Here is a 115,343-nt window from a genome sequence, read left to right on the forward strand (position 1 = left end):
GCGAGTGTAAAGGATAATCGCGTCACACTGTCTGTCAGACAGAAGTTGCACCGCGCGCAGTTCGTCTTCTGGCGTATCGTGTCCGTCGGTCACGATCAGGTGCTTACCGCTGCTTTCCGCCATCTCTGCGGCACGGCGTAGGAGACGGCCAAAATAGGGGCCGTCAAAATTGGAGATAACGAGACCAATGCTGTTTGAGGTACGACGAGCTAGCGAACGCGCCAGAAAATTAGGGCGGTAGCCGAGTTCATCCATTGCCTGAAATACGGCATCGCGCGTTGACTGTTTGACCTGCCCTGTGCCGTTTAGCACTCTGGACACGGTCGCTTTAGACACCCCTGCGCGTTTCGCCACCTCAAGCATGGTTTTCATGTCTGCACCTTATTGAGTATGATGACGGGCTGAAAACGCCTGTCCATCCCTGTTACGAACACCCTATACTCGTCATACTTCAAGTTGCATGTGCGTTGGCTGCGTTCACTCACCCGAATCACTTACCTGAGTAAGCTCATCGAGATTCCTTCTCTTGCCGCCTTCCTGAAACTCGAATTATTTAGAGTATATAATATATTACCACAGGCATATTGTCGGATTTAACGGCAGATGCTCATTTCTCAACCAGGTTTTTGTCAGTTTTGTGATGTAACCATTTCTCGCCGTAATAAGACAATCTCTTCCGCCAAATCCCGGCATAGCATGGCGGTCATCAGATGATCCTGCGCATGTACCATGATCAGGTTGACGGGCACCTTTCCTTCTCCTTCATCCAAACCGATTAGCCGTGTCTGCACGCGGTGAGCGGCACGAGCCGCTTCTTGTGAAGCTGCAAGCAACTCATCGGCCTGTTGCCACTCTCGCTGACGTGCGGCCTGAATGGCCATCATGGCGTTTGAGCGAGCTTCACCCGCGTTGATCAGTAATTCCATCACGGTTTGTTCCATATCGAATGCAGGGAGGTTCTCTGTATCTTTCATCGTACGTTCCTTATCGCGGTCAGGAAAACAGCCTACGTTGGCTGAGAGTTTATATAACCAAGAATTATGGTATGCCAAAAATCACATTTTCATCATATTGGAATTCCAATATTGACTTGTGAGAATCCTGTCACAGAAAAATAATTCATTATGGTTGATTTTTGGTATGCCAAACGCGAAAGCGCGGTACCTGCATTTACCCTGCGCGTAACGGCCATCCCGCGTGTTACACGCGATATAACAATATGATGATCAAAGAGGTGGTGTTATGTCATTTAAGGACCAACTGATTGATTCATTGGGATCTTTTGCCAATAAATTTAACAGTCTGCGTTACATTATGGCGATTAAGGCATCCTTTATTACGCTGATGCCGGTCATTATCGTCGGGGCGTTTTCCGTTCTGATCTCTAACATGGTGATGGACCCTAAAAATGGTCTGGCCAGTTTTTCCATGTTTTCTTTTCTGGCTGAACTTAAACCGATTATGAGCGGTATTAACTATGCCACGCTCAGCTTTCTGACTATCGGTGCCGTCTTCCTGATTGGTATTGAGCTTGGGAAGATTAACGGTTCGCGTGGGCTGTTTCCCGGCCTGTTAGCGGTGATTTGCTTCATTGCCGTTACGCCAACCACGATCGAAATGGCCGTCAACGGGCAGATGATGGTGGTGAAAGATGTGCTGGCGAAACAGTTCTCCGATACGAAGAGCCTGTTTCTGGGGATGTTTATCGCCATCCTGTCTGTCGAGATGTATACCAAGCTGCAAAATGTCGATCGGCTACAGATTAAAATGCCGGACAGTGTGCCGTCCAACGTCGCGGCCTCTTTTTCCGCGCTGTTTCCTTCCATTATCACGGTTGTCGCTATCGCCACCTTTGGGTTTGTGTTTCACCGCGTGACGGGCATGTATCTGTATGACGCCGTTTATAAAGTTGTACAGCAACCGCTGGAATCCGTGGTGCAGAGCTTGCCCGGTTTACTGGTGCTGATGTTTGTCGCTCAGTTGTTCTGGGTGATCGGCATTCACGGCAACCAGATGATTAAGCCGATTCGTGAACCGCTGCTGTTGGGGGCGATTGCCGTCAACATGACCGCGTTCGAGCAGGGGCATGAGATACCGAACATTATCACCATGCCGTTCTGGGATGTGTACATGAGCATCGGTGGTTCCGGCCTGACCATTGGCCTGCTGCTGGCGGTGATGATTGCGTCTAAACGTAAAGAGATGAAAGAGATTGCCAAAATTTCTTTCGGCCCCAGCGTGTTCAATATTAATGAGCCGGTGATTTTTGGTATGCCGATTATGCTCAACCCGATTCTGGCTATTCCCTTCATTATCACACCGTTAGTGACCGGGACGATTGGTTATTTCGCCACCAGTATGGGTTTTGCCGGTAAAGCGGTGGTGATGGTGCCGTGGACGACGCCGCCAATCATTAACGCCTGGCTGTCGACGGCGGGCTCAATGGGGGCGGTTGCAACGCAGATTGTGTGCATCATCGTTGCGATGCTGATTTATCTGCCGTTTGTCAAAGTCGCATCTCGCCGCGCCGAGTTAGCACAGCTGGAAGCGGAAAAGCAGGTCGCAGCGGAAAAAGCCTGAAACGGGCAAGAGGAGAGGTAACGCATGAGTAAGGTTTCATTGACTATACCACCTGATTTTATTCTGGGCGCTGCGGCATCGGCATGGCAAACAGAAGGGTGGAGCGGCAAGAAGACAGGGCAGGATTCTTACCTGGATCTCTGGTACAAGCAGGATCGTCAGGTCTGGCATAACGGGTATGGCCCGGCGAAAGCGACGGACTTCTTTAACCGCTACCGGGAAGATGTGGCGCTGATGAAACTGGCGGGGTTGACACACTATCGTACGTCGATCAACTGGTCACGTTTTATGCTGGACTATGAGAAAGGTATCGTCGATGAGGAGTACGCAGCCTACATCGATAATCTGCTGGATGAAATGCACCGGCAGGGGATCGAACCGATGATCTGCCTCGAACATTACGAACTGCCCGCCTGTCTGCTGGAGAAGTATCAGGGCTGGTCATCAAAACAGGTGGTGGAATGGTTTGTGCTGTACGCCGATGCCGTTTTTGCCCGCTATGCCGGGAAAGTGAAGCGCTGGTTTACTTTCAATGAGCCAATTGTGGTTCAGACGCGCGTTTATCTGGACGCGCTACGCTACCCTTATGAGCAGAACACGCACACCTGGATGCAGTGGAATCACCATAAGAACCTGGCGACGGCAAAAGTGGTGCAGCGGTTTCGGCAAAAAGGATATGACCAGGACGGCGGTTCGATCGGCGTGATCCTCAACCCGGAAGTCACGTATCCGCGATCCCGTGCGGCGCACGATGTGAAAGCGGCACACCTTTACGATCTGTTCTATAACCGGGTTTTTCTCGATCCGGCGCTGAAAGGGGAATACCCGGCGGAGCTGGTAGCGCTACTGGCACAGCATCAGGTGAAGTGGGATTACACGGAAGAAGAGCTGGTGATCATTCGCGATAACACGGTTGATGAGGTGGGAATCAATCTGTATTACCCGCACCGGGTAAAAGCACCTAGCCGTGAATGGAATAAGGAAACGCCATTCCATCCAGCCTATTACTACGAGCATTTTGAGCTGCCGGGGCGTCGTATGAACACCTCGCGCGGCTGGGAGATCAATCCCAAAATTATTTACGACATGGCAAAACGCATAGAGCGTGAATACGACAATGCGCCGTGGTTTGTGGCAGAAAACGGCATCGGTATCGAGAATGAGGCGCGCTTTAAAGATGATGCAGGCGTGATTCAGGACGATTACCGCATTGCGTTCATTGCCGAGCATCTTTACTGGACGCTGAAGGCGAAGGAAGAGGGGGCAAATTGCCGAGGCTACATGCTGTGGGCGTTTACCGATAATGTCTCGCCGATGAATGCGTTTAAGAACCGCTACGGGTTGATCGAAATCGATCTGGAACAGGATCGGCAGCGGCGGCCGAAAAAATCCGCCGCCTGGTTTCGTCAGTTACATGACACGCGTCGGCTTGAATTGACGCTGGATGATGAAGATAAATAGGCGCAGATAACCAAAATGAGGAACGGAATATGAAAAGAATCGTACTGGCCTGCTCCGCAGGTATGTCGACCTCACTGGTGGTCACCAAGATGGAGAAGGAAGCGGAAGCGCGGGGAATGGCGTTTAAGATCTACGCGATCCCGGAACAAAATCTGCGGGATGAATTGCAGGAGTTCGGTAGCGACATTATTGCTGTTCTGCTGGGGCCGCAGGTGCGCTTCAAGCTTAACGAAAATAAAAAGCTGACGGACAGCTATCAGATTCCTATCGCGGTGATCGACCCTGTCGCCTACGGCACATTAAATGGCGCAAAAGTACTGGATCAGGCGCTGAGTTTGGTAGACTAGCGCACCGCCGCGACGTCAGTACGCGGCTGGATACATTCGGTGTGGGCCTGACGTCTGGCCCACACTCAGGGCGACAGTGTATGTAGGGTGAAAGCGTGGCGAAGGATGTGGTTCTGCAAGAGAAGAAGCAATATCAGGAAATCGGCTGTGATTTGCGCCAGAAGATTCAGTCAGGGGATTACCCCGTCGGATCGCGCCTTCCTCCTGAACGAAATATTGCGGAAACCTATGGCGTTAGCCGGACGATAGTGCGCGAAGCGCTGCTGATGCTTGAGCTGGAAGGCTCGGTCGATATTCGTCAGGGATCCGGGGTCTATGTCCTACGTATTCCCGATGAAGATGACGCAGCAGACAGCGCTAAGAATCATATTGGCGCGTTTGAAATGCTACAGGCGCGCCAACTGCTGGAAAGTAATATCGCGGCGTTTGCGGCACGTATGGCGACGCGGGCGGATATTGAAAACCTGCGTAAAACACTGGAACAGGAACAGGCTGCGATTGCCGGAAAAGATTACCGCGGTGATTTCGACCGCCTGTTTCACCTGCAAATTGCTGGCGCGACGCAAAACCAGATGCTGCTGGAAACGGTTAGCAATATTTGGGCATGCCGTGACGATAACGCGCTTTGGCAGCAACTCTATACCCACGTTGGTACGCAGGGCTATCGCCTGAAGTGGCTGGCGGATCATCAGGCTATTCTGGCGGCGCTGCGGCGTCGCGATGTGTCTGGCTCTTATCAGGCGATGTGGCAGCACCTTGAAAATGTCAAAAATACGCTGATGGAAATATCCGATGCCGATGCGCCGGAGTTCGATGGCTACTTATTTGATTCTGTTCCAATTTTTCAAGGGAAACTGGTGTAGTCATGGCAGCCATGTCGAGGGTAAATATTGTTTACCTGGCGGATTATCCTCAGCATCAGGAACAGGTGATCGACTGGATATGGCAGGCATTCGGTAGCCAGAACAGTCGTGAATTCTTTGCCAGCGTGGTGTGCAATAGCCTGAACCCTGCGGCGCTACCGCTGACGTTTATCGCGTTGGATGGTGAGCGGTTAGTCGGGACGGTAGGGTTATGGCGCTGCGATTTAATTAGCCGACAGGATCTGACACCCTGGCTGGCGTCGCTGTATGTGGAAGAAAGCTATCGTGATAAAGGTCTGGGCGCGGCGCTGCAACAGCACGTACTGGACTTCTGCCGCCGCGCAGGCTTTGACGATCTCTACCTGTACGCCACGTTTAGCGGCTATTACGAAAAACACGGCTGGCGTTACATCGGTGATGGGTTGGACTACCCGGATAAAGCCGTGCGGCTGTATCATCAGCCGCTGTAGGCTGTCCCTTCGTCTTGGTCATGTTTCTATGCAAATTCAGAGGCAGTTTCGTGCGCAGTAATACCGTTATTTTCATGCTAGCTCGTAGTACGCGCCCGACACGGGACGGCTCAAGCGCCGCTCGCCCCGTGACCCCAGGCTTACGGCTAAATTATGCCGCTACGCGGTTCCATCGGTACTCTTGACCGCTAACCGAGCCGCCAGTGACGCGTTCCCGACGCGGCACTGGCTTTCGCGGCGTCCATGCCGCTCACTCGGCGGCCAAGCCCACCGATGCATAATTTTTACGCCAGATAACGGCAAAACCCATCAGTAAGTCGTAGCGCTTCCAGCACTGTGCAGAGGAGAGCTGAAGGGAATATGGCATCAGAACGATGTCCAGTCTCCTTCTCCGGCGGAGATACCGCTCTTACCCGGCGCGGCCAGCGCAGGTTGCAGGGCTAACGAGGGGGCTGCCGCTGGCGTACGGGCGATCTGATGGCTGGTGCCCAAGCGGAACTGGCTGACCGTCTCGGCCAACTGTGCAGCCTGTTGTTGTAGAGACTGCGTGGCGGCCGACGCTTCATTCACCAGTGAGGCATTCTGCTGGGTGGTCACTTCCATTTGGTTCACCGCAACGTTCACCTGCTCAATGCCCATCGTCTGTTCATTGCTGGCGGAACTGATCTCTCCGACCAGGTCGCTGACCTTGCGCACACCGTTGACGATATCTTGTATCGACACACCCGCTTGCACCACCAATCGGTTGCCCGCTTCCACCGTTTGAACGGAGCGATCAATTAGCTCTTTGATCTCTTTGGCCGCAGAGGCGCTGCGCTGTGCCAGACTGCGCACTTCGCTGGCGACTACGGCGAAACCGCGACCTTGCTCACCTGCTCGTGCGGCTTCTACGGCGGCATTCAGTGCCAGAATGTTGGTCTGGAATGCGATGCTGTCGATGACGCCGATAATATCCACGATCTTCTTCGATGAAGAGTCGATCGCGCCCATCGTTTCCACGACTTCTGTCACTAACTGCCCACCCGACTGCGCTTGCTGCGTGGTTGATTGCGCCAGTTGGTTGGCCTGACGGGCGTTATCGGCATTCTGCCTGACCGTCGAGCTTAATTGCTCAATGGAGGCTGCCGTTTCCTGTAGCGCACTAGCCTGTTCTTCTGTGCGGCTGGACAGATCGATATTGCCCGCAGCAAGCTGTGAGGAAGCACCCGCGATGGATTCAGACCCTTGGCGAACTTCGCCAACGATAGAGCGCAGGTGCACAGTCATATCTTGCAGGGCGTGCAGTAATTGAGCCGCTTCGTCGCGTCCTTCCGGTTGTACGTTATGCGTCAGATCGCCTGCCGCGACAGCCTGTGTCGCACGGACGGCACGCGCCAGCGGCTGCACGATACTGCGGGTGAGCACCCAAGCGATCAGGACGCCGATAATCGCGCTCAGTACGCCCGTGATGGCAAGGATGAGATCGCCACGGCTTGCGCCAGCGTTAATGTCTTGTCCCATTTTGTCGATGCTGGCACGCTGGTGGTTGCGCAGGGCTTCCACGCTCTCCAGATAGCCATTGGAAGCCGGAACAAACTCATTGTCGAAGAGCGTTCTGGCGCGATCGAAATTGCCCGCCGCTTTTTCCGTGATAATTGCATCGCGTTTTTTGATGTAGGACTGACGGTATTCGCCAACTTTGTCGAATAAGGCTTTTTCTTCTGGCGTAGAGATCAGGCTGGCAAACTCTTCTTGTCGTTTACCGCTTTCTTTACTGGCGCGGGTATTTTCTGCGGCAAATAGCTCAACCAGTGAATCGTCATTGCTGCGTGCTACCGCCATACTGCGTTGGACTCCGGCGACGAGCGTGGCATGCCAGTCCGATGCCAGCCGTTCTTTGCGCAATGGTTCTTGCATCATCTGTTGTGTACTGCTGGACACCTGGTTTAGTTGGTAAATACCGCTGGTCAGCATAGCCAGCGAAAGCGCAATAAGTAGGCCAAAGCCGCCGGCCAGTCGGGTACCTATTTTGTAGTTCTTCATTATTTGTTACACACACCTGGTTAAATTCAGCGTCTGCCCCATGCAGACTCCGCGATCCTACGCCTCACTTTCTGATTGATTCTGTTGAAAAAGTGGACTAATGCCCCTGTGTTTGAATGGTCATTTACCCATAAAAAATCAGGAAATGTGATCGGATGGGAAAATGGCGAAAAAGAGAGATCGGAGAGAAAAGGAACCTTTAGGGGAAAATAGCGGTATTTATCTGGTGAAAAGGCGCCGAAAAGGCGGTTGTCTTACATGATTCGCTAGAATTTTACAGTTGGTTGCACTTATAGAATAACTCTTTCGATTCATCGCTGGTGAAGATAAGTGGCGATCCTTAGAGTATCAAGTCCCAGAGGTATTGATTGGTGATACATCGATGTACTCTGTACATTGAAATCATTTGATTACACCAACCTACGCGGATGCGTAGGTTTTTTTTTGCCTGAATTTCCCGCTTTCGTTATCTCCAGCGATTTTAATGCTATGTGAATGATGTGCCGACGGCAATCTTTGCGTTATGACGCGTACCCGTCGCTTGAACTATGGCGTGTATATAGTATTTTGACGTATCGCTTGGCGGTTTTGCGCTCTGGCAAGCTGCCCGTTTATCTGTCTATTGGGAGAAGGCATGATTCATACCCTGTTACGTTGGGTGTTCCAGCGTCTGTACCGCATCCGGATCGAGGGCGACAGCAGCCAGTTTCAGCAATCCAAATTGCTCATCACCCCCAATCACGTCTCTTTCCTCGATGGTGTCCTGCTGGCGTTATTTTTACCGATAAAACCTGTTTTTGCCGTGTACTCCTCGATTTCCGATCGCTGGTTTATGCGCTGGTTGAAGCCTTATATCGATTTTGTGCCTTTGGATCCCACCAAACCTCTGGCGATTAAAGGGCTGATCAAAGTGATCGAACGTGGTCAGCCTGTCGTGGTTTTCCCTGAAGGGCGCATCAGTGTTACCGGATCGCTGATGAAGATTTACAGCGGCGCAGCGTTTGTCGCAGCGAAATCTGGGGCAACGATTATTCCCGTGCGCATTGATGGCGCTGAATTCACACCGTTTGGTCGGCTGGCGGGCGTATTTAAACGCCGTTGCCTCCCACAGATTACTATCACCTATTTGCCCCCGACCACATTGCCGATGCCGGAAGCCAGTAGCGCCAGAGCGCGTCGCGCACTAGCTGGTGAACACTTGCACCAGATCATGATGAAGGCGCGGATGGAAATACGCCCACAGCATACGCTGTATCAGGCATTTCTGTCGGCGAGATCCCGTTACGGACGGCATTCTGCCAGCATTGCGGATATCTCATTTAACGAAGACAGCTATCAGGGCTTATTGAAAAAATCACTGGGCGTATCGCGCATTTTGCAGCGCTTCACCCGTGCTGATGAACATGTCGGCATGCTGTTGCCCAACGCGACCATTACTGCGGCATCAATTTTGGGCGCATCGCTGCGTAATCGCATTCCCGCCATGCTGAACTACACCGCTGGCGCGAAAGGGCTACAAAGTGCGATGAAAGCGGCGGGGATCAAAACGATCGTCACGTCTCGTCAGTTTCTTGAAAAGGGCAAGTTGACGGATTTGCCGAAGCAGGTCAGCGAGGCCAACTGGGTTTATCTGGAAGATCTGAAAGACACCGTGACGCTGACGGATAAGCTGTGGATCCTGTTTCATCTGCTGTTTCCTGCTCGCGCGATGCTACCGCAGAAACCCGATGATGCGGCCATTGTGCTGTTTACCTCCGGTTCTGAGGGGAACCCGAAAGGCGTGGTGCATTCCCATGACAGCCTTCTGGCGAACGTCGAGCAGATTCGTACCGTGGCAGATTTCACCCCGCGCGATCGCTTCATGTCTGCGCTGCCGCTGTTCCATGCGTTCGGTCTAACGGTTGGGCTGTTAACGCCACTGATGACGGGCGCTCGCGTGTTCCTCTACCCAAGTCCGCTGCATTATCGCATCGTGCCTGAGCTGGTTTACGACCAGAACTGTACCGTGCTGTTTGGGACGTCTACATTTTTAGGCAACTACGCGCGTTTTGCCCACCCGTATGATTTTGCTCGTTTGCGCTATGTAGTGGCTGGTGCTGAAAAGCTGTCTGAGACGACGCGTCAGGTCTGGCAGGACAAATTTGGTATCCGCATTCTGGAAGGGTATGGCGTGACTGAGTGCGCGCCGGTAGTCGCGATCAACGTGCCGATGGCGACGAAAATCCATTCTGTTGGCCTGCTGTTGCCTGAAATTGAATCGCGGTTGATTACGGTGCCGGGCATTACACGTGGTGGCCGCCTGCAACTGCGTGGGCCGAATATCATGAAAGGCTATCTGCGGGTGGAAAATCCCGGCGTGCTCGAAGCGCCTGCGGCAGAAAACGCAGAAGGTGAATTGCAACAGGGCTGGTATGACACTGGCGATATTGTCGAGCTGGACGAAAGAGGGTTCTGCACCATCATCGGCCGCGTGAAGCGTTTTGCCAAGCTCGCGGGGGAGATGGTTTCGCTCGAAAGCGTGGAACAGCTGGCGGTGAAGGTGTCGCCGGAGGCGCAGCATGCGGCCAGTGCGAAGAGCGACAGCAGCAAAGGTGAAGCGCTGGTGCTGTTTACAACGGACAGCCAGATAACCCGTGATGTGCTGCTTGCACAAGCTCGCAGCAGCGGCGTGCCAGAACTGGCAGTACCACGCGATATTCGCTATGTGAAAGCGCTACCGTTACTTGGCAGCGGTAAGCCTGATTTTGTCACGCTACGCCAAATGGCTGAAGAGCCGAGTGCCGAATCATCGATCATCAAACAACCCGTTACTAACGCGTCGGAGCCTAGTGCATGAGTCAACAGACTGAACCCGCGACGCCTTTGCTGTCGCGCAGTATGAGCGCGGTGATTATCGCGCAGTTCTTCTCCGCGTTTGGTGACAACGCGCTGCTGTTTGCCACGTTAGCGCTGATCAAACAGCTGGTGTATCCCGACTGGAGCCAGCCATTTTTGCAGATGGGGTTTGTGGCCGCTTACATCATTCTGGCACCGTTTGTCGGGCAAATAGCCGATAGCTTCGCTAAAGGGCGGGTGATGATGTTCGCCAATACCCTGAAGCTGGCGGGCGCGTTGCTGATTTGCGTGGGCGGTAATCCGTTTCTGGGATACACGCTGGTGGGGATTGGTGCGGCCGCGTATTCCCCAGCGAAATACGGCATTCTGGGTGAAATCACGCGTGGCGATCAGTTGATCAAAGCGAATGGCTTGATGGAAGCCTCGACCATTGCGGCGATCCTTACAGGCTCTGTAGCGGGAGGCGTGCTGGCAGACTGGAATATTTACGGTGCCCTGTCGGTGTGTGCTGTGGCTTATGGTGTGGCATTAGGCGCGAATATGCTGATTCCACATCTCAACGCCGCACGTCCAGGGCAGCCGTGGCATCCGGTACAGATGGCGAGCAGTTTCTTTTCCGCTTGTCGAGTACTGTGGCGCGATGGTGATGCCCGGCTTTCGCTGATTGGTACCAGCATGTTCTGGGGCGCGGGCGTGACACTGCGCTTTCTGCTGGTTCTGTGGGTGCCGCATGCGCTTGGTATTACCGATAACGCGACGCCGACGCTACTTAATGCGATGGTTGCCGTTGGGATTGTGTTGGGGGCGGGTGGTGCTGCCAGACTGGTCACGCTTGATAATGTGCGACGCTGCTTGCCTGCGGGGTTGTTGATCGGCGTGGTAGTCGTGATTTTCACGCTTCAGCATAATCTCCTTAGCGCTTATTCCCTGCTGATTTTGCTGGGGGCGCTGGGGGGATTTTTCATTGTTCCGCTTAATGCACTGTTGCAGGAACGTGGGAAAGCCAGCGTTGGTGCGGGTAATGCGATCGCCGTACAGAATTTGGGTGAAAACGGCGCTATGCTGTTAATGCTGGGGCTCTATTCTCTGGTGGTAAAACTGGGTGTCTCGGTTATCGCGATCGGGATTGGCTTTGGCGTCCTGTTTGCGTTGGCGATTGCGCTGCTGTGGGCATGGCTGATCCTGACTAAACGCCGTGCAACAAATACATACCCTAAATAATTCGGGTTGCATGACAAAACGCTAACGTTTTGAACAATGCGAAAGCAGCCTGAAGTATGAGGGTATAATAGGGAAGGGTGGAAATGAGTCTGATATGGCATGACTGGGATGTGGCAGACCTTAACGTGTATTCACTGCATGACATATTGGCGCTGCGCAGTCAGGTATTCGTGGTTGAGCAAACCTGCCCCTATTTGGATATTGATGGCCGCGATCTGGTGGAAGGTAACCGCCACATCGCGGCGTATCGCGACGGTAAGCTGGCCGCGTATGCGCGGTTGCTCGCACCCCATCCAAACAACGATGTGGTGACGATTGGGCGCGTGATTGTTGCGCCCCATGCCCGCGGACAACATCTGGGGCATCAACTAATGGAACACTCGCTGATTGCCTGCGCGCGCCACTGGCCGCAAAAGCATCTTTTCCTGTCCGCGCAGTCTCATCTGCAAGCGTTCTACGGCGCGTTTGGGTTTGTGGCGACCGGTGAGGTATATGACGAAGACGGTATTCCGCATATTGATATGCTGTCGGCGTTCTGAAGAGCATCGGGTATGCGGTGGAAGGAATCGATACTGCGGAAAGAAAAAACCGGCGAGAGTATTGCCGGTTTTTTGTTATTTGACGCTTGATTAGCTGGCGGCGTGTGAAATTTTATTACCCAGTTTTTGTACATCTTCGCCAAAGCCGCGCGTGGTGTTACAGCCGCTCAATGCTGCCGTGACCAGCAGCGCCACTACGATCGTTGTTATACGTTTCATCATCGTTACCAGCAGGTTGATAAACAGGGTGTGATAAATAGAGTGCGATAAGTTTCTACTTTGTCATAACCGCAGGTAAAAATTCAATCCTCGTATAGCCTGAACCGGCTGATATTGTTTGAAATTATGTTGCTACCTATGTGTATTAGCTCAGACTTGAGCTGACATTGTTACTGCACAGAACTAAACCTAATCTGACAAGCAGCTTCGTGGCAGGAGAGGACGAGGTGAGAATCGTATTTAGCTTAAATTATGACTTGTTTACACCAACTAGGTGTGATTTTATATGCTTAATTATTGCATGTAAAATCATTTTTACGAGGTTGGAATGTCGGTAGATTCACCAGTGAAAGCACAGTTTGAAGCATATAATGCCCATGATATTGAAGCGTTTATGTCTTGCTTTTCAGAGGATTTCAAAGGTTATCGGATGCCAAGTGAAAGTCCTTCAACAACAGGAAAAGAATCATTACGCGAATTTTACTTAAACAACCGTTTTAATAATCCAAAACTTAAAGCAGAACTTATTTCCAGAATCGTAATGGGCAATAAAGTTTTCGATCATGAACGGATACACGGTTTGTCTGATCAGCCTTTGGAGAGTGTTGCTGTTTTTGAAATTAAAGACGATCTCATTTCGACCGCATGGTTCTATTTCCCATAACGGATAATTCAAGTAAGACTCGTAGCATTCAAGCTAATGCATTGTATGCAATGGACTTAGCGTACTATTGAAGGTCCATTTTTCGTTCATGGCTGCCAATCCGATGCGATTGTTTTCTGCCCTGTTCGCGAAAACTGTCAGTTCAAGTTTGAGCTAATGCAACTTATGGGCACTGAAAGCGGCTTATCGCCATTTGAGGTGCCGCATAATGTCCTGTGACTGATGAAGTACTCTGACAATAATGACGTTATCTGTTTCGTACAGAAAAAATAGCGTATGTCTGGCGACGGGAAAGAAATGAGTCAAACCTGGCCCAAACTCTTTGCGTTCGATGCCTATCTTGTTGTGCTTGATAGCGGTAAAGGTTTGTTCGATGGTGCAGGGAGGTGGCTTGCAATAAGCGTTGTAGGACGAAAAATAGGAAGGGAAAGCGGTGGGCAGGTTTACCAGAGAAAACCTGCCCGCGGAATGATTACTCTTCTTCCGTCAGAAACAGCTCCAGCAGGGAGTTCAGAAACAGTTTACCGTGCTCGGTGATTTGCCAGTGGGTGGCGGTTTCTGTCAGATAGCCTTGCGCCAGTGCCTGATCCAACTGCGAGCGGATACTGTGCTCTTCCAGACCGGTATAGGCCGTGAAATCCGCTCGCGGGGCGGCTTCCAGCAGGCGAAAGCGGTTCATGAAAAATTCAAAAGGCCGATCGTCGTTGGCAACATCGTGTTGCTTATCCATATACGTGCCTTGCATATAGCCACGTGGATGGCGGACTTTTACCGTGCGCAGGATGCGGCCGTCGCTGAAGGTTAGCTTGCCGTGCGCCCCACAGCCAATTCCCAAATAGTCACCGAAGCGCCAGTAGTTCAGGTTGTGCTGGCACTGATAGCCCGGCTTGGCATAGGCGGAAGTTTCATATTGCTGGTAACCCGCGGCGCTCAGTAGCGCGTGACCCTGCTCGTAGATGTCCCACAGTGCATCATCGTCCGGCAGTGTAGGCGGGCGTGAGCTGAACAGCGTGTTGGGCTCGATAGTCAACTGATACCACGATAAATGTGGCGGATTGAGCGCAATGGCCTGACGCAGGTCGTCCAACGCTTCATCCAGCGATTGATCCGGCAGGCCGTGCATCAGATCCAGATTAAAGCTGCGCAATTTCAGACCGGTCGCCAACTGTGCCGCTCGTTTGGCCTCATCCGGGCCATGAATACGCCCAAGGCGCGTCAGCTTTTGCGGATCAAAACTCTGCACGCCGATGGAGATACGGTTAATCCCCGCACGTTGATAACCACTGAAACGGTCGGCCTCGACTGTACCGGGATTGGCTTCCATCGTAATTTCAGCATCTGGCGTTAACGGGATTCTCGCCCGAACGCCGTCGAGCAGCGCCTGCATCGCTTCCGCGCTTAGCAGGCTAGGCGTGCCACCGCCGATAAAAATCGAGTGCAGTGCGCGGCCGCCCGCCAGCGGCAAATCGGCATCCAGATCCGCCAGCAGATGATCGACATATTCCTGATGTGGTACATCACCTTTCAACGCATGTGAGTTGAAATCGCAATACGGGCATTTCTGTACGCACCACGGAATATGAATGTATAGGCTGAGCGGGGGAAGCTTAAGCATTGCGTAGCGTATCCAACAGCAGGCGTAGCGCCTGACCACGATGGGACTGCGCGTTCTTCTCTTCACGCGTCAGTTCTGCTGCCGTTTTACCCAGCTCAGACACGAAGAAGATCGGGTCATAGCCGAAGCCGCCGCTGCCTACCGCCTCATGCGTCAGCACACCCTGCCAGCTACCGTGGCAGACAATCGGCGTCGGGTCTTCCGCGTGGCGCAGATACACCAGAACGCAATGGAAGCTGGCGCGGCGCTGTTCATCCGGTATATCTTTTAGTGTCAGCAGCAGCTTATCCAGATTTTGCTGGTCGCTGGCCTCTAAGCCCGCGTAGCGCGCAGAGTAAATACCCGGAGCACCCCCTAGCGCATCGACAGCCAGTCCTGAGTCATCGGCAATCGCCGGTAACCCTGTGATTTGCGACGCATGACGTGCTTTCAGGATGGCGTTTTCGATGAAGGTCAGGCCAGTTTCTTCGGCGGAATCCACGCCTAGCTCGGTTTGAGCCACAATATCCAGACCGAAATCGGCCAGCAAGCTGGCGAGCTCGCGCACTTTACCGGGGTTTCCGGTAGCCAAAACCACTTTTTGCATCGTCTTGTCCTGCGTATTTATTCAATGAATTCCGCGACGTCAGCCGGGATGTGTTGCGGATGGGTAATTCTAATCTGTTTATGCCGCCCGAGTTCGCCTTTTTCAATCACGACCAGACTTTTGGCGACCCGAAACTGTTTGGCGAGAAATTTGGTCAGATGGGCATTGGCTTGCCCATCAACCGGTGGCGCGGTGATGGCGACTTTCAGTTCGTCGCCATGCAAACCCACGATCTGATCGCGGCTGGCTTTTGGCTGAATATACAGCCGAATCACCAGCGCATCGCCGTGGCGGGTAATCGCACTCACAGCAGGAACCACAGCCCCGGAAACAGGTCCATACCCAAATAGTTGAGCATATAAAGAATCAGAATGACGGCCATGGCAGAGAAATCAATGCCGCCCATCACGGGAATAATGCGGCGGAGCGGTGCCATTAGCGGTTCAGTCAACTGATGCAGCAGATATTCAATGGGGCTACGGCCTTGGCTGACCCAGCTCATGATGGAACGGATAATGATGACCCAGAAGACCAGATAGCCTGCGGATTTAATCAGCGAAATGAGCCCGACCAGCAGGTTCATTGGGCTAAGGGAAATCGCACCAACCTGAATCAACAGCAGTAACGGGTATTTGATCGTCGTAAGGATAAAGGCCAGCAGCAGTGAGGCGCTGTCAATTGGCCCCAGCGACGGCAGAATGCGGCGCAATGGCCCAACAATCGGCTGGGTGATTTTGACGACAAACTGCGACAGCGGGTTATAGAAATCACTGCGTGACCACTGCATCCAAATGCGTAGCAGCAGGACCATTACATAGAGGTCGACCAGCGTTTTGACCAGAAAAGTAAGGGTGAGCATAAGTACGTCTTTTCCTTAATAAGATAAAGAATCGGGGATACCGCTTTTGATTAAAAAAGCGCTTCCATTTCCTGTGCGCGAGCAATCGCCGCTTGCATGGCCTCAGCCACGGTTTGCGTCAACTGCTTTTCGTTAAATACCCGTAGCGCTTCTGCCGTGGTGCCGCCCTTGGAGGTGACATTTTCTCGCAGGGTCGACAGTGGCGTATCGGGATTAGCCTCAACCAGCGTAGCCGCGCCCGACGCGGCCTGTTGTACCAGCAGGCGAGCGGTTGCCTGATCGAACCCTTGGCGGATGGCTTCCTGCTGCATCGCTTCCATAAACAGGAAGAAATAGGCTGGTGCGCTCCCCGCTGCGGCGATCACGCCGTTAATGTCTTTCTCGCTATCCACCCAGCAAATTTTACCGACGCTTTGCATCAGATGTGCGGTGAAGTCTTTATCGTCCTGACTGACGGACGCGGGGGCGTACATCCCGCTCATGCCTTTTCCGACCAGAGACGGCGTATTGGGCATAATGCGCACGATATTCAGCGGTTCACCCAGCAGCGCCTGAAAACGGGCGATGTTGATTCCCGCGGCAATCGAGAGCACGAGCTTGCCCGCGAAATTGACCTGTTCATGCAGCGGTTCGCAAACCGTCGCCATCATTTGCGGTTTGACGGCCAAAACAATGACGTCTGCTTCCTGAGCGCAGCGTACATTATCTGCGCTGCTGATGACGCCATATTGTGCAGCCAGCGCATCGCGGTTTTTGCCTGAAGGCGCGCAGACGCTGATGTGTTGAGCGGGATAACCGCCGTTGACTAATCCGGCGATAATGGCCTGCGCCATGTTTCCGGCACCAATAAACGCTATTTTACGTTGCTGCATCTGCATTATCGCTGATCACCTGTTCCGTTTGTATTCTGTCAAAGATGGCGTGCTATTCGGGGCGCGCCCTGCTGTTTATGCGTCCTTGACGGACGGTTTATGCCTTTTGGGATGAATAGTCCCGCGCGCCAAAGACTGCCGTACCGATGCGCACCAGCGTGCTGCCTGCGGTAATCGCAGCACGCATGTCATCCGTCATCCCCATTGAGAGTGTATCAATATGCGGATAATTTACTGACAATGTTTGGAACAGCGCTGCCATTTGTTTAAAAACAGCAAGCTGCCGTTCGTGATCGGTTTCCGGTGCCGGAATGGCCATCAACCCGCGCAAGCGCAGATGAGGCAAGGCGGCGACGCTGGCGGCGAGTTCCGCGAGTTCATCTACCATGATGCCGGATTTGCTCGGTTCGTTACTGATATTAATCTGCAACAGAACATTTAACGGCGGCAACGTGGTCGGGCGTTGTTCACTCAGACGCTGCGCAATACGCAGGCGATCCACGGTATGAAACCAGTCAAAATTCTCAGCCACCAGCCGACTTTTATTTGACTGTAATGGGCCGATAAAGTGCCATTCCAACGGCGTGTCCGGTTGGTTTTCCTGGAAATAATGAATCTTCTCCACGCCTTCCTGAACATAATTTTCGCCGAACGCACGTTGACCTGCCGCAATCGCTTCTTCGATCGCGCTCACAGGTTTGGTTTTACTGACTGCAAGTAGCGTAATTTCTTCTGGTGCCCGTGCGCAATGCTGCGCGGTGGCTGCGATTTGCTGCCGGATGTCCTGTAGATTCTGCTGGATTGTCGTCATGGTTATTCAGGAGGTTAATCTATGGAATTGGATGAATGGATGGCGCGTAGTGTAAAACATAATGCCTCGGATCTGCACCTTTGTAGCGGGCACCCACCGGTGTTACGTGTGGATGGGAGGCTACAGCCTGAAAATACCTTACCATGTTTAACGTCGGAGCAGGTGGCACAATGGTGCGATGCCTGGCTAGAACCGACTCAGAAAGAGCAACTACGTCAGGCAGGGCAGGTGGACGGCGCGTTAATGTTGCCCGATGGACAGCGCCTGCGGATAAATGTATTTCGCCAGCGGGAAGGACTGTCTGCGGCGCTGCGCATCATCCCATCTGTTCAACCTTCATTGGATGTGCTACATGCGCCACCCATTCTCTCCACACTTCTGGAAAAACCGAACGGACTGATCCTGATTACCGGTGCGACGGGCAGCGGTAAATCCACGACGCTGGCGGCTATGATTGGGGCATTAAACGATAGTAGCGATCGCCATGTGATTACGCTGGAGGATCCGATCGAGTTTATTCATGGCAGTCGACGCTGCCTGATTCAACAACGAGAGATCGGTGTGCACAGTGCGTCTTTTGCTCAGGCGCTACGGGCAGCGTTGAGGGAGGATCCTGATGTCATTCTGTTAGGAGAGTTGCGCGATACGGAGACGATTCGGCTGGCGCTGACAGCAGCGGAAACAGGTCATTTGGTGCTATCAACATTACATACGCGCAGTGCATCACAGGCGGTCGACCGTTTAATTGATGTCTTTCCAGGTGAAGAGAAAACCTATGTTCGCAGCCAGTTAGCAACCTGTTTGCAGGCGGTGGTGACGCAAAGGTTGTTGCCTTCTGCACACGGCGGCCGCATCGCGCTTTATGAAGTGCTGACGGTGACAGCGGCAGTCAGCAACCTGATTCGTGAGGGAAAAACGCACCAGCTTCCCGGCCTTATTCAGACCGGATCTGCTACGGGAATGCAAACGTTCGAACAAAGCTACCAGCAGCGCTGTCAGGATGGGTTTATTTCACACAGTTGCGCCCTTGCCGTTTAGCCGCGTAGAGGTTTTCATCGGCTAACTGAATCCAGTCCTCAACGGACGTAAGATCGGAACGGTAAGCAGCGATCCCGGCGCTGATCGTGAAATGCAGAGTCTGACGATCGTATTCCAGCGTATGTTGCTCAATGGCTTTACGAATACGCTCGATAGCTATGACGGCAGTTTGATAAGGGACATCTTTTAGCAGGATGATGAATTCTTCGCCCCCAATACGAGCGACCAGATCTTCCTGACGTAATAACATGCGCATCAGCACCGCTAATTCTTTGAGGACGGCATCGCCAGCCAGATGACCGTATTGATCATTAATGCTTTTAAATAAATCGATATCAATAATAGCAAGGCAGCTTTTATCGGCGTGCTGGCTTTGCTGCCTGAGTTGTAAAAACGCGCGGGCTTGCTCGAAGAAGCTGCTGCGATTTGGCAGTCCGGTAAGAAAGTCATGGCCTGCGTTAAAGCGAAGAGATGCTTCTATCTGTGCGCGTTCATCTTCAAGTGAGCGTGCGTGAATAATAATACCGAGTGTTTTTACCAGCGGAGCAAGTAGCTCGATCATCGTTTGATCGTAACCTTCCCGACGATTGGCCAGTGCGATCATCCCGATTGCTTTGCCGTTGTGGGTGATAGGAATGCCGAGCAGGGAATACAGCGCAGGGTGTATGGGGGGAAGGTCCCTGCCAGCCTTTTGCCTCAATAGGTTATTGGTGCACACCACCGTGTTGTGAGTTACTACATGACCAAACAGGTTATCAAGTTTACGGAGCTTCAGGCCGCCGTGAGTTCTGCGCTGGTGTCTGTACCAGTTTAGTGTTTCTTCATCCCAGGCAAGGTTGGAAATTGCAGGGAGATAGAGTGACTGTCCGTCCTCATCTTCCTGCAACGTGGCGATAAAACCGAAGCTGCTGTTGGTCACGTCGAGCAGTCGCTCAAAGACTTTATCGCAGGCTGAAGGCAGATTATGGTCGAGCAGAAAACTGTCATGAACTGACAGCAAAATATCAAGAATAATGCCTTGCTGATGTGCTCTCTTTTCAGTTTCGACATTTTGCGTGATGTTGTGGGCATACTTAATGATTTTTCTCACATTACCGTCACTATCCATGATCGGACTGTAGGTCGCTTGTATCCAGTATGAATGGCTGTCTTTGCCCAGTCGATGGAAGCGTCCGCTGATGGAGTGACCGCGGTGTAAGGTTTCCCAAAATGTTTGATACTCGGTTTGTTCAGTATCAACAGGGTTGCAGAGTAGACGGTGGTGCTGACCGAGTAAGTCTTTTTCCTCATAGCCTGTCAGCACCAGATAATGTTTATTGATATGAGTGATATAGCCATCTTTATCAAACTCGATCACGCCTTGCGCGTTCTCAATCGCATCTAACCGTGCACGATGTTCTGACACGAGAAGTTTTTCCTGTGTAATATCCGTTGCCAGTTTTATGATGCCGATATGTCGGCCTTTGTCATCGATAATTGGCGTATAAGCCGCATGGAGCCAAATAATTTCTCCTTTTTGGGTTTTCCGCTGGAATTCCCCTGCGTTGATATTTCCTTTAACCACATCGTGCCAGAAATGATCGTGTTTTTTATGTTGTGCTTCTGGCAGGAAAAATGTGTGGTTTTTCTGAATAATATCTTCTTTTTTATAGCCTAGCATTTTGCAAAAAAGAGGATTGGCTTCAATCAGTTTCCCTGCCAGATCGAATTCGGCGATGGCATAAATGGAATCAAGTGCGTGTAGTTTGGCTTCACTGTCAAACCTGGTAATCAAATCAACATCAACTGACTGATTATTCATGTTTATCTCTGCCTATATTCTTTCTGTCTTTACCCTTGATTCGCTGTTGTCAGTGGCATTTGTTTTACCATGATGCCGTCTGTGGTGTTATCGGGTGATTGGCGGTCACCCTTTTTCTTTGCGCTGAAATCAATGGGCTGAATTAATAAAATAGCGTGCTATTAATTATATTAATAAGTATTTTATTTAAATGTAATTAATGGCCTGAAATGCACAACGCTTACCACTAATAAGGTGTTTTTTCTCATTGTCTTTTTATTCAATGCATTGACGCGATAACGCTGATCGCTTTTATGCCGAAACCCTATTTATACGCTTATGTGTAAAAACAGAGAATAGCGGCAAAAAAATAATACTCAAATTATCTGAAAGTATATATATGAACTATGTACGTTAAGGGAAAAGCGGGTTCCTGCTTATCCTCATTATTTATTCAGTGCTGTAGGGCGCCAGTAGAGAGCAGTGACTATTTTTTATAATGCTGGTGGTCAACGTGAGGCTGACCACCAGCGGTGACACCAGCAGATTAAGAAAGGCGAGGTTCTACCTGAAATAGCGCCATGGATCGCATCAACTGTTGGGACTGTTGTTCCAATGACTGCGTGGTCGCGGATGAGGCTTTGACGAGCTGCGCATTGTGCTGAGCGACTTTGTCGATCTGTGTGAAAGCGACGTTCACCTGCTCGATACCGCGATGCTGTTCTTGCGTCGCGGTAGAAATGTCTCGCATCAGTTTCGTAATACGGATGATTTCATCGGTTACTTCGTCCATGGTTTCACCTGCTTTGGAAGCCAGTTCGAGCCCTTCCGACACGCGCGTCTGGGAATCCAAAATCAGCGAACGGATCTCTTTCGCTGCCTGCGCGCTGTGCTGCGCCAGATTACGTACTTCTCCGGCGACGACGGCAAAGCCTCTGCCTTGTTCGCCTGCGCGGGCGGACTCGACGGAGGCGTTCAGCGCCAGAATGTTGGTCTGAAACGCGATCCCGTCAATGACGCTGAGAATGTCATTGATGCGTTTGGCGCTGGTGGCGATTTCCTGCATTTTTTCAATCACGTAACAGACGGATTCGTTGCTGCGACTGCTGGTATTCGAGACGTTATTAGCGAGCTGATGGGCAAGTTCGGCGTGATCGGCATTGAGTTTTACCGTCGCGCTTAATTGCTCCATGCTGGCCGCCGTCTGTTCCAGGGCTGCAACGGATTCTTCGGTACGCTGGGAAAGCTGGGCGTTTTCTTCAAACAATTCACGGCTACCGAGATCGATTTGCGTACTGGCATCGCGAACCTGACTCACTGACTCCAATAGCGCACCCTGCATGCGGCCGATGGCATCGTTGAGTCGACCCAGTTCGTTGTCTCCGCCTTGAATCAGACGCCGCGTCAGATTACCGCTGGCAACTTGCTCTAACTGCTCAATAGCATGGTCCAGCGGTTTGAGCAGCATGTGCCGCAGTGCAACCCAGGCTAGTGCGACCAGCGTGATAGATAACAGGCAGGCAATCGCAATCAGTAATAGCATAATGCGTTCATTGCGTTCGGACTCCGCCAGACCCTGTTCAGAAAGCTGTTGGGCATACTGACGGAAGTTTTGGATCGATAAATCAAAGGCTTCGCTCAGCGTACCCAGTTGTTTTTCCAGAACGTCATAATATTCGTCGGTATATTGTTTTTGCAGCGCGCTCAGCATCGGGGTCATGCCCTGCTGAAAATAGGCCTGATAGGTTTTCAGCACCTCCTGCGCCAGCGCTTGCTGTTTCGGATCGACCTTGGCCGATTTGATCACGCGTTCAATGTCTTCCTGTGACTGGCGGAGATGCTTTTCTACGATCCCGGTTTCTTTTGCTCCGTCGTCCAGCAAGCCGATTTCGATTTTCCTGACGGCGAGCGTTGCTGAGGCACGCGCGCTGAGCGTTTGGTTATAGCCGCTCATCAGATTGCCCAGCTCAATGCCCTGAATCTGGTTTTGTGCTGTCAGCGTTTCCCTGTCTTTCTTAATCGCCACTACACCCATACCGCTGACAATGAGCAGCAGCAGGGTGGTTAGCAGCAATAACGTTAATAAGCCGGTACGAATAGAAATATTTTTCAACCCCATGGTGTCCTTTTCCTTACGCCGCCTTCGTGGGTGATAGCCCATTCATCGTTATACCCGTAATACTTCAAGCTGCATGTGCGTTGGCTGCGTTTACTCACCCGAATCACTTACCGGAGTAAGCTCATCGGGATTCCCTCTCTTGCCGCCTTCCTGCAACTCGAATTATTTGGGGTATAGATTTGGTGGGTGCAACCAAAGAGAATACGTTATCTGTGTTGCGGTGAGATAAAATTAAAAAGATATGGCTGACGTGAAAAGGTTTGAGCGAGCGAGGTACAGCCAGACAATCTCTCGTAACGCAAAGGGTATAAATAATTAGCCGTAGTCTTTGTGCCTGGTTTATTATCTGTCAATAGCGTTGGTTTTTCAGGTGCGTACTCAATGCGCCCGTCAATGATACCCAGAGGTATCCGAGGTTTATGTGCAGTTAACAAGTTTTACGGATTATGGCTTGCGGGCGCTGATTTACATGGCGTCACTGCCGAGCGGGAAAATGACCAGCATTTCAGAGGTAACGGAAGTGTATGGCGTGTCTCGTAATCATATGGTCAAAATTATCAATCAACTTAGTCGTGCTGGGTTGGTGATGGCCGTGCGCGGTAAGAATGGCGGCATCCGCCTTGGAAAACCGGCAGAAACAATCCGAATTGGCGATGTCGTGCGCGAGTTGGAGCCGCTCACGTTGGTCAACTGTAGCCATGACTTTTGCCACATTACGCCAGCCTGTCGTTTGAAGCAGGTGCTCCAACAGGCGGTACAAAATTTCCTGCATGAGCTGGATCAATACACGCTAGCTGATATGGTCAAAGAAAACCCGCCGCTTTATAAATTATTGTTGGTTGAATGAGTTTTGTTCAGCCTCCTGCTGATGACAACGGAGGAACCGCAATGTCACAAGATCCATTCCTGGAACGAGAAGCAGAAAAATACGAATCCCCCATCCCCAGTCGTGAATATATTTTGGCGCATATCGCCAAGCGCGATACCCCGATTAGCCGGGAAGAATTAGCCGCTGACCTGCAATTAACCGGAGAAGAACCCCTTGAAGCCCTGCGTCGCCGCCTGCGTGCGATGGAGCGTGATGGTCAGCTTATTTTTACTCGCCGCCAGTGCTATGCGTTGCCGGAGAAACTCGATCTGCTGCGTGGCACGGTTATTGGTCACCGCGATGGCTTCGGTTTCCTGCGTGTGGAAGGCCGTAAAGACGACCTTTATCTGTCGGCTGAAGAGATGAAACGGGCGATTCACGGCGATGTTGTGCTGGCACAACCGCTGGGCGCCGATCGTAAAGGTCGCCGTGAAGGGCGCATTGTGCGCGTGCTGGAACCACGTACCGGACAAATTGTTGGTCGCTATTTTGTCGATGCCGGTGTCGGGTTTGTGGTGCCGGATGATAGCCGCCTGAGTTTCGATATTCTGATTCCGAAAGAAGAAATTAACGGTGCTCGCATGGGCTTCGTCGTCGTGGTTGAGCTGACGCAACGCGCAACGCGCCGCACGAAAGCGGTCGGCAAGATCGTTGAGATCCTCGGTGACAATATGGGCACCGGGCTGGCGGTAGATATCGCCCTGCGCACCCACGATATTCCGCACACTTGGCCATCACAAGTGGAAGAGCAGGTGAAGGATCTTTCCGAAGAGGTGCCGGAAGCGGCGAAAAAAGGCCGTGTGGATCTGCGTAAGCTGCCGCTGGTCACGATTGACGGCGAAGACGCGCGCGATTTCGATGACGCAGTGTACTGTGAGCAGAAGCGTGGCGGCGGCTGGCGTTTGTGGGTTGCGATTGCGGACGTGAGCTATTACGTTCGGCCGAATACGCCGCTCGACCATGAAGCGCGGGCGCGTGGCACGTCGGTATACTTCCCGTCTCAGGTGGTACCGATGCTGCCGGAAGTGTTGTCGAACGGGTTATGTTCGCTCAACCCGCAGGTCGATCGCCTGTGCATGGTCTGTGAAATGACCGTTTCGTCGCAGGGTAAGCTGTCGTCTTACAAGTTTTATGAAGCGGTGATGAGCTCACATGCGCGTCTGACTTACACCAAGGTGTGGAATATTCTGCAAGGCGACGCTGAACTGCGTGAACACTACAAGCCGCTGGTGGGCGGGCTGGAAGAGCTGCACCACATGTACAAAGCGCTTGAACACGCGCGTGAAGTGCGTGGCGGCATCGCGTTTGAAACCGAAGAAGCCAAGTTTATTTTCAACGCCGAACGTCGTATCGACCGTGTGGAAGCTGTGGTGCGTAATGATGCGCACAAGCTGATCGAAGAGTGCATGATTCTGGCGAATATCTCCGCCGCGAGATTTGTGGAGAAGAACGAAGAACCTGCGCTGTTCCGCGTACACGATCAGCCGAGTGAAGACCATGTATTAGCCCTGCGCAGCGTGCTGGGGGAACTGGGGCTGACGTTGAAAGGTGGAATGAAGCCACAGCCGAAAGACTACGCTGAACTGATGAACGAGGTAGCAGAGCGTCCCGATCGGGAAATGCTGCAAACTATGCTGCTACGTTCGATGAAACAGGCGATTTATGACCCGGAAAACCGGGGGCACTTCGGGCTGGCGTTGACGTCTTATGGCCACTTTACGTCGCCAATTCGTCGTTATCCAGACCTGTCGCTGCACCGCGCGATTAAGTATTTGCTGAGCGATCGTCATGAGCGTTGGACATCAACGGGCGGCTGGCATAGCGACATTAACGAGATGCTACAACTGGGTATGCACTGCTCGATGACGGAGCGTCGTGCGGATGAAGCTACGCGCGACGTCGCGGATTGGCTGAAGTGCGACTTTATGCAGGATCACGTTGGCGAAGTCTTTACAGGGATTATCGCCAGTGTGACCGGTTTTGGCTTCTTCGTGCGCCTGAAAGATCTATTTATCGATGGGCTGGTACACGTTTCTACGCTGGATAATGACTACTATCGCTACGATAATATCGGCCAGCGACTGATTGGCGAATCGCGTGGGCAGGTTTATCGCCTGGGTGATGAAGTGGAAATCCGTGTTGAAGCCGTGCATATGGACGAGCGCAACATTGATTTTGCGTTGATTTCCAGTACTCGTAAGGTGCGTGGTGAAGGTAAAACCGCGCGTGACCGTACGAAGAAACCAGAGTCGCGTGAGGCCAAGCCAAGTCGACGCCGTCGTAGCCCAGGCAAAGCCGCAGCAAACTTTGAACCGGATGCCGCATTCCGCAAAGAAGGCGATCGCAACGCCGCGACGTCGGATAAACCAAAAGTGAAGCCGAAAAAGAACCGCGATAAAGCGAAAAAGAACGCGGAAAAAACGCGTAAAATCGCCGCCGCGACTAAGGCTAAACGCGCGAAGAAAAAGTCCGCTGAGTAAGGTTAGCTAACCCTATTTCTCCTCTGTGAGGAGGGGAAGTAGGGTAAAACCTCTATCTCTAATGAACAGGTTCTGCCTGTTATGGTTAATTTGAAGAGTATTAATGAGCGAAATTATTTACGGTATCCACGCGGTTAAGGCACTGCTTGAGCGCGATCCACAGCGTTTTCTGGAAGTCTTTGTTCTGAAAGGACGCGACGATCGTCGCCTTCAGCCCGTTATTGCCGAGCTGGAAGCGCAGGGCATCGTTATTCAAGTAGCAAATCGCCAATGGCTGGATAAGCAGGCTGAAGACGCGGTTCATCAGGGGATCGTAGCGAAGGTTAAAGAAGGGCGGAAATATCAGGAAAACGATCTGCCTGCGATGTTAGACAATCTGGAAACGCCTTTCCTGCTGATATTGGACGGTGTGACTGATCCACATAACCTGGGCGCTTGCCTGCGTAATGCGGATGGCGCTGGCGTACATGCGGTGATTGTGCCTCGCGATCGTTCTGCGCAACTAAACGCGACAGTGAAGAAAGTGGCCTGTGGCGCGGCGGAAACCGTACCGGTTATCAGCGTGACCAATCTGGCTCGTACGATGCGCCTGTTGCAGGAGCGTAATATCTGGATCGTCGGCACGGCGGGTGAAGCGGATCATACGCTGTACCAAAGTAAATTGACTGGTCCGTTGGCGTTGGTGATGGGCGCGGAAGGTGAAGGCATGCGCCGTCTGACTCGTGAGCACTGTGATGAATTGATCAGCATCCCAATGGCAGGCAGTGTGTCTTCACTGAATGTGTCTGTTGCTACTGGTGTGTGCTTGTTTGAAGCTGTTCGCCAGCGCGCATAATCAGCATCGAAAATGACAGTCGAGAGGTGCCATAGGGCACCTCTCTGTCGTTGGGGCTATGCCGCAGAGTTTGCCAGTCTGCGAACATCTTGTTGTGAAGGTTGTAAAAGCCGGAAGACGGAAACCGCATCAGAAAGTACGATCGCCTGTTGTTCCAGTGAGTGAGCAGCGGAAGACGACTGCTCCACCAGCACGGTGTTTTGCTGCGTGTTCTGGTCCATCTCTATGATGGCCTGGCCGACCTGAGAAATACCGCGATGCTGCTCGTCCGAGGCAGTAGTAATGTCTTTCATTATGGCGTGAACCTGCGTGACGGACTGGACAATCCCTTCCATCGTTTTCCCTGCGCCGTTAACCAGCGCTGCGCCATTGTTAATCTGCGAAACGGACTCGCCAATCAGTGTATCGATCTCCTTGGCAGCCTGCGCGCTGCGCTGTGCCAGATTACGCACTTCACTGGCGACGACGGCGAAACCCCGTCCTTGCTCACCGGCTCGTGCAGCCTCTACCGCAGCATTGAGCGCCAGAATATTGGTTTGAAATGCAATGCTGTTAATCATTGAGGTAATTTCGGCGATACGGTGGGAACTTTGCGCGATGCCGTGCATGGTATTCACCGCTTTAGAAACCTGTTCTCCCCCCAGATTCGCGGTATCAGAGGCATCCATAACCAGACGGTTGGCTTGATGAGCGTTATCGGCATTCTGTTTCACCGTTGACGTCAACTGCTCCATACTGGCTGCGGTTTCTTCGAGTGCGGCGGCTTGTTGCGTAGTGCGAGAGGAGAGATCGGTGTTACCCGCAGTAATTTCCCCTGCGGCATAGGAAATCTGATTCGCACTGAGGCGAATTTTATCAATCATGCTGTGCAGATTGTTATTCATCTGCCCCATGGCTGAAATCAACTGGCCTAATTCATCACGGCGTTCATTGTGCAACTGTACGGTAAGATCGCCTTCTGCAATGGCGCGAGTGGCGTGTAACGCCTGATGTAGCGGGCGAACGATCTGTCGTGAAATCACAATCGCGGTCGTCAGGCCGAGTATGATGGCGATCAGCGTAATCACGCCCAGTTGGATATCACTGTTAATAACGTTGCGGCCAGCGCGGCTCTCTTCTGTGAAGTAAAGCTTATTGATGTTTTCCTGCAACTGCGCCATTTGATTATTCAGTTCGCTGAGCGTCTGTTGAGTGACATTCGGGCTCATGACCTGCTGGCGTTGGGTTAGGTAGGTATTGAGTGACGAACTGATATCCTGGATGGCGTTTTTATCTTCTGATGGCCAGTGTCCGGTATTAATTTCTTTTAGCAGCGCTGATAACTCCTCGTTGATGTTACCGATAGCGCTGTCGTGCTGTTCCAGATACTGTGCTTTACGCTCTAGTGCATAACCAAAGTTGCCTTCTCGAGCGACAACGGTTTTGTCATAAATAGCGCCAAGGCGGCTGATGCGCTTTAACGATTGGTCACTATTGTGTAATCCATAAAAGCCAACCATGGAGAGAATCCCACCCATGATGAGCAATAAACCAAATCCTACCAATAACTTTCGTGTTACAGACAGGTTTTGAAATGACATCCAGCGCAGCATAAACTTCTTCCTTTCGTTCATTAATTATTTACCGTTATCGCAGGTTAGTAACGGTTTAGTTGTCATTGTGTGTTTGCATAAAAAAGCAGGTGATGAATGTGAAATGGGCTCCTATCTAACTGATAAAAAATGCCTTATCTGTTATCGGCATTTCAGGTGCAATGATTATCCATTTTCTTAAAAAATGTGAGGATACTCGTGCGGATAGAGCGGCCGAGGGAATAAAGCGCTTCGCAGGAGATTCCTGCATTGCTTATCACGTAAAGTCATGTATAAACGCTTTGCTATGCAAGAATCATCTATACCCTTCCCCTTACCTGTTGCTGACGCGCCAACGTGTCTCATTTGAAAGGAATATTGCTATGCCTATTGTTACGTCGCTACTCGCTTTCGCGTCCTATTTCTTTATCGGGTTTGCCATGGTGCTGGCCTTTTTGTTTATCTACACCCGTATCACACCGCATGATGAATGGGCGCTGATTAAAGAGAACAACGGTACGGCAGCGATTGGATTTGGTGGGGCGTTGATTGGCTATGTGATCCCGCTTTCCAGCGCGGCGATTAATTCGGTGAGCCTGGTGGATTACATCACCTGGGGCGTGGTCGCGCTGGTGGTGCAATTACTGATTTATTTCGCTGTGCGTCTGTATATGCCGCGTCTCAGCCAGCATATCCAGAATAACGATATTGCGTCTGGTGCCTTTCTTTGTGCCGCCTCGCTCAGTGGCGGGATTCTGAATGCGGCGTGTATGTCGTATTAATTTGCCACTGCATGATGATACCGGGAATCTGCCCGGTATTTTTTTATAGCACGTCCCGCAGATTCAGCGATACAGCACGGCACGTGCGGACCACAGACCGGGGTGCGTTGTGGCCTCGGATTTCAGCACAATCACATAATAGTGCGCGCCGGAGGCATCGGCTTTTTGCTGAATGGCACGATCGGCATCGTCTGCGTTCCCGCGTACGGTCGCGGAGATCGCCCCCACTTTTTCTAACTGGCTGGTTTGCGCGTAGCGAATTTCGAGTGCTTTCTCTGCAGGCGGTGGTGCTGCGACTGGTTTTCCTTGTATGAGCTGGCAACCGGACAGTATCAGTATTAAGGGTAAAAAAAGTATCCGTACGATGTTCATCGCTTCAGCCTGACAGGAATAGATAGCGGGAGTGTAGCACCGTTACAAAATCTACGATAAAGGCTTAATTTTGGTTGACCAGATTATTATTAATTGCTTACTTTAATTTGTTCATGGGTATGAGAACGGGAATAAACGATCAGATTTTTGTAATCATTTACTTGGATGGAGTAGGGCATGGGAATTGCCACTTGTCAGATCAAAGAACTCACCTTAAGTGCTCGTTCGGTAGAAGCTATTGAGCAAATCAACACACTAGTTGATAGCGCAAACCGACTAGCATTCGCTGTTTCAACAACCCCTCTTTACAGTATTTTCAGCGATCCTCGCAGTGCTAAAGACGTAACTTATAATATCAGCGATTATGATTGGGAACTTTACGGCCAAGCGATGGCGGGTATACCGAATATTCTCAGGCATAAATTGGATCAAGTTGTGGAGCCAATGGCATGGTCTTCTGTAGGAGACGAGTCCGAATTCTGGATGTGTGTTTATGCATCGTACAATAAGTAGGTTTATCTTTTTCTTCTTCTTTATTACTGGCTATACACACGCTGTCGAACCTTCATTACACGAGCTAGATTCGATTTATCAGCAGTGCCGTGAGCGAGGGAAAAAGAATCCCGTCACGCTTCCGTCTTCAAACGACTGGTTCTGGACATTAAACAATGATGATAAAGCCACTGTTCTTATTTATTTGAATGAGCAAGCGATGAATCGCTGTACCGAAAGCGAGGTGGATAAACTGGCGATAAAAGCATTCCATTTGGCAGTGGAAGGGAATAGGAGTTTTTTGGATACGCTAATTGCGGCGCGAACAACGACGTTGCAGCCCTTGCAGCAGCTATGGATCGACTCGCATCGTGATGAACTTAATCGACTCAGCGAGCTGCCGGGTTTACAGATGCCGTTCAGCCTATCCCAATACTTTAAGGCCATTTCCGAGAAGAAATAACAGGCGGCAATCGGTGCCCGCCTATGAGTTGAGGTTAGCGCGAGGTGACTAGCGAAAAATCTTCACCTTTGAAGACTTTTACCGGATTGCCGCGCTCTATCTGGTGGTGGAACAGACGTCGCTGTGCCCGTAGTTCGGCATGCTGCTGTTGCTGTAACGCTTCCAGACGATAGGCGATGAGATAACAGGCCAGACGCTTATTCGCGTGCTGGCTGCGTTCACTCTGCACCTTCACCGTGATGCCGCTGGCGACATGGGGGGCGCGGACGGCTGACTCGGTTTTATTCACATGTTGTCCGCCGGGACCGGAGGATTTAGTGGCTTCAAAACGAATCTCGTTATCGGCAAACGCCTGTTCCTGATGAAAGCGTGCGACGCCGATAAACCAGTTCTTGCGTCCACCACCTTTACGCCAAGGGCTATTGCACGCCCACTGAAGCGTACCGCACCAGCTAGCGGCCAGCAGTTCTGCCTGCTCACCGTTTAACAGAACCAGTGCGGAACGTAACGTACCGGAACGTTTCCCTGCTTCGGTTTCGATGATCTCACATTCGACACCTTGCCGTGCGGCATCCCGTATCAAAGCCTGTAACGCCTTTGCCGTTGCCAGCATGCATTCGTCCGGTCCTTGTGCGGCGGAAAGCTGAAGCAATATCATTTATCCTCCCCGCGCGTTTTGTAGGTGAGTACGGGTTTCAGCCGAGCAATCAGCGTGATTAATCCCGCCTGCTGCATCGCACCAATCACGCTGTCTATCGGCTTGTAGGCTTCCGGCGCTTCCTGAAAAATCAACTGCCTGTCCTGGCAAATCACACGACTGCCGAAGCGAGTGCGCGCGAGTTGCTGGACGCTATAGCGTGAAGACAGCCGATCTTTACACTCTGTGCGCATCCACTTTCTGCCCGCGCCATGTGCCAGTGAATAGAGGCTATCGGCATGAGGGATGGGTTGCACGATATAGCTGTAGTCACCGCGAGAACCGGGAATGATGACCGGGCCGCAGTCGGCAGGCGTCGCGCCTTTACGGTGCAGCCAGCCGGAAATGCCTTCAATCGTTGTCGGTGTCACCAGATTATGGTTCACGTCCAGCGCGGCATCGCCTTCCGTATGCCAGCGATCCAGCATCCGCTGCGCTATCAGTCGCCTATTGTTGGTGGCAAACGTCAGCGCGAACTGGTGCTGTTCCAGATAGGCCGCCGCGGCCGGCGTATTGGCTTCGAGACCCTGATGGCCGAATTCCCGCACATGAGCTTCCAGTATGGTTTGCCCTAATCCGCGTGAGCCGCTGTGAACGAGCAACAGAAGCTGTTTAGGATCAATATGCAGAGCGTGCAGCACATCGGACTGATAAATTTCATCAAGCTGCTGCAATTCTGCAAAGTGGTTACCGCCGCCGATGGTGCCTAGCGAATAGCGAAAATCCGCCAGCGCGGGGGGAATATCGATAGTGTCTTCCAGTGGGCCATCAATACTGCCAAGCCGTTTCTCCAGCTTATCCAACGAAATCTTGTTGGCGTTCAGGCCCGTGCGCCATAGCGCCATGCCGCAGCCGATATCGTTTCCGACCAGCGCCGGATAGAAGCGCTGTTGTGAGAAAAAAGCGGCACCAATAGGGTAGCCACGACCCGGATGCAAATCTGGCATACCGGCCACGCGAACCATATCGGGAAGCTGTGAGGTAATTTGAAGCTGTTGGATTGCTTTATCTTCAATCCAGGTATTTTCCGTCGCGATCACACTGACGCGCGCCGAAATAGAGCGAATAGCATTGCCCATAGATCATCCTGCTGATCAATTTAAAAATAGGGTAAGGCAGGCTACAGCGGGGGATAACGCAAAGCGGAAAAGAATGCGGAATTAGACCCGAGGTGTCCTGCAAAGAATCAGAGTAATTGTTGTCATGATGTCGTCTCCTTTGTCAGTGTGGGGGGATGGGGGAAAAAACGTCGGCATAATACTCAAATGGCGGCCGTCGTGCAATACGATGACCGCTGTACCCGTCATACTTCAAGCTGCATGTGCGTTGGCTACGCTACTCGGCACACTTACGTGCACCTCGCCCCGTTGGGGCCGCTGCCAGCAGCGTTCAAATCTGCCTTTGGCAGATTTGTCAGTTACCCGAATCACTTACTTGAGTAAGCTCATCGGGATGTCTTCTCTTGCCGCCTTCCTGCAACTCGAATTATTTAGGGTATGTGTGGATGTTAAATACGGAAGACGCTGACCAGCTCGCTGAGGTGGTGGCCTTTCTGGCGCAGACCCTGCGCGGTGTCTTCCGAGTTGTTGACCAGAATGGTGTTTTCCTGCGTTGCCTGACCAATCTGTACAATGGCGATGTTTACCTGACTGATACCCGCAGACTGCTCGCGTGAGGCGATATCAATATCGTTCACGATGGCACTGACCTGTAAGATACGGTTGCGCAAGTCGTCCATTACCGCCTGCGTTTTTTCTGAGAAATGATAGCCCGCTTCGATTTTTTCCAGCGATTCATCAATCAAGGTTTCGATCTCTTTCACTGCGGTAGAACTACGCTGTGCCAGCGCTCGCACTTCAGCTGCCACGACGGCGAAGCCTCTGCCGTGTTCGCCCGCACGAGCGGCTTCTACCGCAGCATTGAGCGCCAGAATATTAGTCTGGAAAGCGATAGATTCGATCACTGTCGTGATATCGGCAATCCGCTGCGATGAGTTTTTAATATCGCTCATCGTAGAGACGGAATCGGTAACGGTCTGGCTGCCATTATGTGCAGCTGCTGCGCTTTGCTCCGCCAGGTCTTTGGCGGCAGAGACGTTATCGGCGTTTTGCTTCACGCTGGCGGAGAGTTGTTCCATGCTAGCCGACGTTTCTTCGACGCTGCTGGCCTGACGGGCAATTTGCTCACTGATGTTTTCGCTATCAGCAGCCAGCGCATCGGTGCTGGCACTGATTTCTTCGGAGGCGCTCCTTACTTGCGACACAATCGTCGTTAGCCCCTGTCCGATACCGTTAATCGCATCGATCAGGCGGCCCACTTCATCGCCACGGTTGCTGGAAAGCGTCGCTGTCAGGTTACCGGCAGAGAATTGTTCTGCCACTTTGACGATTTCAACCAGAGGCTGGCTCAGCCACTTACGCGTCAGCACGACAAAGAATGCTGCAAAGAGCAGAACCAGAATAATACCACCGCCTAAAAACAGGTTGCGGGTACGGTTAACCTCTGCCATCAGGCTTTCTTTACTGATGGCACCCGCCACAATCCAGTTCCACTGTGGAATACTGCGGTACACCATGATCCGGGTTTTTTCTTCGCCCGTCATCGTGTTGTTATCGTATTCGATCGTACCATTACCAGTTGCCAGCACTTTCTCTAACGCCCCTTCTGACCAGTCAGGGCGTTGGTTGGCATTGCTTTGGTGGTAAAGATAGTTACCTGCGTCCTTTCCTTTCTTCGTGCTAAGGACAAAGAAATGGCCTGTCTCACCTATTTTCTTGTTCAGAATAGTTTGCTGCATCTCGGTAAATTGCTTCGTGATGTCGACACCGACGAACAGAATACCGATAACCTTGTTTTCACTGTCGCGTATCGGTTGATACTGGGTGATGTACTGTTTGCCGAACAGTGTTGCCAACCCACTGTAGATCTCACCTTTCATCACCGGTGCATAAGCTGGACTTTCACGATCGAGTTTGGTGCCCATCGCGCGCGATCCATCTTCTTTTTTCAGCGAGGTGGTGATGCGCGTGAAATCGTCTCCATCGCGGACAAAAATCGTTGAGATCGCGTGGGTGCGGCTCAGAAAGTCGTCTGGCACTTCGGTATTGAGGTTCAATACCGTATCGCCAGCTTTAAGTGTTGGGTGCGATGTGTTGCCGAAAGGTGTGCGGTTAACGGTGTCCAGTGAAAACTGCGTTGGCAAAAAGCTCGCCAGCAGCCGCGTATAGTTGCTGACCTCTGCTTGCAGGCTGGTATCGTACATGTTGATCATGTCGGTGACTCCATTCACCTGACTCTGCATGTCGTTGAGAGTCAACGATTTCAGCTGATTGCCTGCGGAGCGGGTAAGAGTGAGGGTGAAAGCAATGAACAAGATCGCCACGCTCAGGGAGGCGATAATTGATAGCTTGATACCCAAACCCCAGTGTTTAAAAGAAAGTCCCAACATATGTGTGTCTCTTATAATAAAAAGGTTATTTTTTAGTCTCACTTCACATGCGTTAACGGCAGTAAATGAAAAAAATTTAATCACGGAGTGTAAATATCCATTTCAGTAATTGATCCAGATCAATGCAATTTTTTTATTTACATAAATGGGCTTATTAAATCAGCACGAATTAATGACAGCGCTGAGTCAGGAAGATCGCGGTAAGTTGATTTATCGTAAAAGGTAGTGAGCCTGTCGCTAAATACGATTTCGCTACATAAAAACGCGCTAACAGAACTTGAAACGAGGGAAATATGGTTGAAATGTCACTGGATAAACTCGGCAACGGTATCGAAGTGATTCACGCGGTACCCGCAGGAAGAAGGGAGCAGCCTCTACCGACGATTTTTTTCTACCATGGTTACACGTCGTCAAAAGAGGTGTATTCGTATTTTGGCTATGCACTAGCTCAGGCCGGGTTTCGAGTGATTTTGGCCGATGCGGCAATGCACGGTGCCCGCTATGACGGGGATGAAGCGCATCGATTGCAGCATTTCTGGGACATTCTGCAATCGAATATTGAAGAACTTCCCGACTATGTTGCCGAATATCGGCGGCGTGGTTTGATCGACGGAGACCGCGTTGGCGTTTGCGGTGCGTCACTTGGTGGAATGAGCGCGCTCGGGTGTATGGCTCGCTATCCCTGGATTACTGCGGTGGCTGCATTTATGGGCTCCGGCTATTTCTCCACGCTATCATCAACGCTATTCCCTCCGGTTCCGGCCGATCGTGAGGAAAATCAGTCGGTGTTGCAGGCATTAGCGGCCAAACTGGCTGATTATGATGTCACCACCCGCCTGGATGCGCTGTCCAATCGACCCCTGCTGGTGTGGCATGGTGAGGCGGATGATGTTGTGCCAGCGGCAGAAAGCGCACGTCTCCACCAAGCATTGCAGGCGCGCGATAAACTCGCCAATCTGACATACCTGACCGAACCGGGTGTGGCACATCGTATTACGCCGACGGCGTTACAGGCGGGAGCTGATTTCTTCAAGCGGACGCTGTAATTCCACGTTGATTCTGTAAATATCACAACGTAGAAAACTCCTGAGTTTCTTCCTTGTGTTCTTTAATGTCGGGCACTATACTTACGCGTCATTTTTTCAGCCGCACACATACACGTTCCTTGCCTCCACGGGCCGCGGTTGACCCAGACAGGAGGCTGAATAATCCGTAAGGAGCAATTCGATGCGTCATTACGAAATCGTATTTATGGTTCATCCTGACCAGAGCGAACAGGTTCCGGGCATGATCGAGCGCTACACTGCTACCATCACTGGTGCGCAGGGCACGATCCACCGTCTGGAAGACTGGGGCCGCCGTCAACTGGCTTACCCGATCAACAAACTGCACAAAGCTCACTACGTTCTGCTGAACGTTGAAGCGCCGCAGGAAGCGATCGATGAGCTGGAAACAAACTTCCGCTTTAACGATGCCGTTATCCGCAGCATGGTTATGCGCGTTAAGCACGCGGTAACTGAAGCATCTCCAATGGTGAAAGCGAAAGACGAACGCCGTGAGCGTCGTGAAGATTTCGCTGAAGCTGGCGATGATGTGGATGCAGGGGATTCTGAAGAGTAATTGTTGTGGTGACGGTGAACCGTCTGGTGTTGTCCGGCACAGTGTGCAAGACGCCCATTCGTAAAGTCAGCCCGTCAGGCATTCCTCACTGTCAGTTTGTGCTTGAGCACCGCTCGACACAGGAGGAAGCCGGATTAAGTCGGCAAGCATGGTGTCGTATGCCCGTGATTGTCAGCGGACTCTCGTCACAAGCAGTTACCCACAGTATAACGGTCGGCACGCAACTTACCGTGCATGGATTCATTAGCTGCCATCAAGGGCGCAATGGTCTGAGCAAGATAGTGTTACATGCCGAGCAGATTGAATTGATAGATTCTGGAGACTAGCCACATGGCACGTTATTTCCGTCGTCGCAAATTCTGCCGTTTCACCGCGGAAGGCGTTGTAGAGATTGATTATAAAGATATCGCTACGCTGAAAAACTATATCACTGAAAGCGGCAAGATTGTTCCGAGCCGTATCACCGGTACTCGTGCAAAATACCAGCGTCAGCTGGCCCGCGCTATCAAGCGTGCGCGTTACTTGTCTTTGTTGCCGTACACTGACCGTCATCAGTAATCGGCCACTGTCCATTAACGAGACTTTGAGAGGATAAAGTAATGCAAGTTATTCTGCTTGATAAAGTAGCAAACCTGGGCAGCCTGGGTGATCAGGTAAACGTTAAATCGGGCTATGCTCGTAACTTCTTGGTTCCGCAGGGCAAAGCTGTGCCGGCAACTAAGAAAAACGTTGAGTTCTTCGAAGCACGCCGTGCTGAACTGGAAGCCAAACTGGCTGACGTTCTGGCTGCTGCTGAAGCTCGCGCCGCCAAGATCAAAGAACTGGGTAGCGTTACCATCGCGTCTAAAGCAGGCGACGAAGGTAAACTGTTTGGTTCCATCGGTACTCGCGATATCGCTGATGCGGTAACGGCTGCCGGTGTTGACATTGCTAAGAGCGAAGTTCGCCTGCCGAACGGCGTTCTGCGTACTCTGGGTGATCACGAAGTGAGCTTCCAGGTACACAGCGATGTATTTGCTGAACTGAATGTCGTTGTTGTTGCTGAAGCATAATTCACGTTTATCGTTGAATTAACACTTTAGTTAACATGTGAAACGCTGGCCTTGTGCCAGCGTTTTGCATTTTAGGGATCGGGAAATGACCTATCATTACCCTATTATCCTAAAAGGAGATGCTAAAAAGGAGGCCCTATGCCTGACTTGATTCACCTTACTCGCGTGTATGACGCGCAAGCCCCTTTTTCCCACCCCACCTTTCTTATTGACCGTCTGTGGCCGCGTGGTATCAGTAAAGCGCGTCTGGAGGGGGTTGAGTGGTTTAAAGAGATCGCGCCGAGTAGCGAACTGCGGAAATGGTTTCACGCCGAGCCTGAACGCTGGCCAGAATTCGTGAACTATTATCGTAATGAGTTAGCAGAAGGTGATGCGAGCAGTAGGCTACGGGCATTGCTTGAGCAGAAGAAAGCAATCATGCTGCTTTATGGCAGCAAAGACGCGCAGCACAACCATGCTATCGTTCTGCGCGATTTCCTATTGGAGCAACTGACTCGCTAGCGTGTACGGGTAAACGCGCCATCTGCACCGCGGGTGAACCGAATCGTCTGGTTTGCCGTGGTTTCGATTTCCAACTCGGCAACCATGCCTTGTGCATTCAACTGTAATTTGACTTCCTGACCTGCCCGCAAATTGCTGAGCGGCTTATCCCGGCCTTCCACCTGTGCCATAGCAAACACATCGCTGACGGGCAGATTGTTATCGCGAAAGAGTTGTGCCAGCGTTTGCCCCGAGGCGATCTCATACTGTCGCCATGGAGCTGATGACTGCGTCTGAGGCGGTGGCGCGACAGGCTGATGCTGGAGTGTTGAAGGCTGGTTTTCGATAATTACGGCCTGCATCGCAGCCTGATTATCCGCCTGGGTAAGAGGAACTGGCGTGGTGCGAGCAGGTTGCGGATGTTGTGCACTGTAAGGCCAGAGCAGCACGATCAGCAGCAGCGCGATCGCGATTAAAATCCAGCGACGATGGAGAAGCGGCAGCGGTTCCATCCAGTGGTAGCCGTCAGGTAAATGCCAGACTTTTCGCAGCGAGACACCAATACGCTCACGCAGGGAAGGGGAAGACAAATGCTCCTGCTCTTCGCGCTCTTCGTCGTTTTCTACCGCTACAGCATTCGAGGGCTGTCGCTGCATAATTCGCTGGTAGAAGCGTACTAGCGTTTGATAATCCCAGGTGGTTTTCCGCTTCCTGGGCGCAATTCTGCCCATGGTGACCTCTCTTACTACAATTCAGTATAAAAACAGTCAGTATAAAAAACGCATCAGATAAAAATGATGTTATTACCCACGCTATGCCAACAACCACGCTATGCCAACAGCAATGCGGTGTCAGCAGAAAAACCGTATCGGGGTAAGAATGCGTCCAGTATACCGATAATTTCCCTTAGCTGACTAGTTAACACGTTGATGAACAAGGCAGCCGATACGTTAGGAATAGTAGAATCACCAGTATAGGCCAGCTTCCGGCAATGGTTTAGCTCGCGTTCAGTTAACGTGATTACCTGCACACAGGATTTTACCCCAATCCCTGTCGCTGTTATGCTGCGCTTTCAGTTTTTTACAGATTAAAAGGAACATCCATGACAACTCCTTCTTTTGATAGCGTCGAAGCGCAGGCAAGTTACGGCATCGGCTTACAGGTTGGTCAACAGTTACAGGAATCAGGGCTTGAAGGTCTGATCCCAGAAGCTCTGCTTGCTGGTCTACGCGATGCGCTGGAAGGTAATGCGCCAGCGGTGCCTGTGGATGTGGTTCATCGTGCGCTACGTGAAGTCCATGAACGTGCTGATGCGGTTCGTCGCGATCGCCAACAGGTGCTGGCGGTAGAAGGCCAACAGTTCCTGGCTGAGAACGCACAGAAAGAAGGTGTGAACAGCACGGAATCTGGTCTGCAATTCCGTGTGTTGACTCAGGGTGAAGGTTCGATCCCGTCTCGTCAGGATCGTGTTCGTGTACATTACACGGGTCGCCTGACTGACGGTAGCGTGTTCGACAGCTCCGTTCAGCGCGGTCAACCTGCTGAATTCCCGGTAAGCGGAGTGATTCCAGGCTGGATTGAAGCGTTGACGCTGATGCCAGTCGGTTCCAAATGGGAACTCTATATTCCACATAATCTGGCGTATGGTGAGCGTGGCGCAGGTGCTTCTATTCCACCGTTCAGCGCACTGATTTTTGAAGTGGAACTGCTGGAAATTCTGTAAGTTCCAGACAAAACAAAGGCGCTCACTGAGCGCCTTTGTTGTTTTTACTGAATGGCTTTACTGACTTTCTTATTTTTATTGAAACGACATTACTCACCGCGCAGCGCGCGTGGGAACAGCAGATTATTTTCCAGATGGATGTGTTCCATCAGATCGGTAATGAATTCATTGATACCGGAGTACAGCGCGCGCCAGGTGTTGCAAGCGCCTTCCGGCGGTACGACGCCGTTGGTCAGCTCTTTGACTACTTCCACATCACGCCCGGCGTCATCATGCTCATGCTCCATCACTGAAATCGGTGCGGCGGCATTCGCGCCCATTCCCTGACCGATCATTGGGAAGAGGATGCGCTCTTCTTTCATCATATGCTGGGATAGCTCGTTATAGATCGTGGTCAGCTGGTTCGCGAGGCCGTGCGGACAGTCTGCTTTGTCGTGATGTACGCGCTCGACTTTTTTTGCCATCAGGATCAGCTCCGGCAATTGTTCACGGTGGCGATCGTGAAAGCGAGGGATGATGTACGCGATAATGTCGGCCAGCGGTGCTTCGCGCCAGTCTCGTGCATCAGAAGGCTGTGAAGCCAGTTTTTCTAACTGTGCTTCCAACTCATCGACATTAAGCTCTTTTTTGCCCGCAGCGCGGCTTAGCGTTTGTTTTCCGCCACAGCAGAAATCCAGATTGAGTTCACGAAAGAGTTTAGTCGCGCGCGGAATAGCGATAGCCAACTCACCCAGGGATTGATCGCGGTATGCCATGATGATGCCTCTCAACGAATGCAGTTTATAAATTGCATTTTAAATGCATCTTTTGACGTTGAATATACCGCTTACGAGGTAGGCGGTATAAAGTATACCGTGCTACTGCACGGTATTTCGGGTCTCAAGCGACTGCGTGATGGTGTGTAAGAGCGCTGGAATATCCATTTTGGGCAATACCACCTCAATGAGCGACAAACGAGATTCCGCGTTCACTTGCTCGAGTATCTGCGCAAGTGCGACGGGTGAACACACCTGTTCGCAGAGTATCTCGTTTTCATCCGCACCTAGCGCGGCGGGAAGCTGCGTCCAGTTCCAGGCGGCGATATCGTTGTAGCGCTGTTCAGGGCCGTGTATAGCGCGCTCGACGGTGTAGCCTTCGTTATTCAGCACCACAATGACCATATTCAAGCGATCTCGAATGATCGAGCCGAGTTCCTGTACGGTGAGCTGAAGTGAGCCATCGCCGATCAACAGCACTACGCGCCTTTCTGGTTTGGCAATCTGTGCACCGAATGCGGCTGGCAGAGAGTAGCCTATCGAGCCCCACAGCGGTTGGACGATGAAATGACAACCTGCTGGTAACCGGAGCGTGGCGGCCCCAAAACACGAGGTGCCCTGATCGGTCACGAGAATATCGTCAGAGCGGAGGAAACGCTGCATCTGTTGCCAAAATTCACGCTGGTTGAGAGTGTCTTTATGCTCTGACTGCGGTAAGGCTGGAGGCGTAATCGTGCGGTGATCCCAACGGGACGCGAGTGTTGCGGTGATATTTTCCAGCGCGGCAATAGCGTCTGACATCGGAACGGAGGGGAAGATCTGGCTACCGACGCGAGCCAATGTTGGCTGGATATCGATATTTTTTTCACTGGCAATTTGATGGCTGAAGCCAGTGGTAATCGTATCAGTATAGCGAACACCGATGCTGATGATGACATCCGCATCTTCGATGTGCGCTCTGATCGCTTTGTCACTGCCGCCACCAGAGTAGGTGCCGGTAAAGCTGCGGTGCTGTTCGTTTAGCGTACCTTTTCCCATCAGCAAGGTGGCGTTGGGGATCGGCGTATTATCGAGCCAACGTTGGATTTGCCCTGCGACGCCCATGCGCTGAGCCAGAAAGTCAGCCAGCAATGAGACTGATTTTGCCTTGCTCAGCATATCAGTGGCTGCGGTAGTAAAGGCGCGTAGCGAATCATCAGAGCGTAATGGCGCAGGAATAACGAGCGGATAGGGGCGTGAGCCGACAGGCGATGCCGCCACATCCACTGGCAGAAACAGGTATACCGGTTTTTGCTGAGCGAGGGCTTCACCAATCACTCTGTCGATCTCTGCGGTTGCGTTTTCGACGGTGAGGCTGGCTTGGGCAACAGTGACTTCTGCCGCCATGCGGGAAAAGTGGCTAAAGTCACCGTCGCCCAATGTGTGATGGAGTAATTCGCCATTACGCTGCGAAGCGAGACAGGGCGCAGCGGCAATGTGAATGACGGGTAGGCATTCCGCGTAGCTGCCCGCAATGCCGTTAATCGCGCTGAGTTCACCCACGCCGAAGGTGGTGAGCAACGCCGCAGCCGGGCGACATCTCGCATAGCCATCTGCGGCGTAAGCCGCGTTTAACTCGTTCGCGCAGCCTACCCACGTAATATCTGGGTTTCTGATGACATGATCGAGAAAATGCAGGTTGTAATCGCCCGGTACGCCGAAGAGATGCTGAATACCGACCTGTGTTAGACGATCTAATAAATAATCGCCCACCGTATAGTTTTCGCTCATTACTCTTTCCTCTATGAATGACGGATATTCTGAGAGTAAGTATTGGCGATAAGGTGAGTTTTTCTAATATTTATTATCTATGGATAATCAATAAATCTGCATTTATTCGTCTTTTTTAGGATCTTTTGCATTAAATTTATTAATGAATTAATAGGGCGCTGATGAATAGCATGGAGTAGCGTTAGCAAAACGTTAAGAACGGTAAAATCAGGAAAATGCGTATTTATCTGATAGTGGCACAGAGGAATTCCCCGTATATCTTTGCCAGGCCGCAGTCGCGGTGAGCAAGGAGTTACCCTATGTTTAAGCCACTCGTCATCAGTGCCCTGTTTGTAGGGATGTTTGCGGTTATGCCAGCGCCAGAGGCGAAGGGTGCCAGCATCGATCTGATGCCTGGCGTTACGTTGAATATCGGCGAGCGTGACAGACGCGGTAATTACTGGGATGGCTACGACTGGCGCAGTGAGCGCTGGTGGCAGGAACACCGGGGTTACAATCGTGGTGAACGTAATCGGCACGGATACTACTGGGATGGCTGGCGCTGGCGCGATGCCCGCTGGTGGCGTGAGAGCCAGCGCGACAGACGTGATTACGACAATCGTCGTTTTGATCCGCCACGCTATGTTGATGAACGCGGTCCGCGTCGCGGCGATTGGGACAGGCGTGAACATGAGCGAAGAAATTGGGACAATCGCAATGGGCGAGGTGCGTTCCGCGATTAGCCAGATAAAAAAAGCGCCGCAAAAGAGCGGCGCTTGTGCATCTAATACGGATTCTTAACTAGTTTGCCAGTTTCGCGGCGATATCCGCGATGCGCTGACCATACAGTTTACCGGTCGCCAGATCGCCAGCGACGACTTCATCTACGCTAGCGTCGGAAGGCGTCTGCGCCAGCAGACCTACTGAGCCACCAAGGTTATTCAGATCGTCACGTTTCGCCGCTTTGGCGTTGGACGGCAACTGGTTCAGGCTCACCCAAATCCCACCGTGCTGTGAAGCCAATGTTTGCAGATAAATCAGCGTGACCTGCTTGTCTCCGTTCAGGCTGGCGCTGTTAGTAAAACCGCCAAACACTTTGTTGCTCCAGGTGCGGGAGAACCAGGCTTTAGAGCTGGCATCTGCAAATTTCTTGAACTGCCAGGTTGGGCCGCCCATGTAGGTTGGCGTACCGAAAATGATGGCATCGGCAGCGTTGAGTTTCTCCCACTCGGCGTCGCTGATATTCCCTTCTGCATCAATGGCGATGAGTTCGGCATTGGCACCCTCGGCGACGGCAGTAGCCAAACGTTGCGTATGTCCATAACCTGAATGATAAATAACGACTGCCTTTGACATAAAAAATCCTCGTTTTTCTCTGTTTATCAATGACACGCAGGCGACCTGTAATGGTGCCTTGCGAATGATACGTGCTTTCTAATAGATACTAACTTTATAGTATGATGACTATATCGGAGCCTCATGCTTCTGTTAAGACAGCACTTTTAAGTGAGTTGGTATCTTTAAGGTAACCTTACCCGTCATACTTCAAGCTACTTGTGCGTTGAGCGCCTTCACGCAACTCGAATTATTTAGGGTACACATGGAAACTCAACGATGAACAAACGCTATGATGTTTATGCGCAGCATTGCCCGACTCGCATGATTTTGGATCGCGTGGCGGATAAATGGACGTTACTGATTCTAAACATTCTGGTTGAGCGGCCGATGCGTTTTAATCAGTTAAAACGCGACGTGGAAGGGATCTCACAAAAGGTATTGTCGCAAACGCTGAAGAATCTGGTGCGCGACGGTTTTGTTGAACGAACGGTCTTTCCGACGATTCCGGTGACGGTGGAATACGCCTCGACCCAAATGGGGAAAACGTTGGCCAAGCCGATTGCCGAGCTTACGTACTGGGCGGAACAGAATATGGATAACGTGCTGCTTTCCCAGCAAAAGTTTGATGCGTCAGCAAATAGCACGGTTGAACCGTTATAGACGCAGCGGTTCAGGCTCCCACCGAAGCAGGAGCCTGCGCGCAATAGGCGTTAAGCGCTTATTTAGCGTGTTGCAGGTCGAGGCGGTAAACCGCAAAGCCCGTCTCATCATTACCGACGGATATCATCGGGTACTGCGCTTTCTCTTTGATAAACGCGGTGGCTTTCTCTGACGGTGATGTTTCAAAACGGATATCCAGCGGTGTATCGCTGACGATAGGCGCCAGACGCCAGTTGTTATCCGCCTGCGGCTTCACTTCTCCCGACTTTTGCGTTTCCGCACTGATGTAAGCCGCCAGCACAGAGCGGTTTTCATCCGGTGATGCAAAAGCCACATACTTCTCACCCGTACCAGCAAATTTCTCGCCGTAGGCGCGGTAGTTATTCGTAGCGATCAGGAAGGTTGCTTTGGGATCGATCGGTTTGCCGTTAAACGTCAGCGCTTTGATACGGTGAGATTTATCGTTGATTAACGCACACTCGCTGTCATAGCGGGCAGGTTGCGTCACATCAATCTGATAATTGACGCCATCGATCACGTCGAAGTTATACGTGCGGAAGCCGTCCCAGTTAAGCAGGGATTGCGGTTCACGCTTGCTCGTATCAATTTGTTTAAACTGACCCGCAGAGCACTCCAGCCACTCCTGTACCTGCTGTCCGTTGACTTTCACTACCACCAGCGTATTCGGGTAGAGGTACAAATCGGCGGCGTTACGGAAGGTGAGCTGGCCTTTTTCCACTTCGACATAGCTGGCTGGATCGTTTTTACGTCCACCGGCTTTAAACGGTGCAGCGGCGGAGAGCACTGGCAGATCTGCCAGATCGGGATCGCCCTGAATAAAGTGCTCTACATAGGCGCGCTGCGCATTGTTGACGATCTGCACGGTCGGATCGTCCTGGATCAGCGACAGATAGCTGTACATGTTGTCTGCGGATTTGCCGATGGGTTTGCTGACGAACTCGCGCGTGTCTTTATGCGCATCGGAAAGGACTTTCACCAGCTTGTCGTCTTCGGCAGCCAGTGATTTTTTCTGCGCTTTGTCATAAATCGGTCTGGCTTCCGCTTTTGCAGTTTCCACCTTCCATGTGCCGCTGTCGTTATTCAGCGTGAAATCGACGACGCCAAGGTGGTCGCCCCATTGTCCCGGCATTACGGCAGGCACGCCGTTGAGTGTTCCCTGTTTGATATCCGCGCCTTTGATGCTGGCAAAGTCACTGCTGGGGAAAACCGCGTGAGCATGGCCGAACATGATTGCATCAACCCCAGGAATTTGGCTGAGGTAATAAACGGAGTTTTCCGCCATGGCTTTATACGGCTCGGCGGACAGGCCGGAGTGGGGGATAACAATCACCAGATCGGCGCCTTGCTTACGCATTTCCGGTACCCATTTTTTGGCACTCGCCGTGATGTCTTCCACGGTGACTTTTCCTGTCAGATTGGCTTTATCCCACACCATGATCTGCGGTGGGACGAAGCCAATATAGCCGATACGCAGGGTATGCTGTTTACCATCGCGGTCTTTAACCGATTTGTTTTCAATGTGGTAAGGCGTAAACAGCGGTTTACCCGTTTTGGCATCCAGCACGTTGGCGTTCACATAAGGGAATTTTGCCCCTGACAGCGCCTTGTGGAGGTAATCCAGCCCATAGTTGAACTCGTGGTTACCGATGTTGCCGACGGAATAGTCCAGCGTATTCATCGCCTGATAAACCGGATGTACATCGCCAGCCTTCAGTCCCTTCGCCGCCATGTAGTCGCCTAACGGACTGCCCTGAATCAGGTCGCCGTTATCGACCAGCACGCTGTTGGTGGCCTGGTCGCGTGCGGCGTGAATCAGGCTGGCGGTACGCACCAGACCAAATTTATCGGTTGGCGTATCCTTGTAGTAATCGAAATCCATCATATTGCTGTGCAGATCGGTGGTTTCCAATACCCGTAAATCAACGGTGGCGGCATGAACGGTCGTGGCGACCAGCGTAGCAAGCAGGCTGAGGGCCAGTGAATGCTTCATTGCATAACTCCTTGTGCGGTGATTGTCGACGCGTGAGACGATCGGGGGTGTCTTTCATATCATGATGAAGTTAAAGTGATTATCGTCTCTAAATTCTGAGGAAGACATCAATAATGGCGATAATCGTAGATTGCCTCACAGATGTATAATGAATGACAGAGATGAAGTCTGCGTTACGCGCAACCGATAACGACGAGGTAGATTATGCTAGAACCTATTTGCCAACTGGCCCGTGATGCGGGTGCTGCCATTATGCAGGTTTACGACGGGCAGCATCCCGTAGATGTCGCGCATAAGAAAGATGATTCGCCAGTGACCGCAGCCGATCTTGCGGCTCATCAGGTCATTAAAGATGGGCTGGCGGCGGCGTTTCCTGATATTCCTTTGTTGTCAGAAGAAGATCCGCCGGAGTGGGGCGTTCGTCGGCACTGGCAGCGCTATTGGCTGGTTGATCCGTTGGATGGCACTAAAGAGTTTCTGAACCGTAATGGCGAGTTTACGGTGAATATTGCGCTGATTGAGAAGGGTCAGGCTGTGCTGGGCGTGGTTTATGTGCCGGTCACTGGCGTGATGTATTTCGCTGCGGAAGGAAAAGCCTGGAAAGAAGAGAACGGCCAGCGTCGGCATATTACGGTGAAGCAGGCGCATCCGCCGCTGGTGGTGGTCAGCCGCTCTCATGCTGATAGTGAACTGAAAGATTATCTGAGCCAGTTGGGTGAGCACCAGACGGTGGCTATTGGATCATCGCTAAAATTTTGTCTGGTGGCAGAAGGCGAAGCGCAGCTTTACCCACGCTTCGGGCCAACTAACATTTGGGATACGGCCGCGGGCCATGCGGTGGCGGTAGCCGCCGGGGCACAGATCCACGACTGGCAGGGGCAGCCTCTGTCTTATACGCCACGAGAATCCTTCCTCAACCCCGGTTTTCGCGTCTCTTTATTTTAATTTACTAAGCGTTTTCGTCCTATTTTTCTTCCAGCAATTGATGCAGCAGGGACATTACCTGCTGCACGTCTTGTCCGCTCAATGCACCATCTTTCACGAAACGGATTTTCCCTTGTTTATCCAGCACCGCGATAGCCGAGCTTTGCGGCTGTAGCTGCCAGGTTTTGCGCACGTTACCGTTGCTATCGACAATAAATTGCGACCACGGAAAGGCTTTCTTGTTGTCCTCAAGGCTACTGCGCACAAACATGCTGGTGCCGATGATGGCATCGTCGGTATTCACGATTGTCGTCGTTTGGTAATAATCATGCGGTAGGTTAGCGGCCTTCAGTGCGGAGATGAGGGGATCGTTCATCTCTTTTGCGGAGGTTCGGCCTGCGATGTGTTGTATCACCCGTACTTTTCCGGGCAATTGCGCGCTGTTCCAGTTTTTATAACTAAACTGATTATTAAGGTACTGAAGCTCCCCTCTGTCCGCGACACCCACCGGTGGAACCAATTGGTTGAGCTGCAGCGTATGGGCTGAGGCGGAGAGCGAAATTAGCCCCAGCAATGGTGTGATAGCGAGCGTGAGGAGCAGGTGGCGTATTTTTATCATGATATGTCCTTCAGTGTGGGGGGCCCGATGCGATGTCAATGATGGAAAATGTCAGGCTATGGAATAAGCGTAGATTCAGGAAACTGGTCTGTCCTGCTCCGCAATAAAACGGTTTGTGCCTGAGTGCACAAAACCCTTATTTTTGAAGGTTTATACTGATGACTAAAGGTTTACTTAAACACTGTTCTGTAAAAATCTGTAAAAGCAGTTAAGAATACTGAATAGTGGGGAACTAAATACCGTTTTACAGTACTAATTAGCAGTATCCGTTATCTCATTAGCGCTCCAGAACCTCAGCCATGTTGGCAAAAGGGAGAGCGTAGAAAAATAAAACGGGAGAGTAAAACGATGAGGATCTTCGAACGTTACAATCCTTTGAAAGTCGCTAAATATGTGAAAACCCTGTTTCGCGGGCGGCTGTACATAAAAGGGGTTGGTGCTTTTGAGTTCGACTACGGCAAAATTCTACTGCCAAAGAAACAGGATAAGCAGCATCTTCTGGTGATGTCAGAAGTAAATCGCCAGGTCATCCGGCTTCAGGCCGAGATGGGATAAGTGATAAAGAAACGGCCCGTAGCGGGCCGTTCTGGTTTGTAGCGATTAGTCTGTGCTATCAACCTTCGCGCTTGACGCGATAATCGGACGATCTTCCAAACGTGTCACCAACAGCTGATCGATCTTGTAGCTGTCGATATCCACAACTTCAAATTTATAGCCTGAGAAGCGCACCGCATCGGTACGTTTCGGGATTTTCCGTAGCGTATACATCATGAATCCACCAATGGTTTCGTAGTTGCCAGAGTGTGGGAAATCATCGATATTCAGCGCCCGCATCACGTCTTCTATTGGCGTACCGCCTTCAACCAGCCATGAATTCTCATCACGTGCGACAATCTGCTCTTCCATACCCTGACCGACGAGATCGCCCATCAGCGTGGTCATTACATCATTGAGGGTGATGATGCCGACGATCAGCGCGTATTCGTTCAGAATGACCGCGAAATCTTCGCCCGCCGTTTTGAAACTTTCCAATGCTTCGGACAGTGTCAGCGTATCCGGTACGATCAGCGCCGGACGAATCTGCACGCCACTGCTCAGCGTCAGGCTTTGGTTTCCTAACACCCGAATCAGCAGGTCTTTGGAGTCCACGTAGCCGACGATCTGATCAATTGTGCCATCGCAAACCAGAAACTTGGAATGCGGCTGTTGGGCAATTTTTTCCTTAATGCTGTCTTCCTGCTCACGCAGATCGAAGTAGACCACACTTTCGCGTGAGGTCATTGAAGAGGGTACTGTGCGGGATTCCAGCTCAAACACGTTCTCGATCAGTTCGTGTTCCTGTTTACGCAGTACGCCAGCCAGCGCTCCGGCTTCCACGACGGCGTAAATATCATCGGACGTGATGTCATCCTTACGCACCATCGGTAGCTTAAGCATGCGGAAAATGACGTTAGCCAGGCCGTTAAATATCCAAACCAGCGGACGGAAGAGGAACAGGCAGAAGCGCATGGGGTTGATTATGCGGACCGCTACGGTTTCCGGCGCAATCATACCAATGCGTTTCGGGGTGAGATCGCCAAACAGGATGAACAAGCTGGTGACAAGGACGAATGAACAGATGAAGCTGACTTTATCTGCCGCTTCAGGTGACATGAAGCGCTCAAACAGCATGGAAAAGGTAGGGGAAAAGGCTGCATCGCCGATGATACCAGCCAGAATGGCGACGGCGTTGACGCCAATTTGAATCACGGTAAAGAAGATGCCTGGTGTTTCTTGAAACTTGAGCACCAGATCGGCGTTGAGGTTTCCCTCATCGGCCATCAGTTTGAGTTTAATTTTACGGGACGCCGCCAGCGAGATCTCAGACAGTGAGAAAAACGCACTGATGGCAATAAGACAAAGAATCAGTAATAGACTGTTTAACATAGTTTTTACTTTAGGTAAGTTTTCGCATGAGCCGAGATTGACGCAGCGATCCTCACAAAGGTGAACACATAACAGTGAACACATTATGATCATTATTGAAGGTCAAAACCGGGCGAGGATTGGCCCGGTTCGGGGGCATTATAGCAGGAGCGGTGAAATTACCGCCAGTGGTCAACGCTGGGGAGGGAGACAGACGCCGATACCGCCTAACCCACAGTAGCCGTTCGGATTCTTGTGCAGGTATTGCTGGTGATCATCTTCTGCATAATAGAACGGGCCAGCAGGCTCGATTTCTGTGCTGATAGCGCGGCCATCGCCGTTTTCTCTCATCGCCTGCTGAAAGCGTTGAAGGCTTTCCTGTGCGGCCTGTTCCTGCTCGGGCGTAAGCGTGTAGATAGCAGAACGATACTGGCTGCCGATATCACCGCCCTGACGCATCCCTTGTGCGGGGTCGTGATTTTCCCAGAATAATTGCAGCAACTGATCGTAGCTGATAACCGCAGGATCGAAAACGACACGCACGGCTTCGGCGTGGTCGGTTTGCCCGCTGCATACTTCACGGTAGGTAGGATTGGGCGTGTAGCCACCGATATAACCCGCTGCCGTGCTGTAGATGCCTGGCTGTTGCCAGAACAAACGTTCTGCACCCCAGAAGCAGCCCATTGCAAAAATAGCGACAGACATGTGGTCCGGCACATGCGTCATGGAATGTTCATGAACGACATGCAGTCTGGCCACCGGCATAGGGGTGGAACGCCCCGGTAAAGCATCGGATTGCGTAATCCGTTGCGTCTTATCAATCGAATTCATCACGTTGTTAACTCCAGCTAGACTGGGTAAATAACCCGTTTTCATGGAAAGCATAACCAAGAACCCTTGGGCTGTCTTTATATCTTAATCGTGTTTAATGTTAAGGTAATGTTCCTCTTTAATGCAGCACATTGATGTTTGCAGGTGAATATCTATTTTTAAGATAGAAAATTAGTATTTTTCACTCATATCATGCAAAGTTAATAGGTGATTTTGGCGCTACGTGGCGGATTGTCAGGTAAGCGTACAGCAGTGGCCGTCAACGCGGCGGGCGAAGTGATAAAAGCCATGCTATAGGTTTTAGGTGACAGACAGATTTATCAGGGAGCTCAGTGACTATTTTCATTGCAAAAAGACGTTTCACTTCAAAGAACAGTCTCATTGGAAAAAAAAGCGTTACCGGGCAAGGCATAGCAGGACAAAAAAACACCCTTGCTGGCTGCGGTAAACCACGATACCGGATTCTTGGCCTGATGTGTGCGCTGCTCATGTTAGCACCGGAGAGTCAGGCGGCGAATGTACGTCTGCAAGTCATGGGGTTGGAAGGGCAGCTACAAAAGAATGTGCGAGCTCGTTTATCCACCATTGCTGGCGATGAGGTTAATGCCGATGGGCGTTTTCGTTCGCGCGTTGATGAAGCGATTCGTCAGGGGTTGCGGGCGTTAGGCTATTACGATCCCCAGATTGGTTTTGAATTCCGGCCTGCCGTTAATGGTGGGCGACCGGTTTTAATTGCCACGGTTACGCCCGGGGAACCGGTAAAAATTGCTGGGGTGAACATTACCCTGCGTGGCGGTGCGCACGACGATAAAGACTATCAACAACTGGTTAAAGACGATCGTCCTGAAATTGGTTCCGTCTTGAACCATAGTGATTATGATCGTTTTAAAAGCGGGTTGAATGGCTTGTCATTACGAAAAGGCTATTTCGATGCACTCTTCCAGCAAAGCCAGCTCGGTGTGATGCGGGAAGAGAGAGAGGCATTTTGGGATATCGATTTTGATAGCGGGGAACGTTATCGCTTCGGTGCTGTTCATTTTCAGGGCTCACAAATCCGCGATGACTATCTGCAAAATCTGGTGCCATTTCATGAAGGCGATGCTTATACCAGTGAGGATCTCGGCGAGCTAAACCGCCGTCTTTCCGCGACGGGGTGGTTTAATTCCGTCGTCGTGTCACCCGATTTTGAACAGTCAAAAAGCACCAAAGTTCTGCCTCTGGAGGCGGTGGTGACGCCGCGAACCCGCAACCGCATCGAAAGCGGGGTGGGTTATGCCACGGATGTTGGCCCACGTTTTAAAACCACCTGGAATAAGCCTTGGGTGAATTCACGGGGCCACAGTCTGGAAAGCAGCCTGAGTGTGTCTGCGCCGGAACAATCGCTCGATTTTAGCTACAAAATTCCCCTGTTGAAGAATCCGCTTGAGCAGTATTACCTGTTGCAAGGTGGCTTTAAGCGCGAAGATCTCAACGATACCAAATCCGATGGTACGACGCTAAACGTCGCCCGCTACTGGGATCTTTCCAGCGGCTGGCAACGGGCGATTAACCTGCGCTGGAGTCTCGACCACTTTACGCAGGCAAGCGTAACGGATACGACGATGCTGATCTATCCGGGCGTCAGCATTAACCGAACCCGCCAACGCGGCGGACTGATGCCGGTATGGGGCGATACGCAGCGTTATTCTATCGACATTTCCGACACCGCGTGGGGATCGGATATCGATTTTGCCGTCATTCAGGCGCAGAACGTCTGGATTCGCACGCTGGCGGATAAACACCGCTTTGTCGCGCGCGGCAATTTGGGCTGGATCGAAACCAATAACTTCTCTCGCGTCCCGCCCTCACTGCGTTTCTTCGCCGGTGGCGATCGCAGCATTCGTGGATATAAATACAAATCTATTTCGCCGCGCGACAGCGACGACAAATTGACCGGTGCGTCCAAGCTGGCGACCGGCTCGCTCGAATACCAATATAACGTGACGGGAAAATGGTGGGGCGCGGTTTTTGTTGATTCAGGTGAAGCAGTGAATGATATCAAACGGAGTAACTTCAAGACCGGTACGGGCGTCGGCGTGCGCTGGGCCTCGCCGATTGGCCCGGTGAAACTCGATGTTGCCATGCCGATCGGCGATGCAGAGAAGAAGAACGATGTTCAGTTCTATATCGCACTGGGGCCTGAATTATGATGGATGATAAAAACGAAAAAAAAGCACAGGATTCGGTGACAGAGGAAAACGTCACGCAGAATAGCATGCCGACAACGCCAGCGCGGAAAGGGCGCTGGTGGAAAAAGATAGGTATTGGGATCGTCACTTTCTTATTGCTGCTCATTGTTGGCGTGGGTCTGCTGGTGGGAACCACGCCGGGCCTGCATCTGTTGCTGAATACCGCTGCACGTGTGGTGCCAGGGCTCAACATTGCCAGCGTGAGTGGTGGCTGGCGTGATCTAACGCTGAAAAATGTCAGCTACGAAATGCCGGGCGTGACGGTAAAAAGTGATGAATTCCATCTGTCGCTCGCGCTGGGGTGCCTGCGCAAAAGCCAGTTATGCATCAATGATCTCTCGGCGAATCGCGTTGATGTCGTTGTGGATACCAAAGCCTTGCCAGCGGCGGCTGAGCCACCAGCGCCCTCAGAGCCTGTCACGGAAATCTCAGCACCTTTCCCGATTTCTCTGCGTCAGTTGGTGCTCAACAGCGTTCAGGTTACCGTTGATGACACGGCGATTTCTCTGGGCGAATTCCGTACGGGAATGCAGTGGGAAGGACGTGCGCTGACGCTATTGCCGACCAAAATTAGCGCGCTGCTGGTAGCTTTGCCGAAAACGCCTGTCGACGTACTGGAAGACGGCAAAGTGACGGCGGCTGAAATGGCATCCGTCATCAAAGAAACGGCGGCGAATGTACGCGAGGCGGCCGAGCAAGGCTCTTCGCAAACGCTTCAAATCGATAAAGTGCTAGAGGCAAATAATACGGTCGCAGCAGCCACGACGACGGCTCCGATACCGACAGCATCGACGCCAAAAGCGGATAGCGCATCTGACAAGCCAGCAGAGCCTGAACAGCCTCTGGGTGAACGCCTGAGCGAATTGTTTTCCAAACCGCTGTTGCCAGATTTACCGCAGTTCACGCTGCCGCTGGATCTGAACATCGTGGAGATTCATGGTGAACAGCTGCGGCTAACAGGCGATCAAGATATTTTGATTAATAACCTGTTCGTGCAGGCGTCGACTCAACAGCAGCATTTGCGTCTGGACAAGCTGATCGTGCAATCGCCGCAGGGCGGATTGAATGTGCGCGGTGAGGCGATGCTCAGTGATAACTGGCCGGTTTCACTGACGGCGAACGGTGTGTTGAACGTCGATCCCCTCAAGGGTGAAAAGCTGAAACTATCGGTCGACGGCGGCCTGCGCGAACAGCTGAATGTGGCGCTGAATCTCTCGGGGCCGCAGCGTGCGCAGTTGGATCTGCAAACCAAACTGGCGGAAGTTGGGCTACCGCTGGCATTGACGCTGCAAACCGAACGTGTGCGTTGGCCGCTGACGGGGGCAACACAGTATCAGGCCAGCAACGTCAGGCTGCGTTTTAATGGCAAAGTGACCGACTACGCACTGTCGCTGCGCGGCGATCTCAGCGGCATGGACATTCCTCCCGCGACGCTGCTGCTGGATGGTAAAGGTAATGATCAGCAGTTTACGCTGGGCCGCCTGCGGCTGGCTGCGTTGCAGGGCAACGCCGATCTGAGTGCGCTTATCGACTGGAGTAAAGCAATAAGCTGGCGCAGTGAGCTACTGCTGAACGGGATTAACACCGCGAAACAGTGGCCCGAATGGCCCGCTAAAATCGACGGAAAAATTACGACACGCGGTAGCGTCTATGGCGGTAGCTGGCAATTGCAGGTGCCTGAACTGCGTCTGGACGGTAACGTGAAAGCGAACAAGCTCACGGCCAGAGGTGAACTACGCGGTAACGCGGCGGGTCAATGGATAATACCAGGGCTGAATGTGGCGTTAGGTCGTAACCAGCTGAATGTTAAAGGCGATCTGAGCGACAAGTGGCAGTTGGATGCGGACATCAATGCGCCGTCGTTGGATGGCATGTTGCCCGGTCTGGCGGGGCGTGCCATCGGCACACTCAAGCTACGTGGCAATCTGCGTGAACCGCAGATGTTGGCGGATATCACGGCTTCCGGGTTGCGCTGGCAGGCTATCACGATTAGCCGGGTGAGGGTGGAAGGCGATGTACGCTCTGAGCAGCAGATTCAGGGCAAACTCGCGGTGCGTCTTGAAGAACTGAAGCAAGACGGCCTGAATATTAGGCTGTTAACGCTGGATGCCAGCGGCAATGAGAAACAGCACCAGCTCCGGCTGAACATGCAGGGTGAGCCGGTAGCAGGGCAATTAGCGCTTTCTGGTAGCTTCGATCGTCAGGAGCAGCGCTGGCGCGGCACGCTGAATAATACCCGCTTCGATACCCCAGTAGGGGAATGGCGTCTGACGCAGGATATGGCGTTGGATTACCAGAATACGCAACAGAAGATCACGATTGGAACGCATTGCTGGCGTAACCCGAACGCAGAACTTTGTGTACCAAAAGCGATTGAAGCGGGGCCGAGCGGACAGGCCAGTATTCGACTGAACCGCTTCGATCTTGCCATGTTGAAACCGTTCCTGACGGAAGATACCGTGCTGGCCGGGACGTTCACGGGCGGCGCCGATATCAGTTGGCAGGCGGGACAAGGCTTACCGCAGGCGAAAGTATCGCTGGTGGGCAACGGCATAAGCGTTCGCCAACAGATGCAGGGCAATACGCTACCGATTGATTTCGACACCTTTACGCTGAATGCCGGGCTCGATCGCGGGCGGGCGCAGCTCGGCTGGCTGATGGCGATTCGGGAAAACGGGCGCTTCAGCGGTGATATTCAGGTGACCGATCCACAAGGTCGGCGCAATCTTGGTGGCAGCGTCACGATCAACAATATTTCGCTTGCGTTGCTCAACCCTGCGTTGAGTAAAGGAGAAAAAGCCGCAGGGATACTGAATGCGAACCTGCGTCTGGCGGGAGATATCGCCCGCCCTCAGCTATTCGGTCAAATGGTGCTGGAACGGTTGGATATTGATGGCAACTGGATGCCGATTGACCTGACCAACGGGCGACTGGCGGTGAATTTCAGCGGGATGTCCTCAACGCTGCAAGGTTTCCTGAAAACGGACAATGGACAGCTGAACCTCGGTGGGAACGCTGACTGGTCGCGGCCTGATGCCTGGCGTGCGCGAATTGCCGCGAAAGGTCAGAAGCTGCGGGTGACGATTCCACCGATGGCTCGATTGGATGTTTCACCGGATATTGTTTTCGAAGCCACGCCGCAACTGTTCGCGTTAAACGGCTCGGTCAGTATTCCGTGGGCGCGAATTGTCGTCAAAGACATGCCGGAAAGCGCGGTGGCGGTGTCGTCGGATGAAGTGATGCTCGATGCCCAGCGTCAGCCGCTGAAGAAAGCCAGCGCTGCAATTCCGATTAACAGCAATCTCACGATCCGCGTTGGTAATGATGTTCGGCTGGATGCGTTCGGGTTGGCTGCTCGTCTACAGGGCGATCTGAAAATGGTTCAGGACGAGCGTGGGCTGGGGCTAAACGGTCAGATCGATATTCCGTCCGGCCGCTTTAAAGCCTATGGGCAGGATCTGATCGTTCGTAAGGGACTGATTTTGTTCTCTGGTCCACCCGATCAGCCAATCCTGAATATCGAAGCCGTTCGTAACCCAGACAACACCGCTGATGATGTCACTGCTGGGGTGCGCGTCACCGGCATGGCTGCCACGCCGAAACTGGAAGTCTTCTCCGATCCGACGATGTCGCAACAAGAAGCGCTCTCTTACCTGTTGCGCGGGCAGGGTTTGGACAGTGGTGGAGCAGATAGCTCGGCGATGACCTCAATGTTAGTAGGTTTAGGGGTTGCACAAAGTGGTCAAGTTGTGGGTAAAATCGGCGAGGCCTTTGGCGTAAGTAATTTAGCTCTGGATACACAGGGTGTTGGCGATAATTCTCAGGTTGTCGTCAGCGGCTACGTCCTTCCGGGTCTGCAAGTGAAATATGGTGTTGGCATATTCGATTCTTTGGCAACGTTAACGCTGCGTTACCGCCTGATGCCAAAGCTATACTTGGAAGCGGTGTCTGGAATTAGCCAGGCATTAGATGTGCTCTATCAGTTTGAGTTCTAGCGATGCGAATTATTGTTTACGGCAGTTTACGACGCAAACAGGGAAATAGTCATTGGATGACAAATGCGCAATGGTTAGGGGATTGTCAGCTCGCCGGTTTCGAGCTGTACAATCTCGGCCATTATCCGGCAGTCGTCCCCGGCGATGGAGAAATCCATTGTGAGGTCTATCGCATTAGTTCGTCGATTCTGACGGAACTGGATGCGTTAAAACGTGACGGTCACGAATACCAGCGTGAGCTGATTCCCACTCCTCTGGGCAATGCCTGGATCTATCTGTACAAACACTCTGTTGATGGGCTGATGCGTATCGCCAGCGGCGATTGGCTGAAGCGCAATGAAGAAGAGGCTTGAGGTCAAGCCGCCAATCAAGTCATTATCTCCATAAATAAAAACACCGCGTAAAGCGGTGTTTTTGATCGTGCGGAATAGTTGATCGCGTCGCGCTTATTTGTTTTTCGCGCGCTCGAAGGAAGCAACGATTTCAGCTTTTGCCGCTGCCGCGTTATCCCAACCTTCAACTTTCACCCACTTGCCTTTTTCCAAATCTTTGTAGTGTTCAAAGAAGTGGCCGATCTGTGCACGCAGCAGTTCAGGCAGGTCGTTAACGTCTTTAATGTGATCGTATTCTTTGGTTAGCTTGCTGTGCGGAACGGCAACCAGCTTGGCATCTTCGCCTGCTTCGTCGCTCATTTTCAGCACGCCAACAGGACGGCAGCGGATCACTGAGCCTGGCTGCAACGGATACGGGGTCGGTACCAGGACGTCAACCGGGTCGCCATCCAGAGACAGCGTGTGGTTGATGTAGCCGTAGTTGCATGGGTAGAACATGGCCGTAGACATGAAACGGTCTACAAACAGTGCACCAGTATCTTTATCAATTTCATATTTGATTGGATCGGCATTCGCGGGAATTTCAATCACTACATAGATATCTTCTGGCAGATCTTTACCTGCCGGAACATCGTTCAGACTCATGTCAGTTTCCTTCTCTTAAAACCTGAAATAGCGTGGCCGTCATTATAGCCAAAAAGCGTTTAATGTCCCTGACTTTTAGCGTACTGAGGCGCCACAGGTTAGCGTGGGTCGTTTAAGTAAAAATACTTTCGTTACTAAAGTTTCTTTAAAGAAAGCAGGCTTGCTACCGATAGAAGCATGATCGAGATCACGTTATGTGGAGCATTTCTCCGCATTTACTTATTAGTTGTAATTTCAGGGAAACAAAAATGTTAAGAAACATCACAATCAAGACGAGCTTGATTGCTTTGTTAGGAACGATGGTACTGCTCTTGTTGCTGGTTTGCGGAATTGGCATCACTTCAATCAATCAGGGAATTACTTCGCTTACGACAATCGACAAGATTCAAGGCAAAGAAGTCACCGCGCTGGCTGGGAGCTATACCGCCTCGCTGCGTGCAAGAACAGGGGCTGCCTTGGCGGCTCGTCAGATGGAAAATGGCCTCACCGATCTTGCAAATGCGTCGGTAGCACGAGCGGAAGCCTATACGGCGCTTTCCCACAAAGAAATGACGCGTTTTCTTTCCTATGGCACCGTAACGGAACGCGGCGCCAAAATGGCGGCAGAGGTTAAAAGCAATTACGAGCAGTATATGAGCCTTGGCGTTCAGCCCATGGTCGATGCGCTGAAACGTGGTGATGTGGCTGCTTATTACGTGTTATTGCAGGACGTGCTACCACCGCTTAGCGTTAAGATGGATAAGGTAGCGAATGAGTTCCGCGACTTTGGGCTGGAAGTTGGGGAAAACATGCTCACAGACGCAGAAAGTTTTGCGTTTGATCGTCTGGTGATCATCGGTATTGCCTGTGTATTCGTTCTGCTGCTGGTATTGGCTGCCTGGATTGCACTGAAGCGTTCCATTTTGTCTCCGCTTGAAGAAACCGTCGTCCAGTTGGAGTTTATTGCCCGTGGCGATCTAACCCAGCGTATTGCCGATGGTGGCGATAATGAAATTGGCCGCCTGATTCAGGCGATGAAGGCAATGCAGCATTCGTTGGCAACCGCCGTTGGCCGCGTCCGCGATGCGGGTATGCAGATTGATGTTGGTACGCGCGAGCTTTCTTCCGGTAATACCCATCTGGCTGCTCGTACGGAAGAGTCGGCATCATCGCTGGAAGAAACCGCAGCCAGTATGGAACAGTTGACCGCCACGGTAACGCTAAATGCTGAGAGTGCGGAGCAAGCTCATACGCTGGCGCAAAATGTGTCTGATATTGCCACTAAAGGCAGCGAAACTGTGGGGAACATGATCGAGAAGATGCAAATGATCTCCAGTAGCTCCGCACGTATTGGCGATATTCTGGCAGTGATTGACGGCATCGCGTTCCAGACCAATATCCTGGCGCTGAATGCGGCGGTTGAAGCTGCGCGGGCAGGTGAGCAGGGGCGTGGCTTTGCTGTCGTGGCGGGTGAAGTCCGTAACCTGGCGCAGCGCAGCGCGCAATCGGCGAAAGAGATAAAAACGCTGATGGAAGAATCCCAGAGCCGCGTCAGTGAGGGCACCGTTATGGCAAAAATGGCGGGCGAAACGATGAATGACGTTTCTGACGCGGTGGCACGTGTGACATCGCTAATGCGTGAGATTTCAACGGCAACGCGTGAGCAGAGTAATGGCATTGGGCAGGTGAATCTGGCGGTATCGCAGATGGATGAGGTTGCACAGCAAAATGCATCTTTGGTCGAAGAATCCGCAGCGGCTACGCGCTCATTAGAGGATCAGGCGCGTCTGTTAGCAGAAAGCATGGCACAGTTTAAAGTGCAGTCGCAGGAGTTTGCCGCCATCGGCCGATTCTAATATCCCCGTCATACTTCAAGCTGCATGTGCGTTGGCAATACTCGGCTCATCTCTGAGCCTCGCCCTGAAGGGCCGCCGTAAACGGCGTTCAAATTGGTTAAACCAATTTGTCCTCGCTCACCCCAGTCACTTACTGATGTAAGCTCCTGGGGATTAATGGACCTCATAAATGGGGTCCACCCTTCGGGCCAGCGCTAGCGCTGTTCAAATCGGTCAAGAACCGATTTGTCACTGCGTCGCCGCCTGCCTGCAACTCGAATTATATAGGGGATATATTTTTTGCCTTACTTTTCACTCTTCGGAGGACGTATTCTCGTCTTCCGGTTTTTTCTTCTTGCGCAGCTTATCCCAGATTTTACTTTCCTGCCCTCGCCATAGGCGTTGGATATTGTCGTGGTGACGCATCAGGATCAGGCAAGAGAGCATGGCGACGGGGAAGGTAAATTGTGGCTTGAACCACCAGACATAAAACGGTGCGATGAGCGCACTAACAATGGCACCGAGCGAGGAATAGCCGCTCAACAATACGGTCAGTAGCCAGGTACCGGTCATCAGACCCGTCAGATCCCAACCGATTGGAGCGATAGCGCCAAGAGCAGTTGCCACGCCTTTACCCCCGCGAAAGTGGAAAAAGACTGGATAGATATGGCCGAGGCAGGCGGCGATGGCAGTTAACCCGAGGTACAGCGGAGCAACGCCCAGCGCGTAAGCAGCCCAAACTGGCAACATGCCTTTCAGAATGTCAAAAACCAACACGGTTGCTGCGGCAGCTTTGCCGCCAATACGCAATACGTTAGTGGCTCCGGGATTGCCAGAGCCATGCTGACGCGGATCGGGCAGCCCAGCAATTCTGCAAAACAAAATCGCACTGGAAACAGAGCCACACAGATACGCGATTAACATCATACCAAGCGCGGTAACACTCATAACGCGATTCCGTTTAATAAGGGTCGTTTTACTCTTCTCATCTGTGGATAATACGCACATTCCGTCGGAAGTGGTATCCGACAGCGACAAAAACAGAGAACGGCGTGATGGATATCGTATTTATTGAAGAACTTACTGTAGTCACTACCATTGGTGTTTACGATTGGGAACAGACTATCCAGCAGAAACTGGTGTTCGATATCGAAATGGGCTGGGATAACCGCCAGGCAGCAGCCAGTGACGATGTTAAGGACTGCCTGAGCTATGCTGATGTCAGCGATGCGGTGATTGCCTATGTGGCAAACCAGCGTTTTGCTCTGGTGGAGCGTGTTGCTGAGGAAGTCGCACACATGTTGATGCTGCGCTTCTCCATTCCCTGGCTGCGCATCAAGCTTAGCAAGCCGGGCGCAGTCGCGCAGGCGCGTCAGGTTGGGGTCATTATTGAGCGTGGCGCACGATAAATCTGATTTAACAGAATAAATACGGGTTTACGTGCAACTAAATCGTAACCTGAATAGTCTATAAGCCACTTGTAGCGGCTCGCGAAAGTACGTGGCCGCTTTTTTATGGGCTGCATTTTCGTTTTTATTAGAGGCAAGGATTTTTAGATGACTGACCTGCATTCGTTAATAATCGCATTTATTCTTGGCGTGGTCGAAGGACTGACCGAGTTTTTGCCCGTATCGTCTACGGGGCACATGATTATTGTTGGTCATTGGTTAGGGTTTGTTGATGAGAAAGCCAAGACGTTTGAAGTCATTATCCAGCTTGGTTCAATTCTTGCAGTTGTCGTCATGTTTTGGCGTCGTCTCTTTGGCCTGATTGGTATTCATTTCGGTGAGGTTCCGCATGAGGGAAAAACCGCTGGGCGTCTTAAACTGACGCATATCCTGTTGGCGATGATCCCTGCGGTGGTACTTGGTCTGGTTTTCCATGACGTGATCAAATCATTGTTTTATCCACAGAACGTGATGTATGCGCTGGTTATCGGGGGCTTCCTGCTGCTAGCCGCAGAATGGTTCAAGCCAAAAGAGCCGCGTGCCGTGGGGCTGGATGATATTACTCATCGGCAGGCATTTATGATTGGCTGTTTTCAATGTCTGGCGCTGTGGCCCGGTTTTTCACGTTCGGGGGCAACCATTTCCGGCGGGATGCTGATGGGCGTAAGCCGTTATGCGGCTTCTGAGTTCTCTTTTATCCTGGCGGTTCCCATGATGATGGGTGCGACCGTTCTGGATCTGTATAAAAGCTGGCACTTCCTGTCGCTGGCTGATGTGCCGATGTTTGCCGTTGGCTTCGTGACGGCGTTTGTCGTGGCGCTGATCGCGATTAAAACCTTCCTGACAATCATCAAACGCATCTCGTTTATCCCCTTCGCGATTTACCGTTTCATCGTCGCGGGCGTGGTTTACATGGTGTTTATGTAAGACTGAGAGTTTAGGTTAACGCTATATAAAAAAGAGGCCACGCATTAGCGTGGCCTCTTTTTTCAGGGCGTGCCGGATATATCCGGCTGTTGTGCTTTCCAGTCTGCCAGTGCATGAATACGGCGGCGTACCAGTTCATTGCGCACGTCAATGCCCTTAAAACCATCGGCGACAACGCTTGCACTGCTGACCTGGCTGGCGACGTGGAAGGCTTCACGCAAGTAATCCCCTTGTGGATAAGGATTTTCTTCAAAACCAGCTCGGCCTCTGGCATCGGCTTCGCTAGTCAGCGCGAGCTGTTCCAGACGCTGCGGCTTGCGCCAGACGTCAATCGCATCAAATAACTTCATCAGGGTTTTAGGTTGCAGTATCTGCACGGTATGAATCAGGTCATGGTATTCCGCAACCAGCTTTGCCAAATCGCGAATCGGATTAGGTACGCGTAGGCGCTGACAGAGTGCTTCAACCAGCTTGACGCCCGCAGGACCGTGTCCATGATGCCGTGGCCACAGTTCGGGCGGCGTTAGCCCTTTTCCTACATCGTGACACAGTGTGGCAAAACGTACGTCAATCTCAGGGCTGAGGCGTGCGGCCATGGCCACCGTCATCATGGTATGAATACCGGTATCGATTTCCGGGTGCCATTTTGCAGGGGCGGGCACGCCATAGAGATTATCAATTTCAGGAAACAGCACGGCCAGTGCGCCGCAGTCACGCAGCACCTGAAAATAGACATCTGGCGACGACGTACCGAGCGCCTTTTCCGTCTCTTTCCAGACGCGTTCTGGCGTTAGGTAAGCCAGCTCGCCTTCATGCGCCATTTTTTGCATTAGCGCCATGGTTTCTTCTGCAATCTGGAAGCCGAGATGAGCAAAACGCGCGGCAAAACGGGCGACACGCAGAACCCGTAACGGATCTTCGCTAAAGGCTTCGGAGACGTGGCGCAGTAGGCGATTCTCGAGATCGCGACGGCCGTGATAAGGATCGACCAGATCGCCCTGCTCGGTACGAGCTATGGCATTGATGGTCAAATCGCGGCGGAGCAAATCCTGCTCTAAAGTGACATCTGGTTCGGCGTGACAGACAAATCCGGTGTAGCCTTTGCCAGACTTACGCTCGGTACGAGCGAGTGCGTATTCATCGCGGCTGACGGGGTGTAAGAAGACGGGAAAATCTTTTCCGACCTGCTGGTAGCCCTGCGCAAGCAGGTGCTCTGGCGTAGCGCCGACCACTACCCAATCTTTCTCAGTGACGGGTAAACCCAGCAGGCTGTCCCGAACAGCGCCGCCGACAAGGTAAATCTTCAACGTCGGGCTCCTGAATAAATAACCAATACTTCATAACATACTACCATCTTTGCGCCGTCACGTTGGTCACAGAGAAAAATGCCTGCAAAAGCAGGCACGTATTCCGGTTAGCTCATCCAGCGGTCATTTTTCTTTTTGCGGGGGATGATATGCGGCAACAGCAGACCCAGCAGCAAACCTATGCCAGCAACACCGCCGCCATACATAAACCACTGTAGAATGATGGTGCGCTGCTTATCGTCAAGCTGGACATTCGCCGCACTGACTTTCTTCTGTGCGACGATAAGCTGTGTTTTCAGATCCTGATTTTCCTGACGTAACCCGTTAATAACACTATCACTTGCAGAGACTTTCTGCTGCATATCAGCGGTACGCTGATTCCAGGTCTGATCGATATTATTCAGTTTGTCAGTCAGGTCTTTTACCTGTTTTTCCAGCTCTGGTACTCGTGTGCGCAGGCTTGGCGTATCGCTAAGCTGGTCAAGAGGAATCCAGGTGGTACGGTTTTTATCATCACGAATCTGCGCATAGCCCGCGCTTTCATTAACGCTGAGTAGCGTGACCTCAGTGCCAGCATTCACCGTGCCGACAATACGGTATTGATTGCCTGGCCCACTGTGGACATAGGTCAATAATTCATCGGAAATGTAGCGTTTTTCTTCCGCCTGTGCGGTCCAACTCAGCGTGAGTGAAAACAAAGTAAAACAGATTAAGCCTAATTTCTGCATAAGATCATCATGTTGCGTTAATGGTGGTCTGATAGTAGAGGCTTAAGTCTGACGAGGCAATGTATAAACCGAAATGAGAACAGTCTTAGAACCTACCCGTTAGGGCTATTTCACTTGTCATTTTGGGCTTGGGCTATACCCATAACGCCTATGGGGACGGGTTCTTAGAAGACGGTATGCCGCCTGTTTAAACAGGGAGAAGTCAGCGTAGCGGATGGCAGGTTTGCATAAGAAATGCGCGCTTGTTCGCAGGTGAAAAAGAGTGTGTGCGGTAAGGGTAGTAAGGTGAAGTAAAATGTTATTTACTGACATGATAATGAACGCGGTCTTGGTGTTGTGAATGCTATGAGTGAAGAAATTGAACTGAAATTTATTGTTCATCCCGACAGCGTTGAGTCGCTGCTGACGCAACTGGCTGAGTGGGAAAGTGATTATAGCCAGTATGAGCACATGCGTGCTCAGCGTTTGAGCAATACCTATTATGAAACGGCGGATAATTATCTGCGTCGTAACGGTATTGGTCTGCGTATTCGTGGCGAAAATGAACGCTACGAAATGACGGCGAAAACAGCCGGTAAGGTGATTGGTGGGCTGCACCAACACCCTGAATATAACGTTGCGCTGGAGAAAGCAGAACTGGATCTTAGCCTGTTTCCAGCGGAAGTCTGGCCAGAAGATTGCGATGTTGAAGTGTTGCAATCGTCGCTTAACCCGCTGTTTAGCACGGATTTTACACGTGAAAAGTGGGTGTTTACTTACTACCAAAGCGTGATTGAGGTTGCGTTGGATCGTGGCGAGATTCGCGCAGGCGATCTGAGTGAACCACTGTGCGAACTGGAGATGGAACTTAAGGTGGGGCAGACCACCCATTTGCTGGCCTTGGCAAAGGAAATCGCGGAGTTTGGTGGTATGCGCCAGGGCAGCCTTAGTAAGGCGGCACGCGGCTATCATCTGGCTAAAGGTAATCCGGTTCGCGAGTGTCTTCCTCTCAATCGATTGGTTGTGGATCCCAAAACCAACATCGATCAGGCCATCCGCGCAGCGCTGGAACTCGCGTTGAGTCACTGGCAATACCATGAAGAACTTTGGGTCAGAGGGAATTCCTCTGCTCGTGAAGCTCTGCCGCAGGCCAGCGCAATGATGCGTGAAATGTTGGTGCTGGTGGGGGGCGTCGTGTTACGCAAGGTCACTACGCTTTTCCGCTCTGCGCTTGCCAGCCTGGAGGCTCGGCTACAAGCCCCTAATGGAGCAGAGGTGTGTTACAGCGCCGACTATCTGCAAAGTAAGTTGGTACTAACTTCCTGGCTAGTCGAATCTGGCTGGTGTGACCATATGGATAAGAAAGATCGCGTTAAGTTACAGGGATCGTTCAAACGCTTTGCCGACATTATGCTAAGCCGGAGTACGGCTGAGCTGAAAAGCGCCTTTTCTTCTAAATTGACGGAAGCGCAGTACGAACAGCAAATCCCCCGTCTGCAACGTAATATCTACGCTTTTCTTCTCTTATCTGGTGCCTACCCGGTGGAGCAAGTGGAAGCCTACGTTGAACACTGGCAGACGCTGCTACAGGACATTGAGCGGATCGCTGCCGGACAGGCTCCTTCTGTGTATCTGGAAGCCTATCGTAAAGCCGTGTTGACCCTGTCCCCGTTCTGGCTGCATAGCGGTGGACCATCACAGTAATCGTTAACTGCCGCTTGTCAGTGAAGATAGGCGGCGCATCAAGGGAACCCCCATGTCGATACTTCCTTTGCCCGCTTTACCTGTGCTTTTGACGGAACAATCTCAGCGTGCATTGTCACGTTTGCGGGAGGCGGCGCCTGATGAACCGATAACAGACAGCGACGCGGCTGTTTTGGCATTGAGTGATTTTGTCAGTGATGCACTTGCGCTGCATCCTGACTGGTGGCAAGGAATTCATCAGCAGCCGCCACAGCCCGAAGAGTGGCAGCACTACGCCGACTGGTTGAGCCATGCATTGGCCGATGTTAACGACGAAAATGCGTTGATGGCGACCTTGCGTCGGTTTCGTCGGCATATGTTGACGCGAATTGCGTGGTCACAGGCGCTGCAAACCAGTACGACGGAACACACGTTGCGTCAGTTGAGTGAACTGGCCGAGGTGATAATTGTGGCGGCCAGAAGCTGGCTATATCAGGCCTGTTGCCGTGAGTGGGGCACGCCTTGCAATGCTCAGGGGCTGGCTCAGCCTCTGCTGATCCTGGGTATGGGAAAATTGGGGGGAGGAGAGCTTAACTTCTCTTCGGACATCGATCTGATCTTCGTCTATCCCGAAAATGGCCATACGCAAGGCGGGCGGCGCGAGCTGGATAACGCGCAGTTCTTCACGCGTCTGGGGCAGCGGCTCATTAAGGTACTGGATCAGCCGACTGTCGATGGTTTTGTTTACCGTGTGGACATGCGGTTACGTCCCTTTGGCGACAGTGGCCCATTGGTGCTCAGCTTTGCGGCCATGGAAGATTATTATCAGGAACAGGGGCGCGACTGGGAACGCTACGCGATGGTTAAAGCGCGTCTGATGGGGGGAATGGATGATGCCTACAGTCAGGAACTGCGCAGTACGCTGAAGCCCTTCGTCTTTCGTCGTTATATTGATTTTAGTGTGATCCAGTCCTTACGAAATATGAAGGGCATGATTGCTCGCGAAGTTCGGCGCCGGGATCTGCGTAACAACATCAAATTGGGCGCAGGTGGGATTCGTGAAATTGAATTTATCACGCAGGTTTTCCAACTGATTCGCGGCGGACGTGAACCTGGGCTACAGGGGCGTTCACTGCTGCCTACGCTCCAGCATGTGGGAACGTTGGGGCTATTAACTCCGCAGCAGGTGCTCGATCTTAGTACTTCTTATCTGTTTCTGCGCTGTCTGGAAAACCTGTTGCAGGCGATTGCCGATGAGCAGACGCAAACGCTGCCGAGTGATGAGCTGAATCAGCAGCGATTAGCATGGGGAATGGGTTTCGACAACTGGGACACACTGCAATCCATGCTGTCACAGCATATGCAGGCGGTGCGCCACGTATTTGATGACCTGATTGGCGATGATGCGCCGGATAACAACGATATCCCCGAACATGGCAGCTATAGCAGCCTATGGCAGGACACGCTGGATGATGGCGAATTAGCGCCACTGACGCCGCATCTCACGGAAACTGTGCGTGAAAAACTGATGCGGACGATTGTGGAATTCCGCCATGATGTGGCGAAACGCACGATAGGGCCGCGTGGGCGCGATGTTCTGGATCAGCTCATGCCCTGTTTGCTGGCAGAAGTCTGTGCCCGCCAGGAGGCGGACACGGTGCTGTCTCGTTTGACCCCGCTGCTGTTAGGGATCGTCACACGTACGACCTATCTTGAGTTGTTGCTGGAGTCTCGTGCTGCACTGGCTCAGTTGATTCGTCTGTGTGCGGCTTCGCCGATGGTTGCCAGCCAACTGGCGCGTTACCCCCTGCTGTTGGATGAATTGCTCGATGCGTCAACGCTGTATCAGCCGACGGCGCCTGGCGCGTACGCCGATGAGCTACGCCAGTATTTGATGCGCGTTCCTGAGGACGATGAAGAACAGCAGTTGGAAGCAGTTCGTCAGTTCAAGCAGTCACAACAGCTACGCATCGCCGCAGGGGATATCGGTGGCGTACTGCCGGTGATGAAAGTGAGCGATCACTTAACGTATTTAGCGGAAGCGATTATTGCCGCAGTGGTTCAGCAGGCGTGGGGGCAGATGGTGGTGCGCTACGGCCAGCCATCCCACTTGCAGCATCGTGAAGGCCGTGGGTTTGCCGTTATTGCCTATGGCAAGCTCGGGGGATGGGAACTGGGGTATAGCTCCGATCTGGATCTGGTGTTCCTGCTGGATTGTCCGTCGGACGTGATGACGGATGGCGAACGCAGTATTGATGGTCGTCAGTTTTATCTACGTCTTGCACAGCGTGTGATGCACCTGTTTAGCACTCGGACGTCATCAGGCATTCTGTATGAAGTGGATGCTCGTTTACGGCCATCGGGCGCGGCTGGCATGTTGGTAAGCACGGTTGAAGCGTTTGATGATTATCAGCGTAATGAGGCGTGGACGTGGGAGCATCAGGCGCTGGTGCGCGCGCGTATGGTGTACGGCGAAAGCGGCGTGCAGCAAACATTTGAGTCTATTCGCCGCAGTATCCTCTGTGCAGAGCGGGATGCAGATACCTTGCGAACTGAAGTGCGTGAAATGCGCGAAAAAATGCGTCAGCATTTGGCGAACAAAGACAAATCACTCTTTGATATCAAAACGGATGCGGGCGGCATTACGGATATCGAATTTATCGCCCAGTATCTGGTGCTGCGCTACGCTGCTCAGGAACCGCGTTTGACTCGCTGGTCAGACAATGTGCGTATTCTAGAGCTGATGGCACAGTATGGCGTGATGGAAGAGAGTGAAGCTAACGCGCTCAAGCTGGCCTACGTCACGATGCGCAATGAACTGCACCATCTGGCTTTGCAGGAACTGTCTGGGCGGGTTAGCAAGGATCGGTTTGTGGCGGAGCGGGAGCAGGTGTTGGTGAGTTGGAATAAATGGCTGATGGGCGAGTAAGTTTCCCACTATACGTGGTCAAACGCTCAGCGAAGATATTCGGAGCGGTGACGTGTAATCAGAGTGCCTATGATATTATTACGCGCATTATGCGAAATAAGCCTGGAGTAGAGGATGAAAGTAACGCTGCCTGATTTCCGTCATGCGGGTGTGTTGGTGGTTGGTGATGTCATGCTGGATCGTTACTGGTATGGGCCGACCAGCCGAATTTCACCAGAGGCACCAGTGCCTGTGGTCAAAGTTGATACGATCGAAGAGCGCCCGGGCGGCGCGGCGAACGTCGCAATGAACATCGCAGCATTGGGCGCGGGGTCGCGTCTGGTGGGCTTAACGGGCATTGATGACGCTGCACGCGCACTGAATGCCAAACTTGGCGAAGTGAACGTGAAGTGTGACTTTGTCTCTGTTCCTACGCATCCGACGATTACCAAGCTGCGCGTACTGTCGCGCAATCAGCAACTGATCCGACTGGATTTCGAAGAGGGTTTTGAGGGGATTGATCCTCAGCCTATTCTCGAACGTATCCAACTGGCACTGCCAAAAATTGGCGCGCTGGTGCTGTCTGACTATGCGAAAGGCGCATTAGCGCATGTACAATCCATGATTCAGACGGCAAAAGCAGCTGGCGTTCCGGTACTGATTGACCCGAAAGGCACGGATTTTTCCCGTTACCGCGGTGCGACGCTGCTGACGCCGAATCTGTCTGAATTTGAAGCGGTTGCAGGTCGTTGTAAAACGGAAGAAGAGCTGGTTGAGCGTGGTATGCAACTGGTGGCCGATTACGATCTGTCCGCGCTGCTGATTACTCGTTCCGAGCAAGGAATGACGCTACTACAGCCGGGCAAAGCACCGCTGCATTTGCCGACTCAGGCGCAGGAAGTGTATGACGTGACGGGTGCAGGCGACACGGTGATTGGTGTTCTGGCGGCGGCTCTGGCGGCGGGGAATCCGCTGGAAGAAGCCTGTTTCCTGGCGAATGCCGCCGCAGGTGTCGTTGTTGGTAAGTTGGGAACATCAACGGTCACGCCGATTGAGTTGGAAAATGCTATCCGCGGCCGTGCCGAAACCGGATTTGGCGTGATGACCGAAGAACAGCTGAAACATGCCGTTGAACTGGCGCGTCAGCGTGGCGAAAAAATTGTGATGACCAATGGCTGCTTCGATATTCTGCATGCCGGACATGTGTCTTATCTGGCCAATGCCCGTAAACTTGGCGATCGGCTAATCGTTGCGGTAAACAGCGATGCATCTACTAAACGCCTGAAGGGGCCGACCCGACCCGTCAATCCGCTGCCGCAGCGGATGATCGTGTTAGGTGCGTTGGAAGCTGTCGACTGGGTCGTGCCGTTTGAAGAAGATACGCCTCAGCGTCTGATTGCTAGTATCCTGCCAGACATTCTGGTGAAAGGTGGCGACTATCAGCCACATGAAATTGCCGGTAGTGAAGAGGTCTGGGCCAACGGCGGTGAAGTGAAAGTCCTGAATTTTGAGGACGGTTGCTCTACGACAAATATCATCAACACGATTAAAGCCAGCACGTCCCAATCTTAAAATAGATCACTGACGGCATCGATGCTGTTCAGACCGCAAGTTAATGATTCTCGCCCTAGCCTATTACGGGCGAGGATCATAAAAATCATAGCGCCAACAGGGCGACACGTCAGATAAAACAGGTATGAAACCAGTGAAGAAAGAACCAGCCGAAGTGAATGCGGTTGCACTGCGGGTAGCGGAATTGCGCCGGGTCTTGCGCCATCACGAATACAAATATCACGTTGAAGATGCACCTGAAATTCCTGATATCGAATATGACAAACTCATGCAGGAACTGAAAGCATTGGAGGCGGATCGCCCAGAATTGGTGACCAGCGATTCTCCCACGCAGCGCGTTGGTGCTGCACCGCTGGCAGCATTTGAGCAGGTACGCCATGAAGTGCCAATGTTATCGCTGGATAACGTGTTTGACGAAGAAAGCTATCTGGCTTTCAGCAAGCGAATTGGCGACAGGCTGAAGAACGGGGACGACCTGACATTCTGCTGCGAACTGAAACTGGATGGCTTGGCTGTCAGCTTGTTGTATGAAGATGGCGTACTGGTTCAGGCTGCCACGCGTGGAGATGGAACGACCGGGGAAAATATCACCAGTAACATCCGTACCGTTGGGGCGATCCCGCTGCGTCTTGAGGGAGAAAATATTCCGCGCCGTGTTGAAGTCCGTGGCGAAGTGTTTATGAAACACGGCGGCTTTGAGAAGTTAAACGAAGAGGCTCGCCGTACAGGGAGCAAAGTCTTTGCTAACCCACGTAACGCTGCCGCCGGATCGCTGCGCCAGCTCGATCCACGCATTACCGCTAAGCGTCCGCTGACTTTCTTCTGCTATGGCGTCGGCCTACTGGAAGGTGGGGAACTGCCTGCAAGTCACTGGGAGCGCCTGATGCAGTTCAAGGCGTGGGGACTGCCGGTTAGCGACAGAATCAAGCTATGCACCGGCCCAGCCGAGGTGCTCGATTTTTATCGTCAGATTGAACAGACCCGCAGCGCGTTAGGCTTTGATATTGACGGCGTTGTCGTCAAAGTTGACTCGCTGGCGTTGCAGGAACGATTAGGCTTCGTTGCCCGTGCGCCTCGCTGGGCGGTAGCGTTTAAATTCCCCGCACAGGAACAGCTGACCTGGGTGCGAGATGTCGAGTTTCAGGTTGGGCGGACGGGAGCGATTACGCCCGTTGCGCGTCTGGAGCCGGTCGCCGTGGCCGGGGTGATTGTCAGCAACGCTACGCTGCATAATGCCGATGAAATCGAGCGGCTAGGTTTGCAGATTGGCGATCGCGTGATTGTACGTCGGGCGGGGGATGTGATCCCGCAGATCGTCGGTATTGTTGAATCTGAACGGCCCGAAACGGTGCAACCGATCGTTTTCCCTGCTGCTTGCCCTGTGTGTGGATCTGACGTTGAACGTGTTGAAGGGGAAGCCGTCACGCGCTGTACCGGTGGCTTGATCTGTGGTGCTCAGCGCAAAGAGGCGTTGAAGCACTTTGTTTCTCGCCGTGCGCTGGATGTTGAAGGCATGGGAGACAAGATCATCGATCAACTGGTGGAAAAAGAGTACGTCAAAACGCCAGCCGATCTGTTTCGCCTGAGTGCCGGGATCATGACGGGGCTGGATCGCATGGGGCCGAAGTCTGCGACGAATCTGGTCAATGCATTGGAAAAGGCGAAAAGTACAACGCTGGCGCGTTTTCTATACGCGTTGGGAATTCGTGACGTTGGTGAATCGACGGCTGCCAATCTAGCATCTCACTTTGGTTCACTGGAGGCGCTTTTTGCTGCCAATGAAGAAGCGCTGCTGGACGTGCCGGATGTCGGTAAAGTTGTCGCCGCACATGTGCGCCACTTCCTTGAGGAAGAGCACAACCAAACTGTGATCCGCGAGCTGACCGATCCCGCAGGCATCAACATCCACTGGCCCGAGGTTCAGATCGTCAATGCTGAAGAGATCGACAGCCCATTTGCGGGGAAAACGGTGGTATTGACCGGCTCGCTGAGTATTCTGTCACGTGATGAAGCCAAAGATCGGTTAACGGCGTTGGGGGCAAAAGTGAGCGGCAGCGTCTCGAAGAAAACCGATATGGTGATTGCTGGTGAAGCCGCAGGCTCTAAACTGGCGAAGGCGCAGGAGTTGGGGATCCCGGTGATCGATGAGGCAGAAATGATCCGACTATTGGATAATCTCGGTGACGGAAGCCCATTATAGGAGAAATACGGGGATGAGATTCTGTATGGGAATCTCGCCTCGTGGTCGCTCCGTGTATCTCGAACCTGAAACGACTAGGCTATTGGGAGTAAAAGCGGGTGGAAAAAGAAGACCTGGTAGAGATTGCCACGATGCAGATGCCTTTTGGTAAATATAAAGGGCGAGTGCTGATTGATTTACCGGAAGAGTACCTGCTGTGGTTCTCCCGTAAGGATGAATTTCCTCATGGTCGTTTAGGGGAATTGATGCAAATCACGCTGGCAATCAAGATAGAGGGTCTGCAAGGGTTGGTCACGCCGCTGAAGCGACTCCGTTCCTGATTATCCATTTTCTGGCGGAATACCCGACGAAAAAAAGGTCGTTTCAATGAAGCGACCTTTTACGTTTACTGGTTATGCCATCCCTGACACAGACTATACGTAGATATTAATCTTGTTGTCTTCGGTTGGGCGGTTAACGCCTTCTTGTTTAGCATTTTGCGTTGTAGAAGAGGAATCAGATTGCTGTTCTGATTTTTCACTTTGCAAACGAGCAATTTGCGCTTGTAACGCTTGGATCTGAGCCTGAATTGCCTGTTGCTGTTGTTCGATCAGTTTACGATCTTCATCACTTTCTGCGCTAGAAGCCGATTCGGTCAGCTTACTCACCTGTTTGGTGAGCGCCTGGACCTGCTTGGTTAGCTGCGCAATCTGTTGCTCTGAGGTGCTACTGCTTTTACTGCTGCTTGCTGTTGTTGTCGATACGCTAATACTGCTTATTGTGTTTGACATCTTCCCTCCTGAAAATATGTCGATATACCCGAATTATTAGGGGTACAAGCTCTTATATCGGCAATTTAAACACTTTCTCGAAGGTGGAATTGTTGGCAATGAAACATGAAAGACTCACTTTCCTGATAGCTAATGTAACAAAGTGTATCTTTCAGGAAAGCGAGGGGAAGAAAGAGGGGAATACGTCAGAAATTGCGATCAGACGTAGATATCAACACCACCTTTTTTTTCTTTATTTTCAGGTTGTTGTGATGTTGCTTTTGAAGCTGCTTCAATCGCTTTCTTTTCAGCTTCTTCTTTTTGAATGCGGGCAATTTCGGCATAGAGCGCCTGTATTTGCGCTTGGATCATCTGCTGCTGCTGCTTAATGAGTTTGCGCTCGTTTTCACTTTGCGCATTGGCGGCCGATTCACCCAGATCTTTTAGCTTTTTGCTTAGCTCTTTGATTTGATTTTGTAATGCGGCAATTTTTTGTTGAGCACCACTACTGGCCGCTGGCGCAGCCTTACTTTCTGTAGTCGATGCAGCCTTACTCTTGCTGGCTGTAGGGGTTGCCGCGACTTTTGACACCGTATTCATGGTAATCTGGCTGATATCGTTGGACATCACTTCCTCCTGAAATAAGTCAATTCTTCGATCACTATCGGCTGTATCGCTATTTTCTTTACGAAAAACTTACAAATCGTAAGGGCTGCTATACGCGTACTGGAGGGAAATAGAAGGGGGATGGCAAGAGTGTTTCCTTACTCCCTTGCCAGCGATATTGATGAAATGACGCCAGTTAACTACCGTACACGTTAATCGCGCTATTCAGCCGCCTTGCCTGAAGATTTAGCCCTTCAGCCGCTTCTGTCGAGTGCGTAACCATATCGGTATTGCGCTGTGTCATTTGTTCTATCTGTGCAATCGAGGTATTGATCAGACCCAATGCTGAGGTTTGCTCATGCGTTGCGTTGCTGATCTCTTTGATCATGGTGGAGACCTGTAGGACTTCATCAACGATGTCGCTGATATGCTTGCCCGCGTTCTCGACCATTGTGCTGCCCTGTTTCACACTTTCGACGTTGGCGTCGATCAACGTTTTAATCTCTTTGGCCGCAGAGGCGGAATGCTGCGCTAAATTACGGACCTCGGCAGCCACCACGGCAAATCCCCGTCCTTGTACGCCCGCGCGGGCGGCTTCAACGGCGGCGTTCAGCGCAAGGATATTTGTCTGGAAGGCAATACTGTCTATCACGCCAATGATATCAACGATTTTATCGCTGGCGCTGGAGATGGAATCCATCATACCGATGGTTTCCTTCATAATATTGCCACCTTTAAGGGCGGTACTGCTGGCGGCTTCTGCCATGGTTGTGGCTTGCGCCGCGGTTTCTGAGCTTTGCTGCACGGCAACGGTAATTTCTTCAATGGCGGCGGCGGTTTGTTGCAGATTCGCCGATGTTTCCTCTGTTCGGGTATTCAGATCGACATTGTTTTCCGCCAGTTTATGGCTGACGCTGGTGATGCCGTTGACCTGCGTACTCACGTCGTCGACAAGCGAGTGCAGGTTCAGGCCAAACTGGTTAACCGAACGTAGCAGCAAGCCAATTTCGTCTACTCGATTGAGGTGGATATGCTTTACCTTACGGCCGGATACGACATGCTGAGCCTGTTTGAGTATCATCCTGATTGGTTGTGCAATTTGCTGCTGTAGAAACTGATCCATGATGATGATGAGTAACAGCGTCAATGCCATCAGCCATAGCGGATTCATGCCACTGAAAGCACACAGTGCAGGGATTAGTCCCACCGCTAATATCGCGATACGTAAGCGCCAGCGAACTGATAGTTTCTGCAAGATCGACAGTGGAGAAAAGAGTCCGGTGCGAACGACCAGTCCTTTATAGAACTTGCGACTTCCTGCCTGTTTCTTCTGCACGGCGCTATACAGCATTTCGGCCGCTTTTATTTCTTCGGCATTGGGCGTGTTACGTACCGAGATATAGCCCGCAAGCTGTTCTTGTTGGTAAACCGGTGTAACGTTAGCGCGAACCCAGTAATGGTCGCCGTTGTTACGGCGGTTTTTGACTAATCCGGTCCAGCTATCGCCTTGTTTAAGCGTAAACCACAGGTCTGCATAGGCTTCCACGGGCATATCTGGATGACGCACAATATTGTGAGGTTGGTTGATGAGCTGCTCTTCAGAAAAACCGCTAACCTTAATGAAGGCAGAGTTGGCATAGGTAATGTGGCTGTGAATATTTGTTGTGGACATCAATATGGTGTCCATGTCTAACAGATACTCCTGCTGTGTAACAGGTGTATTTAATCTCATTAGAAACCCCGGCGTACGTATCCCGCTCAGTTTCCCGGTTCTGCCATGCTGGCTGCTTTTCCCGCCTCAGCGATTCTGGTTATTCCAGAGGCTGAAACGTGACAAGGCTGCCGCGTGACGCTACCGTGAAATCTGTCAGGCATATTGCTGTGTAAATATTCAAATTACTCAAATGGGTATACTGAATTTTTTTGGGTGATTTGCTCACTTATATAAAATAATGTTATGCATTATTTATAATGAGCGAACTATTGACCCTATATTGTGCGTGATGGCAATTTTGTAACTGTATATTTGTAACAAATGTTTCATCAGTGTTAGCACGCTTTTTCAGCACGTGTAAATTTATGATGAGGACGATTACCTGTCAATTGATTCATATTATTGGTAATAAATAATCAGAGAAAAAATGATTAAAAATAGGTGAGGAGCACATAGCGGGTTTACTAGAAATGTGTTCTGTATAGAAGTAATTGACGATGAGAAGAACTTATTGTTAATTTTTTTTTATTTTTTCTTTACGTGAGTGAATTTAAATGTTGCTGCATTGATGTTTGTTGTTTTAATTTCTGCCTTTCCTCGGTTTTTATTAAAGCTGAATTTATTGTAGATCAAATAATGCCATCCGCAGGCCGGAGAATGGCGCTGGCCTGCGGAAAAAGATAATCAGGTTACTGGGGCTGGGTTGAAAACGGCCAGTGCATTATGAAGTCCCCATTGATCGGACCAGGTTTTCTTCTTGCCGCTGGCAATATCTAAAATGAAGTGGAAAAGCTGCCAGCCGACGTCTTCGATCGTCGCCTCTCCGGTAGCAATTGTACCGGCATCAATATCCATCAGATCGTGCCAGCGGTTTGCCAACGCGGTACGGGTCGCCATTTTGATCACGGGTACGGCCAGTAGGCCATAAGGCGTGCCGCGACCGGTGGTGAAGACTTGTACGGTGATGCCGGAAGCGAGTTGCTGAGTACCGCACACAAAGTCGCTGGCTGGTGTTGCTGCATAAATCAACCCGCGTTTGGTGGGACGCTGACCAGGAGACAGAACTTCGACAATCGCGCTGGTGCCTGATTTGGCGATGGATCCGAGCGCTTTTTCCACCACGTTCGCGAGGCCGCCTTTTTTGTTGCCCGGCGATGGGTTGGCGCTACGGTCAGTCTGGCCGCTGTCGAGATAGTTATCGTACCAGGCCATCTCTTCCAACAGACGTTTACCGACTTCTTCGTTGATAACGCGCGGTGTTAACAGATGAATGGCGTCACGCACTTCGGTTACTTCGGAGAACATGACGGTTGCGCCGCAGCGTACCAGCAGGTCGGAGGCAAAACCAACGGCAGGGTTTGCGGTGACGCCAGAGAAAGCATCACTGCCGCCACACTGCATGCCAACAACCAATTCTGAGGCTGGGCAAGTCTCACGCTGACGTTTGTTCAATTGTTGCAGGTGCTTGTCTGCCATCGTCAGAATGTCATCCACCATTGATCTGAAGCCAACGTGGTGTTCATCCTGCAAACGGACAATGCTGGTATCGTCGAGAGAGATGGCCTGCACATCAGGTGTCCCTTCTAGTAGGCGCTCCGGCTGTAATTTTTCACAGCCCAGACCCACCACCAGTATCTCGCCGCCAAAATTCGGGTTCAACGCCAGATTGTGAATGGTGCGGATGGGAACGACGGCGGCGGGGGCATTGATTGCCACACCGCAGCCATAGAGATGATTGAGCGCGACCACACCATCCACATTGGGGTAGTTAGGTAATAAATCTCGCTCGATAATTTTGACCACATAGTCCACCACGCCCGCGACGCAGTGTACGCTGGTGGTAATACCTAGCAGATTTTTCGTACCTACGCTGCCATCGACGTTGCGGTAACCTTCAAAGGTGTAGCCTTCCAGCGGAGGAAGTGCGGGGGGAATTTTGGTCGCCAGCGGTAGGGTTTCCAGTGCGGGAGCCTGAGGCAATTCGACCAGGGATTCGTCAATCCAGCTTCCTTGGGCAATATCGCGCAGTGCATACCCGATAATTTCGCCATAGCGGATGATTGCGCCTGATTTAGCGATATCAACCAGGGCCACTTTGTGGCCCTGTGGAACATGTTCAATTAATTCCAGATTATCATTAAAACGAGTTCCGGCGCGTAAGCCATTATTATTAACAACAATGGCAACATTATCAGAATCGTGAACTTTAATATAAAGTGGCTGCTCTTGTGCAGCATTACTTTCTGATTTATCTGACATGATGCAAGCCTTTATTATTTGTTTATCAGAAACGCAGTGGTAGCTATTACCACACTATTACTTCATTGCTCGCTAATGAGTATACGTGAGGTTCACTTCTCGTACATTATGCAATTGACCTAAGCCGGATTATTTTGTTTCTGATTTATAGGGCGAAGTTCCAAATTTTGGTGAGTCTGATCACATTCTTCCTGCGCACCGTTTTTAGGTTTGAAATGAAAATAATGAGTGCGCGTGTAAAAAGAGAATAACGGCATTTTTCGTGAAACACCTCGCACTATATAGGGCAAGTGCACCAACATATTCCAAAGGACATTTTTAATGTTGTGCTTTTATCTAGTGAGCGGCCAGCAGGTAAAAATTATAATGTTCCTGCGAGTTGAAGATGTCAGCTAATTACTCTGATGCTATATAGCCTGGCTATTCGCAAAAAAAATAAAAATGGGAATTTAACTATCCACTGATCTTCATTCTGATAACCCTACACGTTATCTGTTATTCGGAATGAATGAGCGAACCGCGATTGAAGCAGGAGTTCATCATGAATACAGTAAGCTCAGCAGCTGGCGCGATACAAAAGAGAACAAACGCCCGCTACTGGATTGTCGTGATGTTGTTTATTGTCACGTCATTTAACTATGGAGACCGTGCGACCTTGTCCATTGCTGGTTCAGCAATGTCTAAGGAGATTGGGTTGGACGCGGTGGGGATGGGATATATTTTCTCTGCGTTCTCCTGGGCATATGTTATTGGTCAAATACCTGGAGGCTGGCTGCTCGATCGTTTTGGCTCAAAGAAAGTCTATTTCTACAGTATCTTCACCTGGTCGATTTTTACCTTATTACAAGGCTTTGTCGATATTTTCAGCGGTGCTGGCATCGTCATTTCTCTGTTCCTCTTGCGCTTTATGGTTGGCCTGTGTGAATCGCCTTCCTTCCCAGGAAATAGCCGAATCGTGGCTGCCTGGTTCCCTGCACAAGAGCGTGGAACGGCCGTCGCGATATTCAACTCGGCACAGTACTTTGCGACGGTGATCTTCGCCCCTATTATGGGCTGGCTGGTACACGCGGTGGGCTGGGCGCATGTGTTCTGGTTCATGGGGGGGTTGGGTATCATCCTCAGCTTTGTCTGGCTAAAAGTGATCCACGATCCTAAGGATCACCCTAACGTGAATCAGGCCGAACTGGATTACATTGAAGCGGGTGGCGCACTGATTAATATGGATGCCAAAGGGTCGAAGAACGCGACCATGAAGGGTGAAAAATGGCATCAGATCAAGCAATTAATGCAGTCCCGTATGATGCTTGGCGTTTACATCGGCCAATACTGTATTAACGCATTAACCTATTTCTTTATCACCTGGTTCCCGCTTTATCTGGTTCAGGCGCGTGGGATGTCGATCCTCAAAGCGGGGTTTGTCGCGTCGGTGCCTGCCATCTGTGGTTTTGTGGGAGGCGTTCTGGGCGGCATCATTTCCGATTACCTGATGCGCCGGACCAATTCACTGACCTTTGCCCGTAAAACGCCTATCGTTCTCGGTATGTTGCTCTCCATGTCGATGGTGATTTGTAACTACGTTGAAACCGAGTGGGTCGTCATTGCGGTAATGTCTGCGGCCTTCTTCGGCAAAGGCATTGGTGCGCTGGGCTGGGCGGTGATGGCTGATACGGCACCGAAAGAAATCAGCGGATTAAGTGGTGGGCTGTTCAATATGTTCGGTAATGCGTCTGGTATCGTAACGCCGATTGCAATTGGCTACATCATCGGGATGACCGGATCTTTCAATGGTGGCCTGGTATACGTCGGGGTTCATGCGCTGGTTGCCATCGTCAGCTACCTGTTCATCGTGCAAGATATTAAACGTATCGAATTGAAGCCGTTCGTTAAGAATTAAAGCCATTCGCTACAGTATTAACCTGCATATAGGCAGTAACACAAAACGCTGCGCCGTCATACTGATGGCGCAGCGTTTTGTCTTTTATTTATGTCATGGAAAGTAGAGATTTACCTATTCGAAATCAGGTACCAATGGTACGTATTTCGGTGTTTATCAGGCAGAAATTCGCTTTTCCCGGTTTTCGTGAAACACCTCCCATTGCCCTGTGATAATGACATATTTAATCTGCATTTCGACAGGGAATGCTGTGCTATTGCCCAATGAGTTGTGAAATAAGAAAACTTATACTTTTTACTGAGGTTGGTAAGGCGGCACGGATTACGACACTGCTTTCCTAATCGTTTTATTTCGGTATTAAGGTAGTTATACCTGTTTTTATTCTGATAACCCTACAAGCATTGTTTATTTCAAATCAGAGTAAAAACAAGGTCGCGCTAATAAAGTAGGAAAACAACATGAAATCATCTACTGGTGCACCATCTGTTTTTTATTCCTGTATGACTGAATTATTTTCACTCGCCTCGACGCGATCCTGCGTTTTGGCAAACATCGGAAACCTAAGCGTAAATCCTGTGCACGCCATTGATGACGGGAGCCTGTAATGACAAACTTTTCAGCGACGCCTGTAATTACCGACATGAAAGTCATCCCCGTTGCGGGCTATGACAGCATGTTGCTGAACATCGGTGGCGCACATGGCGCTTACTTCACTCGCAATATCGTGATCTTAACCGATAGCGCCGGGCATACCGGTGTTGGTGAAGCACCCGGTGGTGAAGTTATTTACAACACGCTGGTCGAGGCCATTCCCCGCGTGAAAGGCGAACAAATCGCCCGTATGAACCGCCTGGTTCATGACATTCACGTCGGCAACCAATCTTCTGATTTTGATTCTTTCGGCAAGGGCGCCTGGACGTTTGAGCTGCGTGTGAATGCCGTGGCAGCACTCGAAGCGGCACTGCTCGATCTGCTGGGGCAATTTATGGGTGTCCCCGTTGCTGAACTGCTGGGGCCGGGCAAACAGCGTGATGAAGTCACCGTGCTCGGTTATCTGTTTTATATCGGTGATCGCACGAAGACGGATTTACCTTATTTATCAGGTGAGAAAGTATCCGGTGAGAAAGCATCCGGTGAAAAGGGCAAACACGAGTGGTATCACCTGCGTCACCAGCAGGCGATGGACAGCGAGGCGATTGTGCGTCTGGCTGAGGCCACCACCGACCGCTACGGATTTAAAGACTTCAAACTCAAAGGTGGCGTGTTGCCCGGTGAGCAGGAAATCGATGCCGTGAAGGCGCTGAAAAAACGATTCCCGGATGCCCGTATTACCGTCGATCCAAACGGTGCCTGGCTGCTGGATGAAGCGATTGGTTTGTGCAAAGACATGAAGGGCATTCTGACCTATGCGGAAGACCCATGCGGTGCCGAGCAAGGTTTCTCCGGCCGTGAAGTGATGGCGGAATTCCGCCGGGCCACCGGGCTGCCGGTAGCGACCAATATGATTGCCACCAACTGGCGCGAAATGAACCATGCCGTGATGTTACAGGCGGTCGATATCCCACTGGCCGATCCGCATTTCTGGACGATGCACGGTGCGGTGCGCGTTGCCCAACTGTGCGATGAATGGGGCCTGACGTGGGGCTGCCATTCAAATAACCATTTCGATATCTCCCTGGCGATGTTCACGCACGTAGGGGCGGCTGCACCGGGCAACCCGACGGCAATTGATACGCACTGGATCTGGCAGGAAGGGCAGCATCTGACTAAAGAGCCGCTGCAAATCGTCAACGGCAAAATCAAGGTGCCAGAGCGTCCCGGTCTGGGAATTGAACTGGATATGGAACAGGTCATGAAAGCCCACGAGCTGTACAAAAAATTACCGAGCGGGGCTCGTAATGATGCTGCCGCCATGCAGTACCTGATTCCAGGCTGGAAATTTGATCGTAAACGCCCGGTTTTTGGTCGCTAACCCTACATCGAAAAATCAGAGAGATAAGGATAAGAAAATGACGTTGCAAAATTCAACGCCGGTTATTACCCACATGCAGGTTATCCCGGTTGCAGGTCACGACAGTATGCTGCTCAACTTGAGCGGTGCACATGCACCCTATTTCACTCGCAATATTGTGATTCTGAAAGATAACGCCGGAAATACCGGTGTCGGTGAAATTCCCGGCGGTGAGAAAATCCGTCAGACGCTGGAGGATGCTGCCGCGCTGGTAGTGGGTAAAACACTGGGCGAGTACAAAAACGTGATGACGGCCGTGCGTGCACAGTTTGCCGATCGTGACTCCTCTGGGCGCGGTTTGCAGACATTTGATCTGCGCACCACTATCCATGTCGTTACGGGGATTGAAGCCGCAATGCTCGATCTGCTGGGACAATTCCTCAACGTCAGCGTGGCTTCGCTACTGGGCGATGGTCAACAGCGTGATGCGGTAGAAATGCTGGGTTATCTGTTCTACATCGGCGATCGTAATAAAACCGATCTGCCTTACCAGAATCAGAGGAATGAGAAGTGCGACTGGTATCGTCTGCGCCATGAAGAAGCCCTGTCGCCAGAAACCATTGTGCGTCTGGCTGAAGCCGCGTATGAGAAATATGGTTTCAATGATTTCAAATTGAAAGGCGGTGTACTGGCTGGTAGTGAAGAAGCCGAAGCGGTGACCGCACTGGCGAAACGCTTCCCGCAGGCGCGCATTACGCTAGACCCAAACGGTGCCTGGTCGCTGGATGAAGCCATCGGTCTGGGCAAGCAACTACGTGACGTACTGGCGTATGCAGAAGACCCGTGCGGCGCGGAGCAAGGTTTCTCCGGTCGTGAAGTGATGGCTGAGTTCCGCCGTGCAACCGGTTTGCCTACCGCGACCAATATGATCGCCACCGACTGGCGTCAAATGGGTCACACCATCTCGCTGCAATCGGTCGATATCCCGCTGGCCGATCCGCACTTCTGGACGATGCAAGGCTCGGTACGTGTGGCGCAGATGTGCCATGAATGGGGCTTAACCTGGGGTTCTCACTCCAATAACCACTTTGATATTTCACTGGCCATGTTTACTCAGGTCGCTGCGGCGGCGCCGGGCAAGATTACGGCGATTGATACGCACTGGATCTGGCAGGAAGGTAACCAACGCCTGACGAAAGAACCGTTGCAGATTGTTGGCGGCATGGTGGAAGTGCCGAAGAAACCGGGTCTGGGTGTTGAGCTGGATATGGATCAGGTAATGAAAGCACACGAACTGTATAAAAACATGGGATTAGGCGCACGTAACGACGCAATGGGAATGCAGTACCTTATTCCTGAGTGGACGTTTGATAATAAACGTCCGTGTCTGGTTCGCTAACGTTCTGACTTTTCCGTTTTTTGAGCGCGCCGTTTCAGGTAAACGGCGCTGGAATGACCGAGGATAAAAAATGAAGACTCCGCTGTTACCTAACCGTTTTCGCCAAGATTTGCAGCAGGGGAAAACGCTGATTGGCTGCTGGTGCGCGCTAGGCAACCCAATTTCAACTGAAGTGCTGGGGCTAGCGGGATTCGACTGGCTAGTGCTGGATGGCGAGCACGCGCCTAACGATATCGTGACGTTTATTCCGCAGCTAATGGCGCTGAAAGGTAGCCACAGCGCGCCTGTCGTCCGTCCGCCGTGTAATGAGCCAATCATCATCAAACGGCTGTTGGATATTGGGTTCAATAACTTCCTGATCCCCTTCGTGGAAACGGCAGAAGAAGCAGCGCGTGCGGTTGCTTCAACCCGTTATCCGCCGGCAGGTATTCGCGGCGTTTCCGTGGCGCATCGTAGCAATAGCTATGGCACCGAACCGGACTATTTCGCCAAGATTAACGACAACATTACCGTCGTAGTGCAAATCGAAAGCCAGGACGGCCTCGACAATCTGGATGCGATTATTGCGGTAGACGGTGTAGACGGCGTATTCGTTGGCCCGAGCGATCTGTCTGCGGCGCTGGGCTATCTCGGTCAGCCTAACCATCCTGACGTGCAGAAGGCGATCCGCCACATCTTCGATCGTGCGGCGGCGCATAACAAACCGTGCGGCATTCTGGCACCGGTTGAAGCCGATGCGCGTCGCTATCTGGAGTGGGGTGCAAGCTTCGTCGCGGTAGGCAGCGATCTGGGCGTATTCCGCAGCGCGACACAGGCGCTGAGCGACAAATACAAAAAGTAATTCAGTGATTCCGCTGCGAATCGGATCCGTCATGAGGCGGAGCCATCGTGAATTGAAGTGATATCTACATCAGACAATGAGGTTAGGGCGATGAAAATTGGTTTTATTGGACTGGGCATCATGGGAAAACCGATGAGTAAAAATCTGCTGAAAGCAGGTTATTCATTAGTCGTGATGGACAGAAATCTGGATGCGGTCGCAGAAGTGGTTGCGGCGGGGGCCACGTCAGCTGAAACGCCGAAACAGGTTGCGGAGCAGTGTGACGTTATTATCACCATGCTGCCTAACTCTCCACACGTTAAAGACGTGGTGTTGGGTGAAAACGGCGTCATCGACGGCGCACGTGCTGGAAGCATTGTGGTAGATATGAGTTCAATTGCGCCGCTTGCCAGCCGTGAAATTGCTACCGCACTGGCGACGAAAGAGATTGCCATGCTGGACGCGCCCGTTAGCGGTGGTGAACCGAAAGCGATCGACGGTACGCTGTCCGTGATGGTCGGTGGTGACAAAGCGCAGTTTGAACGCTGCTTTGAAATTCTGAAATCAATGGCCGGTTCTGTTGTACATACTGGTGATATTGGTGCAGGCAACGTCACCAAACTGGCGAACCAGGTGATTGTGGCGCTGAACATTGCCGCTATGTCTGAAGCGCTGGTTCTGGCGACGAAAGCAGGCGTTAATCCCGACTTGGTTTATCAGGCGATTCGCGGCGGGCTGGCGGGTAGCACGGTGCTGGATGCGAAAGCGCCGATGGTCATGGATCGTAACTTTAAGCCGGGCTTCCGCATCGATCTGCATATTAAAGATCTGGCGAATGCGCTGGATACTTCACACGGCGTTGGCGCACAGCTGCCGCTAACGGCGGCGGTGATGGAAATGATGCAGGCGCTGAAAGCGGACGATCTGGGATCGGCTGACCATAGCGCATTAGCGTGTTATTACGAGAAGCTGGCCAAAGTAGAAGTCACGAGATAAGCCGTGAAGCGATAGTCACAAGGTTGGCACACTGTGCCAGCCGACTGGCAGATAATCATTCTGATCTACCTAAGAGACTTCAGGATCTCCGCCCTGAAAACAGGTGGGTATAAGCGCCATTTCATGAGCGCGCGGGTTATTGATGCAATCGGAACGTTGATGAAATCGGATCGTTTATGAAAATAGTGATCGCACCGGATTCTTATAAAGAAAGCCTGTCTGCACAAGAAGTTGCCACGCAGATTGAAAAGGGATTTCGTGAAATATTTCCCGATGCCTGCTATGTCAAATTACCCGTTGCAGATGGTGGGGAAGGAACAGTCGAAGCCATGGTGGCTGCGACTGATGGCAAGATTGTGAATGTTAAGGTGACAGGGCCGTTAGGCGATAATATTGATGCGTTCTTTGGTCTGTCTGGTGATGAAAAAACGGCTTTTATTGAGATGGCGGCGGCAAGCGGTCTGGAACGTGTGCCTTCTCAACGACGTAACCCATTAAAGACCACCAGCTATGGCACGGGCGAGTTGATTCGCTGCGCGTTGGATCACGGCGTTCGGCACTGCATCATCGGGATTGGTGGGAGCGCAACCAATGACGGCGGGTCGGGTATGGTGCAGGCTTTGGGGGTTAAGCTGCTGGATAAGCAGGGCGAACAGATTGGTTTTGGTGGTGGTGAACTCGACAAGCTTGCTCACATTGACATCAGCGAGCTGGATGAGCGTATTAAAGGCTGTCGTTTTGAAGTGGCCTGCGATGTGACCAATCCGTTGACGGGTAAACAGGGCGCATCAGCTATTTTTGGTCCTCAGAAAGGCGCAACGCCTGCGATGATCGAACAGTTGGATAATGCGTTGAAACATTATGCCGCGGTGATCCGTCACGATCTGGACATGGACGTGGAACAGGTTCCTGGAGCCGGAGCCGCAGGCGGAATGGGCGCGGCATTACAGGCTTTTTGCGGCGCAGAGCTTCGTCAAGGTATTGAGATTGTTACGGAAGCACTGGGGTTGGATGAACTGGTTCGAGATGCCACGCTGGTGATTACCGGGGAAGGGCGTATCGACAGCCAGACGATCCATGGAAAAGTGCCGATTGGCGTGGCGCGAGTTGCCAAACAGTATAATAAACCGGTTATCGGTATTGCAGGCAGCCTGACGGCAGATGTTGCCGTGGTGCATGAACATGGCCTGGATGCCGTATTCAGCGTGCTTTACAACATCTGTTCACTCGAAGAAGCGCTGGATAATGCGGCAGAGAATGTGCGAATGACGGCGCGTAATATCGCCGCCACGATCCGACTGGCGCAGTCAGTATCGGGCTGAGTGCCATCGTGATTTAGATTCAATGTTGGTCTTACTACACTTTTTATGCGGGCGTAGACGCGGAGGCTGAGGCGGTTTCGTGCGCCACAATACTGCTATTCCATGCTACTTCGCAGTACGCGCCCGACACGGGGCGGCTCAATCGCCGCTCGCCCCGTGACCCCTAGGCTTTCGGCGTAAATTATGCCGCTGACGCGGTGCCTTCGTCGATATCCGACTTAACGGACCGCTTGCGACACGTTTACTCGCCCCATAAATGGGGCTCGCCCTTCGGGCCAGCACGAGTGCTGTTCAAAAACGTCTTTGACGTTTTTGTCCGACGTGGCGCAAGCTTTCGCCGCGTCCTGCGGCTCATCCGAAGCCCGCTATCTCCTCAGCATAATTTTTTACGCCCGATAACGGCAAAACCCACGATGTTCTCCTGTATTTGTGACGAAGAGACTGCGCTTATGGGAGTCGGGGATTGATATGCCGCTGGGCGGCTTTGTTGACGTTGTCGATCTCGTCCAGTAACTCCAGCCATTCGGGTTCCAGATCGCTGGCGTGAACGCCTTTACGCAACTGTTGTTCCAGATAGCGGCAGATGCGTTTCAGACGCGGGACGCCGCTGTAGCTACAACTGCCGTGCAGTTTGTGGACCAGCTCGATAATGTCGTCATCCGTCTGACCATTCAGCACCTTTTCTATCTTCTGCCGAACTTCCGGTAGGAAATCCAACAGCATTTGTAACAGATCACGCGCCAGTTCCGGCTTGTTAGCCGCCTGCTGCTGTGCCAGCGCCCAGTCGAGCGACAGTTGACTATCGTCGTGCTCGTTCAGCAAACCTGCGATGTTACCTCGATCGCGCTTCAACGGATCTTTGCGCGCGTGGCGAGTCAGCACGCTTTTTAGCATCTGCTCGTCTATCGGTTTAGCCAGATAGTCATCCATACCTGAGCGCAGCAGATGCTCACGTTCACCCGTCATGGTTTGTGCTGTCACCGCGATGATAGGTGTCGTGGCATGATGGGGGATCTGGCGGATCAGCTCGCTGGCGCAAATTCCATCCATACCCGGCATTTGAATATCCATCAGGATAATGTCGATTTGGTGCATTTTTGCCTGTGAAATAGCGTCTGTCCCGCTTTCGCATAGGATAATTGTATCGACCTGTTCCTCCAGCAGTGTACCGATTAGTTTCAGGTTGGCTGGGTTGTCATCCACCGCCATCACGCTGAGCGGCAGACGGGCTGGATGGCGGACGACACTCTGGTGCGATGTGGCGACGTCCGGCAGAAAAGAGAGCTGGAACAGAGTGTTGTCCTGTAGCAACGGCAGCAGGCGAGATGCCGACAGAGGTTTACTCAGGCACGCATGTACCCCAAAGGTTTTCAACTGCTCGGCATCCATTTGCGCCAGGCTGGGCAGCGCCAGAATCACGCAAGGCGCTCGGCGGCAGATATCGCGCAATCTAGGCGTGTAGTCGAGCAGCGTATTGCGATATTGCACGGGAACACCGAGCAGTAGGATATCAAAATCCCCTTCCGGCAATTGCTCAAACGTCGGGCTATAGCTCACTATCAGCGGCGTCTGGCTCAGGATATCCAGCGTGGCCTGTGCAGCGATGGGATGGTACTCGACGTAGGCCAGATGTTTGCCTTGCAGCATTGTATAGGCAGGCTCACTCGGTATGGCGTGAGGATTGAGCGGCAGTGTGATGTGGAACCAGAAGGTCGACCCTTTGTTAAGTTGGCTCTGGAAACTGATATCTCCACCCATTTCCTTGACCAGACGCTGGGTGATGACCAGTCCAAGTCCCGTGCCACCATGTCGGCGTGAGATACTGGTGTCGGCCTGACGGAAAGCCTGAAACAGCTGTGACTGTTGCAATTCGGCAATGCCGATGCCTGTGTCACGTATCTGCACCTCTAGCTGAACCTGATGATGTTCCTGCCGGCGCTTCTCCACGCGAATATCGATATTGCCCTGTTCAGTGAACTTAATCGCGTTGCCCAGCAGGTTGGTGATGATTTGCTGTATCCGCAGCGGATCGCCGACAAACTGTTCGGGAACATCATTCTGAATACTGAGCGTCAGCTCCAACCCTTTTTCATGTGCCGTATGTGCCAGCAACATCACGACATCATCCAGCGCGTTGTGCAGGGAAAACGGAATATCTTCCAGTACTAGCTTTCCAGCCTCCAGCTTCGAGAAATCCAGCACATCATTAATAATATTCAGCAGGTTATTGGCAGAGCGTTCGATGGTGAGCAGATAGTCGGTTTGCGTCGTGTTTAGCGGGGTCTTCAAGGTTTGACGGGTGAAACCGATCACGCCATTCAGCGGTGTTCTCAGTTCATGTGACATATTTGCCAGAAACTCAGACTTAATCCGCGCGGCTTCCTGCGCCCGTTTTTTAGCCAGATCCAGTTCGACGTTTTGGATCTCCATTTGCTCCAGCGTTTCCCGCAGATCGTAGGTCGCCTGATCGATATTTTGCTGCATTTCTTCGTGGTAGGCCGTCAGCGACATCGCCATCGAGTTAATGCCGTTTTTCAACATATCCAGCTCACCGAGCATGTAACCTTCCACCCGGCTATCCAACTGCCCGCGGCGAATGCGATCAACGGTATCAACCATGTTACGGATCGGAGTCGTGACGTCTCGCATCAGGCGATAGGCAAAGAGGACAGCGGCACCCAAAGATAACAGCAGCAAGAGCGTGGCGATAAAGATTTCCTGATATTGCTGAAGCCGAATGGCGCTGGTATCCAGCTCGATCACCAGATAACCGAGAGGCGTCACCGTACCGGGTAGTATGGGTGTCCCTCCTGTCGGCATAAATTCGCTGTCATTGGCGATTGGCATGTGCAGAATCAGTGAATCATTCTTGTAGTGCAGGTGTAGCTTATTGTACGAAAGTGCATCGCTGCTGAGCGGCTGTAATGTCACGTTGTTGCGTACATTGGTCGTAGCCAATAGCTGATTGCGTGCATCGAACACGCTAATGGTGCGAATAATCGCGGAGTGGCGGCGATGAAGCGTGTTGATTAATGCAGGTATCGTGTCCATCTGGCGATGGGTAATGGCGTAAGCGCTGATGGTCGCCAGCGGTTCAATGATACTGGTGCCAGAATCGGCCAACTGCGCCTGCAACTGATTGTAACGATGGATGACGAAGAACGAGCTGAGCAGCAGCCCGATCATGAGCGTCGGTGCCAAAATCAGTATCAACATCCGTGCACGAAGACTGTATTTGGTCATGAGGTTCCAATGTGGGAGAATTAGAGGATGCTAGGCACCCTATTATTTAATTTAGTTATACCTTAAATAATTCGAGTTGCAGGAAGGCTGCGACACAGTGAATCCCCAGGAGCTTACTCAGGTAAGTGACTGGGGTGAGCGAGGAAAGCCAACGCACATGCAGCTTGAAGTATGACAGGTATTTGGGGACAGCCGTTCAACTTAAGAGATCAATCGATAGTACATTATGGCGCAATTCTACTCTCCAAACCGGCGTGTGACGACCCGGAAAGCGGTTCCAGCGAAAAACCTCACTGTTACGGTCACGTCACTTGACCCGTTTGGTCAAGGTGTAGCGCGTCACGAAGGAAAGACGGTTTTTGTCACAGGTGTGCTGCCGGGAGAGCAGGCCGAGGTTCAACTGACGGAAGAGAAGCGTCAGTTTTCACATGCAAAACTCAAACGCCTGCTGACGCCTAGCCCGCAGCGTGTTGAGCCACGGTGCCCTCATTTTACCCGCTGCGGCGGCTGTCAGCAGCAGCATGCAGAAATTACGCTGCAACAGAGCAGCAAAACGGCGGCATTGATGCGCATGATGACGCGGGAAACGGGCGTTGAGCTGCCAGCCGCATCGCTTATTGCTGGCACACCTTATGCCTATCGGAGGCGTGCGCGGCTTGCGTTATACTTTCAGGCAAAAGAACAGCGGTTGTTGATGGGCTATCGACAGTCAAATTCTCACGATCTGGTGGATATCAAAGCCTGTCCGGTATTGCGCCCCGAGCTTGAAGCGCTGCTGCAACCGCTGCGCGATTGTTTAAGCCAGTTAAGCGCGGTGAAGCGTCTTGGGCATGTGGAGCTGGTGCAGGCGGAGAATGGTCCGCTGCTGGTGCTGCGGCATCTCGATCCGCTGCATCCAGCAGATGAGCAAGCGTTGCGTGATTTTGCCCAGCGGCAGGGCGTCTCGGTTTATCTGGCGCCAGATGCTGACTCATTGACGTGTTTGCACGGTGAAGAACCGGTTTATCACGTTGCTGGGCTGACGCTGGCATTTAGCCCGCGTGATTTTATTCAGGTCAATGACGCGGTGAATCAGCAGATGGTCGCGCAGGCGTTAGCGTGGTTGGATGTGCAACCACAGGATAGAATATTGGATCTGTTTTGCGGTATGGGCAATTTTACGCTGCCGCTGGCACAGCGTGCCGCCAGTGTTGTCGGTGTAGAAGGGGTGACCGCGCTGGTCGAGAAAGGGCGCGAGAATGCCCGACGCAATGCCCTGTCCAACGTCACATTTTTTCACCAAAATCTTGAGGACGACGTCACACAGCAGCCGTGGGCGGCTCAGGGTTTTGATAAGATATTACTTGATCCGGCACGTGCGGGCGCGGCAGGCGTGATGGAGCAGATAACCAGACTGGCACCGAAACGGGTGGTGTATGTTTCCTGTAACGCCACGACGCTAGCACGCGACAGCAAAGTCTTACTCTCAGCCGGTTACCGACTGGCTAATGTCGCGATGTTGGATATGTTTCCACATACCGGACACCTTGAATCGATGGCACTGTTTTTGCACGACACCGGCACGCGAAAGGCGTAATAAGCCGCAGAGTCGCGTCGTTTGCAAGGTGAAAGGTAACGTAGGGAGAAATTATGGTTGCGGTAAGAAGTGCGCATTTGAATACGGCAGGTGAATTTGTCCCTGACGCGTGGATTGCTTCACTGGGCATTGCCAGTCAGCAATCGTGTGAACGTTTAGCCGAAACCTGGCGTTACTGTGAGCAGCAAACGCAAGATCAGCCCGATGCGCCGCTACTGCTGTGGCGTGGCATCGAAATGGTGGAAATCCTGTCCACGCTCAGCATGGACAATGACAGCATGCGTGCGGCGCTGCTCTTTCCGCTGGCGGATGCGAACGTGGTCGATGAACCGACGCTGGAAGCGGCGTTTGGGAAAAACATCGTTGATTTGGTGCATGGCGTGCGCGATATGGATGCAATCCGCCAGCTCAAAGCGACGCAGAATGATTCGGGCGCGTCTGAGCAGGTAGATAACATCCGCCGCATGCTGCTGGCGATGGTGGAAGATTTCCGCTGCGTAGTCATCAAGCTTGCCGAGCGGATCGCGCACCTGCGTGAAGTGAAGGATGCCCCTGAAGAAGAACGGGTATTGGCGGCCAAAGAGTGTACCAATATCTACGCACCGTTGGCGAACCGCTTGGGTATCGGTCAGTTGAAGTGGGAGTTGGAGGATTTCTGCTTCCGCTACCTGCATCCTGATGAATATAAAAAAATCGCCAAGCTGCTGCACGAGCGTCGTATCGATCGTGCGCAGTACATTGATGATTTTGTTAAAACGCTACGCGATGCGATGAAAGAAGAGGGCGTTCAGGCAGAGATCTATGGCCGTCCCAAGCATATCTACAGCATCTGGCGCAAGATGCAGAAGAAAGCGCTGTCGTTTGATGAACTGTTCGATGTGCGTGCAGTACGCATCGTCGTTGAGCGTTTGCAGGACTGCTACGGGGCGCTAGGGATCGTGCACACGCACTATCGCCATCTACCGGACGAGTTTGACGATTACGTTGCTAACCCCAAACCGAACGGCTATCAATCCATCCATACCGTGGTGTTAGGGCCGGGTGGAAAGACGCTCGAAATTCAGATTCGTACGCGTCAAATGCATGAAGATGCAGAGCTGGGCGTTGCGGCACACTGGAAATATAAAGAAGGCACCTCCGTAGGCGGGCGCTCCGGTTACGAAGGGCGTATTGCCTGGCTGCGTAAACTGCTGGCTTGGCAGGAAGAAGTGGCTGATTCCAATGACGTGCTGGACGAAGTTCGCAGCCAGGTATTTGACGATCGCGTTTATGTCTTTACGCCGAAAGGCGACGTGGTGGACCTTCCTGCGGGTTCCACGCCGTTGGATTTTGCTTATCACATCCACAGCGATATCGGACACCGCTGCATCGGGGCGAAAATCGGCGGACGTATTGTGCCGTTTACCTACCAGTTGCAAATGGGCGATCAGATTGAAGTTATCACCCAGAAGCAGCCGAATCCAAGCCGCGACTGGCTGAATCCAAATCTGGGTTACATCACAACCAGCCGTGGGCGTTCCAAGATCCAGAACTGGTTCCGTAAGCAAGATCGCGACAAGAACATTCTGGCGGGTCGACAGATTCTGGATGACGAACTGGCGCATCTGGGAGTCAGCCTGAAAGCGGCGGAAAAACTGCTGTTGCCGCGTTACAACGTGAATTCGTTGGATGAATTACTGGCTGCCATTGGCGGCGGTGATGTTCGTCTAAACCAGATGGTGAATTTCCTGCAATCGCAGTTAAAACAGCCGAGTGCGGAAGAACTGGATCGCGAAGCGCTACGCCAACTGACGCAAAAAACGCATCAGCCGCCAGCGCGCAGCAATAATAAAGACAACGGCCGCGTGGTGGTTGAAGGCGTTGGCAATCTGATGCATCACATTGCCCGCTGCTGCCAGCCGATTCCGGGTGATGAGATCACCGGGTTTATTACACGCGGACGGGGGATCTCGATTCACCGCGCTGACTGTGAACAACTGGACGAACTGCGTGCAAGTTCGCCGGAGCGCATTGTGGACGCGGTATGGGGTGAAAGCTACTCCAGCGGCTATTCGCTGGTGGTGAGGGTAATCGCCAACGATCGTAGCGGTCTGCTGCGAGATATCACCACGATTCTGGCGAATGAGAAGGTTAATGTACTGGGCGTCGCCAGCCGTAGCGACACCAAGCAGCAACTGGCAACGATTGATATGGATATCGAGATCTACAACCTGCAAGTGCTGAGTCGCATTCTGGCGAAGCTCAACCAACTGCCGGATGTGATTGATGCGCGGCGTCAGCAGGGGGCGTAAATGATGGTTTTGTGTTTTGCCTCAAGCGTAAAAATTACGCTGAGGAAACACAGTCATCCAGGATGAGTGGCATGGATGCCACGAAAGTCGCTGCCGCGTAGGACAGAAACGTCATAGACGTTTTTGAACAGCACTTGTGCTGGCCCGAAGGGAGAGCCCCATTTATGGGGCGAGTAAACGCGTCAGCGACGGTCCGCCAGATGACTGTATTTCCGAAGGCACCGCGAAGCGGCGTAATTCCCGCGTAAAAGACTGGGGTCACGGGGCGGCGTCGATTGGACGCCCCGTGTCGGGCGCGACGCAGTTGCGGAAATGATCGTTGGAATATATCGCGCACGAAACCTCTCCAGCTTGTCTGCAATCTTCGTAAAAATAATTTTTGATTTTCAGGAATATTATGACTGTATCTTTGACGAATTTATCCTCCGTCGAGCGCCTGCTCGCCATCATGAAAACCCTCCGCGATCCCGAAAATGGCTGTCCGTGGGACAAAAAGCAGACCTTTGACACCATCGCACCCTATACGCTGGAAGAAACGTACGAAGTATTGGATGCCATCAGCCGTCAGGATTTTGATGATTTGCGCGGTGAGTTAGGAGATTTGCTGTTTCAGGTGGTGTTTTATGCACAAATGGCGCAGGAAAAAGGATTGTTCGATTTCTCCGACGTGTGTAACGCCATCAGTGACAAGCTGGAACGTCGCCATCCACATATTTTCGGTGAACTGACGCTGACGGACAGTGAAGCCGTGCTGGCAAACTGGGAACAGACAAAAGCGCAGGAACGTGCGGAAAAAGATCGTCACTCGCCGTTAGATGATATTCCTGATGCGCTGCCTGCCTTGATGAAAGCGCAAAAGATTCAGCAGCGTTGTTCGTCTGTTGGCTTCGATTGGGACAGCCTGGGCCCGGTGCTCGACAAAGTGTATGAAGAGATCGATGAGGTGATGTTTGAGGCACGGCAAGCCGTTGTCGATGAAGAAAAATTAGGTGAAGAGATTGGTGATTTATTGTTCGCCACAGTCAATCTCTCTCGTCATCTGGGACACAAGGCCGAGAATGCATTACAGGCTGCCAATCGCAAGTTCACTCGTCGTTTTCGTGAGGTAGAACAAATTGTTACGGCATCGGGAAAAACGTTGGAACAGGCGACATTGGACGAAATGGAAGCCGCATGGCAGCAGGTGAAAAAACAGGAAATAAGCCACTAAATCGTTTTTAATCGTAGGCTGTTTTTTTATCTATTTTAGTGATTTTATTTTATTGTTTTTAAAGATAATTGTAGGTGTTGGTGAGGGTGGTTTTATCTCGTCTTCGCCTGTGTTGGAATCGCCACATTGTGTAAAACGAACATTTGTGGCGCTCATCAGGTTCAGGTATACTACTTTCCCGTCTTGGTACCTCCATCGTCTTTAAACCTAAACTCTCAGGTTCAGCATGACAACTAATTATATTTTTGTGACCGGCGGGGTCGTTTCCTCTCTGGGTAAAGGCATTGCCGCAGCCTCTCTGGCGGCTATTCTTGAAGCCCGTGGCCTCAACGTTACCATCATGAAACTGGACCCGTATATCAACGTGGATCCGGGCACGATGAGCCCGACGCAGCACGGTGAAGTGTTTGTCACCGAAGACGGCGCCGAAACCGATCTGGACTTGGGTCACTACGAGCGTTTCATCCGCACCAAAATGTCGCGCCGCAACAACTTCACCACTGGCCGTATCTACTCTGATGTCCTGCGCAAAGAGCGTCGTGGTGACTATCTGGGCGCGACCATTCAGGTGATCCCACATATCACCAACGCGATTAAAGAGCGCATCATTGAAGGTGGCGAAGGCCACGATGTCGTTCTGGTCGAAATCGGCGGTACCGTCGGTGATATCGAATCTTTGCCGTTCCTTGAAGCGATTCGGCAGATGGCGGTGCAAGTGGGCCGCGAGCACACGCTGTTTATGCACCTGACGCTGGTGCCGTATCTGGCGGCAGCGGGCGAAGTGAAAACCAAGCCAACACAGCACTCCGTTAAAGAACTGCTTTCCATCGGTATTCAGCCGGATGTGCTGATTTGCCGTTCCGATCGCACCGTGCCTGCTAACGAGCGTGCTAAAATTGCTTTATTCTGTAATGTGCCGGAAAAAGCAGTAATATCCCTTAAAGATATTGATTCGATTTATAAAATCCCGGCGCTATTGAAATCACAGGGGCTGGACGATTATATTTGTAAACGATTCAGCTTGAACTGTCCCGAAGCAAACCTGTCAGAATGGGAACAGGTTGTGTATGAAGAAGCGAATCCGGGCGGTGAAGTCACTATCGGTATGGTCGGCAAATATGTTGCGCTGCCGGATGCCTACAAATCCGTTATTGAAGCCCTGAAGCACGGTGGGTTGAAGAACCGTCTGACGGTAAATATCAAGCTGATCGACTCACAGGATGTTGAAACCCGTGGTGTCGAAGTATTGAAAGATTTAGACGCTATCCTGATTCCGGGCGGTTTTGGTTATCGTGGCGTCGAAGGGAAAATCATGGCGGCGAATTACGCCCGTGAGAACAAAATCCCTTATCTGGGCATTTGCCTGGGGATGCAGGTCGCATTAATGGAATTTGCCCGTAACGTTGTAGGGATGGAAGGGGCAAACTCAACGGAGTTTGTGCCAGACTGTAAGTACCCTGTCGTTGCGTTGATCACGGAATGGCGTGATGAGAACGGCAATGTTGAAGTCCGTGATGAAGCCAGCGATCTGGGCGGTACCATGCGCGTTGGCGGGCAGCAATGCCATCTGACCGAAGGCAGTCTGGTGCGTCAGATGTACGGTGAGCAGACGATTATTGAGCGTCACCGTCATCGTTATGAAGTTAACAACATGCTGTTGAAACAGATTGAAGCGGCGGGATTACGGGTTGCTGGTCTTTCCGCCGACCGCAAACTGGTGGAGATTGTCGAGTTACCCGATCATCCCTGGTACGTTGCCTGTCAGTTCCACCCGGAATTCACATCAACGCCGCGAGATGGACACCCCCTGTTTGCCGGCTTTGTCAAAGCCGCTGGCGCGTATCAGAAGCGTCAGGTGAAGTAAGAGTTATACCAGCAACGCGCGATCGCTATCGCGCGTTGCTCGTCTAGGGTTTTAGTTCTATCTAAAGTTTTAGTTTAACTTGTACTGAGGAAAATCTAATGTCCAAAATTGTTAAAGTCATCGGCCGTGAAATCATCGACTCACGCGGAAACCCAACTGTTGAAGCTGAAGTTCATCTGGAAGGTGGTTTTGTAGGTCTGGCTGCTGCGCCATCAGGAGCTTCTACTGGCTCTCGCGAAGCACTGGAACTGCGTGACGGTGACAAATCCCGTTTTCTGGGCAAAGGCGTAACGAAAGCCGTTGCTGCTGTTAACGGCCCGATTGCTCAGGCTGTACTGGGTAAAGACGCGAAAGATCAGGCGAACATCGACAAGATCATGATCGACCTGGACGGTACTGAAAACAAATCTAAGTTCGGCGCTAACGCCATTCTGGCCGTGTCTCTGGCTGCCGCTAAAGCAGCAGCTGCGTCAAAAGGCCTGCCACTGTATGCTCACATCGCTGAACTGAACGGCACCCCAGGCAAATACTCCATGCCACTGCCAATGATGAACATCATCAACGGCGGCGAGCACGCGGATAACAACGTTGATATCCAAGAGTTCATGATTCAGCCTGTTGGCGCGAAAACTCTGAAAGAAGCCATTCGTATGGGTTCTGAAGTGTTCCACACCCTGGCTAAAGTTCTGAAATCCAAAGGTATGGGTACTGCTGTTGGTGACGAAGGTGGCTATGCGCCAAACCTGGGTTCCAACGCCGAAGCGCTGGCTGTTATCGCAGAAGCGGTAAAAGCAGCAGGCTACGAGCTGGGCAAAGACATCACTCTGGCGATGGACTGCGCAGCGTCTGAATTCTACAAAGACGGTAAATACGTTCTGGCTGGCGAAGGCAACAAAGCGTTCACCTCTGAAGAATTCACTCACTTCCTGGAAGATCTGACCAAACAGTACCCGATCGTGTCTATCGAAGACGGTCTGGACGAATCTGATTGGGCTGGCTTCGCTTACCAGACTAAAGTTCTGGGCGACAAAATCCAGCTGGTTGGTGACGATCTGTTCGTAACCAACACCAAGATCCTGAAAGAAGGTATCGATAAAGGTATCGCTAACTCTATCCTGATCAAATTCAACCAGATCGGTTCTCTGACCGAAACGCTGGCTGCAATTAAAATGGCGAAAGATGCTGGCTACACGGCTGTTATCTCTCACCGTTCAGGCGAAACTGAAGATGCTACTATCGCTGACCTGGCTGTCGGTACCGCAGCAGGCCAGATCAAAACCGGTTCTATGAGCCGTTCTGACCGTGTTGCTAAATACAACCAGCTGATTCGTATTGAAGAAGCGTTGGGTGATGCTGCACCGTTCAACGGTCTGAAAGAAGTTAAAGGCCAATAATTGCGTCTCCGGCGTAATCAGGTGGCTGAGAAAGCGGCCTGATAGCGCGTCAACGTGATTAGCTATAAAAATCCAGAAGCGTGAAAGCGTTTCTGGATTTTTTTATGGCGGACATCCCTGTCCGCCACCCTTCGGGCCGTTGCTGTGCAACGTTGAAAAACGTTCCCGACGTTTTTTTATGGCGGAATCCTTGTCCATCACCCTTCGGGCCGTTGCTGCGCAACGTTGAAAAACGTTCCCGACGTTTTTTTATGGCGGAATCCTTGTCCGCCACCCTTTGGGCCATTGCTGCGCAACGTTGAAAATGTGTTATTGATTAAGCCAGCTGTTTGAGGATCGCTTTGGCGACGACTTCCGAGCTTGCTGGATTCTGACCGGTGATCAGCTTGCCGTCTTCAACAAGGTACGGTGCCCAGTCTGGACCTTTTTCATACAGGCCACCCAGTTTCTTGAATTCATCTTCAATCAGGAAAGGCACCACGTCTGTCAATTGAACCGCTGCTTCTTCACCGTTGGTGAAGCCTGTTACTTTGCGGCCTTTGATCAAGGCATCGCCATTTTCTGCTTTCACGTGAATCAGTACGCCAGGTGCGTGGCAGACAAAACCGGTTGGTTTGTTGGCGCGTACAAAGGCTTCGATGAGGGCGATAGAGACGGGTGATTCCGCCAAATCCCAGAGCGGGCCGTGGCCGCCGGGATAGAAGACTGCGTCGAAATCCTGTTCGATGACGGTATCCAGTTTTACCGTATTAGCCAGTTCCTGCTGCGCAGCAGGGTCAGCTTTAAAGCGATGTGTCAGTTCGGTTTGAAAATCAGCCAGATCGCTTTTCGGGTCGAGAGGCGGCTGGCCGCCAGCAGGGGAGGCGAGAACGATCTCGGCACCCGCATCTTTAAACGTGTAATAAGGGGCGGCAAACTCTTCCAGCCAAAAACCGGTTTTATTGCCCGTGTTGCCCAGTTTGTCGTGAGAAGTTAGGACCATTAAAATTTTCATCATTTTTCTCTCTATGGTTGCAGGATGATCGGGTGAATAGAGGCCAGTTAGCCTTTGAGGACAGCGACAAGCGCGTCTTGTTTCTCATGGTAAGGCGCACGCAGCGTCAGGTTAGACGCGCCATCTTCACTTTGTATGACGATCGGTTTGGCGTGGCTGAAACGGCGGAATCCGTGGATACCGTGATATGCGCCAATGCCAGATGCGCCGACGCCGCCAAACGGAAGTGTGTCGATAGACACATGCGTCATCACATCGTTGATGACCAGCGCACCTGACGTTGTTCTGTCGGCGAAGCGTTGCTGCATGGTTTTATTATTGCTGAACAAATACGCCGCCAGTGGGCGTGGATGCGCATTGATGTAGTTAATCGCTTCCTCTGCCGCTTGATAGGTTTTGACGGGCAGCAGCGGGCCGAAAATTTCTTCCTGCATGATCGTCATATCATCACGTACGCCGAACACGAGGTGTGGGGCAATTTTGCGGCTTTTGGCATCGTAGGGTACTTCGCCTGCGGGTGCCAGGCTGACGACGGTCGCACCTTGTTGCTCAGCCTCTTTCAGGAGTTGAATCAGGCGATCGTAATGCCTATCAGCAATGATAGACGTGTAATCCGGGTTCGCCTGTAGTGTCGGAAAGCTTTTCTGCATAAAGGCGTTGGCGGCATCGCGGAAGGCCTGCTCTTGGCCTTCTGGCAGCAGTACATAGTCCGGCGACAGACAGATTTGCCCCGCATTGAAGGTTTTTACCGTCATCGTGCGTTCAGCGGCTTCTGCGATATTTGCACTGCTATCAATGACGACGGGCGATTTGCCACCCAGTTCCAACGTGACTGGCACCAAATTCTCCGCCGCCGCGCGCATCACATGTTTCCCCACCGCGGTGCTGCCAGTGAAGACCAGATGATCGAACGGCAGCTCGCTAAATGCCTGACCAATTTCCGCATCGCCCAGCACCACGGCCAATTCCAGCGGATCAAAATAGTGGGCAATCAATTCCGCCAGCAGTTCAGACGTGTGCGGTGTGAGCTCTGACGGTTTCAGGATCGCGGTATTACCGGCGGCAAAAATATCAGCCAGCGGGCCAAATGACAGGTTCACCGGGAAGTTCCACGGGCTAATCACGCCGATAACCCCCAGAGGCTGATGCCGAATCCACGCCTGCATACCGGGAGCGGGTTCATCAACCGGCTCTGGCTGCATCCAACGCTCAACGTTGTCGATGGCGTTCTGTAGCATCTTTAGCGTGGTGCCGACATCTGCCGCGAACGAGTGGTACAGGCTGCGATGGCCGAAATCTTCACTCATGGCCTGTGCAAGCGCGATGTGATTTTCACGAATCAAGTTGATGCTGCGCTGTAAGCGATCTTTACGCAGTGCGGCATTGGCGGGGCCAGATGCAATGTGAGCACGCTTCATCGTATTCAGGATGGCCTGTAAATCCTTTTTGGATTGTTGTGTCGACATGTTTTGTCCTCTTTTATTCATCGAGTAGCAGAAAAAACAGAAAGTTAGCCGGAATTTTCGGGCCACTCAGGATGGAGGAAAGGATACGGCAGGGGTTGAATCGTTCGCCAACAAGATTATTATTCGAGGGGTATAAATAATTTTATATCTCAGGCTCTATAGGTATCTCATGTCACTCCTTCGTCTACGTACATTTGTGGAAGTTTATCGGCAGCGCTCAATTAGCGGAGCCGCGCGTGCGCTTAATCTGACCCAGCCTGCGGTGTCGCAGCACATTGCCGGGTTGGAGGTAGCGGTGGGGCGTCGTCTCTTTGAACGTCAGGCGAACGGCGTGACGCCAACGTCGGCAGCAGACGACTTAGCGGCAGATCTGGGAGACAAACTGGATGAAGCCGAGGCGGCGTTAGCCTCTGCCCGCGCGAGGTCAATGGATGTCGCGGGGACGCTGCATATCATTGGCCATGCGGATTTCATGGCTGAAGTAGTGTCAGAGCAGCTGTTGCCGCTGCTTGAGGCGGGCGTGCGGGTGCATATGCATACTGGTGACGGTGATTTGATTAAACAGATGCTGTTAGAAGGACACTGCGATCTGGGCATAACGGCACACCCGGTGACGGATAAGCGGTTGAAAAGCGATCTGTTAAAGAGTGCAACACTACAGGCGGTGGCGGCTCCCGCGATTGTCGAACGGTTGGTACAGGCGGATGACCTGCCACAGGCACTGGCACAGGAGCCAATGCTGGCCTATGACCTTGAGCTTCCTCTGATTGATCACTGGTTGAAGAAGAACCGTATGCAGGATAAGGGGCTGGTGCCTGCCGTGGTAAGTCAGGATCTACGTGCGCTGCGTCGCGTGCTGACCAGTGGGTTTGGCTGGACGGTGATGCCGATATATTTATGTCAGGATCTGTTGGATTCGGGGGAACTTGTCATTATTCCGCCCCCTGTCGGCACCACGCAGTTGGATTACTATCTGGTCTGGGTGCCGGGTGCGCTGCGCCAGCCGCGTCTAGCCCATGCGCGGCAAACTTTCCTGTGGCGCTTACAGCACGCGGAATAATTTCACCTCCTATTAAAAAGATGCCGTTTTTCAAGACATAATGAGGCGTAGCATGCTGCCAGCTCCGCCTTACTTCTCGCTTGCTCCTCACTTCCTATCCTGTGATCGCCATAAACGAACTGCTGGTTTCGTTCCGTTAAAATGGCTTTTTATAAAATCTTTGAAGCGGATCGCACCAATCTTCCCTGTGCTGCCAGCGTGGGACGCGTGGTGGCAGAAGCGCAAAGGTTTTCACGATCGCCGGGCGCTAACGTAACAGCGTGACACCTTCATAATTAAAAATGTTCGGGGAAGGATGGCGATGAAAACACGTAAGATCGGTTTGGCTAACTATTTAGCCTACGGTTCAGGGGACTTTCTTGGTGCGGGTACAACCGCGCTGACGGCCGCTTGGTTACTCTATTTTTACACCACGTTCTGCGGCTTAACGCCGATTGAAGCAACCTTTATTTTTGCGATGGCGCGTGTGCTCGATGCCGTCGTCAGCCCGCTGATGGGCTTCCTGACCGATAACTTCGGTTCAACCTGGCTGGGTAAACGCTTTGGCCGTCGTAAGTTCTTTATTCTGCTCGGTATTCCCTGTGTATTCAGCTACAGCTTCATGTGGGTCGGGGATATGGGCTATTGGTACTATCTGCTGACGTACCTGCTGTTCGATATCGTCTATACGATGGTACTGGTGCCGTATGAAACGCTGGTGCCGGAAATGACCGACGATTTCAAACAGAAAACCAAGTTCTCTGGGGCACGTATCGCGCTGGCGCAGCTTTCCGCGATTTTAGCTGCCTTCCTGCCGGGCATTCTGTTGGGTTACTTTGGTAAAGACAATGCGGTGTCCTTCTTCTATTCGAGCTTGGTGTTCTCGATTATCTGCGCACTGGTGCTGACGCTGGTCTATTTCTTTACCTGGGAACGGCCACGCGACCAGATGTCTGAAGCGTCACTACGGGCAGAGAAAGAGCGCCAGTCCCTAACGCTGGGTCAAAGCCTGAAACGGCTGAATGTTGAACTGGTTTCCACGCTGCGCATTCGTATTTTCCGCCAGCATCTCGGTATGTATCTGGGCGGCTACATCGCGCAGGACGTGTTCAACGCCGTATTCACCTACTACGTGGTTTTTGTGCTGATGCAAAGCCCGACGATGGCCTCTAACCTGATGGGAACGATGGCGATTCTGCAATTCATCGCGGTGATTGGCATGATTCCGCTGTGTATCCGCTTTGGGCCAGCGCCATCTTATCGTTTTGTCGTGTGCCTGTTTGGCCTGAGTGCGCTCTCCTATGCGGTACTTTGGTACAGCGGCCTGCATGACACTTTCTCTCTGTTGCTGCTGATCTCTGCGCTGGCGGGCATCGGACGCGGTGGGATCAATTACGTACCGTGGAACACCTACACTTACATCGCAGATGTGGATGAAGTGATCACCGCGCAGCGCCGTGAAGGAATCTTCGCCGGAATTATGACGCTGACCCGCAAAGCTTCTCAGGCTGGTGCGGTGATGCTGGTGGGGATTGTGTTGCAACTGTCCGGCTTTGTATCCGGGCAGAGTGTACAAGCGCCGGGCGTCAGCCACACGATTCTGATGATTTTGAGCTTCGGCACCGTGGGCGTGCTGGCGCTAGGCTTCCTGGTCTCTCTGCGATTTAAACTCAATCTGCAAACGCACAGCGTGTTGCGGGAAGAGACGCTGAGAATGCGTGAAGCTGGGCGCCCTGTGCCGGAGAAGATTACGCCGCAGGCGAGGGCGACGGTCGAGATGCTGGCGGGTATGCCGTATGAATCGCTGTGGGGCAACAATAATATCGGCTATCTGAACCGCCATAACGGCGACAAACCGGTAACGCATGCCACGCAGCTGTAACTGTATTGAACTGTTAACTGATAACTCAATTGGATGAATGACTATGACCGTATTCAGTGTAAAACATAGCCCGCTTTTACGTCAGCCGGAACGCTTCATCTCCCGTGAGGATCTGAAGGCGCTGATTTGCCGTATCACCGACAATCTGGTGAATATTGAGGATAAAACCGGTGAGTTCTTGTTACGGCTGGACGATGGTCGGGTGATTGATACCAAAGGCTGGGCGGGGTGGGAATGGACGCACGGCATCGGGTTGTACGGGATTTATCAGTATTATCAGCAGACGGGTGACGAGCAGATGCGCGCCATCATTGACGACTGGTTTACTGAACGTTTGGCGGAAGGTACGCCGACGAAGAACGTGAACACCGTGTGCCCATTCCTGACGCTGGCTTATCGCTATGAAGAGACGGGCGATGCCCGCTGGCTGCCGTATCTGGAGCGCTGGGCGGAGTGGGTGATGTATGAAATGCCGCGCACGGACAAGCAGGGCTTACAGCACATTGTTTACAACAACGAAAACCACCAGCAGTTGTGGGATGACACGCTGATGATGAGTGTGCTGCCGCTGGCGAAAATCGGCAAACTGTTAAACCGGCCGGAGTTTGTAGAAGAAGCGACATATCAGTTCCTGCTGCACGTGCAATATCTGATGGATCGTGAAAGCGGTCTGTGGTTCCACGGCTGGACGTTTGAAGGGCAGCACAACTACGCCAAAGCACGCTGGGCGCGGGGGAATAGCTGGCTGACTATCGTTATTCCCGAATTTATCGAACTGCTGGATCTGCCGGAACACAACGCGACGCGCCGTTTCCTGTTGCAGGTGTTGGAAAGTCAGATTGAAGCATTGGCAAAATATCAGGATGACAGCGGCCTGTGGCACACGCTGATTGACGATCCAAACTCGTATCTCGAAAGTTCGGCAACTGCCGGTTTTGCCTACGGTATTTTGAAAGCGGTACGCAAGCGCTATGTCGATCCGAGCTACGCTGAAGTGGCGGAGAAAGCGATTCGCGGCGTGATTAATCACGTCAATCAGGACGGTGAGCTGACGCAGGTATCATTCGGCACCGCGATGGGCAACGATCTGGATTTCTACCGCAACATTGCGTTGACCTCCATGCCCTACGGTCAGGCAATGGCGATCCTCTGTCTGGCGGAATACCTGCGGGTCTATCTGTAACGGGTTCACGTGAGAGTTGCCTCTCAGTCATATTGGCTATGCTGGCTAAGGGGCAGTTTCGTGCGCCACACCGTCGCTATTCATATGCGATACCGTATACGCGCCCGACGCAGGGCGCTCAGTCGCCGCCGCCCTGCGAACCCAGGCTTCCGGCTAAATTATGCCGCTGCGCGGTTCCATCGGTGTTCCTGACCGCTAGTCGAGCCGCCAGTGACGCGTTCCCGACGCGGCACTGGCTTTCGCGACGTCCTGTCGCTCACTTGGCGGCCAGTCCCACCGCTGCATAATTTTTACGCCGGATAACGGCAAAACCCATAACAACTCGCAGCATTTGTGTATAAGAACCTTGTGAAGGTCGAAGGAATGCTTTGTTTCCCGCCCGCCAGGTCAATAAAATTCCCAGTGACGTAAGAGGCTTCTTCCGATAACAGCCAGCCTATCGCCTGCGCGACCGATGCCGCGCGAACCGCCAGTAATTAACGTAATGAATTCCATTCTGCCCCTTAGTTTTTTAGCCCCGCCATACTGTAATTCGCAGGGAGCCAGCGATAGCCGTTTGGTTTACCGTTAGCATCATACACGGCTTTAACCTGGCCTAAGCCGGGGAAGGAAATGTGTGCCGCACCAATCCATTCATTATTCTGTGCCGCGTCGGCCAGAATCTGTAAACGTGCTTTTGCCGCTTCATCCATATTGCGATCGAAATCGATCGTGGTCATAGGTCGAGGAAATTGTACCGCTTCGGCATGGATCGTATCGCCCCATAGCGTCAGTTTTTGACCGTCGCTTTCGATCTGATAAAGGCTGTGTCCCGGCGTATGTCCCGGAGCTGGCACGGCGGTAATGCCCGGAAAAAGCTGCTGCTTGCCGGAGAAGGTTTTCAGCCGTTTGGCGGCAACGACGGGTTGCAATGAATCCTCAGACTGCCCGAACGTGTGTTTCTCACTATCCCGCACATGGTGGCTGTTAGCCGGATTGAGCCAGAAATCTACGTCCTTCTGATTAACGTAAACGGTGGCATTTGGGAAAACCAGCTTGCCGTCACGCGAAACACCGCCGGAGTGGTCGGCATGAATGTGGGTCAGCAAAACGGTATCGATCTTCTCGGGAGGGTAGCCAGCGGCGCGCAGGTTGTCGGGTAATTTCCCCCCTTGTTTGCCGAATAGCGGGCCAGCCCCTGTGTCTACCAGTATCAGACGTTTACCCGTATTAATGAGGTACGCATTAATTGAGGTTTCAACCTGCGGCTGGAGATTCTTTTGCGCCAGCAGGTGTAGCATCTCCTCGTGGGGAATGTGGGTGAGCAACTTATCCAGCGGGATAGTGACCGTTCCGTCAGAAAGTGCAGTAATTTCAAACTGGCCTAGCATCATCCGGTAATAACCCGGCGCCTGCGTTCTCAGTTGAGGCACCGATTCTGCCTCGGCGATAAGCGGCGTACTCGCCAGTAAAGCTATTGGTAATAGTGTTTGTTTCAGAATATTCATTTTCATCGTGCATTCCTGGAGGATGACCCTGCTCGTCAGGGACTGGAACGATTATTCTGCTGGCGCTATTATTGTTCAAATTGATTAATTTGATACTGACTATCATGGAAAATGATTTTCGTGGCGTGGATTTAAACCTGCTGGTGACATTTCTGGTGTTGTATCGTGAGAGAAGTGTCTCTGCGGCGGCGGATAAACTGCATTTGGGGCAACCTGCCGTGAGCGGTGCGCTGGCACGTCTGCGTACACTGTTTGACGATCCGCTGTTTATTCGCACGGGGCAGGTGATGCGCCCAACGGCGCGTGCGGATTATCTGGCGACCAGATTGTCACCCACTTTTGAACAATTGCAGTCGGTTCTGGGCGAGCCCGAGAGGTTTGATCCGCTGACAGACTCACGCGCGATCACGCTGGGAATGACCGATTGGGTAGAAATATGGCTAATGCCGCTGCTGCTGAAACGGCTCAAAACGAATGCCCCCAATTTGCACATTAACCTTGTTGCCACCGATCCATTTTTGGATGTGGACCGGTTGGAAAATGATAGCGTCGATCTGGTCATCTCTGTCGCTAGCCCACAGGCTGGCTGGTTGAAGCGGCGTGCGCTGTTATCATCAGGATTCAGGGCGCTGTGGCACCCACAGCAGCTCGCGCTGCCATGTCCTCTTCCTTTGGAGATATACAGCCAGCAACGCCATTCGCTGGTGACCTACCGTGAGCGTGCGCATGGCATCGTGGACGATATGCTGGCAAAACAGGGAATGGCGCGGACGATTTATTACACTACGCCGCATTTCTCCGCCCTGCCGGGAATATTGCAGCACACGCCGTCAGTCGCCACCGTACCGGAAAGATTGGCGACGCTATGGTGTCAGCATTATGGCCTGATCGACAGCCCGGTCCCGCTTGATTTACCGACGTATACGCTTTCGGCGCTCTGGCATGCAAGGCAGGATAGTAATCCGGCGATCAAGTGGCTGTATGAACAAATTGCGGAGGCGGTTGCAGAGCAGGAGGCGGATTCGCCCCCTGCTTGAGTGACGGCGAGGGGGTTACTGTGATAATCCCGACACGCTGTAATTCGCCGGGAGCCAGCGGTAACCGTTGGTGGTGCCATTGCGTTCCAAGCGTGTACCTACGTGGCCGATTCCGGGGAAGGGCAGGTGAGCGCCCGCGACCCAATAACCCTGACTCGCTGCGTCGGCCAGCGCTTTATTACGGGATTCCGTCGCCTGATCCATATTCGAGTCAAAGCTGATAGTAGTGGCTGGTAAGCTCATCTGTACCGCTTCCGCGTGAATGATGTCTCCCCATACCAGCAACTTTTTCCCCTCGCTCTCGACCATAAACGAAGTGTGCCCCGGCGTATGTCCCGGGCTTGGAATTGCAGTTATGCCAGGTAGAAGTGCTGTCTGCTGGGCCGGGAAGGTCTTCAGCTTGTTCCCTTTCTTAATCGTATCAAAGATGTTTTGTACGCGTTGGAATGCGGCCTTTCTGCCTTCTGGCGCATTCTTCAGGTTTTCCGGGCTGAGCCAGAAGTCGGTTTCTGGTTGGCTGACATAAACGGTGGCATTCGGGTAGTTCAGCTTATTATCTTGTACTAAACCGCCAAAATGGTCGCCGTGCAGGTGGGTCATCAACACGGTATCAACCTGCTCAGGTTTGTAACCTGCCGCAATCAGATTTGGCAGCACTTTTCCTACCGTAGGATTGCTCTGTTTACCGTTGCCTGTGTCGATCAGAATCAGATGCTTTCCGGTATTGACTAAATAGGCGTTGATCGATGTTTCAACCTGCGGGGTTAGCGCTTTTTCCGCCAACAGTTCGGTGATTTTTTCCGGTGGGGTGCGCTGCAACAGTTTATCCATCGACATGGTGTTGGTGCCGTCAGACAGGGCAGTGACTTCAAACTGTCCGAGCATTATGCGGTAATAGCCCGGCTGGGTTTTAACCTGGGCGATATCCTGTGCCTGCGCAAACGCAGGCACAAATGCACAAGAGGCGAGTAATAAGGATAATGGTTTCAATAACTTCATTTGTTGTTGTCCTTGTTAATAATGAAACATAAAAAGCAGGTGAAATCGTAACAACAGATTGATTATTGACGCACACGTTGAATTACTCAACTGCCCTCGGCTTGGCGTGTTTCCGATGAATGGATTGCAGCGTCGCCGCCGTCCTGCAATGCGGAGGATTTAGGGTATAATGCATTTTTAAGTGAGCGAGACAGTGAAAAACATGCAGTACCCGATTAATGAAATGTTCCAGACGTTACAGGGCGAAGGCTATTTTACCGGTGTGCCGGCGGTGTTTGTGCGCCTGCAAGGGTGCCCGGTCGGCTGTAGCTGGTGCGATACTAAACACACCTGGGACAAACTGGCAGAGCGAGAAACCTCATTGGATCAGGTGCTGGTAAAAACGGAAGAAAGTGATGCCTGGGGCGCGGCGAGTGCGGACGATATTCTGTCACTGATGGCGCAGCAGGGTTACACCGCACGTCACATCGTCATCACTGGTGGCGAGCCCTGCATCCATGATTTGGCGCCGCTGACGCTACAGTTGGAAAAGCAGGGCTTTAGTTGCCAGATTGAAACCAGCGGTACGCACGACGTGCGCTGTTCGCCCAAAACTTGGGTGACGGTATCGCCGAAGGTGAATATGCGCGGCGGCATGAAGGTGCTCGATCAAGCACTGCAACGGGCGGATGAAATCAAACACCCGGTGGCGCGTGAACGTGACATTGAGGCGCTGGATGCGCTGCTGGCACGGCTTGATGATGACAAACCGCGTATTGTGGCGCTACAGCCGATCAGTCAGAAAGACGATGCGACGAAACTGTGTATCGTGACCTGCATCGCCCGCAACTGGCGGCTTTCTATGCAGACACATAAGTATCTGAATATCGCCTGATATCAGGGGGCGTGAGAGAAGGATCTTCACGCCAGACTACAACTGCATCTACTCGCCTTTATAGACGCAGCCTGCGGTACAGGTTTCTTTCACCATCACGGCGCTGAGCAGCGGTAATGTTGGCTTCAGCTGTTGCCAGATCCAGTGTGCCAGTACTTCGCTGGTCGGGTTTTCCAGACCGGGGATCTCATTCAGATAGTGATGATCCAATCGTTCCCATGTCGGCTTGAACGCGGCTTTCAGTTCAGAGAAATCCATCACCCAGCCGGTATACGGATCGACTTCACCGGTAATTTCCAGTCTCACCATGAAAGAGTGCCCGTGCAGTCTCCCGCATTTGTGGCCTTCCGGCACGTGAGGCAAATGATGTGCGGCTTCAAACTGAAAATCTTTAAATAGTGTAGTGACCATAGCGATGTTCCCGGTTTCGTTCTGAAAAAGGGGCTTTCAGAACATAGTATGCAAAAAACCGTCGCATACTACCCGAAAGTACTTATTCTTCCAACTGCACGATCGCGGTGTGATGCCAGCCTGATGGCAGCGGATCGGGGCGGTGGATTGTCATGTGGCTGGTGGTCAGGTTCAGGACGCCGCGGGCAAAAAGTGCGGGCATACCGTCTGGATAATGCTCGACGCCGAAGGCGCGGCCCGTTGCAGGATCGACCCGATACGCATTATCCAGCCCCATCCCTGTCGGGCGCTCTGGATTGCAGGGTGGGCGCACATCGTACATGCCCTGTTCCGGTGAATCGCTCTGCTGCTGTTCAAGGTGTATGGCGTGGAAGTGGATATCGCGGATGTAGCCTGCGGGCGTGCTGTGTAGGTTAATCGCCCCTTCGCTGATCCCTGCGATCTGGGAAAATTGTACTGCTTCGATCCGGCCCGGTTCGATGGCGGGATCGCGATAGCGCACAGAGATAAAGATCGGATCGGCTTTACCCCAGTGGCAGGGATGTGCTGCAACACACTGGAATGTGATGTTGTTGAATTGCAGGCGTCGGAATGTGCCACCATCGCGGGAGATTAGACCGATGGCGCGGTTAGTCTCGTAAATAGCGCAGTTGCTGACGGAGATGTCTTCGATATCGGCAAAGGTTTCGGTGCCGATTTTCAGCGCGCAACTCTTGGAACGCAGCAGGCAGTTACTGATGACAACCTGCCGAACCTTACGTTGCAGGTGGGGCGGCTTATGGGTGGTTTTGATGCATAGTGCATCGTCGGCGGCGCTCAATGAACAGTTGCTGATTTGCACCTGCTGGCAGCTGTCGAGATCCAGCGCATCGGTATTCGCCATGCTCAGATCGTTATCAATCGTTAAACGTTCGACGATGATCTGGCGACAGCTGACCAGATGTACGGTCCACATCGGAGCGTGTTCAATCGTAAAATCACACAGGCGAATGTGTTCGCAATCCTCAAAGACCACAATGCGTGGGCGATGTTTTGCAGGCAGACGATAGCCTTGATCGTCATGTTCAGCAGAGAAATACGCATCGGCATTTCCCATGATCTTACCCTGACCGCAGATCGTGATATTTCGCTGTTGATAGGCATAAAGAAACGCACGATGCGACAGCTCGGCCATGCTAATCGTCGTGGCCTGCGCAAACTGCTCATAGTCGCCGCTGACGATGAGCTCCGCACCCGCCTCCAACTGTAGACAAAAATTGGAAGGCAGCAGTAATCCCCCTAACAGATAGCGTCCCGGTTCCACCGTCAGCGTGCCACCGCCCTGTGCCGCAATCCGATCGATAGCCTGCTGAAAAATGGCGGTATCCAGTGTGACACCATCAGCGGCGGGGGAGTATGACTGAATAGAGTGTTTCATGATGAGATCCAATTTTGCCGTTCATGATCGCATTGCAGCACGTTTTAGGGCGTTCGGGAGGCTCTGACACGATGAAATCTGCGGAGCTTGGAGCGAGCTTCACAGCGCAGGGTATACGGCTTAAAAGAATGTGAAAGGCATAACGAAGAGAACGATACGGTGCTTCATGTCATGTGTGTTTCATCACGTTTTTACATCGCTTTCTTCCTTTTGCAGTGCACGTGGGATGGTTTTGTTGTTTTTGTGTTTCTTATTTGTGAATCAAATCTCTTTTTGGTGTGGTGTGTCGGTTAATGATGTGAGACACCTCCCTGCTGCATCGGATAGGGCTCATCTTGTGTGGTTGAAATGCTTGCCAACGCCATGCGGTTATCAACATTTCTTCCGTCAGCCCCGCAAATCACGCGTTTTCCCTCCGTGGCGACTGGCGAGATAAAAAAGGTTCTGCCTATCTTGTCAGTGTCGAGAAATAAGGTCGTGTACCCTACCTGTTCTCATCCATACGCCACACCAGACACACCACACAATAATAATGTCGTTGGGGGAAAAATGAGATTACTTGGACTGATTTTCATCGCCTTCTCTGCGCTCTGTTCGCTAGCGCAGGCTGCTGATCCAGTGGAATTACGCCTCTCCTGGTGGGGAGGAAACAGCCGTCACCAGGCGACGTTGACCGCGCTGGAAGCCTTTCAGAAAAAATATCCGTATATCAGCGTAAAACCCGAATATACCGGTTGGGATGGGCACTTATCTCGTCTGACAACGCAGATTGCAAGCGGTGAGGAGCCAGATGTACTCCAGGTAAACTGGAACTGGTTGCCGATTTTTTCCAAGACCGGAACCGGTTTTTATGACCTGAATAAGCTGACCGATACGCTAAAATTGCAGGATTTCCCCGAAGATGCGCTGAAGCCAGCGACCATCGACGGCAAGGTGAACGCGATTTCCACCTCGCTGAATGCGTTGGTGATGTACTACAACACGGAAACCTGGAAGAAAGCCGGGCTGCCGTATCCCACCAGTTGGGATGAACTGTTCCATGCGGGCAAGGTATTTAAAGAAAAGCTGGGTGATAACTATTTCCCCATAGCTTCACCTGCGCAGGACAGCGGTGAAGGCGTGCTGGAATTGATCAACTATTACATGACGCAGAAATATCAGATCGGCATGATCGATGAGAAAAACAAACGCTTTAACTACAGCGAGGCGCAATGGATCGAGGCCTTCCGCTTCTACAAGCGTTTGATCGACGAACATGTGATGCCGTCTTCAAAATATTACAACGCGTTTGGCAAAGTGGGGATGTATGAAACACGCCCTTGGATTAACGGCGAATACGGTGGGGCGCATCTGTGGATTTCGGTTGTGAAGAAATACGCCGATCCATTGGCGGCACCCGGCAAACTCGAATTAGGGCCGTACATCATGACGCCAGGTTCGGATAATTCCGGGCAGTTCTTCAAACCGTCAATGCTGTTTGCCATCAGCAAAAACACTAAACATCCGAAAGAAGCAGCGCTACTGCTGAATTTTCTGATGAACGATCCTGAAGGGGCGCTGCTGATGGGGACCGAGCGCGGTATTCCGCTCAGCCGCATTGCCAGGCATACACTGGAAGAAAAGCAGAAGCTGGACACCAACGATCTGTCGGTTGCCGGATTATCTCTGGCGCTGCAAAAGCCGATGCAAACGCCCGTCTCTTCCTATCTTGAAGATCCCCAGCTTGCCAGCCTGATCCTGCAAACGATTGAACAGCTCGATTATGGCAAAAAGAGCGTCGAAGAGTCGGCGAAAAACTTCAGCAATTCTGGGGAGCGAATTCTGAAGCGGGTAATTCGCTAAGCGAATGACTGGTTAAGATCGTTACTGACTAAGGTATTTTATTGGCCGGTGCGTGACGCGAGTTCAGCCAACTGCTGTTGCAGGCTATCGGCTAACGCGCGTGGACGCCCGGCATCAAACATGACATGCATGCTCACCGGGTAATCCTGATGTTGCAGGCAGAAATCCTCCATCTCATGCCCAATACCATACAGCGCCTGAATATTGGTTTTGGCGATTTCCCGCAGCGTCCAGTTGTTCTCCACCTGTTTGCAATAGTGAAGCGTAAAGAAGGCTTTCTGTGCGTGAACAAATGCACGGCAATACAGCGTCAGACCACGCCATTCTTGTTGCCAGCGCAGCCTGAGCGCTTCCGGCATTGTGTGTTCACGGGAAAATTGCAGTGCGGCCTGTTGGCACTGTTCCGCCAGCTGCCATGCCGCATCTTTCTCTTTCGCTATGTGATAAAGGTTCTGTGATGCCAGCTCTGCATGCTGTGGGTCGAATGTAATATCTTGCCCGGATCCCGGTAGCCAATGGTTACGGTTAAGCTGACCGTACAGACTCCAGATTGCCTGACCAAAGCTGGTTGGCAGCAGGCTGTGACGATGAAAAACGTGGTGACGCGTATATAGCGACAGAGAAATGGCCTGATGCGCCTGATCCAACAAGGTCTGCATCGTGTGCAGTACGCTATCGTCCGGCTGCCACTGATAGCGTGTCATTAACCACTGGGCAAACAGCGTACTCTCGTTTGTCGGTGCGGTCTGATTAGTGAGTAATCTGGAGCAGGCGAACAGCGTGAACTCGCTCAGTGTGCCGATTACGCTGTGATTATCTACGCCTTCCCAACTGATACGGCACAGTGCACTGACAATCGCGGGATTTTTCTCCCGACACCACAGCAATCGCCCTTGTACCTCGGTGTAGCGCAGGAAGGGCAGATTGCCCCAGCCGACCTCTTCGCCAGCCAGATCCAGCTCGACCCAGACTTCACGCCCGTTAATGTCCAGCAGTGCTGGATTATTGGGAAATTCAGGCCAGAAGCGTTCCGGTGTGACTTTGATGGCGACGGAGACGGATTCCGGTAATGTACGAATAGCGTTCAGAACATTACCGATATCCTGATGGCTGGCAGGAAATGCGCGCAATACCAGATGGCGCTGGTGATAATGCATCACGCGGGCGACAGCGGAGAATAAGCGGTGATAGATCTGCTCGCTGGCGGCGTTGGTCGGCCAGTGCGTGGTGACGGGAACGACGCCGTTGATCTCATCGCCGGAAGGGGCGGAAAAGCGCAGCAGGCTGTCGCTGTTGGAGATCGCCAGCAGCAGACCACCTAGCCGCGGGATTTGCTGCATCAGCAGTTCGACTTTGGCGGCAAGGTAATCGCACCAAAAATCGGTATCCATACGAAGACTCTGTTTGTCGTCGAGTAATTCTGGGTGATGAAGTAGTAAATCAGTGGGAAACGACAGCTCTTTGCATTGCAGATACAGTGACAGCCCGTGTTCACGGCAGTGCGCTGCGACTTGATTCAGATAAACGCAGCGGGACCGCTGCTGGCTACTGATGCGATCGTCAAAACGCGCGTTATTGTAGGCTTCTGGCGTCACCAGTTTATCCAGTAAATCAGCTGCACCTAGTACCAGCGTATTGAAACCATGTTCACGGGCGTAATCGATGACCGATATGACCTGTTTCCAGTGCCAAATATCCTGCGTATTGAGTTCCAGCGCGCGTCGTTGCCACATCATTTTTCTCCCGTTGCCACTGGCGTGAGTATCGCATTGATGCGCTATCGCAAAGGATAAATTCCTGGGGCGAACGCCAGAAATGTGAGCCTGTTCGCTAATGTCGATCGTCTAAGGCGGGGTTGGTGGTAGGATTTATCGTGTGAATGAATATCGTAGACAGATGATGGCGTGTGCTAGCCTGCGAGGAACAGGGGAGCAGAAGTTGCATGCCTGCTAAAAACCTTCCAGTAGCCTTAACTGGCTGAACGTTAACGGGCGATAGAAAATGTATCCTTGAATCCCAATGGGATGGTATTTATTTAATCGATTCAAATCGGTGGCTTTTTCAACACCCTCACAGATAATATTTACCCCAAGAGGGATAAGTTTATTTAATAAGACTTTTAGTTTTTGTGATTTAGTCTCTTCTTTACCAATGCCATCGATAATGGAACGATCAATTTTTATCGTATCGAAGTTAAACAAACTTAAGCTGTCTATCTGTAGGCTTCCTGCACCGAAATCATCTAATGAAATCATAAAGCCATAATTTTTGGCTTGGTTTAAAAAAGGTATTCCATCAATTAACTGTTGTCGTGTCGTTTTTTCACTGATCTCTATTTCGATGTTCTGTGGGCTAACATTATGTATTAAACATTTCTGATATAAACTTTCCAGATAGAGTGTGTTATTAAAAAGTAAGTGTGACAGGTTGAATGATATTGTCATGCTGCTTTTGTTTTTTATTATCTGGCAAACCACATCAAACATAAAATCTGTTACTTGATCGATTGCTTTACACTTCTCAATTTTATCTATTGTTTGCTGGGTGGGTATGAGAGCACCTTCCGAGTTATAAAACCTGGCGAGGGCTTCATAGCGGAATATCTTATTTTTAGGGAGATGGATAATAGGCTGAAACTCTGCGGACAACCTAAGGATTCTTCCATCGATATTCAATGTTGTTGTATTCATTTTACTGATTACTCACCCTCTCCATAGAAATAGGAATCCCATAACATTGCTCGTCTGGATTCTACACAGCAATTTAGAATATTTGGAAATTGTTTTAAATGATCAATAATTTCCATTTGATAGTTTTTGGCTATCAACAAAAATTTAATGATCGTTTAAATCTATATTGTTGTTGGTGTTTTATTCCATTAAATATATTTTTATTGGATTTTGATGTTATTAATTTTTGTTTGTTTGGGTTTAATGGTTATTTTGTTTGATTTTAAAGCGATTTCATGGGCGTGTGTGACCGTTGTGACTTCATGTCATCCTTGTTAGGATGATAAACGATGTGAAGATCGTCGTTTCGTAATGATAGCGGGGGATAAACAATCAGGAATTGATACTGATTG

Annotated in this window: 97 protein-coding genes and 1 pseudogene (1 of these 98 cut by a window edge); 55 read left to right on the forward strand and 43 right to left on the reverse strand. The window is 51.8% G+C overall.

Annotated features, from left to right (window positions below):
• Together CLR69_RS16675 and CLR69_RS16680 are read right to left on the reverse strand one after the other, a co-directional pair.
• Positions 1-372, reverse strand: partial view of a LacI family DNA-binding transcriptional regulator gene (locus CLR69_RS16675; RefSeq protein ID WP_129712137.1) — the start only. Its footprint begins 642 nt before the window's first position; only the first 372 of its 1,014 coding nucleotides appear in the window; its start codon is at positions 370-372; the stop codon falls past the left edge of the window.
• A gap of 257 nt (positions 373-629) precedes the next feature.
• Positions 630-974: a PTS lactose/cellobiose transporter subunit IIA gene (locus CLR69_RS16680; RefSeq protein WP_129706524.1), complete on the reverse strand. Its 345-nt coding sequence runs from the start codon at positions 972-974 to the stop codon at positions 630-632.
• A gap of 268 nt (positions 975-1,242) precedes the next feature.
• Between CLR69_RS16680 and CLR69_RS16685 the strand changes: the two genes are divergently transcribed.
• From CLR69_RS16685 to CLR69_RS16705, 5 genes are all read left to right on the forward strand, one after another.
• Positions 1,243-2,580 carry a PTS sugar transporter subunit IIC gene (locus tag CLR69_RS16685; RefSeq protein ID WP_129712136.1) on the forward strand — a complete coding sequence of 446 codons (1,338 nt, stop codon included), beginning with the start codon at positions 1,243-1,245 and terminating at the stop codon, positions 2,578-2,580.
• 24 nt (positions 2,581-2,604) lie between these two features.
• On the forward strand, positions 2,605-4,041 hold the full coding sequence (locus CLR69_RS16690; protein ID WP_129712135.1) for a glycoside hydrolase family 1 protein: 1,437 nt from the start codon (positions 2,605-2,607) through the stop codon (positions 4,039-4,041).
• Positions 4,042-4,070: 29 nt separating this feature from the next.
• Positions 4,071-4,388 (forward strand): PTS sugar transporter subunit IIB, encoded by a 318-nt coding sequence (locus CLR69_RS16695; RefSeq protein ID WP_048262149.1) that lies wholly within the window; start codon positions 4,071-4,073, stop codon positions 4,386-4,388.
• Between the two features lie 95 nt (positions 4,389-4,483).
• A complete protein-coding gene (locus CLR69_RS16700; RefSeq protein WP_129712134.1) occupies positions 4,484-5,251 on the forward strand; it encodes an FCD domain-containing protein in 768 nt (255 codons plus the stop codon).
• Between the two features lie 2 nt (positions 5,252-5,253).
• Positions 5,254-5,721: a GNAT family N-acetyltransferase gene (locus tag CLR69_RS16705; RefSeq protein WP_129712133.1), complete on the forward strand. Its 468-nt coding sequence runs from the start codon at positions 5,254-5,256 to the stop codon at positions 5,719-5,721.
• Positions 5,722-6,087: 366 nt separating this feature from the next.
• Here CLR69_RS16705 and CLR69_RS16710 read toward each other — a convergent pair whose 3' ends face one another.
• A complete protein-coding gene (locus CLR69_RS16710) occupies positions 6,088-7,743 on the reverse strand; it encodes a methyl-accepting chemotaxis protein (RefSeq protein ID WP_129712132.1) in 1,656 nt (551 codons plus the stop codon).
• Positions 7,744-8,377: 634 nt separating this feature from the next.
• Here CLR69_RS16710 and aas point away from each other — a divergent pair.
• The 3 genes from aas to CLR69_RS16725 all read left to right on the forward strand — a co-directional run bounded on the left by aas (position 8,378) and on the right by CLR69_RS16725 (position 12,338).
• Positions 8,378-10,579 carry a bifunctional acyl-ACP--phospholipid O-acyltransferase/long-chain-fatty-acid--ACP ligase gene (gene aas / locus CLR69_RS16715; RefSeq protein WP_129712131.1) on the forward strand — a complete coding sequence of 734 codons (2,202 nt, stop codon included), beginning with the start codon at positions 8,378-8,380 and terminating at the stop codon, positions 10,577-10,579.
• Positions 10,576-11,799 carry a lysophospholipid transporter LplT gene (lplT, locus tag CLR69_RS16720; protein WP_129712130.1) on the forward strand — a complete coding sequence of 408 codons (1,224 nt, stop codon included), beginning with the start codon at positions 10,576-10,578 and terminating at the stop codon, positions 11,797-11,799. The genes aas and lplT overlap by 4 nt, the downstream gene beginning before the upstream one ends.
• A gap of 83 nt (positions 11,800-11,882) precedes the next feature.
• Positions 11,883-12,338 (forward strand): GNAT family N-acetyltransferase, encoded by a 456-nt coding sequence (locus CLR69_RS16725; protein ID WP_129706511.1) that lies wholly within the window; start codon positions 11,883-11,885, stop codon positions 12,336-12,338.
• A 90-nt stretch (positions 12,339-12,428) separates the two neighbouring features.
• Here CLR69_RS16725 and CLR69_RS16730 read toward each other — a convergent pair whose 3' ends face one another.
• A complete protein-coding gene (locus CLR69_RS16730; protein ID WP_081923409.1) occupies positions 12,429-12,557 on the reverse strand; it encodes an entericidin A/B family lipoprotein in 129 nt (42 codons plus the stop codon).
• 328 nt (positions 12,558-12,885) lie between these two features.
• Here CLR69_RS16730 and CLR69_RS16735 point away from each other — a divergent pair, with 328 nt between their 5' ends.
• Positions 12,886-13,221, forward strand: coding sequence for a nuclear transport factor 2 family protein (locus CLR69_RS16735; protein ID WP_129712129.1), 336 nt, complete (start codon positions 12,886-12,888; stop codon positions 13,219-13,221).
• 472 nt (positions 13,222-13,693) lie between these two features.
• On the opposite strand, the gene hemW is transcribed toward CLR69_RS16735, so the two are convergent.
• From hemW to CLR69_RS16770, 6 genes are all read right to left on the reverse strand, one after another.
• Positions 13,694-14,836 carry a radical SAM family heme chaperone HemW gene (gene hemW, locus CLR69_RS16745; RefSeq protein WP_129712128.1) on the reverse strand — a complete coding sequence of 381 codons (1,143 nt, stop codon included), beginning with the start codon at positions 14,834-14,836 and terminating at the stop codon, positions 13,694-13,696.
• Positions 14,829-15,422 (reverse strand): RdgB/HAM1 family non-canonical purine NTP pyrophosphatase, encoded by a 594-nt coding sequence (rdgB, locus tag CLR69_RS16750; RefSeq protein ID WP_129712127.1) that lies wholly within the window; start codon positions 15,420-15,422, stop codon positions 14,829-14,831. The genes hemW and rdgB overlap by 8 nt, the downstream gene beginning before the upstream one ends.
• A gap of 17 nt (positions 15,423-15,439) precedes the next feature.
• Positions 15,440-15,730: a DUF167 family protein YggU gene (gene yggU / locus CLR69_RS16755; protein ID WP_005974847.1), complete on the reverse strand. Its 291-nt coding sequence runs from the start codon at positions 15,728-15,730 to the stop codon at positions 15,440-15,442.
• Complete coding sequence (locus CLR69_RS16760) at positions 15,727-16,281, reverse strand: YggT family protein (RefSeq protein ID WP_010295003.1); 555 nt, start codon at positions 16,279-16,281, stop codon at positions 15,727-15,729. The genes yggU and CLR69_RS16760 overlap by 4 nt, the downstream gene beginning before the upstream one ends.
• A gap of 50 nt (positions 16,282-16,331) precedes the next feature.
• A complete protein-coding gene (gene proC, locus CLR69_RS16765) occupies positions 16,332-17,153 on the reverse strand; it encodes a pyrroline-5-carboxylate reductase (RefSeq protein ID WP_129707184.1) in 822 nt (273 codons plus the stop codon).
• A gap of 97 nt (positions 17,154-17,250) precedes the next feature.
• Positions 17,251-17,964, reverse strand: a complete 714-nt coding sequence (locus CLR69_RS16770; protein WP_129712126.1) for a YggS family pyridoxal phosphate-dependent enzyme — start codon at positions 17,962-17,964, stop codon at positions 17,251-17,253.
• A 21-nt stretch (positions 17,965-17,985) separates the two neighbouring features.
• On the opposite strand from CLR69_RS16770, the gene CLR69_RS16775 reads away from it, so the two are divergent.
• Positions 17,986-19,002, forward strand: coding sequence for a type IV pilus twitching motility protein PilT (locus CLR69_RS16775; protein WP_129712125.1), 1,017 nt, complete (start codon positions 17,986-17,988; stop codon positions 19,000-19,002).
• Here the strand turns inward: CLR69_RS16775 and CLR69_RS16780 are convergent.
• Together CLR69_RS16780 and CLR69_RS16785 are read right to left on the reverse strand one after the other, a co-directional pair.
• Complete coding sequence (locus CLR69_RS16780; RefSeq protein ID WP_129712124.1) at positions 18,971-20,803, reverse strand: sensor domain-containing diguanylate cyclase; 1,833 nt, start codon at positions 20,801-20,803, stop codon at positions 18,971-18,973. The genes CLR69_RS16775 and CLR69_RS16780 overlap by 32 nt on opposite strands.
• A 526-nt stretch (positions 20,804-21,329) precedes the next feature.
• Positions 21,330-22,901 carry a methyl-accepting chemotaxis protein gene (locus tag CLR69_RS16785; RefSeq protein ID WP_129706497.1) on the reverse strand — a complete coding sequence of 524 codons (1,572 nt, stop codon included), beginning with the start codon at positions 22,899-22,901 and terminating at the stop codon, positions 21,330-21,332.
• Between the two features lie 421 nt (positions 22,902-23,322).
• On the opposite strand from CLR69_RS16785, the gene nsrR reads away from it, so the two are divergent.
• The 3 genes from nsrR (at position 23,323) to rlmB (ending at position 27,084) form a co-directional block, all read left to right on the forward strand.
• The gene (gene nsrR / locus CLR69_RS16790) at positions 23,323-23,748 is read left to right on the forward strand and encodes a nitric oxide-sensing transcriptional repressor NsrR (protein ID WP_129706495.1); all 426 of its coding nucleotides are present in this window, start codon (positions 23,323-23,325) and stop codon (positions 23,746-23,748) included.
• Positions 23,749-23,789: 41 nt separating this feature from the next.
• Positions 23,790-26,249 (forward strand): ribonuclease R, encoded by a 2,460-nt coding sequence (gene rnr / locus CLR69_RS16795; RefSeq protein WP_129712123.1) that lies wholly within the window; start codon positions 23,790-23,792, stop codon positions 26,247-26,249.
• A gap of 103 nt (positions 26,250-26,352) precedes the next feature.
• Positions 26,353-27,084, forward strand: coding sequence for a 23S rRNA (guanosine(2251)-2'-O)-methyltransferase RlmB (rlmB, locus tag CLR69_RS16800; RefSeq protein ID WP_039545633.1), 732 nt, complete (start codon positions 26,353-26,355; stop codon positions 27,082-27,084).
• 56 nt (positions 27,085-27,140) lie between these two features.
• On the opposite strand, the gene CLR69_RS16805 is transcribed toward rlmB, so the two are convergent.
• A complete protein-coding gene (locus tag CLR69_RS16805) occupies positions 27,141-28,676 on the reverse strand; it encodes a methyl-accepting chemotaxis protein (RefSeq protein ID WP_129712122.1) in 1,536 nt (511 codons plus the stop codon).
• 362 nt (positions 28,677-29,038) lie between these two features.
• Here CLR69_RS16805 and CLR69_RS16810 point away from each other — a divergent pair, with 362 nt between their 5' ends.
• Complete coding sequence (locus CLR69_RS16810) at positions 29,039-29,437, forward strand: DUF350 domain-containing protein (RefSeq protein ID WP_129706490.1); 399 nt, start codon at positions 29,039-29,041, stop codon at positions 29,435-29,437.
• A 63-nt stretch (positions 29,438-29,500) separates the two neighbouring features.
• Here CLR69_RS16810 and bsmA read toward each other — a convergent pair whose 3' ends face one another.
• Complete coding sequence (gene bsmA / locus CLR69_RS16815; protein WP_129706488.1) at positions 29,501-29,809, reverse strand: biofilm peroxide resistance protein BsmA; 309 nt, start codon at positions 29,807-29,809, stop codon at positions 29,501-29,503.
• 177 nt (positions 29,810-29,986) lie between these two features.
• On the opposite strand from bsmA, the gene CLR69_RS16820 reads away from it, so the two are divergent.
• Entirely contained in the window at positions 29,987-30,322 is a 336-nt protein-coding gene (locus CLR69_RS16820) for a hypothetical protein (protein ID WP_129712121.1), read from the forward strand.
• Positions 30,303-30,764 (forward strand): hypothetical protein, encoded by a 462-nt coding sequence (locus CLR69_RS16825; RefSeq protein WP_129712120.1) that lies wholly within the window; start codon positions 30,303-30,305, stop codon positions 30,762-30,764. Before CLR69_RS16820 ends, CLR69_RS16825 begins: the two co-directional genes overlap by 20 nt.
• 34 nt (positions 30,765-30,798) lie before the next feature.
• Here the strand turns inward: CLR69_RS16825 and prfH are convergent, their stop codons facing one another.
• From prfH to CLR69_RS16840, 3 genes are all read right to left on the reverse strand, one after another.
• Positions 30,799-31,422: a peptide chain release factor H gene (gene prfH, locus CLR69_RS16830; RefSeq protein WP_129712119.1), complete on the reverse strand. Its 624-nt coding sequence runs from the start codon at positions 31,420-31,422 to the stop codon at positions 30,799-30,801.
• On the reverse strand, positions 31,419-32,540 hold the full coding sequence (locus tag CLR69_RS16835) for an RNA ligase RtcB family protein (protein ID WP_129712118.1): 1,122 nt from the start codon (positions 32,538-32,540) through the stop codon (positions 31,419-31,421). The genes prfH and CLR69_RS16835 overlap by 4 nt, the downstream gene beginning before the upstream one ends.
• 428 nt (positions 32,541-32,968) lie before the next feature.
• Entirely contained in the window at positions 32,969-34,909 is a 1,941-nt protein-coding gene (locus tag CLR69_RS16840; RefSeq protein WP_129712117.1) for a methyl-accepting chemotaxis protein, read from the reverse strand.
• Between the two features lie 293 nt (positions 34,910-35,202).
• On the opposite strand from CLR69_RS16840, the gene yjfP reads away from it, so the two are divergent.
• From yjfP to CLR69_RS16870, 6 genes are all read left to right on the forward strand, one after another.
• Positions 35,203-35,955: an esterase gene (gene yjfP, locus CLR69_RS16845; RefSeq protein WP_129712116.1), complete on the forward strand. Its 753-nt coding sequence runs from the start codon at positions 35,203-35,205 to the stop codon at positions 35,953-35,955.
• Positions 35,956-36,136: 181 nt separating this feature from the next.
• Positions 36,137-36,529 (forward strand): 30S ribosomal protein S6, encoded by a 393-nt coding sequence (gene rpsF / locus CLR69_RS16850; RefSeq protein WP_005974793.1) that lies wholly within the window; start codon positions 36,137-36,139, stop codon positions 36,527-36,529.
• 5 nt (positions 36,530-36,534) lie between these two features.
• Positions 36,535-36,855: a primosomal replication protein N gene (gene priB, locus CLR69_RS16855; RefSeq protein ID WP_015841576.1), complete on the forward strand. Its 321-nt coding sequence runs from the start codon at positions 36,535-36,537 to the stop codon at positions 36,853-36,855.
• Between the two features lie 4 nt (positions 36,856-36,859).
• Positions 36,860-37,087 carry a 30S ribosomal protein S18 gene (rpsR, locus tag CLR69_RS16860; protein WP_005974788.1) on the forward strand — a complete coding sequence of 76 codons (228 nt, stop codon included), beginning with the start codon at positions 36,860-36,862 and terminating at the stop codon, positions 37,085-37,087.
• A 41-nt stretch (positions 37,088-37,128) separates the two neighbouring features.
• Positions 37,129-37,581: a 50S ribosomal protein L9 gene (gene rplI / locus CLR69_RS16865; RefSeq protein ID WP_129706476.1), complete on the forward strand. Its 453-nt coding sequence runs from the start codon at positions 37,129-37,131 to the stop codon at positions 37,579-37,581.
• Positions 37,582-37,719: 138 nt separating this feature from the next.
• A complete protein-coding gene (locus CLR69_RS16870) occupies positions 37,720-38,082 on the forward strand; it encodes a DUF488 domain-containing protein (protein ID WP_129712115.1) in 363 nt (120 codons plus the stop codon).
• Here the strand turns inward: CLR69_RS16870 and CLR69_RS16875 are convergent.
• Positions 38,079-38,792 (reverse strand): LysM-like peptidoglycan-binding domain-containing protein, encoded by a 714-nt coding sequence (locus CLR69_RS16875; RefSeq protein WP_129712114.1) that lies wholly within the window; start codon positions 38,790-38,792, stop codon positions 38,079-38,081. The genes CLR69_RS16870 and CLR69_RS16875 overlap by 4 nt on opposite strands.
• Positions 38,793-39,163: 371 nt before the next feature.
• Between CLR69_RS16875 and fklB the strand changes: the two genes are divergently transcribed.
• Positions 39,164-39,784, forward strand: a complete 621-nt coding sequence (gene fklB / locus CLR69_RS16880; protein WP_129706470.1) for a BamJ family beta-barrel-assembly machinery protein — start codon at positions 39,164-39,166, stop codon at positions 39,782-39,784.
• 89 nt (positions 39,785-39,873) lie between these two features.
• Here the strand turns inward: fklB and ytfE are convergent, their stop codons facing one another.
• Entirely contained in the window at positions 39,874-40,539 is a 666-nt protein-coding gene (gene ytfE / locus CLR69_RS16885) for an iron-sulfur cluster repair protein YtfE (RefSeq protein ID WP_129712113.1), read from the reverse strand.
• Between the two features lie 102 nt (positions 40,540-40,641).
• Positions 40,642-42,309: an indolepyruvate decarboxylase gene (ipdC, locus tag CLR69_RS16890; RefSeq protein WP_129712112.1), complete on the reverse strand. Its 1,668-nt coding sequence runs from the start codon at positions 42,307-42,309 to the stop codon at positions 40,642-40,644.
• A gap of 299 nt (positions 42,310-42,608) precedes the next feature.
• Here ipdC and CLR69_RS16895 point away from each other — a divergent pair, with 299 nt between their 5' ends.
• Positions 42,609-43,031 carry a DUF2502 domain-containing protein gene (locus CLR69_RS16895; RefSeq protein ID WP_129712111.1) on the forward strand — a complete coding sequence of 141 codons (423 nt, stop codon included), beginning with the start codon at positions 42,609-42,611 and terminating at the stop codon, positions 43,029-43,031.
• A 58-nt stretch (positions 43,032-43,089) separates the two neighbouring features.
• Here CLR69_RS16895 and CLR69_RS16900 read toward each other — a convergent pair whose 3' ends face one another.
• Positions 43,090-43,644 (reverse strand): flavodoxin family protein, encoded by a 555-nt coding sequence (locus CLR69_RS16900; protein WP_129706462.1) that lies wholly within the window; start codon positions 43,642-43,644, stop codon positions 43,090-43,092.
• Between the two features lie 258 nt (positions 43,645-43,902).
• Between CLR69_RS16900 and CLR69_RS16905 the strand changes: the two genes are divergently transcribed.
• The gene (locus tag CLR69_RS16905) at positions 43,903-44,286 is read left to right on the forward strand and encodes a winged helix-turn-helix transcriptional regulator (protein ID WP_129712110.1); all 384 of its coding nucleotides are present in this window, start codon (positions 43,903-43,905) and stop codon (positions 44,284-44,286) included.
• 58 nt (positions 44,287-44,344) lie between these two features.
• On the opposite strand, the gene CLR69_RS16910 is transcribed toward CLR69_RS16905, so the two are convergent.
• Positions 44,345-46,297 (reverse strand): bifunctional 2',3'-cyclic-nucleotide 2'-phosphodiesterase/3'-nucleotidase, encoded by a 1,953-nt coding sequence (locus CLR69_RS16910; RefSeq protein WP_129712109.1) that lies wholly within the window; start codon positions 46,295-46,297, stop codon positions 44,345-44,347.
• Between the two features lie 204 nt (positions 46,298-46,501).
• Here CLR69_RS16910 and cysQ point away from each other — a divergent pair, with 204 nt between their 5' ends.
• Positions 46,502-47,242, forward strand: coding sequence for a 3'(2'),5'-bisphosphate nucleotidase CysQ (cysQ, locus tag CLR69_RS16915; protein WP_129712108.1), 741 nt, complete (start codon positions 46,502-46,504; stop codon positions 47,240-47,242).
• A gap of 19 nt (positions 47,243-47,261) precedes the next feature.
• On the opposite strand, the gene CLR69_RS16920 is transcribed toward cysQ, so the two are convergent.
• On the reverse strand, positions 47,262-47,840 hold the full coding sequence (locus tag CLR69_RS16920; protein WP_129712107.1) for a YtfJ family protein: 579 nt from the start codon (positions 47,838-47,840) through the stop codon (positions 47,262-47,264).
• 348 nt (positions 47,841-48,188) lie between these two features.
• Here CLR69_RS16920 and CLR69_RS16925 point away from each other — a divergent pair, with 348 nt between their 5' ends.
• Positions 48,189-48,395, forward strand: coding sequence for a DUF1107 domain-containing protein (locus CLR69_RS16925; RefSeq protein WP_005974755.1), 207 nt, complete (start codon positions 48,189-48,191; stop codon positions 48,393-48,395).
• 45 nt (positions 48,396-48,440) lie between these two features.
• On the opposite strand, the gene paeA is transcribed toward CLR69_RS16925, so the two are convergent.
• Positions 48,441-49,766 (reverse strand): polyamine export protein PaeA, encoded by a 1,326-nt coding sequence (gene paeA / locus CLR69_RS16930; RefSeq protein WP_129706452.1) that lies wholly within the window; start codon positions 49,764-49,766, stop codon positions 48,441-48,443.
• Positions 49,767-49,937: 171 nt separating this feature from the next.
• On the reverse strand, positions 49,938-50,576 hold the full coding sequence (msrA, locus tag CLR69_RS16935; RefSeq protein WP_129712383.1) for a peptide-methionine (S)-S-oxide reductase MsrA: 639 nt from the start codon (positions 50,574-50,576) through the stop codon (positions 49,938-49,940).
• Between the two features lie 473 nt (positions 50,577-51,049).
• Between msrA and tamA the strand changes: the two genes are divergently transcribed.
• From tamA to CLR69_RS16950, 3 genes are read left to right on the forward strand one after another with little or no spacing between them, the layout of a single operon-like run.
• Positions 51,050-52,765, forward strand: coding sequence for an autotransporter assembly complex protein TamA (gene tamA / locus CLR69_RS16940; RefSeq protein ID WP_129712106.1), 1,716 nt, complete (start codon positions 51,050-51,052; stop codon positions 52,763-52,765).
• On the forward strand, positions 52,762-56,799 hold the full coding sequence (gene tamB, locus CLR69_RS16945) for an autotransporter assembly complex protein TamB (RefSeq protein WP_129712105.1): 4,038 nt from the start codon (positions 52,762-52,764) through the stop codon (positions 56,797-56,799). The genes tamA and tamB overlap by 4 nt, the downstream gene beginning before the upstream one ends.
• Positions 56,800-56,801: 2 nt before the next feature.
• Positions 56,802-57,152: a gamma-glutamylcyclotransferase family protein gene (locus tag CLR69_RS16950; protein ID WP_129706447.1), complete on the forward strand. Its 351-nt coding sequence runs from the start codon at positions 56,802-56,804 to the stop codon at positions 57,150-57,152.
• Positions 57,153-57,245: 93 nt separating this feature from the next.
• Here the strand turns inward: CLR69_RS16950 and ppa are convergent, their stop codons facing one another.
• The gene (gene ppa, locus CLR69_RS16955) at positions 57,246-57,776 is read right to left on the reverse strand and encodes an inorganic diphosphatase (protein WP_048262061.1); all 531 of its coding nucleotides are present in this window, start codon (positions 57,774-57,776) and stop codon (positions 57,246-57,248) included.
• 248 nt (positions 57,777-58,024) lie between these two features.
• On the opposite strand from ppa, the gene CLR69_RS16960 reads away from it, so the two are divergent.
• Entirely contained in the window at positions 58,025-59,611 is a 1,587-nt protein-coding gene (locus CLR69_RS16960; protein ID WP_129712104.1) for a methyl-accepting chemotaxis protein, read from the forward strand.
• A 291-nt stretch (positions 59,612-59,902) separates the two neighbouring features.
• Here CLR69_RS16960 and plsY read toward each other — a convergent pair whose 3' ends face one another.
• Positions 59,903-60,538 (reverse strand): glycerol-3-phosphate 1-O-acyltransferase PlsY, encoded by a 636-nt coding sequence (plsY, locus tag CLR69_RS16965; RefSeq protein WP_129712103.1) that lies wholly within the window; start codon positions 60,536-60,538, stop codon positions 59,903-59,905.
• 107 nt (positions 60,539-60,645) lie between these two features.
• On the opposite strand from plsY, the gene folB reads away from it, so the two are divergent.
• Both folB and bacA read left to right on the forward strand, forming a co-directional pair.
• Positions 60,646-60,999 (forward strand): bifunctional dihydroneopterin aldolase/7,8-dihydroneopterin epimerase, encoded by a 354-nt coding sequence (gene folB / locus CLR69_RS16970; protein WP_129706441.1) that lies wholly within the window; start codon positions 60,646-60,648, stop codon positions 60,997-60,999.
• 147 nt (positions 61,000-61,146) lie between these two features.
• Positions 61,147-61,965 carry an undecaprenyl-diphosphate phosphatase gene (gene bacA, locus CLR69_RS16975; RefSeq protein ID WP_129706439.1) on the forward strand — a complete coding sequence of 273 codons (819 nt, stop codon included), beginning with the start codon at positions 61,147-61,149 and terminating at the stop codon, positions 61,963-61,965.
• 62 nt (positions 61,966-62,027) lie between these two features.
• Here bacA and CLR69_RS16980 read toward each other — a convergent pair whose 3' ends face one another.
• Both CLR69_RS16980 and CLR69_RS16985 read right to left on the reverse strand, forming a co-directional pair.
• Complete coding sequence (locus tag CLR69_RS16980; protein WP_129712102.1) at positions 62,028-63,272, reverse strand: multifunctional CCA addition/repair protein; 1,245 nt, start codon at positions 63,270-63,272, stop codon at positions 62,028-62,030.
• A gap of 107 nt (positions 63,273-63,379) precedes the next feature.
• A complete protein-coding gene (locus CLR69_RS16985) occupies positions 63,380-64,000 on the reverse strand; it encodes a TIGR04211 family SH3 domain-containing protein (RefSeq protein ID WP_129706435.1) in 621 nt (206 codons plus the stop codon).
• 345 nt (positions 64,001-64,345) lie between these two features.
• On the opposite strand from CLR69_RS16985, the gene CLR69_RS16990 reads away from it, so the two are divergent.
• The 5 genes from CLR69_RS16990 to CLR69_RS17010 all read left to right on the forward strand — a co-directional run bounded on the left by CLR69_RS16990 (position 64,346) and on the right by CLR69_RS17010 (position 72,662).
• Positions 64,346-65,683 (forward strand): CYTH domain-containing protein, encoded by a 1,338-nt coding sequence (locus CLR69_RS16990; protein WP_129712101.1) that lies wholly within the window; start codon positions 64,346-64,348, stop codon positions 65,681-65,683.
• Between the two features lie 52 nt (positions 65,684-65,735).
• Positions 65,736-68,591, forward strand: a complete 2,856-nt coding sequence (glnE, locus tag CLR69_RS16995) for a bifunctional [glutamate--ammonia ligase]-adenylyl-L-tyrosine phosphorylase/[glutamate--ammonia-ligase] adenylyltransferase (protein WP_129712100.1) — start codon at positions 65,736-65,738, stop codon at positions 68,589-68,591.
• A 114-nt stretch (positions 68,592-68,705) separates the two neighbouring features.
• Positions 68,706-70,142, forward strand: a complete 1,437-nt coding sequence (hldE, locus tag CLR69_RS17000) for a bifunctional D-glycero-beta-D-manno-heptose-7-phosphate kinase/D-glycero-beta-D-manno-heptose 1-phosphate adenylyltransferase HldE (RefSeq protein ID WP_129712099.1) — start codon at positions 68,706-68,708, stop codon at positions 70,140-70,142.
• A 124-nt stretch (positions 70,143-70,266) separates the two neighbouring features.
• The gene (gene ligA, locus CLR69_RS17005) at positions 70,267-72,342 is read left to right on the forward strand and encodes an NAD-dependent DNA ligase LigA (RefSeq protein ID WP_129712098.1); all 2,076 of its coding nucleotides are present in this window, start codon (positions 70,267-70,269) and stop codon (positions 72,340-72,342) included.
• A 98-nt stretch (positions 72,343-72,440) separates the two neighbouring features.
• Complete coding sequence (locus CLR69_RS17010) at positions 72,441-72,662, forward strand: DUF3820 family protein (RefSeq protein ID WP_129712097.1); 222 nt, start codon at positions 72,441-72,443, stop codon at positions 72,660-72,662.
• A 93-nt stretch (positions 72,663-72,755) separates the two neighbouring features.
• Here CLR69_RS17010 and CLR69_RS17015 read toward each other — a convergent pair whose 3' ends face one another.
• The 4 genes from CLR69_RS17015 to garD form a co-directional block, all read right to left on the reverse strand.
• Positions 72,756-73,112, reverse strand: coding sequence for a FlxA-like family protein (locus CLR69_RS17015; protein ID WP_129706423.1), 357 nt, complete (start codon positions 73,110-73,112; stop codon positions 72,756-72,758).
• A gap of 198 nt (positions 73,113-73,310) precedes the next feature.
• The gene (locus CLR69_RS17020) at positions 73,311-73,718 is read right to left on the reverse strand and encodes a FlxA-like family protein (RefSeq protein WP_129706420.1); all 408 of its coding nucleotides are present in this window, start codon (positions 73,716-73,718) and stop codon (positions 73,311-73,313) included.
• Positions 73,719-73,893: 175 nt separating this feature from the next.
• Positions 73,894-75,429 (reverse strand): methyl-accepting chemotaxis protein, encoded by a 1,536-nt coding sequence (locus CLR69_RS17025; RefSeq protein WP_165345977.1) that lies wholly within the window; start codon positions 75,427-75,429, stop codon positions 73,894-73,896.
• A 666-nt stretch (positions 75,430-76,095) separates the two neighbouring features.
• On the reverse strand, positions 76,096-77,670 hold the full coding sequence (garD, locus tag CLR69_RS17030) for a galactarate dehydratase (protein ID WP_129712096.1): 1,575 nt from the start codon (positions 77,668-77,670) through the stop codon (positions 76,096-76,098).
• Between the two features lie 541 nt (positions 77,671-78,211).
• Here garD and CLR69_RS17035 point away from each other — a divergent pair.
• The 6 genes from CLR69_RS17035 to CLR69_RS17060 all read left to right on the forward strand — a co-directional run bounded on the left by CLR69_RS17035 (position 78,212) and on the right by CLR69_RS17060 (position 86,052).
• Positions 78,212-79,564: an MFS transporter gene (locus CLR69_RS17035; RefSeq protein ID WP_129706415.1), complete on the forward strand. Its 1,353-nt coding sequence runs from the start codon at positions 78,212-78,214 to the stop codon at positions 79,562-79,564.
• Between the two features lie 604 nt (positions 79,565-80,168).
• Complete coding sequence (locus CLR69_RS17040) at positions 80,169-81,536, forward strand: enolase C-terminal domain-like protein (RefSeq protein ID WP_129712095.1); 1,368 nt, start codon at positions 80,169-80,171, stop codon at positions 81,534-81,536.
• Between the two features lie 37 nt (positions 81,537-81,573).
• Positions 81,574-82,914, forward strand: a complete 1,341-nt coding sequence (gene gudD, locus CLR69_RS17045) for a glucarate dehydratase (RefSeq protein ID WP_129712094.1) — start codon at positions 81,574-81,576, stop codon at positions 82,912-82,914.
• A gap of 70 nt (positions 82,915-82,984) precedes the next feature.
• Complete coding sequence (gene garL / locus CLR69_RS17050; RefSeq protein WP_011095077.1) at positions 82,985-83,755, forward strand: 2-dehydro-3-deoxyglucarate aldolase; 771 nt, start codon at positions 82,985-82,987, stop codon at positions 83,753-83,755.
• A gap of 60 nt (positions 83,756-83,815) precedes the next feature.
• Positions 83,816-84,730, forward strand: coding sequence for a 2-hydroxy-3-oxopropionate reductase (gene garR / locus CLR69_RS17055; RefSeq protein WP_277950132.1), 915 nt, complete (start codon positions 83,816-83,818; stop codon positions 84,728-84,730).
• Between the two features lie 176 nt (positions 84,731-84,906).
• The gene (locus CLR69_RS17060; protein ID WP_129706407.1) at positions 84,907-86,052 is read left to right on the forward strand and encodes a glycerate kinase; all 1,146 of its coding nucleotides are present in this window, start codon (positions 84,907-84,909) and stop codon (positions 86,050-86,052) included.
• A 447-nt stretch (positions 86,053-86,499) separates the two neighbouring features.
• On the opposite strand, the gene barA is transcribed toward CLR69_RS17060, so the two are convergent.
• Positions 86,500-89,295 carry a two-component sensor histidine kinase BarA gene (barA, locus tag CLR69_RS17065; RefSeq protein WP_129706405.1) on the reverse strand — a complete coding sequence of 932 codons (2,796 nt, stop codon included), beginning with the start codon at positions 89,293-89,295 and terminating at the stop codon, positions 86,500-86,502.
• Positions 89,296-89,521: 226 nt separating this feature from the next.
• Between barA and rlmD the strand changes: the two genes are divergently transcribed.
• The 5 genes from rlmD (at position 89,522) to eno (ending at position 97,630) form a co-directional block, all read left to right on the forward strand.
• On the forward strand, positions 89,522-90,871 hold the full coding sequence (gene rlmD / locus CLR69_RS17070; RefSeq protein WP_129712093.1) for a 23S rRNA (uracil(1939)-C(5))-methyltransferase RlmD: 1,350 nt from the start codon (positions 89,522-89,524) through the stop codon (positions 90,869-90,871).
• Between the two features lie 53 nt (positions 90,872-90,924).
• Positions 90,925-93,162 (forward strand): GTP diphosphokinase, encoded by a 2,238-nt coding sequence (relA, locus tag CLR69_RS17075; RefSeq protein ID WP_129706401.1) that lies wholly within the window; start codon positions 90,925-90,927, stop codon positions 93,160-93,162.
• A 397-nt stretch (positions 93,163-93,559) separates the two neighbouring features.
• Entirely contained in the window at positions 93,560-94,372 is an 813-nt protein-coding gene (mazG, locus tag CLR69_RS17085; protein WP_129712092.1) for a nucleoside triphosphate pyrophosphohydrolase, read from the forward strand.
• Positions 94,373-94,598: 226 nt separating this feature from the next.
• Positions 94,599-96,236 carry a glutamine hydrolyzing CTP synthase gene (gene pyrG / locus CLR69_RS17090; protein ID WP_129706397.1) on the forward strand — a complete coding sequence of 546 codons (1,638 nt, stop codon included), beginning with the start codon at positions 94,599-94,601 and terminating at the stop codon, positions 96,234-96,236.
• A gap of 98 nt (positions 96,237-96,334) precedes the next feature.
• On the forward strand, positions 96,335-97,630 hold the full coding sequence (gene eno / locus CLR69_RS17095) for a phosphopyruvate hydratase (protein ID WP_102117504.1): 1,296 nt from the start codon (positions 96,335-96,337) through the stop codon (positions 97,628-97,630).
• Between the two features lie 316 nt (positions 97,631-97,946).
• On the opposite strand, the gene CLR69_RS17100 is transcribed toward eno, so the two are convergent.
• Both CLR69_RS17100 and CLR69_RS17105 read right to left on the reverse strand, forming a co-directional pair.
• Positions 97,947-98,624: a type 1 glutamine amidotransferase domain-containing protein gene (locus CLR69_RS17100; RefSeq protein WP_129707176.1), complete on the reverse strand. Its 678-nt coding sequence runs from the start codon at positions 98,622-98,624 to the stop codon at positions 97,947-97,949.
• Between the two features lie 47 nt (positions 98,625-98,671).
• Positions 98,672-100,090, reverse strand: a complete 1,419-nt coding sequence (locus CLR69_RS17105; RefSeq protein WP_129712091.1) for a coniferyl aldehyde dehydrogenase — start codon at positions 100,088-100,090, stop codon at positions 98,672-98,674.
• A gap of 169 nt (positions 100,091-100,259) precedes the next feature.
• Between CLR69_RS17105 and CLR69_RS17110 the strand changes: the two genes are divergently transcribed.
• The 3 genes from CLR69_RS17110 to bglB all read left to right on the forward strand — a co-directional run bounded on the left by CLR69_RS17110 (position 100,260) and on the right by bglB (position 104,194).
• Positions 100,260-101,150 carry a LysR family transcriptional regulator gene (locus CLR69_RS17110; RefSeq protein ID WP_129712090.1) on the forward strand — a complete coding sequence of 297 codons (891 nt, stop codon included), beginning with the start codon at positions 100,260-100,262 and terminating at the stop codon, positions 101,148-101,150.
• Between the two features lie 301 nt (positions 101,151-101,451).
• Entirely contained in the window at positions 101,452-103,011 is a 1,560-nt protein-coding gene (locus CLR69_RS17115) for an MFS transporter (protein ID WP_129706391.1), read from the forward strand.
• 43 nt (positions 103,012-103,054) lie between these two features.
• Positions 103,055-104,194: a beta-galactosidase BglB gene (gene bglB, locus CLR69_RS17120; RefSeq protein ID WP_005974659.1), complete on the forward strand. Its 1,140-nt coding sequence runs from the start codon at positions 103,055-103,057 to the stop codon at positions 104,192-104,194.
• A 371-nt stretch (positions 104,195-104,565) separates the two neighbouring features.
• Here the strand turns inward: bglB and CLR69_RS17125 are convergent.
• Together CLR69_RS17125 and CLR69_RS17130 are read right to left on the reverse strand one after the other, a co-directional pair.
• Positions 104,566-104,658, reverse strand: a pseudogene (locus CLR69_RS17125) (SDR family oxidoreductase); the annotation flags it as partial.
• 39 nt (positions 104,659-104,697) lie between these two features.
• Complete coding sequence (locus tag CLR69_RS17130) at positions 104,698-105,687, reverse strand: MBL fold metallo-hydrolase (RefSeq protein ID WP_129712089.1); 990 nt, start codon at positions 105,685-105,687, stop codon at positions 104,698-104,700.
• 98 nt (positions 105,688-105,785) lie between these two features.
• Here CLR69_RS17130 and CLR69_RS17135 point away from each other — a divergent pair, with 98 nt between their 5' ends.
• Positions 105,786-106,718 (forward strand): LysR family transcriptional regulator, encoded by a 933-nt coding sequence (locus CLR69_RS17135; protein ID WP_129712088.1) that lies wholly within the window; start codon positions 105,786-105,788, stop codon positions 106,716-106,718.
• Positions 106,719-106,733: 15 nt separating this feature from the next.
• Here the strand turns inward: CLR69_RS17135 and CLR69_RS17140 are convergent, their stop codons facing one another.
• Positions 106,734-107,717: an MBL fold metallo-hydrolase gene (locus tag CLR69_RS17140; protein WP_129712087.1), complete on the reverse strand. Its 984-nt coding sequence runs from the start codon at positions 107,715-107,717 to the stop codon at positions 106,734-106,736.
• A 202-nt stretch (positions 107,718-107,919) separates the two neighbouring features.
• On the opposite strand from CLR69_RS17140, the gene queE reads away from it, so the two are divergent.
• Positions 107,920-108,591 (forward strand): 7-carboxy-7-deazaguanine synthase QueE, encoded by a 672-nt coding sequence (queE, locus tag CLR69_RS17145; RefSeq protein WP_129712086.1) that lies wholly within the window; start codon positions 107,920-107,922, stop codon positions 108,589-108,591.
• A 48-nt stretch (positions 108,592-108,639) separates the two neighbouring features.
• On the opposite strand, the gene queD is transcribed toward queE, so the two are convergent.
• Positions 108,640-109,002, reverse strand: coding sequence for a 6-carboxytetrahydropterin synthase QueD (gene queD, locus CLR69_RS17150; RefSeq protein ID WP_039306667.1), 363 nt, complete (start codon positions 109,000-109,002; stop codon positions 108,640-108,642).
• Positions 109,003-109,084: 82 nt separating this feature from the next.
• A complete protein-coding gene (locus CLR69_RS17155) occupies positions 109,085-110,419 on the reverse strand; it encodes a glycoside hydrolase family 28 protein (protein WP_129712085.1) in 1,335 nt (444 codons plus the stop codon).
• 549 nt (positions 110,420-110,968) lie between these two features.
• Between CLR69_RS17155 and CLR69_RS17160 the strand changes: the two genes are divergently transcribed.
• Positions 110,969-112,261: an ABC transporter substrate-binding protein gene (locus tag CLR69_RS17160; RefSeq protein ID WP_129712084.1), complete on the forward strand. Its 1,293-nt coding sequence runs from the start codon at positions 110,969-110,971 to the stop codon at positions 112,259-112,261.
• A gap of 38 nt (positions 112,262-112,299) precedes the next feature.
• Here CLR69_RS17160 and CLR69_RS17165 read toward each other — a convergent pair whose 3' ends face one another.
• Both CLR69_RS17165 and CLR69_RS17170 read right to left on the reverse strand, forming a co-directional pair.
• Entirely contained in the window at positions 112,300-113,994 is a 1,695-nt protein-coding gene (locus CLR69_RS17165) for a hypothetical protein (RefSeq protein WP_129712380.1), read from the reverse strand.
• A gap of 216 nt (positions 113,995-114,210) precedes the next feature.
• Complete coding sequence (locus CLR69_RS17170) at positions 114,211-114,951, reverse strand: EAL domain-containing protein (RefSeq protein WP_129712083.1); 741 nt, start codon at positions 114,949-114,951, stop codon at positions 114,211-114,213.
• Positions 114,952-115,343: the final 392 nt, after the last annotated feature.

Origin of the sequence: Pectobacterium zantedeschiae, assembly GCF_004137795.1 — a bacterium.
Taxonomy (GTDB): Bacteria; Pseudomonadota; Gammaproteobacteria; order Enterobacterales; family Enterobacteriaceae; genus Pectobacterium; species Pectobacterium zantedeschiae.

Bases quoted from the DNA above. Each gene is read 5' to 3' on its own strand.
- CLR69_RS16680 (WP_129706524.1), bottom strand. From the start codon at position 974: ATGAAAGATACAGAGAACCTCCCTGCATTCGATATGGAACAAACCGTG.
- CLR69_RS16685 (WP_129712136.1), top strand. From the start codon at position 1,243: ATGTCATTTAAGGACCAACTGATTGATTCATTGGGATCTTTTGCCAAT.
- CLR69_RS16690 (WP_129712135.1), top strand. From the start codon at position 2,605: ATGAGTAAGGTTTCATTGACTATACCACCTGATTTTATTCTGGGCGCT.
- CLR69_RS16695 (WP_048262149.1), top strand. From the start codon at position 4,071: ATGAAAAGAATCGTACTGGCCTGCTCCGCAGGTATGTCGACCTCACTG.
- CLR69_RS16705 (WP_129712133.1), top strand. From the start codon at position 5,254: ATGGCAGCCATGTCGAGGGTAAATATTGTTTACCTGGCGGATTATCCT.
- CLR69_RS16710 (WP_129712132.1), bottom strand. From the start codon at position 7,743: ATGAAGAACTACAAAATAGGTACCCGACTGGCCGGCGGCTTTGGCCTA.
- aas (WP_129712131.1), top strand. From the start codon at position 8,378: ATGATTCATACCCTGTTACGTTGGGTGTTCCAGCGTCTGTACCGCATC.
- lplT (WP_129712130.1), top strand. From the start codon at position 10,576: ATGAGTCAACAGACTGAACCCGCGACGCCTTTGCTGTCGCGCAGTATG.
- CLR69_RS16725 (WP_129706511.1), top strand. From the start codon at position 11,883: ATGAGTCTGATATGGCATGACTGGGATGTGGCAGACCTTAACGTGTAT.
- CLR69_RS16730 (WP_081923409.1), bottom strand. From the start codon at position 12,557: ATGAAACGTATAACAACGATCGTAGTGGCGCTGCTGGTCACGGCAGCA.
- CLR69_RS16735 (WP_129712129.1), top strand. From the start codon at position 12,886: ATGTCGGTAGATTCACCAGTGAAAGCACAGTTTGAAGCATATAATGCC.
- hemW (WP_129712128.1), bottom strand. From the start codon at position 14,836: ATGCTTAAGCTTCCCCCGCTCAGCCTATACATTCATATTCCGTGGTGC.
- rdgB (WP_129712127.1), bottom strand. From the start codon at position 15,422: ATGCAAAAAGTGGTTTTGGCTACCGGAAACCCCGGTAAAGTGCGCGAG.
- CLR69_RS16760 (WP_010295003.1), bottom strand. From the start codon at position 16,281: ATGCTCACCCTTACTTTTCTGGTCAAAACGCTGGTCGACCTCTATGTA.
- proC (WP_129707184.1), bottom strand. From the start codon at position 17,153: ATGCAGCAACGTAAAATAGCGTTTATTGGTGCCGGAAACATGGCGCAG.
- CLR69_RS16770 (WP_129712126.1), bottom strand. From the start codon at position 17,964: ATGACGACAATCCAGCAGAATCTACAGGACATCCGGCAGCAAATCGCA.
- CLR69_RS16775 (WP_129712125.1), top strand. From the start codon at position 17,986: ATGGAATTGGATGAATGGATGGCGCGTAGTGTAAAACATAATGCCTCG.
- CLR69_RS16780 (WP_129712124.1), bottom strand. From the start codon at position 20,803: ATGAATAATCAGTCAGTTGATGTTGATTTGATTACCAGGTTTGACAGT.
- CLR69_RS16785 (WP_129706497.1), bottom strand. From the start codon at position 22,901: ATGGGGTTGAAAAATATTTCTATTCGTACCGGCTTATTAACGTTATTG.
- rnr (WP_129712123.1), top strand. From the start codon at position 23,790: ATGTCACAAGATCCATTCCTGGAACGAGAAGCAGAAAAATACGAATCC.
- rlmB (WP_039545633.1), top strand. From the start codon at position 26,353: ATGAGCGAAATTATTTACGGTATCCACGCGGTTAAGGCACTGCTTGAG.
- CLR69_RS16805 (WP_129712122.1), bottom strand. From the start codon at position 28,676: ATGCTGCGCTGGATGTCATTTCAAAACCTGTCTGTAACACGAAAGTTA.
- CLR69_RS16810 (WP_129706490.1), top strand. From the start codon at position 29,039: ATGCCTATTGTTACGTCGCTACTCGCTTTCGCGTCCTATTTCTTTATC.
- bsmA (WP_129706488.1), bottom strand. From the start codon at position 29,809: ATGAACATCGTACGGATACTTTTTTTACCCTTAATACTGATACTGTCC.
- CLR69_RS16820 (WP_129712121.1), top strand. From the start codon at position 29,987: ATGGGAATTGCCACTTGTCAGATCAAAGAACTCACCTTAAGTGCTCGT.
- CLR69_RS16825 (WP_129712120.1), top strand. From the start codon at position 30,303: ATGCATCGTACAATAAGTAGGTTTATCTTTTTCTTCTTCTTTATTACT.
- prfH (WP_129712119.1), bottom strand. From the start codon at position 31,422: ATGATATTGCTTCAGCTTTCCGCCGCACAAGGACCGGACGAATGCATG.
- CLR69_RS16835 (WP_129712118.1), bottom strand. From the start codon at position 32,540: ATGGGCAATGCTATTCGCTCTATTTCGGCGCGCGTCAGTGTGATCGCG.
- CLR69_RS16840 (WP_129712117.1), bottom strand. From the start codon at position 34,909: ATGTTGGGACTTTCTTTTAAACACTGGGGTTTGGGTATCAAGCTATCA.
- yjfP (WP_129712116.1), top strand. From the start codon at position 35,203: ATGGTTGAAATGTCACTGGATAAACTCGGCAACGGTATCGAAGTGATT.
- rpsF (WP_005974793.1), top strand. From the start codon at position 36,137: ATGCGTCATTACGAAATCGTATTTATGGTTCATCCTGACCAGAGCGAA.
- rpsR (WP_005974788.1), top strand. From the start codon at position 36,860: ATGGCACGTTATTTCCGTCGTCGCAAATTCTGCCGTTTCACCGCGGAA.
- rplI (WP_129706476.1), top strand. From the start codon at position 37,129: ATGCAAGTTATTCTGCTTGATAAAGTAGCAAACCTGGGCAGCCTGGGT.
- CLR69_RS16870 (WP_129712115.1), top strand. From the start codon at position 37,720: ATGCCTGACTTGATTCACCTTACTCGCGTGTATGACGCGCAAGCCCCT.
- CLR69_RS16875 (WP_129712114.1), bottom strand. From the start codon at position 38,792: ATGGGCAGAATTGCGCCCAGGAAGCGGAAAACCACCTGGGATTATCAA.
- fklB (WP_129706470.1), top strand. From the start codon at position 39,164: ATGACAACTCCTTCTTTTGATAGCGTCGAAGCGCAGGCAAGTTACGGC.
- ytfE (WP_129712113.1), bottom strand. From the start codon at position 40,539: ATGGCATACCGCGATCAATCCCTGGGTGAGTTGGCTATCGCTATTCCG.
- ipdC (WP_129712112.1), bottom strand. From the start codon at position 42,309: ATGAGCGAAAACTATACGGTGGGCGATTATTTATTAGATCGTCTAACA.
- CLR69_RS16895 (WP_129712111.1), top strand. From the start codon at position 42,609: ATGTTTAAGCCACTCGTCATCAGTGCCCTGTTTGTAGGGATGTTTGCG.
- CLR69_RS16900 (WP_129706462.1), bottom strand. From the start codon at position 43,644: ATGTCAAAGGCAGTCGTTATTTATCATTCAGGTTATGGACATACGCAA.
- CLR69_RS16905 (WP_129712110.1), top strand. From the start codon at position 43,903: ATGAACAAACGCTATGATGTTTATGCGCAGCATTGCCCGACTCGCATG.
- CLR69_RS16910 (WP_129712109.1), bottom strand. From the start codon at position 46,297: ATGAAGCATTCACTGGCCCTCAGCCTGCTTGCTACGCTGGTCGCCACG.
- cysQ (WP_129712108.1), top strand. From the start codon at position 46,502: ATGCTAGAACCTATTTGCCAACTGGCCCGTGATGCGGGTGCTGCCATT.
- CLR69_RS16920 (WP_129712107.1), bottom strand. From the start codon at position 47,840: ATGATAAAAATACGCCACCTGCTCCTCACGCTCGCTATCACACCATTG.
- CLR69_RS16925 (WP_005974755.1), top strand. From the start codon at position 48,189: ATGAGGATCTTCGAACGTTACAATCCTTTGAAAGTCGCTAAATATGTG.
- paeA (WP_129706452.1), bottom strand. From the start codon at position 49,766: ATGTTAAACAGTCTATTACTGATTCTTTGTCTTATTGCCATCAGTGCG.
- msrA (WP_129712383.1), bottom strand. From the start codon at position 50,576: ATGAATTCGATTGATAAGACGCAACGGATTACGCAATCCGATGCTTTA.
- tamA (WP_129712106.1), top strand. From the start codon at position 51,050: ATGTGTGCGCTGCTCATGTTAGCACCGGAGAGTCAGGCGGCGAATGTA.
- tamB (WP_129712105.1), top strand. From the start codon at position 52,762: ATGATGGATGATAAAAACGAAAAAAAAGCACAGGATTCGGTGACAGAG.
- CLR69_RS16950 (WP_129706447.1), top strand. From the start codon at position 56,802: ATGCGAATTATTGTTTACGGCAGTTTACGACGCAAACAGGGAAATAGT.
- ppa (WP_048262061.1), bottom strand. From the start codon at position 57,776: ATGAGTCTGAACGATGTTCCGGCAGGTAAAGATCTGCCAGAAGATATC.
- CLR69_RS16960 (WP_129712104.1), top strand. From the start codon at position 58,025: ATGTTAAGAAACATCACAATCAAGACGAGCTTGATTGCTTTGTTAGGA.
- plsY (WP_129712103.1), bottom strand. From the start codon at position 60,538: ATGAGTGTTACCGCGCTTGGTATGATGTTAATCGCGTATCTGTGTGGC.
- folB (WP_129706441.1), top strand. From the start codon at position 60,646: ATGGATATCGTATTTATTGAAGAACTTACTGTAGTCACTACCATTGGT.
- bacA (WP_129706439.1), top strand. From the start codon at position 61,147: ATGACTGACCTGCATTCGTTAATAATCGCATTTATTCTTGGCGTGGTC.
- CLR69_RS16985 (WP_129706435.1), bottom strand. From the start codon at position 64,000: ATGCAGAAATTAGGCTTAATCTGTTTTACTTTGTTTTCACTCACGCTG.
- CLR69_RS16990 (WP_129712101.1), top strand. From the start codon at position 64,346: ATGAGTGAAGAAATTGAACTGAAATTTATTGTTCATCCCGACAGCGTT.
- glnE (WP_129712100.1), top strand. From the start codon at position 65,736: ATGTCGATACTTCCTTTGCCCGCTTTACCTGTGCTTTTGACGGAACAA.
- hldE (WP_129712099.1), top strand. From the start codon at position 68,706: ATGAAAGTAACGCTGCCTGATTTCCGTCATGCGGGTGTGTTGGTGGTT.
- ligA (WP_129712098.1), top strand. From the start codon at position 70,267: ATGAAACCAGTGAAGAAAGAACCAGCCGAAGTGAATGCGGTTGCACTG.
- CLR69_RS17015 (WP_129706423.1), bottom strand. From the start codon at position 73,112: ATGTCAAACACAATAAGCAGTATTAGCGTATCGACAACAACAGCAAGC.
- CLR69_RS17020 (WP_129706420.1), bottom strand. From the start codon at position 73,718: ATGTCCAACGATATCAGCCAGATTACCATGAATACGGTGTCAAAAGTC.
- CLR69_RS17025 (WP_165345977.1), bottom strand. From the start codon at position 75,429: ATGAGATTAAATACACCTGTTACACAGCAGGAGTATCTGTTAGACATG.
- garD (WP_129712096.1), bottom strand. From the start codon at position 77,670: ATGTCAGATAAATCAGAAAGTAATGCTGCACAAGAGCAGCCACTTTAT.
- CLR69_RS17035 (WP_129706415.1), top strand. From the start codon at position 78,212: ATGAATACAGTAAGCTCAGCAGCTGGCGCGATACAAAAGAGAACAAAC.
- CLR69_RS17040 (WP_129712095.1), top strand. From the start codon at position 80,169: ATGACAAACTTTTCAGCGACGCCTGTAATTACCGACATGAAAGTCATC.
- gudD (WP_129712094.1), top strand. From the start codon at position 81,574: ATGACGTTGCAAAATTCAACGCCGGTTATTACCCACATGCAGGTTATC.
- garL (WP_011095077.1), top strand. From the start codon at position 82,985: ATGAAGACTCCGCTGTTACCTAACCGTTTTCGCCAAGATTTGCAGCAG.
- CLR69_RS17060 (WP_129706407.1), top strand. From the start codon at position 84,907: ATGAAAATAGTGATCGCACCGGATTCTTATAAAGAAAGCCTGTCTGCA.
- barA (WP_129706405.1), bottom strand. From the start codon at position 89,295: ATGACCAAATACAGTCTTCGTGCACGGATGTTGATACTGATTTTGGCA.
- rlmD (WP_129712093.1), top strand. From the start codon at position 89,522: ATGGCGCAATTCTACTCTCCAAACCGGCGTGTGACGACCCGGAAAGCG.
- relA (WP_129706401.1), top strand. From the start codon at position 90,925: ATGGTTGCGGTAAGAAGTGCGCATTTGAATACGGCAGGTGAATTTGTC.
- mazG (WP_129712092.1), top strand. From the start codon at position 93,560: ATGACTGTATCTTTGACGAATTTATCCTCCGTCGAGCGCCTGCTCGCC.
- pyrG (WP_129706397.1), top strand. From the start codon at position 94,599: ATGACAACTAATTATATTTTTGTGACCGGCGGGGTCGTTTCCTCTCTG.
- eno (WP_102117504.1), top strand. From the start codon at position 96,335: ATGTCCAAAATTGTTAAAGTCATCGGCCGTGAAATCATCGACTCACGC.
- CLR69_RS17100 (WP_129707176.1), bottom strand. From the start codon at position 98,624: ATGAAAATTTTAATGGTCCTAACTTCTCACGACAAACTGGGCAACACG.
- CLR69_RS17105 (WP_129712091.1), bottom strand. From the start codon at position 100,090: ATGTCGACACAACAATCCAAAAAGGATTTACAGGCCATCCTGAATACG.
- CLR69_RS17110 (WP_129712090.1), top strand. From the start codon at position 100,260: ATGTCACTCCTTCGTCTACGTACATTTGTGGAAGTTTATCGGCAGCGC.
- CLR69_RS17115 (WP_129706391.1), top strand. From the start codon at position 101,452: ATGAAAACACGTAAGATCGGTTTGGCTAACTATTTAGCCTACGGTTCA.
- bglB (WP_005974659.1), top strand. From the start codon at position 103,055: ATGACCGTATTCAGTGTAAAACATAGCCCGCTTTTACGTCAGCCGGAA.
- CLR69_RS17130 (WP_129712089.1), bottom strand. From the start codon at position 105,687: ATGAAAATGAATATTCTGAAACAAACACTATTACCAATAGCTTTACTG.
- CLR69_RS17135 (WP_129712088.1), top strand. From the start codon at position 105,786: ATGGAAAATGATTTTCGTGGCGTGGATTTAAACCTGCTGGTGACATTT.
- CLR69_RS17140 (WP_129712087.1), bottom strand. From the start codon at position 107,717: ATGAAGTTATTGAAACCATTATCCTTATTACTCGCCTCTTGTGCATTT.
- queE (WP_129712086.1), top strand. From the start codon at position 107,920: ATGCAGTACCCGATTAATGAAATGTTCCAGACGTTACAGGGCGAAGGC.
- queD (WP_039306667.1), bottom strand. From the start codon at position 109,002: ATGGTCACTACACTATTTAAAGATTTTCAGTTTGAAGCCGCACATCAT.
- CLR69_RS17155 (WP_129712085.1), bottom strand. From the start codon at position 110,419: ATGAAACACTCTATTCAGTCATACTCCCCCGCCGCTGATGGTGTCACA.
- CLR69_RS17160 (WP_129712084.1), top strand. From the start codon at position 110,969: ATGAGATTACTTGGACTGATTTTCATCGCCTTCTCTGCGCTCTGTTCG.
- CLR69_RS17165 (WP_129712380.1), bottom strand. From the start codon at position 113,994: ATGTGGCAACGACGCGCGCTGGAACTCAATACGCAGGATATTTGGCAC.
- CLR69_RS17170 (WP_129712083.1), bottom strand. From the start codon at position 114,951: ATGAATACAACAACATTGAATATCGATGGAAGAATCCTTAGGTTGTCC.